91 protein-coding genes and 2 pseudogenes (1 of these 93 running past the window's edge) are annotated in these 115,343 nt (G+C 71.4%); 34 read left to right on the plus strand and 59 right to left on the minus strand.

What is annotated here, in order from left to right; all coding sequences use genetic code 11:
• Window positions 1-102: 102 nt before the first annotated feature.
• The 6 genes from WMF17_RS42535 to WMF17_RS42560 form a co-directional block, all read right to left on the minus strand.
• Window positions 103-1,113, minus strand: coding sequence for a hypothetical protein (locus WMF17_RS42535; protein WP_437646609.1), 1,011 nt, complete (start codon window positions 1,111-1,113; stop codon window positions 103-105).
• A 187-nt stretch (window positions 1,114-1,300) separates the two neighbouring features.
• A complete protein-coding gene (locus WMF17_RS42540; protein WP_437646610.1) occupies window positions 1,301-2,476 on the minus strand; it encodes a response regulator in 1,176 nt (391 codons plus the stop codon).
• Window positions 2,473-4,134 carry an ATP-binding protein gene (locus WMF17_RS42545; protein ID WP_437646611.1) on the minus strand — a complete coding sequence of 554 codons (1,662 nt, stop codon included), beginning with the start codon at window positions 4,132-4,134 and terminating at the stop codon, window positions 2,473-2,475. Before WMF17_RS42545 ends, WMF17_RS42540 begins: the two co-directional genes overlap by 4 nt.
• A 241-nt stretch (window positions 4,135-4,375) precedes the next feature.
• Complete coding sequence (locus tag WMF17_RS42550; RefSeq protein WP_437646612.1) at window positions 4,376-5,524, minus strand: hypothetical protein; 1,149 nt, start codon at window positions 5,522-5,524, stop codon at window positions 4,376-4,378.
• A gap of 49 nt (window positions 5,525-5,573) precedes the next feature.
• On the minus strand, window positions 5,574-6,254 hold the full coding sequence (locus WMF17_RS42555; protein ID WP_437599280.1) for a sterol desaturase family protein: 681 nt from the start codon (window positions 6,252-6,254) through the stop codon (window positions 5,574-5,576).
• Between the two features lie 67 nt (window positions 6,255-6,321).
• Complete coding sequence (locus WMF17_RS42560; protein WP_437599281.1) at window positions 6,322-6,510, minus strand: hypothetical protein; 189 nt, start codon at window positions 6,508-6,510, stop codon at window positions 6,322-6,324.
• A 205-nt stretch (window positions 6,511-6,715) separates the two neighbouring features.
• On the opposite strand from WMF17_RS42560, the gene WMF17_RS42565 reads away from it, so the two are divergent.
• Window positions 6,716-9,517 (plus strand): hypothetical protein, encoded by a 2,802-nt coding sequence (locus tag WMF17_RS42565; protein ID WP_437646613.1) that lies wholly within the window; start codon window positions 6,716-6,718, stop codon window positions 9,515-9,517.
• Window positions 9,518-9,529: 12 nt separating this feature from the next.
• Here WMF17_RS42565 and WMF17_RS42570 read toward each other — a convergent pair whose 3' ends face one another.
• Window positions 9,530-12,289, minus strand: coding sequence for an AAA family ATPase (locus WMF17_RS42570; protein WP_437646614.1), 2,760 nt, complete (start codon window positions 12,287-12,289; stop codon window positions 9,530-9,532).
• Window positions 12,290-12,433: 144 nt separating this feature from the next.
• Here WMF17_RS42570 and WMF17_RS42575 point away from each other — a divergent pair, with 144 nt between their 5' ends.
• Window positions 12,434-13,174: a hypothetical protein gene (locus WMF17_RS42575; RefSeq protein ID WP_437599284.1), complete on the plus strand. Its 741-nt coding sequence runs from the start codon at window positions 12,434-12,436 to the stop codon at window positions 13,172-13,174.
• A gap of 309 nt (window positions 13,175-13,483) precedes the next feature.
• Here WMF17_RS42575 and WMF17_RS42580 read toward each other — a convergent pair whose 3' ends face one another.
• The gene (locus WMF17_RS42580; RefSeq protein WP_437646615.1) at window positions 13,484-13,606 is read right to left on the minus strand and encodes a hypothetical protein; all 123 of its coding nucleotides are present in this window, start codon (window positions 13,604-13,606) and stop codon (window positions 13,484-13,486) included.
• 25 nt (window positions 13,607-13,631) lie between these two features.
• On the opposite strand from WMF17_RS42580, the gene WMF17_RS42585 reads away from it, so the two are divergent.
• Both WMF17_RS42585 and WMF17_RS42590 read left to right on the plus strand, forming a co-directional pair.
• Window positions 13,632-14,525 carry a hypothetical protein gene (locus tag WMF17_RS42585; RefSeq protein WP_437646616.1) on the plus strand — a complete coding sequence of 298 codons (894 nt, stop codon included), beginning with the start codon at window positions 13,632-13,634 and terminating at the stop codon, window positions 14,523-14,525.
• Between the two features lie 146 nt (window positions 14,526-14,671).
• Window positions 14,672-15,892 (plus strand): hypothetical protein, encoded by a 1,221-nt coding sequence (locus WMF17_RS42590; RefSeq protein ID WP_437599286.1) that lies wholly within the window; start codon window positions 14,672-14,674, stop codon window positions 15,890-15,892.
• Window positions 15,893-16,043: 151 nt separating this feature from the next.
• Here the strand turns inward: WMF17_RS42590 and WMF17_RS42595 are convergent, their stop codons facing one another.
• From WMF17_RS42595 to WMF17_RS42620, 6 genes are all read right to left on the minus strand, one after another.
• Window positions 16,044-16,202, minus strand: a complete 159-nt coding sequence (locus tag WMF17_RS42595; protein ID WP_437599287.1) for a hypothetical protein — start codon at window positions 16,200-16,202, stop codon at window positions 16,044-16,046.
• 229 nt (window positions 16,203-16,431) lie between these two features.
• Window positions 16,432-17,532: a hypothetical protein gene (locus WMF17_RS42600; RefSeq protein ID WP_437599288.1), complete on the minus strand. Its 1,101-nt coding sequence runs from the start codon at window positions 17,530-17,532 to the stop codon at window positions 16,432-16,434.
• A 97-nt stretch (window positions 17,533-17,629) separates the two neighbouring features.
• Window positions 17,630-18,193 carry a hypothetical protein gene (locus WMF17_RS42605; protein ID WP_437599289.1) on the minus strand — a complete coding sequence of 188 codons (564 nt, stop codon included), beginning with the start codon at window positions 18,191-18,193 and terminating at the stop codon, window positions 17,630-17,632.
• Window positions 18,190-18,963, minus strand: a complete 774-nt coding sequence (locus tag WMF17_RS42610) for a hypothetical protein (RefSeq protein ID WP_437599290.1) — start codon at window positions 18,961-18,963, stop codon at window positions 18,190-18,192. Before WMF17_RS42610 ends, WMF17_RS42605 begins: the two co-directional genes overlap by 4 nt.
• Window positions 18,960-19,469 (minus strand): hypothetical protein, encoded by a 510-nt coding sequence (locus WMF17_RS42615; RefSeq protein WP_437646617.1) that lies wholly within the window; start codon window positions 19,467-19,469, stop codon window positions 18,960-18,962. The genes WMF17_RS42610 and WMF17_RS42615 overlap by 4 nt, the downstream gene beginning before the upstream one ends.
• 523 nt (window positions 19,470-19,992) lie before the next feature.
• Window positions 19,993-20,409: a hypothetical protein gene (locus tag WMF17_RS42620; RefSeq protein WP_437604368.1), complete on the minus strand. Its 417-nt coding sequence runs from the start codon at window positions 20,407-20,409 to the stop codon at window positions 19,993-19,995.
• 344 nt (window positions 20,410-20,753) lie between these two features.
• Here WMF17_RS42620 and WMF17_RS42625 point away from each other — a divergent pair, with 344 nt between their 5' ends.
• Complete coding sequence (locus tag WMF17_RS42625; protein ID WP_437599292.1) at window positions 20,754-20,996, plus strand: hypothetical protein; 243 nt, start codon at window positions 20,754-20,756, stop codon at window positions 20,994-20,996.
• Between the two features lie 81 nt (window positions 20,997-21,077).
• On the opposite strand, the gene WMF17_RS42630 is transcribed toward WMF17_RS42625, so the two are convergent.
• From WMF17_RS42630 to WMF17_RS42640, 3 genes are all read right to left on the minus strand, one after another.
• Window positions 21,078-21,488 carry a response regulator gene (locus tag WMF17_RS42630; protein WP_437599293.1) on the minus strand — a complete coding sequence of 137 codons (411 nt, stop codon included), beginning with the start codon at window positions 21,486-21,488 and terminating at the stop codon, window positions 21,078-21,080.
• Between the two features lie 231 nt (window positions 21,489-21,719).
• Entirely contained in the window at window positions 21,720-22,946 is a 1,227-nt protein-coding gene (locus tag WMF17_RS42635) for a hypothetical protein (protein ID WP_437599294.1), read from the minus strand.
• A 16-nt stretch (window positions 22,947-22,962) separates the two neighbouring features.
• Window positions 22,963-23,163 carry a DUF350 domain-containing protein gene (locus WMF17_RS42640; protein ID WP_437576826.1) on the minus strand — a complete coding sequence of 67 codons (201 nt, stop codon included), beginning with the start codon at window positions 23,161-23,163 and terminating at the stop codon, window positions 22,963-22,965.
• Window positions 23,164-23,338: 175 nt separating this feature from the next.
• Here WMF17_RS42640 and WMF17_RS42645 point away from each other — a divergent pair, with 175 nt between their 5' ends.
• The 3 genes from WMF17_RS42645 (at window position 23,339) to WMF17_RS42655 (ending at window position 27,769) form a co-directional block, all read left to right on the plus strand.
• Window positions 23,339-25,120 (plus strand): M16 family metallopeptidase, encoded by a 1,782-nt coding sequence (locus WMF17_RS42645; RefSeq protein WP_437599295.1) that lies wholly within the window; start codon window positions 23,339-23,341, stop codon window positions 25,118-25,120.
• Between the two features lie 4 nt (window positions 25,121-25,124).
• Complete coding sequence (locus WMF17_RS42650; protein WP_437599296.1) at window positions 25,125-26,750, plus strand: M16 family metallopeptidase; 1,626 nt, start codon at window positions 25,125-25,127, stop codon at window positions 26,748-26,750.
• A gap of 137 nt (window positions 26,751-26,887) precedes the next feature.
• The gene (locus WMF17_RS42655; protein WP_437646618.1) at window positions 26,888-27,769 is read left to right on the plus strand and encodes a hypothetical protein; all 882 of its coding nucleotides are present in this window, start codon (window positions 26,888-26,890) and stop codon (window positions 27,767-27,769) included.
• A gap of 315 nt (window positions 27,770-28,084) precedes the next feature.
• Here the strand turns inward: WMF17_RS42655 and WMF17_RS42660 are convergent, their stop codons facing one another.
• From WMF17_RS42660 to WMF17_RS42685, 6 genes are all read right to left on the minus strand, one after another.
• Window positions 28,085-28,870 carry a hypothetical protein gene (locus WMF17_RS42660; RefSeq protein WP_437599298.1) on the minus strand — a complete coding sequence of 262 codons (786 nt, stop codon included), beginning with the start codon at window positions 28,868-28,870 and terminating at the stop codon, window positions 28,085-28,087.
• A 105-nt stretch (window positions 28,871-28,975) separates the two neighbouring features.
• Complete coding sequence (locus WMF17_RS42665) at window positions 28,976-29,704, minus strand: metallophosphoesterase family protein (RefSeq protein WP_437599299.1); 729 nt, start codon at window positions 29,702-29,704, stop codon at window positions 28,976-28,978.
• Window positions 29,705-30,223: 519 nt separating this feature from the next.
• Window positions 30,224-31,333: a formylglycine-generating enzyme family protein gene (locus tag WMF17_RS42670; RefSeq protein WP_437599300.1), complete on the minus strand. Its 1,110-nt coding sequence runs from the start codon at window positions 31,331-31,333 to the stop codon at window positions 30,224-30,226.
• Window positions 31,330-32,649, minus strand: a complete 1,320-nt coding sequence (locus WMF17_RS42675) for a radical SAM/SPASM domain-containing protein (protein ID WP_437599301.1) — start codon at window positions 32,647-32,649, stop codon at window positions 31,330-31,332. The genes WMF17_RS42670 and WMF17_RS42675 overlap by 4 nt, the downstream gene beginning before the upstream one ends.
• Window positions 32,646-33,281 carry a hypothetical protein gene (locus WMF17_RS42680; protein WP_437599302.1) on the minus strand — a complete coding sequence of 212 codons (636 nt, stop codon included), beginning with the start codon at window positions 33,279-33,281 and terminating at the stop codon, window positions 32,646-32,648. Before WMF17_RS42680 ends, WMF17_RS42675 begins: the two co-directional genes overlap by 4 nt.
• Before the next feature lie 122 nt (window positions 33,282-33,403).
• Window positions 33,404-35,254, minus strand: a complete 1,851-nt coding sequence (locus tag WMF17_RS42685) for a CotH kinase family protein (protein ID WP_437646619.1) — start codon at window positions 35,252-35,254, stop codon at window positions 33,404-33,406.
• A 534-nt stretch (window positions 35,255-35,788) separates the two neighbouring features.
• On the opposite strand from WMF17_RS42685, the gene WMF17_RS42690 reads away from it, so the two are divergent.
• Window positions 35,789-36,829 carry a methyltransferase gene (locus WMF17_RS42690; protein WP_437599304.1) on the plus strand — a complete coding sequence of 347 codons (1,041 nt, stop codon included), beginning with the start codon at window positions 35,789-35,791 and terminating at the stop codon, window positions 36,827-36,829.
• A gap of 129 nt (window positions 36,830-36,958) precedes the next feature.
• On the opposite strand, the gene WMF17_RS42695 is transcribed toward WMF17_RS42690, so the two are convergent.
• From WMF17_RS42695 to WMF17_RS42715, 5 genes are all read right to left on the minus strand, one after another.
• Entirely contained in the window at window positions 36,959-37,411 is a 453-nt protein-coding gene (locus WMF17_RS42695) for a nuclear transport factor 2 family protein (RefSeq protein WP_437599305.1), read from the minus strand.
• A gap of 51 nt (window positions 37,412-37,462) precedes the next feature.
• On the minus strand, window positions 37,463-37,630 hold the full coding sequence (locus WMF17_RS42700; protein WP_437599306.1) for a hypothetical protein: 168 nt from the start codon (window positions 37,628-37,630) through the stop codon (window positions 37,463-37,465).
• A 70-nt stretch (window positions 37,631-37,700) separates the two neighbouring features.
• Complete coding sequence (locus tag WMF17_RS42705) at window positions 37,701-38,087, minus strand: AgmX/PglI C-terminal domain-containing protein (protein ID WP_437599307.1); 387 nt, start codon at window positions 38,085-38,087, stop codon at window positions 37,701-37,703.
• A gap of 51 nt (window positions 38,088-38,138) precedes the next feature.
• Entirely contained in the window at window positions 38,139-38,777 is a 639-nt protein-coding gene (locus tag WMF17_RS42710; RefSeq protein ID WP_437599308.1) for an OmpA family protein, read from the minus strand.
• A 540-nt stretch (window positions 38,778-39,317) separates the two neighbouring features.
• Window positions 39,318-40,295: a DUF4423 domain-containing protein gene (locus tag WMF17_RS42715; RefSeq protein ID WP_437646620.1), complete on the minus strand. Its 978-nt coding sequence runs from the start codon at window positions 40,293-40,295 to the stop codon at window positions 39,318-39,320.
• Between the two features lie 108 nt (window positions 40,296-40,403).
• Between WMF17_RS42715 and WMF17_RS42720 the strand changes: the two genes are divergently transcribed.
• Window positions 40,404-41,030: a hypothetical protein gene (locus WMF17_RS42720; protein WP_437599310.1), complete on the plus strand. Its 627-nt coding sequence runs from the start codon at window positions 40,404-40,406 to the stop codon at window positions 41,028-41,030.
• Between the two features lie 10 nt (window positions 41,031-41,040).
• Here WMF17_RS42720 and WMF17_RS42725 read toward each other — a convergent pair whose 3' ends face one another.
• From WMF17_RS42725 to WMF17_RS42750, 6 genes are all read right to left on the minus strand, one after another.
• Window positions 41,041-42,738, minus strand: a complete 1,698-nt coding sequence (locus WMF17_RS42725) for an amidohydrolase (protein WP_437646621.1) — start codon at window positions 42,736-42,738, stop codon at window positions 41,041-41,043.
• Between the two features lie 90 nt (window positions 42,739-42,828).
• On the minus strand, window positions 42,829-44,253 hold the full coding sequence (locus WMF17_RS42730; RefSeq protein WP_437646622.1) for a hypothetical protein: 1,425 nt from the start codon (window positions 44,251-44,253) through the stop codon (window positions 42,829-42,831).
• Between the two features lie 10 nt (window positions 44,254-44,263).
• A complete protein-coding gene (locus WMF17_RS42735) occupies window positions 44,264-47,080 on the minus strand; it encodes a hypothetical protein (RefSeq protein ID WP_437646623.1) in 2,817 nt (938 codons plus the stop codon).
• Window positions 47,081-47,086: 6 nt separating this feature from the next.
• Complete coding sequence (locus tag WMF17_RS42740) at window positions 47,087-47,728, minus strand: peptidoglycan-binding protein (RefSeq protein ID WP_437646624.1); 642 nt, start codon at window positions 47,726-47,728, stop codon at window positions 47,087-47,089.
• A 283-nt stretch (window positions 47,729-48,011) separates the two neighbouring features.
• Window positions 48,012-48,281, minus strand: a complete 270-nt coding sequence (locus tag WMF17_RS42745) for a hypothetical protein (RefSeq protein WP_437646626.1) — start codon at window positions 48,279-48,281, stop codon at window positions 48,012-48,014.
• A 271-nt stretch (window positions 48,282-48,552) separates the two neighbouring features.
• Complete coding sequence (locus tag WMF17_RS42750; protein ID WP_437646627.1) at window positions 48,553-49,560, minus strand: hypothetical protein; 1,008 nt, start codon at window positions 49,558-49,560, stop codon at window positions 48,553-48,555.
• Between the two features lie 90 nt (window positions 49,561-49,650).
• On the opposite strand from WMF17_RS42750, the gene WMF17_RS42755 reads away from it, so the two are divergent.
• Window positions 49,651-49,950 carry a hypothetical protein gene (locus tag WMF17_RS42755; RefSeq protein WP_437646629.1) on the plus strand — a complete coding sequence of 100 codons (300 nt, stop codon included), beginning with the start codon at window positions 49,651-49,653 and terminating at the stop codon, window positions 49,948-49,950.
• Window positions 49,951-50,366: 416 nt separating this feature from the next.
• On the opposite strand, the gene WMF17_RS42760 is transcribed toward WMF17_RS42755, so the two are convergent.
• Window positions 50,367-51,869: a hypothetical protein gene (locus tag WMF17_RS42760; RefSeq protein WP_437646631.1), complete on the minus strand. Its 1,503-nt coding sequence runs from the start codon at window positions 51,867-51,869 to the stop codon at window positions 50,367-50,369.
• Between the two features lie 409 nt (window positions 51,870-52,278).
• Between WMF17_RS42760 and WMF17_RS42765 the strand changes: the two genes are divergently transcribed.
• Window positions 52,279-53,331, plus strand: a complete 1,053-nt coding sequence (locus tag WMF17_RS42765) for a 2-isopropylmalate synthase (protein WP_437576859.1) — start codon at window positions 52,279-52,281, stop codon at window positions 53,329-53,331.
• Here the strand turns inward: WMF17_RS42765 and WMF17_RS42770 are convergent.
• Window positions 53,318-53,644, minus strand: coding sequence for a hypothetical protein (locus WMF17_RS42770; RefSeq protein WP_437646633.1), 327 nt, complete (start codon window positions 53,642-53,644; stop codon window positions 53,318-53,320). The two genes, WMF17_RS42765 and WMF17_RS42770, sit on opposite strands and share 14 nt — an antisense overlap.
• 94 nt (window positions 53,645-53,738) lie before the next feature.
• Between WMF17_RS42770 and WMF17_RS42775 the strand changes: the two genes are divergently transcribed.
• The gene (locus WMF17_RS42775; RefSeq protein WP_437599319.1) at window positions 53,739-53,924 is read left to right on the plus strand and encodes a hypothetical protein; all 186 of its coding nucleotides are present in this window, start codon (window positions 53,739-53,741) and stop codon (window positions 53,922-53,924) included.
• A gap of 775 nt (window positions 53,925-54,699) precedes the next feature.
• Here the strand turns inward: WMF17_RS42775 and WMF17_RS42780 are convergent.
• Window positions 54,700-55,122 carry a DUF6210 family protein gene (locus WMF17_RS42780; RefSeq protein ID WP_437599320.1) on the minus strand — a complete coding sequence of 141 codons (423 nt, stop codon included), beginning with the start codon at window positions 55,120-55,122 and terminating at the stop codon, window positions 54,700-54,702.
• Between the two features lie 618 nt (window positions 55,123-55,740).
• Between WMF17_RS42780 and WMF17_RS42785 the strand changes: the two genes are divergently transcribed.
• Together WMF17_RS42785 and WMF17_RS42790 are read left to right on the plus strand one after the other, a co-directional pair.
• The gene (locus WMF17_RS42785) at window positions 55,741-57,765 is read left to right on the plus strand and encodes a hypothetical protein (protein ID WP_437646635.1); all 2,025 of its coding nucleotides are present in this window, start codon (window positions 55,741-55,743) and stop codon (window positions 57,763-57,765) included.
• A gap of 112 nt (window positions 57,766-57,877) precedes the next feature.
• Window positions 57,878-58,297, plus strand: coding sequence for a glutathione S-transferase N-terminal domain-containing protein (locus WMF17_RS42790; protein WP_437646637.1), 420 nt, complete (start codon window positions 57,878-57,880; stop codon window positions 58,295-58,297).
• Window positions 58,298-58,644: 347 nt separating this feature from the next.
• On the opposite strand, the gene WMF17_RS42795 is transcribed toward WMF17_RS42790, so the two are convergent.
• Window positions 58,645-59,214, minus strand: coding sequence for a putative immunity protein (locus WMF17_RS42795; protein ID WP_437646638.1), 570 nt, complete (start codon window positions 59,212-59,214; stop codon window positions 58,645-58,647).
• Window positions 59,215-59,338: 124 nt separating this feature from the next.
• On the opposite strand from WMF17_RS42795, the pseudogene WMF17_RS42800 reads away from it, so the two are divergent.
• Window positions 59,339-59,407 (plus strand): annotated as a pseudogene (locus tag WMF17_RS42800) (adenylosuccinate synthetase); the annotation flags it as partial.
• A 66-nt stretch (window positions 59,408-59,473) separates the two neighbouring features.
• Here WMF17_RS42800 and WMF17_RS42805 read toward each other — a convergent pair.
• On the minus strand, window positions 59,474-60,523 hold the full coding sequence (locus WMF17_RS42805; RefSeq protein WP_437646640.1) for an NAD(P)-dependent alcohol dehydrogenase: 1,050 nt from the start codon (window positions 60,521-60,523) through the stop codon (window positions 59,474-59,476).
• Window positions 60,524-61,278: 755 nt separating this feature from the next.
• On the opposite strand from WMF17_RS42805, the gene WMF17_RS42810 reads away from it, so the two are divergent.
• A complete protein-coding gene (locus WMF17_RS42810; protein WP_437599326.1) occupies window positions 61,279-61,443 on the plus strand; it encodes a hypothetical protein in 165 nt (54 codons plus the stop codon).
• 34 nt (window positions 61,444-61,477) lie between these two features.
• On the opposite strand, the gene WMF17_RS42815 is transcribed toward WMF17_RS42810, so the two are convergent.
• The 7 genes and pseudogenes from WMF17_RS42815 to WMF17_RS42845 all read right to left on the minus strand — a co-directional run bounded on the left by WMF17_RS42815 (window position 61,478) and on the right by WMF17_RS42845 (window position 70,105).
• The gene (locus WMF17_RS42815) at window positions 61,478-63,733 is read right to left on the minus strand and encodes a molybdopterin oxidoreductase family protein (protein WP_437646642.1); all 2,256 of its coding nucleotides are present in this window, start codon (window positions 63,731-63,733) and stop codon (window positions 61,478-61,480) included.
• Window positions 63,733-65,463, minus strand: coding sequence for a DmsC/YnfH family molybdoenzyme membrane anchor subunit (locus tag WMF17_RS42820; RefSeq protein WP_437599328.1), 1,731 nt, complete (start codon window positions 65,461-65,463; stop codon window positions 63,733-63,735). Before WMF17_RS42820 ends, WMF17_RS42815 begins: the two co-directional genes overlap by 1 nt.
• Before the next feature lie 119 nt (window positions 65,464-65,582).
• Window positions 65,583-65,981, minus strand: a complete 399-nt coding sequence (gene nirD, locus WMF17_RS42825; RefSeq protein ID WP_437599329.1) for a nitrite reductase small subunit NirD — start codon at window positions 65,979-65,981, stop codon at window positions 65,583-65,585.
• Between the two features lie 36 nt (window positions 65,982-66,017).
• On the minus strand, window positions 66,018-68,558 hold the full coding sequence (gene nirB, locus WMF17_RS42830; protein ID WP_437646644.1) for a nitrite reductase large subunit NirB: 2,541 nt from the start codon (window positions 68,556-68,558) through the stop codon (window positions 66,018-66,020).
• Window positions 68,559-68,914: 356 nt separating this feature from the next.
• Complete coding sequence (locus WMF17_RS42835) at window positions 68,915-69,568, minus strand: response regulator (RefSeq protein ID WP_437651458.1); 654 nt, start codon at window positions 69,566-69,568, stop codon at window positions 68,915-68,917.
• A 105-nt stretch (window positions 69,569-69,673) separates the two neighbouring features.
• A pseudogene (locus WMF17_RS42840) lies at window positions 69,674-69,910 on the minus strand (PAS domain-containing protein); the annotation flags it as partial.
• A gap of 12 nt (window positions 69,911-69,922) precedes the next feature.
• Window positions 69,923-70,105: a hypothetical protein gene (locus WMF17_RS42845; protein WP_437646646.1), complete on the minus strand. Its 183-nt coding sequence runs from the start codon at window positions 70,103-70,105 to the stop codon at window positions 69,923-69,925.
• 86 nt (window positions 70,106-70,191) lie between these two features.
• Here WMF17_RS42845 and WMF17_RS42850 point away from each other — a divergent pair, with 86 nt between their 5' ends.
• Window positions 70,192-71,121, plus strand: coding sequence for a ketopantoate reductase family protein (locus WMF17_RS42850; RefSeq protein WP_437646648.1), 930 nt, complete (start codon window positions 70,192-70,194; stop codon window positions 71,119-71,121).
• A 51-nt stretch (window positions 71,122-71,172) separates the two neighbouring features.
• Here the strand turns inward: WMF17_RS42850 and WMF17_RS42855 are convergent, their stop codons facing one another.
• The 3 genes from WMF17_RS42855 to WMF17_RS42865 all read right to left on the minus strand — a co-directional run bounded on the left by WMF17_RS42855 (window position 71,173) and on the right by WMF17_RS42865 (window position 74,343).
• On the minus strand, window positions 71,173-71,640 hold the full coding sequence (locus WMF17_RS42855; protein ID WP_437646650.1) for a hypothetical protein: 468 nt from the start codon (window positions 71,638-71,640) through the stop codon (window positions 71,173-71,175).
• Window positions 71,641-72,189: 549 nt separating this feature from the next.
• The gene (locus WMF17_RS42860) at window positions 72,190-73,299 is read right to left on the minus strand and encodes a hypothetical protein (RefSeq protein ID WP_437646652.1); all 1,110 of its coding nucleotides are present in this window, start codon (window positions 73,297-73,299) and stop codon (window positions 72,190-72,192) included.
• 318 nt (window positions 73,300-73,617) lie between these two features.
• On the minus strand, window positions 73,618-74,343 hold the full coding sequence (locus WMF17_RS42865; RefSeq protein WP_437646653.1) for a 16S rRNA (guanine(527)-N(7))-methyltransferase RsmG: 726 nt from the start codon (window positions 74,341-74,343) through the stop codon (window positions 73,618-73,620).
• A 281-nt stretch (window positions 74,344-74,624) separates the two neighbouring features.
• Here WMF17_RS42865 and WMF17_RS42870 point away from each other — a divergent pair, with 281 nt between their 5' ends.
• Entirely contained in the window at window positions 74,625-75,182 is a 558-nt protein-coding gene (locus WMF17_RS42870) for a DUF488 domain-containing protein (RefSeq protein WP_437646655.1), read from the plus strand.
• 106 nt (window positions 75,183-75,288) lie between these two features.
• Here the strand turns inward: WMF17_RS42870 and WMF17_RS42875 are convergent, their stop codons facing one another.
• A complete protein-coding gene (locus tag WMF17_RS42875; protein ID WP_437646657.1) occupies window positions 75,289-80,619 on the minus strand; it encodes a hypothetical protein in 5,331 nt (1,776 codons plus the stop codon).
• The gene (locus WMF17_RS42880; protein ID WP_437646659.1) at window positions 80,616-82,364 is read right to left on the minus strand and encodes an ATP-binding protein; all 1,749 of its coding nucleotides are present in this window, start codon (window positions 82,362-82,364) and stop codon (window positions 80,616-80,618) included. The genes WMF17_RS42875 and WMF17_RS42880 overlap by 4 nt, the downstream gene beginning before the upstream one ends.
• Before the next feature lie 648 nt (window positions 82,365-83,012).
• Between WMF17_RS42880 and WMF17_RS42885 the strand changes: the two genes are divergently transcribed.
• Window positions 83,013-83,765: a hypothetical protein gene (locus WMF17_RS42885; protein WP_437646660.1), complete on the plus strand. Its 753-nt coding sequence runs from the start codon at window positions 83,013-83,015 to the stop codon at window positions 83,763-83,765.
• An 89-nt stretch (window positions 83,766-83,854) separates the two neighbouring features.
• On the opposite strand, the gene WMF17_RS42890 is transcribed toward WMF17_RS42885, so the two are convergent.
• Entirely contained in the window at window positions 83,855-84,220 is a 366-nt protein-coding gene (locus WMF17_RS42890) for a hypothetical protein (protein ID WP_437646662.1), read from the minus strand.
• Window positions 84,221-84,282: 62 nt separating this feature from the next.
• On the minus strand, window positions 84,283-88,368 hold the full coding sequence (locus tag WMF17_RS42895) for a restriction endonuclease fold toxin (RefSeq protein WP_437646664.1): 4,086 nt from the start codon (window positions 88,366-88,368) through the stop codon (window positions 84,283-84,285).
• Window positions 88,369-88,564: 196 nt separating this feature from the next.
• On the opposite strand from WMF17_RS42895, the gene WMF17_RS42900 reads away from it, so the two are divergent.
• The 9 genes from WMF17_RS42900 to WMF17_RS42940 all read left to right on the plus strand — a co-directional run bounded on the left by WMF17_RS42900 (window position 88,565) and on the right by WMF17_RS42940 (window position 100,288).
• The gene (locus WMF17_RS42900; RefSeq protein WP_437646665.1) at window positions 88,565-91,468 is read left to right on the plus strand and encodes a type I restriction endonuclease subunit R; all 2,904 of its coding nucleotides are present in this window, start codon (window positions 88,565-88,567) and stop codon (window positions 91,466-91,468) included.
• Entirely contained in the window at window positions 91,465-93,048 is a 1,584-nt protein-coding gene (locus WMF17_RS42905; RefSeq protein WP_437646667.1) for a restriction endonuclease subunit S, read from the plus strand. Before WMF17_RS42900 ends, WMF17_RS42905 begins: the two co-directional genes overlap by 4 nt.
• A complete protein-coding gene (locus WMF17_RS42910) occupies window positions 93,045-94,190 on the plus strand; it encodes a hypothetical protein (RefSeq protein WP_437646669.1) in 1,146 nt (381 codons plus the stop codon). Before WMF17_RS42905 ends, WMF17_RS42910 begins: the two co-directional genes overlap by 4 nt.
• An 84-nt stretch (window positions 94,191-94,274) precedes the next feature.
• Complete coding sequence (locus WMF17_RS42915; protein WP_437646671.1) at window positions 94,275-95,225, plus strand: hypothetical protein; 951 nt, start codon at window positions 94,275-94,277, stop codon at window positions 95,223-95,225.
• The gene (locus WMF17_RS42920) at window positions 95,222-95,641 is read left to right on the plus strand and encodes a type II toxin-antitoxin system VapC family toxin (protein ID WP_437646673.1); all 420 of its coding nucleotides are present in this window, start codon (window positions 95,222-95,224) and stop codon (window positions 95,639-95,641) included. Before WMF17_RS42915 ends, WMF17_RS42920 begins: the two co-directional genes overlap by 4 nt.
• Before the next feature lie 19 nt (window positions 95,642-95,660).
• Window positions 95,661-97,181 carry an N-6 DNA methylase gene (locus tag WMF17_RS42925; protein ID WP_437646675.1) on the plus strand — a complete coding sequence of 507 codons (1,521 nt, stop codon included), beginning with the start codon at window positions 95,661-95,663 and terminating at the stop codon, window positions 97,179-97,181.
• 80 nt (window positions 97,182-97,261) lie between these two features.
• Complete coding sequence (locus WMF17_RS42930) at window positions 97,262-98,317, plus strand: AAA family ATPase (RefSeq protein WP_437646677.1); 1,056 nt, start codon at window positions 97,262-97,264, stop codon at window positions 98,315-98,317.
• Window positions 98,314-98,844 (plus strand): hypothetical protein, encoded by a 531-nt coding sequence (locus WMF17_RS42935; RefSeq protein WP_437646679.1) that lies wholly within the window; start codon window positions 98,314-98,316, stop codon window positions 98,842-98,844. The genes WMF17_RS42930 and WMF17_RS42935 overlap by 4 nt, the downstream gene beginning before the upstream one ends.
• Before the next feature lie 235 nt (window positions 98,845-99,079).
• Window positions 99,080-100,288, plus strand: a complete 1,209-nt coding sequence (locus WMF17_RS42940; RefSeq protein WP_437646680.1) for an STAS domain-containing protein — start codon at window positions 99,080-99,082, stop codon at window positions 100,286-100,288.
• A 46-nt stretch (window positions 100,289-100,334) separates the two neighbouring features.
• Here the strand turns inward: WMF17_RS42940 and WMF17_RS42945 are convergent, their stop codons facing one another.
• Both WMF17_RS42945 and WMF17_RS42950 read right to left on the minus strand, forming a co-directional pair.
• Window positions 100,335-101,786, minus strand: a complete 1,452-nt coding sequence (locus tag WMF17_RS42945) for a type VI secretion system Vgr family protein (protein WP_437646682.1) — start codon at window positions 101,784-101,786, stop codon at window positions 100,335-100,337.
• 90 nt (window positions 101,787-101,876) lie between these two features.
• Window positions 101,877-103,667 carry a DUF2169 family type VI secretion system accessory protein gene (locus tag WMF17_RS42950; RefSeq protein ID WP_437646684.1) on the minus strand — a complete coding sequence of 597 codons (1,791 nt, stop codon included), beginning with the start codon at window positions 103,665-103,667 and terminating at the stop codon, window positions 101,877-101,879.
• Between the two features lie 162 nt (window positions 103,668-103,829).
• On the opposite strand from WMF17_RS42950, the gene WMF17_RS42955 reads away from it, so the two are divergent.
• Together WMF17_RS42955 and WMF17_RS42960 are read left to right on the plus strand one after the other, a co-directional pair.
• The gene (locus WMF17_RS42955; RefSeq protein WP_437646686.1) at window positions 103,830-104,141 is read left to right on the plus strand and encodes a hypothetical protein; all 312 of its coding nucleotides are present in this window, start codon (window positions 103,830-103,832) and stop codon (window positions 104,139-104,141) included.
• A gap of 136 nt (window positions 104,142-104,277) precedes the next feature.
• Window positions 104,278-105,303 (plus strand): aminoglycoside phosphotransferase family protein, encoded by a 1,026-nt coding sequence (locus WMF17_RS42960; protein WP_437599343.1) that lies wholly within the window; start codon window positions 104,278-104,280, stop codon window positions 105,301-105,303.
• Between the two features lie 25 nt (window positions 105,304-105,328).
• Here WMF17_RS42960 and WMF17_RS42965 read toward each other — a convergent pair whose 3' ends face one another.
• Window positions 105,329-106,693 carry a hypothetical protein gene (locus tag WMF17_RS42965; RefSeq protein WP_437646688.1) on the minus strand — a complete coding sequence of 455 codons (1,365 nt, stop codon included), beginning with the start codon at window positions 106,691-106,693 and terminating at the stop codon, window positions 105,329-105,331.
• Window positions 106,694-106,982: 289 nt separating this feature from the next.
• Window positions 106,983-108,419: a cellulose binding domain-containing protein gene (locus WMF17_RS42970; RefSeq protein WP_437651460.1), complete on the minus strand. Its 1,437-nt coding sequence runs from the start codon at window positions 108,417-108,419 to the stop codon at window positions 106,983-106,985.
• A 675-nt stretch (window positions 108,420-109,094) separates the two neighbouring features.
• On the opposite strand from WMF17_RS42970, the gene WMF17_RS42975 reads away from it, so the two are divergent.
• A complete protein-coding gene (locus WMF17_RS42975; RefSeq protein ID WP_437646690.1) occupies window positions 109,095-109,889 on the plus strand; it encodes an ABC transporter ATP-binding protein in 795 nt (264 codons plus the stop codon).
• A 110-nt stretch (window positions 109,890-109,999) separates the two neighbouring features.
• Here the strand turns inward: WMF17_RS42975 and WMF17_RS42980 are convergent, their stop codons facing one another.
• Window positions 110,000-111,628, minus strand: a complete 1,629-nt coding sequence (locus WMF17_RS42980) for an NAD(P)-binding protein (protein ID WP_437646692.1) — start codon at window positions 111,626-111,628, stop codon at window positions 110,000-110,002.
• Window positions 111,625-112,320 (minus strand): phosphoribosylglycinamide formyltransferase, encoded by a 696-nt coding sequence (gene purN / locus WMF17_RS42985; RefSeq protein ID WP_437599348.1) that lies wholly within the window; start codon window positions 112,318-112,320, stop codon window positions 111,625-111,627. The genes WMF17_RS42980 and purN overlap by 4 nt, the downstream gene beginning before the upstream one ends.
• Before the next feature lie 186 nt (window positions 112,321-112,506).
• Between purN and WMF17_RS42990 the strand changes: the two genes are divergently transcribed.
• Window positions 112,507-113,121, plus strand: coding sequence for a Uma2 family endonuclease (locus tag WMF17_RS42990; RefSeq protein WP_437646694.1), 615 nt, complete (start codon window positions 112,507-112,509; stop codon window positions 113,119-113,121).
• Window positions 113,122-113,213: 92 nt separating this feature from the next.
• Window positions 113,214-115,343: the 5' portion of a protein kinase domain-containing protein gene (locus tag WMF17_RS42995; protein ID WP_437646696.1), read on the plus strand. The gene runs 1,110 nt beyond the window's last position; the window shows 2,130 of its 3,240 coding nt (coding positions 1-2,130); the start codon lies at window positions 113,214-113,216; the stop codon falls past the right edge of the window.

Here is a 115,343-nt window from a genome sequence, read left to right on the forward strand (position 1 = left end):
GGCCGCAGGCCCGGGGAGCCCCTCCCGGCTCGGGCCCCGGAGCTGAAATGAACGAGGCGCGGAGTCCACCTCCGCGCCTCTGACGAGCTCAGCCGCGCGAGCTCACTGCGCGGGCGGGCAGCCGATGGGCTCGGTGCCGATCACGACGTCATCGATCCACATCGTGCGGGGCTCGTCGGCCTGATAGGACTCCCAGCCGAAGCCGATGCTCGTGAACTCCGGCGCGGTCCACTCGAAGCTCTCCACCCCGTTGGCGCAGCCCTGGCCGGTCCCGGACATCTTGAGCTCGGCGATCTCCGCGCCGTTCAGCCAGAAGCGCATCTCGTTGTTCGGCCCGTCGAAGCTGAACTCGACGCACGTCCACTGGCCGACCGGGAGCACCTTCCCCTCGGCGTGATGCCAGCAGTCCGTCGCCGGCGCCGTCGGCGGACTGCTCCATTGCCCGGGCGTATCGTAGTTCGCCATGAGCTGGCTGCCGCCATCGATCGGATGCTGGCCGCCGTAGCGGTACACGGCGGTGTAGGGCATCCCCTCGAACTCCTTGCCCGGAACGACGCCCGCGCCGTCGGCGATGGTCCAGTGCACGTCCGTGTCAGGCGCGGCATCGAGGAAGTACATCATGCGGCCATGGATGACGTTCCCCTCGACGGGCAAGGCGGTCGCGTCCTTGAACTGGATCATGGCGGACTTGTAGTTGTTGTCTCCCGAGCTCTCGGGCGTGGTCACCTTGATCGACTTGGTGCCGCTGTACGCCATGGCCGTGTCGACCGAGACGGCGGAGCCCTCCATGGCCGTGTAGACTTCCCACTTGCCGCCGGGCGCGCCCTGGGCCTCGTACGACTCGAAGTCGTCGCAGAGCAGCGCCCCATCGGCACAGGCCGAGTCGCCGCCGCCGTCGCCGCCCGCGCCCGCGCCGCCCGTACCGGTGGTCGCGCCGCCGCCGTCGCCGCCCGTACCGGTGGTCGCGCCGCCGCCGCCGCCGTCGCCGCCCGCGCCGGTGCCGGTCGAGGTCGACGCCCCCGTCGTGTCGCCGTCGTCATCCGAGCACGCGGCTGCGCCCACTCCCGATGTCACGAGCAGGCCCAGCAAGGTAATGCAATGTCGAAGCTTCATGTTCGTCCTGTCCTCCGCGGCGACTATTGCACGAGCGCCTTGCGTGGTTCAAGAACGAATGATTTCGACGGATCACCCGATCCACGGGCTCGATCTCGCGTGGCCCCGCGGGCGCGGCGCAACCCGGTCACGCTCGAAGCACCCTTGAAGAGCCGGCCTCTCCGCTGCCTCCAGCGAGCGTGAGCCCTCAGGCCCCGCCGCCGTCGGTTCGCGCCGTGTCTGCGCTCACCAAGATCGCCTCCGGCGCCATGGCATAGAGCTTCTCCTCTCCCTGCTTGCCCCGGATCCGCACCAGCGCGGGCATCGCCCCTGCCGGGCTCCCGGCCGCGGCGAACGTCGCCTCGTCCATCAGCAGGCCACCGGCCTTCGCGTGCGCCTGAATCCGAAACGCGGTGTTCACGCGATCGCCGATGATCGTGAACTCCCGCCTGCCGCTCGACCCGATGCTCGCCAGGAGGACTGGCCCTGTCGAGAGCCCGAGCCGCGTCGGGAAGGCGGCCCGGCCCTGCGAGCGCTGGTGTTCGTTGAAGGCCGCGATGCTCCGCTGGATCCCCTGCGCCGCCGCGAGCGCGTCCGGCGCGCTCCGGAAGAACGCGAGCATGCCGTCGCCCACGTACTTGTCGACCTCGCCCTTGTGGTCGTAGACGACCTGCGCCACCGTCGCCATGTACAGGCTGAGATCCGCGAGCAGCGGCCCCGGCTCCTCCTGCTCCGAGAGCCGCACGAACTCCTCGATGTCGCTGACCAGCACCGTCAGCACCTCGCGCGCCGGCGCGCTCGGCCGGTTCGACGACACGCTCTCCTCGATGCTCTCCCACGCCCTGTCGGAGAGGTACCCGCGCAGCGCCGCTTGCATCTGGCGGACCTGCGCGTAGCGGTCCTCGAGCTCCTTGCGCTGCCGATCGAGCTCCCGGCGCTGCCGGTGCAGGAGCAGCTGCGTCGCCACCCGCGCCAGCACCTCGCGCAGCTCGAACGGCTTCGTCACGTAATCGACGCCGCCCGCGTCGAACGCCATCACCTTGTCGCCGATGCCGGTCATCGCGCTCAGGAAGATGACCGGGATGTCCGCCGTCCGAGCGTCCCCCTTCAGCCGCCGGCACACCTCGTAGCCGTCCATGTGGGGCATGCTCACGTCGAGCAGGATGAGGTCCGGCGGCGCCGCCGCCGCCGACATCAGCGCCATCGCGCCGCTGATCGCCGCCCGCACCTCGTACCCCTGCGCCGTCAGCATCGAGGTCAGGAGCGACAGGTTCGCCGGCATGTCGTCCACGATCAGGATGTTGGCGGGCTCGTCCCTGGGGCGCTCCGGCCGCGCGCCCGGGGCCGTCCCGCGAGGCGCGGGCTTTGCGTCGGTGTCCGTCATGACGGCTCCTCCTCGTCAGCGCTCGATAGCGCCAAGATGCTGTCGAAGCGATACCCTCGCGCGAGCTCGGCCACCGCCCCCGCGAGCTCCGCGTCCTCCGGCCGGAACCGGTCGATGGCCGCCTGGACGGCCTTGGCGTCGAGCCGCGTCGCCGCCCGCCGGAGGTCCTTGCGCAGCGACGCGGGCAGCCCGGCCGCCGCGCGCGCGAGGTCGACCGCCGGCGCCGCGGGCGCGGGCCGCCGCTCCGCGGGGCGATCCTCGTGGTCGAAGCGGGCCCCGAGGTGCTTCGTCAGGAGGTCGAAGATGTCCGCGTCGCGGAACGGCTTGCTCACGAAATCGTCGCACCCGGCCTCCGCCGCGAGCGACCGGTTCTGCTCGAACGCGCTCGCGGTCATCGCGACCACGACCGTCTCCCGCCCCCGCGGGCTCGACTTGATGCGGGTCGCCGCCTCGTAGCCGTCGAGCAGCGGCATGCGGAGGTCGAGCAGGACGAGGTGCGGCGCCCACGTCTCCCACTGGGCCACGGCGCCGAGCCCGTTTGTCGCGCTGCGCACCTCGACGCCCACCGAGTCGAGCAGCTTCAGCAGGCAGTGGCGCACGTCCCACCGGTCGTCGACCACGAGCACGCGGTACCTCGGCTGGCCCGGCGAGAGCCCGACGACCCGCCGCGTCGGCGGACGGCGCGCCCCGCCGCCGGATGGCGCGTCGCCTTCGTCGGCCAGCGTGAGGCGCACGTCGAAGCGGAGCGTCGTCCCGCGGCCGAGCTGGCTCTCGACCTGCATGTCGCCCCCCATCATCCGCACGATGCGCCGGCTGATGTGCAGGCCGAGGCCGGTGCCCTCGCCGGACCGCCGCCCGGCCGCCGTCTGCGCGAACGCCTCGAAGAGCTCCTCGATCTCCTCCCTGGCCATGCCCCGGCCGGTGTCGATCACCTCGAACGACACCCGCGTCCGCGCCGCCGCCGCGCCGTCGGGCGCGCCGGTCCCGCGCCGCGCCCACACGCGCAGCGTCACCGCGCCCCGGGGCGTGAACTTGAGCGCGTTGCCGAGCAGGTTGATGAGCACCTGCCGGAGCTTCCCCTCGTCGCCGTGGACGTGCTGCGGCACGTCCTGCTCGCGCTCCACGGTGAGCGTGAGCCCTCGCTTCTGCGCCTCGACAGCGAACATCTCGGAGAGCCCCGAGAGCATGGCGTGGAGGTCGAAGTCGGCGTCGGCGAGCGTCATCCGGCCGGCCTCGATCTTCGCCATCTCGAGGATGTCGTTCACGAGGCCGAGCAGGTGCTCGCCGCTCTTGCAGATGACCGCGAGGTTCTCGCGGTGCCGGTCGCCGAGCGAGAGGTCGCGCTCCATGAGCTGCGCGAAGCCGAGGATCGAGTTGAGCGGCGTCCTGAGCTCGTGGCTCATGTTGGCGAGGAACGCGCTCTTCGCCCGGCTCGCCGCCTCGGCCTCGGCCCGCGCCCTGCGCGCCTCCTCCTCGGCCCGCCGCGCCTCGACGAGCTCCTCGTCGAGCCGCAGCGAAGCGGCGCGGCTCACCGCGAGCTCCTCGGCCTTGCGATCGAGCTCGCGCTCGCGGGCGAGGAGCCGCCGGCGGACCGCCCAGAGGGCGATCACAAGGAGGGTCCCGACGACCACCGAGGCGGAGATCCCGACCAGCTGCATGCGATAAGCCCCCACCCACCTGCTGCGCGGCGGGATGGACCGGAGCGCCGATCCCGTCCGAAGGCAACGCTCAGCGTACAGGAGTTCGGGACAGGGCGTGGGGCCCGCGTTCGGCGGCGCCGCGCGGCTCCGCCGACGGAACGGCTCGCTCGTCAGGCGGACCACGGAATCGCTCCGCCGCGGCGCGGCGCGGTCGTCGCTGCGCTGCGACCCGGGTGTACCTGCTCGCGCGCCGCCGGCGCTACCGCGCGCCGCCGTCGCCCGGCCCCGTCCGCTGCCGCGGCGTGATGACCGCGTCCGGCGGCGGCGCGGCGGCGTCTCCGCGCGGCGGCGCGGTGCCCTCGAGCGCGGGCGGCTGCGGCGCGGGCGCAGGCGGCTCTCTTGGCGAGAGCGACGGCTGGCGCAGGCCGCGCAGCGAGGCGAGCCGGTCGACGAGGGCGCCGGCCTCCTCGGCCGACAGCCTGACGCGGGCGTGGAGCGCCTTGCCCTCGGCGGCGATCGCGATGCGCTCGAGCACGCCCCCGAGGCCGATGAGCCGCGTCGCGAGGTCCTCCGCGCGCGCGTCGCGGGCGGCGCTCAGCTGTGCGCCGAGCTCGGCGCAGGGGGCCTCGGCGTCGCAGAGGACGGCGGCGTGGACGGCGATCTCGGGGCCGAGCGCGACGGCGGCGCCGCCGGAGACGATCGACGCCGCGGGCGACCTGCCGGCGCCGCTCAGCGCGAGCTCGCGCCCGAGCTCGGCGCGCTGCTCGGGCGTGAGGACCACGGTGACGCGCGCCGCGCCATCGCCCACCGCGCGGGCGATGGCGTCGTGCGCGGCGCTCGCGCCGACGGTCGCCGCGCGCCCGTCGGCCGCGTCGACCATGGCGCGCAGGTACGCGCCGCCGCCGAGCAGGATCGGCCCGCCGGGGCGCACCGCGATCTCGCCGCGGCCCTCGGCGCTCGCGTCCCGCACCGCGCGGAAGCTGCCGAGCGCGGCGACGACGGGCCGCCCGCCGCGGGCATCGATCACCTTCGAGGCGCACGCGAGCAGCGCCTCGTCCTGAACGGCGCCGGCCGCGACGAGCCCGAAGTCGCCGGGATCGCCCGCTGCCGGGATGGCGATGGCGACCTCGGTGAGCCCGGCCATCGGGTCGAAGCCGCACACGTCGCGCACCCTGCCGAGCCCCGGGATCTCGCGCTCCTCGCGCAGGAACGAGGCGAACGCGGGCGAGGCGCGCAGCGCCGGCAGATCGAGCGTCGCCACGAGCAGCGCGCCCGCCGGCACGGCGTCGAGCGCGCGGGGCGCGGCGGGGGGGCTCTCCTGCCGCCGGCCGACGAGCCAGGCGAGCCCGCCGCCGAGCAGGACCCCGGCGAGCAGGAGGACGAGGCCGTCTCTGGTCCGCGTCTGCACGCGCGACCCGTTAGCACACGGGCACCGCGGGCGCCCCGGCGCGCGGCGGCTACGCTCCGCTGCGCCGCCGCGGCGACCAGCGCGTCCCGCGGACGACGTCGAACACGGGCACGGTCACGTTGAAATTCCAGCGCTTCATGAGCCGCGGGTCGTGGTGCCGCCGGTGGTGCTCGCGGAGCCGCGCGAGCCCCGGGACGCGGTACACCGGGCTGTCCGGCGGCAGGTGATACGCGAGGTGCATCCACTCGTAGCTGACGAAGAACGCCATCGCCGTCGCGAGCCCGAGCAGCGCCGCGTCCCGCGAGAACACGAGGCCCGCCCCCGCGGCGAGCGGCAGCAGCAGGGCGAGGACCAGGAGCGCCGAGTAGGGCGGCATCAGCACGAGCCAGAGCTCGCGGGCGCTCCGCAGCGCCATGTCGTCGGCGGTGAAGGCGAGGTGGTGCTCGCGCTCGTGCCGCTCGCACAGCCCGCCGAGCAGCGGCGCCCGCCGGTGCAGCACCGACCTGTGCGCCCACCACTCGAAGGCGAAGGCGAGCAGCAGCGTCGCCGGAACCGCGAGGAGCTCGACGGCCTCGACCGCGTCGACGAGCCCCACCGCCGCCGCGAGCACGAGGGCGCCGAGCGCCGTGGGGGCCGCGAGGTGGAGCGCCGGGGAGTACCCGCGCGGGATCCGCGCCGCGATCTCCGCGCGCCGCGGCGGCCGCGGTGGAGCCGGCTCGTGCACAGCCATTGAAAAACTATGAATTCCAATAAAACAGAACGCAAGCGCGGGCGGGGCCGCCGGCGAGGGGGCGCGCTCAGCTTTCCTGGCGCTCTTCCTGCGGCTCCGCGCTGTCCTCGGGCGCGCCTCCGTCCCCCGCGGGCGCGTTCCGCTCGAACAGCCCGCCGATGGCCTCGCCGATGCGGCCGATCTTCGCGGCGAGCAGCACCACGATGAGCAGGAAGGCCGCCAGGGCGATCTCGTTGTGGGAAGCGCCGAGCACCATGTGCCGAGGTCTACCACGCGGCGCGCGCTGCGGGGCCGCAGCCGCGGCCAGGCGCTCGCGGCGCGGCGGCGCCGGGCGCGCCCTGCGGCGGGAACACCCGAGGGGCCGCGAACACGTTTGACAGCCCGCCTGCGACCGTTGACAGTCCAGGCGAACCGGGGGCCTGAGTGCTGCTCCGCTGGGCCGCCGCCACGAGATGACCGCCGTGTCCGAGCTCCGCGACGACCACGAAGCCGTGCAGGCGCGCCTGCGCGCGGGCGCCATCCTCGTGGCCGACGGCTCGGCGGAGGGCGCGGCGATCGGCGCGGCGCTGCGGGGCCGGGGCTTCGAGGTGATCGCGGCGCCGATCGACGAGCTCGAGGCGCGCCTCGCGCGCGACGCGCCGCGCGTGGTGATCGTCGACATCGACGAGCCCGGCACCATCGAGGCGCTCGAGCGGCTCTACCTCCGGGCGGGCGGCGTCGCCGCGTCCGTGCTCCTCGTGGGCGATCCGGTCCGCTCGGCGGAGCTCGATCCGCAGCTGTTCGGGCAGGTCTTCGAGCGCCCGGTCGACATCGCCGAGCTCGCCGCGCACGTGAGCGCGGTCGCGGAGCCGGGGCGCTTCCGCGGGGAGCATGCCGCCGCGGCGGCGGACTACCCGGGCCCATTCGACGACGAGGTCCCGTCGAACCCGGACTTCTCCAGCGATCTCGACCGGCTCGACGTCGGCTCGGTGCTGCCGCCGCCGGAGGACGGCGCGGAGGTCGGTCCGCGGCTCCTGCCGGCGCGGATCAGCCCGGAGCTCGAGGAGATCCTCGTCGCCGCCGAGCAGCGGGTCACGGCGAAGGCGCGCCCGTCGAGCATCCCGGCGGCCGAGGAGGACGTCGACCTGATGCTGTCGCCGGAGCTGCTCTCGGCCCTCGACGAGCCGCTCGATCCGGAGGAGGACGAGCCGCGCACCGGCGCGAGCGCGGGCCAGGCGCCGCTGCCCGCCGGCTCGGGCTCGCAGCGGAGGGGCAGCTCCGACCCGTACGGCGCCGCGGCCGCTCCGCACCCGTCGGCCACGCGCGCCGAGAACACCGGGCCCGGCGACCTGCTCGCCGAGCTCGCCGAGCCGGGCGAGGACGAGCACGACGACGAGCTCCACGCCGATCCGTCGCTCGACGCGGCGTACGCGACGAAGCGCGCCGGGCCCGAGCTCGCGGCGTTCTCGATCGACCGGGAGGGGCACCTGCTCGGCAGGGAGGAGCGCGATCAGGGCGCCTCCGCGCGTCGGAGCGGCGGGCGCGACGCCGCGCCGCAGACCCCGCGCGACGCGGGCCGGCCCCCCGGCTTCGGGTCGCCGCCGCCGCGCGCCGAGGCCGCGTGGGAGCGGTCGCCCTCCCCCGCGCCGCGCGAGGAGCCCGCGTGGGACCGCGCGCCGCCGGGCCCCGCGCGCGGCGAGGACCTCGACTGGGTGCGCGCCCCGTCCGGTCGGATCGAGCCGAGCCGCCGCCAGCGCTACACCGAGCCGCCGCCGACCCGGTCGCGCGGCGCCCGCGACCCGCGCGCGCCCGGCTTTCCGCCGCCTCCGCAGCCCGCGCCGGGCGTCGCGTTCGTGTCGCCGCCCTCGGTCGAGGTGAGGACCGCGCTGCTGCCGCCGGGGGGCGGCGGGGCCGAGCCCGAGCCGCTGCCGCCTGGGCCCGCGCCGGTCCGCTCCGCCGCCGCGGGGCGCGCCCCGGTGCCCGCCGGCGGGCCTGCCACGGTGGGCGCGGGGACGCCCGGGCGCGGTTTCCTCCCGCCGATCTCGCCCGCCGCGCCGGGCTCGTTCGGCCGCATGCCGCTGTCTGCGCCGTCGTCCATGGCGATCTCCGGCGCAGCCTTCCGTGGGCCCGCGCCGCCGATGCCCCCCATGCCGGCGGTGCCCTCCGCGCCCGCCACGGTCAGCACGGGCGCGCTCGGTCACGCTCCGCCGCCGCAGCTCGACGACGAGGCGCCGATCTCCAGCGGCGCCTCCTCGACCACGGTGCTCGGCCCGGGCGACGCGCCGCGCGCGCTCGCCCGCGCGGTGGGCAGCCGCTCTTCCGGCGCTCTCGCGATCACGACCGAGGAGGGCGCGCGGCGCATCGTCCTGCACGAGGGCGATCTCGTCACGGCCGGCTCGAGCATCCCGGACGAGACGCTGCTCGCCTTCCTCGTCGGGCGGGGCGACATGGAGCGCGAGGTCGCGACGCGGCTCGCGGGCAAGCTCCCCGCGTCGGGCCGGCACGCCGGCGCGGCGCTCATCGCGCACGGCCACCTCGGCCAGGACGACCTCTGGCCGGTCCTGCGCGCGCACGCCGAGTGGGTCATCGGCCACGTCGTGCTCATCGAGGCCGGCACGTGCGATCTGGAGGCCGAGCCGCCGGGCCGCCTCAAGGCCGAGCCGAACGTCTTCGGCGGCGCGACCGGCGCCGAGGTCTTCGTGGAGACGATCCGCCGTGTGATCGCCCCCGAGGTCGCCCTGCGCCGCCTCGGCGGCCCCGGCGCGCGCCTCGACGACGGGGTCCGGCGCAACCTGCTCGGCGAGTGCGCGCTCCGGCGCGAGGAGGAGGAGCTCGTGCGCACCGCGCGCGGCAGGAGCGTCGGCGAGCTCGTTGGCGCGGCGGAGCCCGAGAACGCGAGCGTCGTCTACGCGCTCGTCTGCCTGGAGGTGCTCGACGTCCTCATCCCGCCGTCGATCACCGAGGCGCCGCCCCCGCCGGTCGAGGATCCGCTCGACGAGGAGGCGATCCGGCAGCGCGTCCGGGCGCGGCTCGCGCTGGTCGAGGACGGCGACTATTTCTCGATCCTGGGCATCGCGCGCGACGCGACGAACTACGAGATCCGCCGCGCGTACCTCGCGCTCAGGAAGGCGTTCGAGCCGTCCACCCTGCTCACGGCCGCGACCGTGGACCTGCTCGACGACGTGCGGCTGGTCATCGAGGTGCTCGACGAGGCCTACGAGATCCTGCGCGAGCCGCACCGGCGCGAGCGGTACAGGCGGGCGATCGAGGCGGGGCCGCCGTAGCCGGCGGGCCCTTCAGCTGGAGCACGCGGCATAACGCCGCTCGCCGGCCCGCGCGATCGCGTCCACAACGACCTCGCCCTGCTCGACGCCGACGAGCGCCGCGGACCCCTCCTCCAGCTGGCCGCGCAGGATCAGCTCCGCGAGCGGCGCCTCGATGAGCCGCCCGATCGTGCGCTTCATCGGCCGGGCGCCGAGCTCGGGATCGAACCCGCCGGCGTCGAGCAGCGCGTCGATCGCCTCCGGCTCGACCTCGAGCTCCACGCCGCGCGCCTCGAGCTCGCGCTCGAGGCCGCCCAGCAGGCGGCGCGTGATCTCGGCGACGTCCGCCCGCGTGAGCGGCGCGAAGCTGAGGACCTCGTCGATGCGGTTGTAGAGCTCGGGCGGGAGCGTGGCGCGGGCCGCGGAGAGCATCGCCTCGCCGAGGCGCTCGGGCGTCACGGCCGCGGAGGCGCGCGCGAAGCCGACGGAGCGCTCGGATCGGAGCGCGCCGGCCTCCGCCGCGCCGAGGTTCGAGGTCATCACGAGGACCGTGTTCGTGAAGTCGACCCGCCGGCCGCGGCCGTCGGTCAGGCGGCCCTCGTCGAAGACCTGAAGGAACGCCTCGAGCACGTCGCGGTGCGCCTTCTCGATCTCGTCGAGCAGCACCACCTGGTAGGGCCGCCGCCGCACCGCCTCGGTGAGCTGGCCGCCCGCCTCGTGGCCGACGTAGCCCGGCGGCGCGCCGACCAGGCGCGCGACCGCGTGCGACTCGGCGTACTCCGAGAAATCCAGCCGCGTCATGGCGTCCGGCGAGTGGAACAGCGCCTCGGCGATCGCCTTCGCCGTCTCCGTCTTGCCCACGCCGGTCGGGCCGAGCAGGAGGAACGACCCGATCGGGCGGCGCGCGCGCAGGCCGGCCGCGTTCCGGCGCAGCACCCGGGCGATGCGCGCGAGCACCTCGCCGTGGCCCACGACCCGGTCGGCGAGCAGCGTCTCCAGCGAGAGCATCCGCTCGCGGTCGGTCTCGAGCAGCCGCTCGACCGGGAGATCGGCGAGCTCGGCGACCACCTCGGCGACCTCGGCGGGCCCCACCTGCCGCGCGGGCTCGCGGAGCTGGGCGCGGGCGCTCGCGGGCGCTTGCGCGCGCCGGCGGGTGCGCGCGCCCGCGAGGTCGAGGATCGAGAGCGCCTTGTCCGGCAGCGCCCGCCCCGGCAGGTAGCGCACCGACCAGGCGACGGCCGAGGCCAGCGCCTCGTCGGTGAACGCGAGCCCGTGGTGCGCGCCGAGCCCGACGGCGACGCTCTGGAGCAGCAGGAACGCCTCGTCCTCCTCGGGCTCGTCGATCTCGACGATCGTGAAGCGCCGCGCGAGCGCCGGGTCGACCTCGATGCTCTTCCGGTACTCCTCGGGCGTGGCGGTGCCGATCAGCGTGAGCTCGCCGCGGGCGAGCGCGAGCTTGAGCTCGGCCATCGCCTCGTCGAGCGCGCCGCTGCCGAAGAGCTCCGACATGCCGTCGATGAACAGGATCACCCGCCCGCCCGCCTCGCGGAGCTCCGCCCGCAGCGTGGACAGGCGCTCGCTCAGCGCGCCGCGCGCGCCCGTGCCGGCGAGCAGCTCCGAGGGCACGAGCTCGACGACGATGCGCGGCTCCCGCTCCTCGAACGCGAGCCGGTGCGCGATGCCGCGCGCCACCGAGGTCTTCCCCACGCCCGCCGGGCCGAGGAGGCAAGGGTTGTTGGCGTTGCGCTTGGCCAGCACGTCGAGCGCCTGCTCGATCTCGCGCTCGCGCCCGACGATCGGCTCGAGCTCCCCCTGCGCCGCCGCGAGCGCGAGGTTGTGGCCGAGCGAGGTGAGGGCCGGAAAGCGCCCGCGGTCGAGGGTGAAGCGCGCCGCGACGGCGCTCGCGGCGGCCGAGAGCGCCGCGACCGGCCGCCCCGCCGGCGAGGCGGCCGGGACGGCGGGCGAGGCCAGCGCGTCGTCCGCCAGGAGCGAGCGCCGGGGCGCGGGCGCGAGGGCCGCGGCCGGCTCGGCGGGGAGGGGCGCCTCGCCTGCGCCCGGGGCCGCGATGGGCCGGGGGCGCGGCGGCGGGAACAGCGGCACGGTGACGCCCGGGCCGGCGCCCTTCGACGACCGCGGCTCCGGCGCGGCGGCGCCCTTCGACGGCCGCAGCTCCGGCACGGCGACGCCGGCGAGCTTCGACGGCCGCAGCTCCGGCACGGCGACGCCGGCGCCCCTGGCCGGCCGCAGCTCGGCCGGCATGCGCGACGTGCGCTCCGGCCCATCGCCCTCGCCGCGGGCGCGGCGCGCCGGCGACGCCTTGGCCGGCGCGGCCGGCTTCTCCGGCGCGCCGCCGTCGTGGAACCCCCGCGCGGGGGTCCGCCGCGCCTGCACGACGCCGAGCGCGATCTGGAGCGCGGAGGTCCGCAGCCGCGCGAGGTCGACCCCCGACTGCGTGAGCGCCCGGTGGGCGGCCGAGCTGCGGTCGGACAGCAGCGCGAGCAGCAGGTGGAGCGCCGCGGGCTCCTTCGCCGTCGCGCGCTTCGCGACGTCGCGCGCGCCCCCCATCGCCCGGCCGATCGGGTCGGGCCCCTCGTCGTCGACCGAGCGGGTCGCCTTGAGCAGGGCCTCGTCGTCGAGCCGCCGATCGTGGAGCAGGTCCGCTGCGGGGCCTCCGCTCAGGGCGATGGCCGCGAGGAGGTGCACGCTCGACAGGCGCTCCTTGCGCTGGGCGGCGAGGTCCTGCGCGAGCTTACGCAGCGTGACGAGCTCGGCGTGGGAGCGAGGGCTGGTCATCCTTGCAGAGGTCTCCGATCCCCCGGTTCGCACGCCTGGAGAGGGCGGGCCAAATTTCGGGCCCGAGGTCCCCTGCGCGGCCGTTGCGCCCTTCGCCGGCGCTGTGCGACCCTGAGCCGCTTCACCCTACCTCTGGAGGTACTCATGGCAGACCCCTACATCGATCCGTTCGAGACCAAGGCGTACGGGAAGTTCGCGCGTGAGCAGATGGCTTCGGTGTTGATGGGCAAGATCGCCGCGCTTGACGGTGTGATCGAGTTCGCCGTCGACAAGCAGCTCCTCGCCGATCAGGCGATGGCGGACGTGCTCGACCGGCAGCCGAAGCCGGCGCCTGAGCTCGACTCTGCCGCTGTCCTCGCGGAGGCGCGCGACGTGGTGACGCGCTTCGCGTCCTACCTCGACTCGCTGAAGGGCCGCCCCGTCGACCCGAAGCTGTTCTTCCGCGGCGAGGTGCCGAGCGTCCTCGCGCGCCGCCGGCTCACCAAGCTCACCGCCGGCGTCGGGCACATCGTGGAGGAGCTCGCGCGACAGAAGGCGAAGATCCGCGGGGCGGAGATGTGGCTCGAGGAGATCGGCGAGGTGCACGAGAAGCTCTCGCGTCTCGAGAAGCAGCAGCGGGCTTCCCGGGTCGAGAAGCTCGAGGTCGGCCCCGAGGTCGGCGCCGCCCGCAGGGCGTGGCTCGCGGTCTACGACGCCAACAAGCTGCTGGTCCGGGGGCTGCTCGCCCACCTGGGCAAGCCCGAGCTGCTCCCGCTGATCTTCGACGACCTTGCCGAGGTCCACCGCGTGAGCGGCGTGTCGGACGAGCTGCCCGCCGAACCCGGGGCCGCCCCCCCCGGCGGCGCCACCGCGCCTGGGACGCCGGCGGCCCAGCCCGACGCCTGATTCCAGCGATCCGGCCCTCGCAACGCTTGCTGCAAGCGTTGCGACGGCGACTCGGAGGTCGAGTCGGCGATTTCAACGCTTGAAAGGCCGACTCGGCGCGCGAGTGGCTGCTTTCAAGGCTTGAAGGCGGCTGCTGGGATCCTCGGAACCCTGCCCCGAGCCTTGAAAAGGCCCGCTCGGATTTCGAGCGACCGCTTTCACGCCTTGAAAGCGGCCGCTGTGATCGCGAGGAGCCGCCTTCCACGACCGGCCCTCGCGGCCGGCGCAGGCCTCCACACCGACGTGGAAGGCAGCAGGAAACCCGCGAAGCTAGCCACGTACACCCGCTCTCGTCGCGAGCTCGTACACCTGCGCGGCCCAGGCCAGGACCGCGTGCGCGGCGCGGGCGGCGGACGCATCGGCGCCGGATGGAAAGTCGTCGATCGCGGTCATCTTGAGCACGGGAGCCACGGCGAGCGTGCAGGACAGCGTGATCGTTGCCGGCGACGGCAAGGACGGGGAGCCGGGAGAGGACGCGGACACCGAGCGGGCGACGGACGGCGTCGTAGGTAACAACGGCGCGAACGCCTGTACTGTGGACGCCGCCGTGGGCGCCCTTCCGGTGGTCACCGTGTGCGGCGACGGCATCGAGTCGACGGGCGGCTACGGCGGTGACGGCGGACTCGACGCCGGCGGCGATGGCGCACCGGGACAGCCGGCGCTCGCGGAGGATCCCAAGCGCGACAGCCACGCGGGGCTCGGCGCGGATCAAACGCGATGCACCGACCCTGGCGATGGCGCAGACGGCGCCGACGGTGGTCGTGCGGATGGCGCCTTGGGTCCAGGCTTCCTCCGCGACGATGGATGGATCGGTGTCCGTGGTAAGGACGGGACGAAGGGCGGCGTCGGCTATGGCGGCGGCGGTGGTGGCGGCAGCAAGTCGCGCGGGGAGATGTTTGCGTGTCCGACAAGCCGACCCCAAAGTGGTGCGGCCGGCGGCTCGGGGGGAAGCGGGGGTTGCGGCGGCAAGGGAGGCTGGGGCGGCGGCTATGGCGGCGCGAGCATCGGTATCGTCGCGCTGGAGGGCACGGACCTGACCGTCGCCAACACCGACGTGTTCACCGGCGATGGCGGCCAGGGCGGGGTCGGCGGAACGGGCCAACCGGGCGGCGCTGGTCAGCTGGGCGCTCACGGAGGCGTGGGTTTTGTTGATGCAATGTGGAGTGCATGCAAGGGCGGCGCGGGAGGTCACGGCGGTCGCGGAGGCGATGCCGGCGGCGGGCTGGGCGGCGCGTCCGTCGGCATCGCCTACGTGGTGCCCAACTTCGCCGTTCGACCCCGGGACCACCATTGTCCCCGGAGACCCCGGTAACGGTGGCCTCGCGGGGAACGCCGGCACGGAGAACGAGGTGGGCACAGGGAAACCCGGCCCACGAGCTCCTCTGTATGCCTTCCCGGCGGCGAGCGAGCCGATCCATTGAATCGCGCCGCGCGACACGCGGCCATCGAGGGATGCCCATGAACCTGAATCCCGCGATCCTCATCGTCGTTGCTCTGCCGCTCGCCTCGGCCGGCTGCGGGACCGCACCGGGGGTGGACGACCCGAAGGGTGCGCCGCCGTGCGACGGACCCTCGACGTGTGGAGGCGATCCGGTCCCCGAGTCCGTCTGCCTGCAGCAGCTTGCGAAGGGTCAGCTGGTCGACGGCTGCGGCGTGTTCGTCAACCATCCGTTTTTCGGCGGTGACGACGCGAACCCCGGCACGAAGGACAGGCCGGTTCGTTCCCTCCAGCGCGGCATCGAGCTTGCGCGCACCGGGCGCGGTCGCGTGTTCGCCACCAGCGATGGCTTCGAGGAGTCCATCACGCTCCCCTCCGGGGTGGATATCTACGGAGGCTTCAATGTCGTCGATTGGGAACCCCTGAAGGACACTCCACGCCCGTCGCAGGGCATGAGCAAAGTCCTTCCCTCGGTCGGGCAGATCGCGCTCATCGTCGAGCCGGCCCACGCCGGCGACACGGGGGCCGCGGACGGGGTCTCGATCATCGATCACATGTTCTTCAGCAGCCAAATGCATGTCGGGATGATCGTTCGGTCGGGCACCGCGGTGGAGATCGTCGGAAGCTGGATCGAATCCGACTACGGATTGGGGGGCCACGATGGAGACAAATCGCCGGGCCGGGCAGTGTCGGGGCCGGACGGGCAGGTTGGGGGAGACGCGTGCTCCGCGGCGACGGTCCCGGGTGGGGTTCGGGCGGTGAACTCCTGCGAGGGAGGGATCCCGCGCGCCGGTGGCAAGGGGGGCGACGGGCTCGCCGACGGCGCCGGAGACGGGGAGGACGGCGAGCCCGTACCCGAGCCGAACCCACAGCACGAGGGCTTGGAGGATCTGGCGACCGGGCAGACGGGGATTGTTACAGCGGCGCCACCGGGAAAAGCGGCATGTGGGGCGCCGCGGCGCTGCGGGGAAGGGCCGCGGGCGGCTCGACGAGACCGGATGGCACGGCGACGGGGCCGGCGACGGCGCCCGGGGGATGCCGGGCCAAGGCGGCGGCGGGGGCGGCGGGCGTCGCGGTGGGCTCGCGGTGTGCGGCGTGGCCACCAAGGGCACCAAGGGCGGCGCCGGCGGCGGCTCCGGAGGCGCGGGCGGTTGCGGGGGGCGGGGCGGCCGAGGGGGCGGGAACGCGCAGCCGAGCATCGCGATCGTGGCGCTCCACGCGAAGGTGACGGTGCGCGATAGCTTCATCATCAGCAACGACGGGGGCCAAGGCGGAGACGGCGGGGAGCCGGAAGAAGGCGGCAAAGCCGGCCGAGGCGCTCCAGGAGGCGCCTTGGGGGACGGCATGTGGTCCTGCCAGGGGGGGCAGCGGCGGCCCCGGAGGCGACGGCGGCTACGGCGGCCCCGGGCGCGGCGGCGACTCGATCGGCATCGCAACCCTCGACGAGGACCAGCTGACGCTGGAGGGGGTCACCTGGGAGATCGGGTTGCCGGGCCCGGGTGGCACGAGCTGGGACTGGTCGGGCGACGTGATCACGGGGGAGGACGGCATCGCCGTCGAGACGCTTCGGTTTCCTGAATAGCCGAAGTCACGTCATGGGAGAACGGCACGGACCTCCACGACGGCTACCACGATTGCAGGAAGGCAGGCAGCGAAGCGAACGGCCGTGACGCCAGGAAACCATGGGAGTAGGAGGGGACATGCCGGGACGGCCCTCCCGCTCTCCTCTTGGCGATCTCGGCGGCTTTTCTGCTGATCGGGGCAACTTCCAGCCGTCGTGCTACGACGAAGCCACGGGCTCCGAGTTCACGGGCCAACTCGCCAGGAAGCTCATGGCCCAGCCGACCATGGCGGCCGGCGGCTCGCCGTCACCGTCCCACGAGGCGACCAGCGCTTCGAGCGCGCGCGTGGCAGCTTCGAACTCGCGCTTGGCAGCGATGCCCCATGGAGTCATCGGCGGCTCAAGGAGCACGCGAATCTTCGCGAGCGCCTCGATCAACTCGTCCTTGCGAAGGACTCCATCCGTCTCCACCACGCAGTAGCAAGAACCGCTCTGCCGCTCTGGCATCAGGGGCCACAAGATGCAGTAGAGCGCCGTGAGCACCGTGAGCACCGCGATGAGCGGCTGTGTCAGGTTGCTCGCCTCGATCTGCGCACCGGGTGCCGGCTCATCAGACGGCGATGGCTCCACCCACCTGTGCTGGTCCGTGAACAGGCAGTCGTAGAGTCTGGCCTCCCCGGGGAGACGCAGGCCCGGCATCACATCGGGCACGAGCACGGTCCCGATCTCCGGCGGCATGCGCTCGCAACCGAAGGTCGCTTCGATGTCGCCGGAAATCCACTCCGCGCATGGCTGCTCATCGGGCAACAGATCGAAGGTGGCATATTCCCTCCCGATGATGGCGAACTTTTGTCCATCGTCCGGACGAGCGACGAACCTCGGATCGAACGGGCTGCGCGGAACGATGAAATGTAGGCCTAGAAACTTGACCGAGAACGAGTCCCTCGTTTGCTTCACGATGTCGATCGTGCGCGAGCTATGGACGATGTAGTAAGGAACCAGAAAGCTCACATGGAACCACAGCGTTCGCCCCGTGGACTCCGGCATGTCGATCGAAAAAGAGTAACACGCGTCGCAGCCTCCGCCGGGGAGATGCAGCGAATGGTTCATGAACCTACCAGGGAATCCGTCTTGGATGCGACGCCGCAGGGAGCGCCATCGGTCGCCCTTCGATGCCTGGATCCTCGCGCGCACGAGCCGGTCGTGCTCCTTGGTCTCCGCGCATAGCTGGACATCGATATCGCCGTCATCCATAATCCCGACCCCACGGGGATAGTATTGATAGACGATATCGAGTAGCTCATCAACGTTGTGTTTCATAGACTCGCAATCCTGGAACCGATGTGTCTGCTCTGTCCATCCAATAGCGTGCTCGGCCACGCGGGCGGCATCCACCCAGGGGAACCCAGGGGAACAGCTACGGATCCACCCAAGTCCACACGACCGAGAAGAGGCACACGTAGATCGTCGCCTCGCCCATCATCAAGCCATCCATGTCCACATCCGGCACCACCTCGTTCCCGAGCTCCGGCGGGATCGGCTGGTAGCCGGGGTACGTGGCCTCGATCTCTTCTGCGACCGCCGCCGGTATCTCGTCGGGCTCGCCCCGACTGTGGATTCCATAATAGGGCCCGAGGAGGCTCACGTGGAAGCTGAGCGAAGCCCTGTCGCTGAGCGAGGGAACGGGCCCCGAGTCCTGGGGGCGATAGATGCGGGCCGAGTACGCCGGGTCGATCCCCCCCGCAAACAGGTTGAGCGACTCGTTCTGAAGGCTGTATCGAACCCCCAGTCTGTCAATCATGGCCTCCCAGGTTGGGTACTCTGCTCGCCCGCGGTTTGCGGCTTCCACCAGGCGGCGGTGCTCCTCCGTGTCGTCGTAGACGGGTTCGTTGGAAGGTACATAGATGCGCATGATTTTCTGCACGCCCCGCGGGTAGAAGCGGTAGACGACGTCGAGCAGCTCGGAGCGATTTATCTTCATGGATTCGTCACCCTGGCTCCGAGTCCCGGGTACGTGGACCTGAACGCCGCGTCCGCATTCTTGGCAAACGCTTTGCAGAAGATCCCCTGCGGGAGGTCGTAATCCATGACGTTCGCGACCGCCTCCGCAATCTCTTCACTGAGGCTGGCTGCAAGGCCCGGATCGATTAGCCCCATCTTCTCAGTCCGGATCGGCATTTTGATCGTGAGAGGGCAGCTCCAGCTCTCGACCGGATGCGGGACAGTGAGTTTCCTGAAATTCAGGTTGGCCCTGGCCTCTTGCCACCCTCCGACTTTACCTGTGCCTGGGTCATTGACGGTGGTAACAAACGGGAAGTCCCCGGGATCGAAGTCTACGTATACCCAAGGGGCCATTCCAGGCGGCGGGCACTTCGAACTGCATGCATCGCTACAGCTCAAGGCGATCGCTCCGTCTCCGGCTGTGTCGCCGACTTCGGGGCACGGGTCTGGCGGGCTCGTCGGGCTCTCTGTCGGCCTCTCCGCGCTGTCGCTGTCGCTCGGTCTCTCCTCTTCGTCTTCGAGTTCCCACTCGTTGCACGCGATCTTGCGCTCGCCGCCACCCTGCGGGTCGGCCCCGAAGTCACCGGATGCGGCGGAGGTGTAGATGGGGCGGGGCTCCGAGCCTGGACCGGCACCTGCGCCCGAAGTTCTTTCCCCGACAGGATAGCAGTCTCCTATCGTCCAGTTGCACGCCGCCAGCGCCCAAGCCGCGATGACCAAGATCAATAATAGAACTTTTCTCACGTTCATTTCTCACTCCATCGAAGCACAGGACCAGCAACAACGACGACGGACACATGGCCCGGGAGCACCAGGCTGCCCCGACCGACCCAATCCACGTTGACGCTCACCGACACCCCCAGCGGTCCGGCGACGTACGCGTTGGTCTGCGCGTGGCCGCCTACGGCCAAGCCACCGACGCGGCCGCACAAGGTGACGCCGCACGCCGGCATGACGTAGAACGCGACAGACGGCCCCGCGCTGACGTTGCCGTCCTTCCACGCGTACCCGATGTCAACCGAGGTCTGGTTGTAGACCCCGGGCCCGTCCTCCTGGGTCGGGGGTAGGATCGTGCACAGGTCGTGCACCGTGAACAGGAGGTCTCGCTGGATGGGCCACGATATGCCCGCGTGCGGTCCCACCGCGAGGCGCGGAATGGTACCGGCCTGGAGCCACCCGAGGCTCACACCGGCGCTCAGTTCGTACGCTACCGCTTGCGCCGGTACGACGACGAGCGGGGGGACGACCAGGACCACCCATGGGATCCGCCGGCTTCCTGTGCCCACCGTCCCCTTCTCCCCTCTCCGCAACCGACGACCAACGTGGCGACGCGGGCCATTCTTCTGATGACAGGATCGGGCGTCAAACGGAATCCAGGCGAGAACACCACCATGGACGTGGGTCGTACCGTCCAGAGCGTGCGCCATCGCGCACCGGCCTGCGAGGCGCGAGCGCTCGTCGGCCTCCTGGCAGCGGCGCCACCTCCGCAGCGTTGAGCAGGGCAGCTGGTTCTTGGAAGGCGCTCGCCGCGGAGGCGGGCGGCGGAGCGCGGCCCGCTCCGGTGATGGGCTATCAGGCGGGAGGAACCATGACCGCAGGTCGCGAGCCGTTCACGGCGACGCCTCCGCGGGCTCCTCGTCGACGTCTTCGTCGTTGGCCTCCTCGTCGGCCTCTCTATCGGGCGCGCCCGCGCCCCCCCCAGGCGTGGCCGGCGCAGCGGATCGTCGATCTCGCGGCCGAGTGAGTCAGCGCGAAGAATCGCGAAGAATATGGAGGGGGTCAGATGATCAGGATGACATCGATATCGCTGTCCGACGGGAGCGCGCTCCCCGCGGGCACGTGAGGCGCGTTGGCCGGCGCCAGGCGGAGCGCGCCGCACGACCGCGGCCCCGAGCTCTCGGGCGGAGGTCCGCCGTCGGTCGAGCTGCCCGGCGGCTCGCCGTGCGCGCGCTCCGCGCAGCCGGCGATCGCGGCGCGGACCGCGCGGAAGACGCTCTCCGCGTCGAGCCCGCCGAGCTCCCGAGCCGCCCTGGCGAGGCTGTCGTCGACGCATCGGGCGCACGGCGTCGAGCTGGCCGCGAGCCGCACGACGAGCGTGGTCTCCGGGCAGCCGGGCTCTGCCTTGTTGAAGGGCACGGCGAGCGCCGAGCCCCTGCCCACATCGACGCTGACGAGCACGTTGTCGCCGTCGCGCACAACCAAGGTTTCACGCGGGCGTCGGCCGCTCACGCGTTCTGGAGCTGACTCACGATGGCTTGTGTTGACAAGGATCCACAGGCGATCGGAGCTCGCCTGTCCGCTCTTCTCCACCGCGTCGCTGGTGCGGCCTTCTGCCATTCGCTCGCCCTCCGAGGAGGCGAACCTATCGCCGCCGGAGGCGGACGGCGATGGGCCTTCCGGACAGACAATGTCCTCACCCGCGGGTCCGCCGGGGACGCTGCTGCGCCCGCGTGAACGCGGCCGATCCGCGGGTGCTCGCTGCGTCCGTTGCGCCATCCGGCGCGAGGCGGTAAGCACAACCACCGAGCGGAGGGCGAAGCGTGGATGAGCCGGAGCGACGCAACGAGGACCCGGAGCAGGGCGCGGGCGAAGGTGGAGCGGACCGCGCGTCGTTCGGTATCCTGTTCCTCGCGGCGGCGTTCGCGCTCGCGCTCCTGCTGACCGTGGTGGGGCTCCTGGCGTTCGCGGCGATGAGCCCGCGGTCGCCGGCGCCGTCCGAGCTGCGCGGCGAGCGGGCCGGCGCCGATCCCGTGCTGCACGGCGGCGCTTCACCGGCGGCCTGAGGGGGCGCGAGCGCAGCGCCGAGCTCGACCGGTGCGTGGGCGCGCGCCTGCCGCGCGAGCTCGGCACGGCGCGCGGAGACGCTAGCCGCAGGTCTTCTGGACGATGCCGAGCAGCGCGCCGAAGTCGACGGGCTTCTTCAGGTAGGCCGTGCCCTCGGGCGGGACGTCGTGGCCGGAGACGATGGTCACCGGGATGGCCGCGAGCGCATGCACCTGCTTCAAGGCGGCGAGCATCTCCTCGCCGGTCATCACCGGCATCATCAGGTCGAGCAGGATGAGCCCGGGCGGCGGGTCTGCCTCGTGCAGCAGATCGAGCGCCTCCCTGCCGTTGCTGGCGCAGTAGACATCGTAGCCCGAGGCTTCGAGCATCTCGCGGAGCAGCTCGCGGAGCTCGGCGTCGTCGTCGACCAGGAGGACGGGGGCGCGCGGATTCGAGGGAATCGGCGTCGGGCGCGGCGCGCCGAGCCCGTCGGTTGGCCGTGGTTCACTCATTTCTGTCACCTCTCCCGGACTGCGCAAGCACGTCGAAGCGATAGCAGGCGCAGGCCGCGCACGCATTGCATGCTCTCAGCATCTTCGGATCTTCTCCAGAACCATGGTTCCGGGCTGCGCGAGGCGGCGCTGGCTCCGCGCCCGAGCAGGGGGCGAGGGACGTGGCCGGAGCACGGGCGCCGCGAGCGAAGCCATGCGAAGCGCCGAGGGTTACGGGAGTTGCGTCGCGGGTCAAGCCTCTCGGCTCGCCGGAACCGACACGGCGTCCGTCACGCCGCCGCCGCTGCCGCCGCGCCCGCTGCCCTCGCCACCCTCGCCGTCCGCGCCCTCCAGGGCTCCGGACCGGAACCCGAGCGCGCGCGCCTGCGCGGGGCGCGTATGGCGACGGCGCCAGACCACCGCGTCGAGCAGGTAGTGGGTCGCCTGGGGGAGCGCGAGCAGCGGCACGAGCAGCGCCCGCGCGCGGGGGCCGAGGAGCGGCTCGTCCACGGCGCCGCCGAAGAGCTCCGGCTGGTCGTGCCAGACGAGCCGATCCCAGAGCATCTCCTCGGCGAACGCGAGCGCCAGCGCGAACCCGAGGAAGGCGAGGAGCCCGCCGGCGACGAGCCGCGCGAGCAGCGAGCGCGGCGCCTCGCGGGCCCGCTCCCGCGCGTACGCGAAGACGAGCGCCATGTACGGCACCCCGTGGACGATCACGTTCGTGACCGTGAACTGGAAGTCGCTGTCGGTGGCGACGATGCCGACGTACCAGGTCGCCGCGGTCGTCGCGACGACCACGTGCTTGCCGAGGTTGAGCGGCGCGCGCGCGACGCAGGCCCGCTGGATCGCGCGGGCGACGTACGCGACGGCGAGCGCGGCGTACACCGCGCCGAGCGGGCCCACCGCGGCCGCGAGCCGCGGGGAGCTCACGAAGTCGCCGTCCACGAACCACCGGAACGCGCGCGGCGGGTGCGCGTGCCAGTAGAGGAGCGGCCACCCGGTCGCCGCGTAGATGAGCGCGTCGTCGAGGAAGCGATCGACGCGCGAGCGCTCGCCCGCGAGCGCTCGGTAGATGGCGACCCACCCGACCTGCTGGCGCACGAAGTGGATCACGGCGGCGTAGGCGAGCGCGCGCCAGAACGTCAGCTCGGAGGCGAGGTGCAGCGCGACACCGGCGGCGTAGCAGGCGAGCGGCACGGCGGCGTAGAGCGCCGGGTGGCGGCGGAGCTCCTCGGGATCGAGGTACGTGCGGAAGAGCGTCGTGTGCACGTGCGCCACGTCGACGCCGACCACGAAGAGCAGGAAGCCCCAGGTCGGGAGCGCGCCCCCCGAGGAGAGCGCCGCGAGGGCGAGCGCGACCGCCGCGGAGCCGCCGAACACCGCGAGGTCGACGCCGCGGCCCCACAGGAAGGCGCCGCGGGCCGCGCCGCGCCGCCCGGCCGGCAGCGCGCCCAGGAGGTCGGGCCCGGCGGTGGCCAACGCCGAGACCCGCGCGTCAGCCGTGGATGGCCGCCGAGATGATCCAGGCGAGGCCCAGGATCACCGAGCCGATCACGATCGCGAGCGCCGTGTTCTGGTCCTCCTCGATCTCCTTGCGGATGGAGAACGGGGTCAGCTTCGTGATCAGCATGAACGCCAGCAGGAAGACGATCAGCCCCACGGCGACGAAGACGAGCGTGCCGACTACGGCTTTCATCAGGTTTTGAACGTCGGGCATCGGCGGTTCTCTCGGAGCTCGGGGCGGCGCGCGGCGCGCGCTCGTGACCTCGGGGGCTGCGGCGTGAGCCTACGCGAGACCGCCGACCGCGTGAAGCGCGGTCGCAGCGCCGCGCGGCGGGCGCGCCCGGCCGGCGACGTGCTATCGCCCTGCCGTGTCCACGACCGTGAGCCGATCCCTGCTCCGCGGTGCCCTCACGGCCGGGCTCGCGGCGCTCGGCCTGCTGAGCGCAGGCGCGCCCCCTCCCGCCGCCGCCGCGCCGCCGTCCGGCAAGCCCGCGCCCGCCGCGGAGGCGAAGCCCGCGCCCGCCGCCGCGAAGCCTCCGCGGGCCGCCGCCGCGAAGCCTCCGCGGGCCGCCGCCGCGAAGCCTCCGCGGGCCGCCGCCGCGAAGCCTCCGCGGGCCGTCGCGCGCCCGCGGCGCGCCGCCGCTGCCGCGCCGAAGGGCGCCGCGGCACCCCCGGCGGAGGCGCCGATCGAGCTCGCGATCCCCGTCGAGCGGGCCACGCTCCAGAACGGGCTGCGCGTCGTGCTGAGCCCCGACAAGAGCTCGCCCACGGTCGCGGTGGCCGTCACGTACGACGCCGGCTCGCGCGACGAGCCGAGCGGCAGGAGCGGCGTCGCGCGCCTCGTGATGGGCATGATGGCCCGGGGCAGCCGCAACGTGGCCGCGGGCGAGCACCAGCGCCTCGTGGCCGAGCGCGGCGGCGAGCTCCACGCCGAGACGGAGGTCGACCGCACCACCTACACCGAGACGCTGCCCGCGAACGAGCTCGCGCTGGCGCTGTGGCTCGAGGCCGATCGCATGAGGTCGCTCGACCTGAGCGCGCAGGGCTTCGAGGCCCAGCGCCGGGACGCGCAGGAGCGCCGCGGCGCGATCCTCGGCGCCGCCTACGGCCAGGGCGGGATCCGGCTGCGCCAGCTCGCCTTCCAGGGGTACTGGCCCCACGAGCACCCGGCGCTCGGCGACGCGGACGACCTCGCGGGCGCCGAGCTCTCCTGGGCCCGCGACTTCCACGCCGCCCACTACGGCCCGAACCGGGCGGTGCTCGCCATTGCCGGCGGCTTCGACGCCGGCGAGGCCATGGAGCTCGTGCACAGGTACTTCGACGGCATCCCCGCCGTCTCCGCCGCGCCCTTCAAGGACGTCCCGTTCCCCGAGCAGACGAGCCAGCGCACCGGCGTCGTCAGGGACAGCGCCGCCCGCGCTCCGGCCATCCTCTACGGGTGGGCCGTCCCGCCGCGCGCGCACGCGGATCACCACGCGCTCTCGCTCGCGGCCTTCCTGCTCGGCGCCGGCGACAGCGCGCGCCTCGAGGCGCTCCTCGTCGGGGACAAGGCCGTCGCGCGGTCGGTGCGGGTCGCGATGGGCGGCCACCGCGGGCCCGATCTCTTCTCCATCGACGTGCGGCTCGCCGAGGACGCCCGGGTCGGCGACGTCGAGAAGCTGATCGAGGGCGAGATCCGGTCGCTCGGGACGGCGGGGCCGCCTCCGGCCGAGCTGACGAAGGCGCGCCGGCTGCTCCAGTCGGCGTTCGTGTCGGGCCTCGCGGGCGCGAGCGCGCGCGCGAGGGCGCTCGCCGAGCACGAGCTCCTCTTCGGGGACGCCGCCCACCTGAACGGGGAGCTCGCCCGCTACTTCGCGGTGACCCGGGAGGACGTGCAGCGCGTCGTGCGCGATCACCTCGGCCCGACGCGCCGGACCATCGTGGAGATCTACCCCCCCGCCATCCCGGGAGCCGCCCCGCCGCCGCGGGCGCCCAGGCGCGCGCTGGCCGGCGCGCACGCCGCGCCCGGCAAGGGCCAGGAGAAGGCCGCGCCGGGCAAGGGCCAGGAGAAGGCCGCGCCGGGCAAGGGTGAGGCGAAGCCGCGCGGCGCGGCGGCCCGGCCCGCGGCGAAGAAGAAGCCGGCGAAGACGGCGAAACCCAGGAAGAAGTGACGTCATGAGCGAGCGAAGCAACCGACGCGAACGGCGCGGGCGACGGACGGCGCGCCCCTGGCTCTCCTGGGCGGCGGCGCTCGCCGCGGCCGCTGTGTGCGGCTGCGCTCCCGCCGTGAGCGCGCCGCGGCCGCCCGCGCAGGCGGCCGCGCCGGCGAAGGACGCGGAGGCGGCGCCGCCGCCCGAGGTCGCGCGCCGCGAGCCGCCTCCGCCGTCCGGCCCCGCGCGCCCCGCGCGCATGCCCGCGATCGCCTGGGCCGAGCTCCCGGGCGGCCTGAGCGTCGCCACGGCGGTGAACCGCGCGCTGCCGCTCGTGGAGGTCCGGGTGGTCGTCCACGGCGGGTCCGCGGCCGACGGCGAGCGCACGGGGCTCGCGGCGCTCACCGGCCAGCTCCTCCTGCGCGGCGGCGCCGGCAACCTCCCCGGCCGCGAGGTGCTCGCGCGCCTCGAGTCGCTCGGCGCCTCCCTCGGGGTGGACACCGGCCTCGACGCGACGGTGTTCGGCCTGCGCGCGCCCCGCGATCGCCTCGCCGAGGCGATCGCGCTGCTCGGGCTCGTCGTGCAGCGGCCGCGCCTCGACGCCGCGGAGCTCGCCAAGCTGAAGGCCCGCGCCGCCGAGGCGGCGAGGGATCGCGCCCACGCGGACGGCCGCTGGGGCGCGATGATGATCCTCTTCCGCGACCTCTACGCGCTCCCGACCGAGCTGCACCCCTACGCCTCGTTCGGCGCGACCGCGGCGGAGCTCCCGAAGATCACCGCCGCCGACTGCCGCGCCTTCCACTCCGCGTGGTACGTCCCGAAGAACACCGTGGTCGTGGTGGCGGGCGACACGACGCCCGAGGCCGCGCGCGCCGCCGTCGAGAAGGCCTTCGCCGACCGGCGCGAAGGCGAGCCTCCGGCGCTCTCGTTCACCGATCCGATGCCCCCGAGGTCGCTCAAGCTCACGGTCATCGATCGCCCGAAGAGCGCCGAGAGCGAGCTCTTCCTCGGCGTCCTCGGCCCCGAGCGCGGCGCCCCGGAGTGGCCCGCGCTCGCGGTCGCGGGCCAGGTGCTCGGCGGCCCCTCGGGGCGCTTCTCGCGCGACCTCCTCGAGCCGCGCGGCGCGGCGCGCGCGGCGTCCGCGACGACGCTCGACGTCGCGCGCGGCCCGGTCCCGCTCCTGGCCCACGCGAGCGTTCCGGCGGCGCGCGCGGGCCTCGCCGCGCAGGCGATGCTCGAGCACGTCGAGCGGCTCGCGGCCACGGCGCCGTCGCAGGAGGAGGTCGACGCGGCGGCGCGGCGGCTCGCGGGCGGCCTCGGCCTCGGCATCGAGACGGCCGCGGGGCTCGCGGACGAGATCGCGAGGCTGCAGGTGCTCGACCTGCCGGACGACCATCACGACGGCTACCGCAAGGAGCTCCGGGACATAACGCCGGCCCTCGCCGGCAAGGTCGCGGCCGATCACGTGCGGTCGTCGCGCGCCGCGATCGTCGCCGTGGGCGACGCCGAGGTGATCGGCCCGATGCTGAGCCGCTTCGGCGACGTCAAGGTGGTCGACCCGACCCGCGCCTTCGAGCGGAAGCGCACGATCCCGCGGGACTCGAGCGCCTCGTCCGCTCCGGGGCAGGCCCCGGCGCGGGAGCAGCCGTGACCGCCGCCGGGCGCCGCGGGGGGCCGCGCGCTCCTCGGGGGAGGCGCGCTCCGCGGGCGGCCGCCCTGGCGCTCGCGGCGGGGCTCGCGGCCGCGTCCTTCCCGGGCCGCACGGGGGCGCAGCCGAGGCCTGCGCCGGTGGCCCCCGCGAAGGCGGGGCCGAGGCTGCCTGCGGGGCAGCTCGACGGCGCGACCTACGACTACGAGCGCCCGCCTGCCCCGGCGAGCGGCGCGGCGCTGCAGGGCGCAGCGCAGGCCGGGGCTGCCGCGGCGAGCGCGGTGCCGCCGGAGCAGCGCTGGCTGGGCCGGGCGTTCGTGCACCGCCTGGCGGCCGCCGACCCCGCGCGGCCGCTGCCGATCCTCGTGTTCCTGCACGGCACCAACGCGGCGCAGATCAAGTACCGCTGGATGGGGGGCGGCCAGGAGGGCGATCTCCGCCGGATCGCGGCGGAGCTCATGGAGGCAGGCCGGATCCCGCCGATCCTCGTCGCGGCGCCGAGCGCCGTGCTCCCGGCGGCCGTGGCGGTGGCGCGGACGAGCTGGCCGGCCTTCGACCTGGACGTGTTCCTCGACGCCACCGCCGCGCGGCTGCGCGGCGTCGCGACGCTCGACCGCACGCGCGTCGTCGTCGCCGGCCACTCCGGCGGCGGCTGCAACAGCGCGGGCGGCGTCGCGACCGCCCTGCGCGCGTCCACGCCCGTGCACGCGGCGCTCGTTGTCGACACGTGCATGGATGTCGACATCGCGCTCCCCTTCGCGCGGTCGTCGCCGACCACGCATGTCGTCGTGTCGTGGCAGACGATGACCTGGGCCAGGCGCCCCATCAGCGACTTCCGCCGCGCCTTCCAGAGCGGCGTCGAGGCGCATCCTGCCGCGCCCGGCGTGCTCCGCGAGCTCGAGCAGCTCCAGCCGACGGAGCCCATGCCGCACGACGCCATGGTGCCCCTGGTGCTGCGGCGGTGGTTGCCGCCGCTGCTCTCGCCGGAGGCCGCGCCGAGCGTCCCCTGCGTCTCGCCGTGACCGCCCCGGGGCACGGCGCCTCGTGCGCCGTGCCCGCGCGAGGCGCCGTGGCAGCGCGACGCGGAAAAAAAAAGAGCGCCCGTCCGACGGTGGGGGGGGGGAAACCGTCCCTCAGGCGCTCGGTGTCCCGTAGAAGCAGGAGCTGGGCCAGGGGCTTCCTGACGAGACATCGTGAGTTTGCGCAGGCTTCTCGGGGGTCGGGCTTTCGTTTTGGCCGGGGCGGGTTTCGTTGGTGAAGTACGGCACCCCCGGCGCGCCTGTCGCATCTGCACGGCGGCGCTCGTCTGGGCGCCTCGCGCCTGGCGGTGCCGGGGGCTATGCGGGGCGGTAGGGGGTGCCGGGGCCGGCTCCTACGCGGCGCGCCTTGGCCACGCGCCTCGCCTGCTGCCGGATGTGCTCCACGGCCTTCTCGAAGAACGGCTCGGGGGAGGCCTTGCTGACGGTGATCTGGTCTCCGCCGATGAGGACGACGAGGAGGCCCCTGTCGGTCCTGCCCACCGCGAAGAAGTCGACGGTGAACGGCAGCTCGTCCTCGACGGTGAGGGACAGCTGGCACTTCAGGACCTCGCCGACGCCGGGCTGATTCTCGACGATGAACCGCTGCAGCAGCCCGTTGGCCTGGCCATCGCCGGCGATCCGGTTGAGCGCCCACTTGTCCCTCGGCCAGGCCAGGTGGTCCCGCAGCTCGTATATCCAGAGCAAGAGCTCCTCCGCGACCTGGCCGATCGCCGCCTTGGACGCCTCATAGGACAGCTTGATCTGCTCGTATTTCGTCATCGGGACTCCATCGCTCTCCGGCGTGCACGTCGAGGCTACCAGAACGCCGCGCCCCGCCGCACGCAGATCGGGCCTGTCGACCTCGCCGACGCCGCGTGATCCGAGGGCGCGCCTGCCCGCGCCGCGCCAGGCGCTCATCGGGGCGCTCGCGCGCCCGGGGCGGCGTCGGAGCCCGTCGACCGTCCACACCGGCGGCGGCTCCATGACCCCCGGGAGGCCGAGGACCACACAACCAACCGGCTTGAGATCGTGAACCTCCGCGAGCGCGCCGAGATCGCCTCGATGGCAGTCGACGCCACGGCGCTCGCCCCCGTGAGATCTCATGTCATGGGTGTTCCCGGACTCCGGGTTGTACCGGACACCCTCCAGCGCTCGTCGATCCAGGGCGTCGCAGCTCGAGGGCGCCCTCTCGCCCCGGGCCGCGCGCGCTCAGGCGTATTGCTGCAGCAGCGCGCCGCGCATCGGGTTGTCGCACGCCCCCACGGCGGCGCGGAGCGCGTCCCTGTCGACCGGCACCCGGCGCAGGCTGACGTCGACCGCGCCGCCGCGCGCCTCCACGATCGCGTACTCGGCGTGGTGCAGCAGCGTCGGCGGCCCGCCGTTCGCGTACTCCTTGAACGGGAGCCCGACGCTCCCCGGGTTCACGAGGAGCGTGCCGCGGTGCTGGCGGAGCATCTGGAGGTGCGTGTGCCCTCCGGCCATCACCGTCGCCGCGTGGCCGTCGAGGCGGCGATCCAGCTCCTCGGGCGGCGTGTTCGAGAGGAGGTCCTCCATGTGAGACCGGGGCGAGCCGTGAAACAGGAGGAGCGTCGCGTGAGCGTCGAGCGGGATCGTGAGGCGCGCCTGGAACGTGCGCAGGAAGCCGAGGTCGTCCTCGGACAGCTGGTCACGGCACCAGTCCACCGCGTCGACCACGATGGGCGCCTCGGTGTAGGCGCGGATCAGCCCCGGATCCAGCATGAACTCATCGTGATTGCCGAGGATGCACGGACACCCGAGCTCCCGCAGCATGTCCAGGATGGCTCGAGGTCGCGGCCCCAGCGTCGCGACGTCCCCGAGGCAGATCACCTGATCGACGCCGGCCTCCTGGATGCTGGCCAGCACGGCCCTGAGCGCCACTTCATTGCCGTGAATATCGGAAATCAGGGCGATGCGCATGGGAGGACCTCTCTGCGGGCGCCATGGGGACGCTGGAGCGGCCTTCGGCGCCGCGGCGGCGCGGCGGTTGGCTGAGCTACAGCTTGTCAGGCTAGACCATGTCCGGCGGCACCTCCAGCGCCTCGCGGCCGCCCGCGCGAGGCCCGTGGTCCCGCGTGGGCAGCTCGGTTGGGGTCGATGGACACAGGCGTGGTCCTCGCGCGAGGTCCCCCTGCACCCTGGGGACCGCCAGCACGTAGGATGGGCCCATGCGCTCCGGCGGCTTCGAGCCGCGCTCAGCGAGGGCGCTCGACCGCGACAGGCGACGGCCGCTCCGCGACGTCCAGGCCGACGCCGAGCTGCCCCTCGGTGTCCTCACCCCAGCAGCGGCTCGGGCGCCGGGAGGTCGCGCGTCACCGGGTAGTGGTCGGATTTGAACATGAAGGCGGGAAGGCGGGAAGGCGGGAAGAAAAGATCAATGATCTTACCGCCTTCCCGCCTTCATGTGAACTCTCTCTGGGCAAATGAGACCACTACCCGTCACCGGGAGGTCCGGCACAGGCGAAATCCAATCGTCGGATCACTCGCTCGATCGGGCCGGTGCCCCATGCGGAACGAGACCCGCACGGCCCACGCGCAATCGGCCCACGAGCCCCCGCGGAGCACACGTTGCTTCGCCTTGCCGGGGCCCGTGGGGGACACGCGCGGGCTCTCGCAGTAATACGCGGCGTCGTATCCGTCGCTCGTCCATTCGCGGACGCCGCCGCTCATGCCGTGAAGGCCGTACCCGTTCGGCCGGAATTCCTGGGGCGGACGGATCGAGAAGGCCTCGAATCGGCCGAAGTCGCAGCGCTCGGCCGTGGGCGGGTCGTCCCCCCAGGGATAACGATGGCCGACGAGCCCGCCGCGCGCGGCCTTTTCCCACTCGGCCTCCGTGGGCAAACGGTAGGTCACCCGTTCGTTCGAGAGCACCTTGCCGAGCTCGTTCGCCTGGGCCCACGAGACAGCGACCATCGGCTTCTGGTCGTACGTCCAGGGGCGCTTGCCGTCCTTCCGGGCGACATCACCGAAGAGCTCTGTCGACGTCACGCGCTGCCCGCCGCGCAGCCATTCTTTCTCGGGGGCGTGCGCGTGCCAGTCGCGGGCGCGGATCGTCTCGCTTTCACAATACTGGCGGCGAATCTTGTGATCGTTGCTGAGGCCGAACCGGTCCCTGTCGAACTCTCCCGCCTTCTTGCCCTCCATCGGCCTCTGCGGGGGCATACCATCGGGCGGAGGGGGCCAGCCGAGGAGCGCGTTGTAGGCGGACCAGGTGATGGGGACCTCCGTCATCCAGAATGCGTCGAGCTCGACCGAATGCACCGGTTGCTCGTCGGGGTCGCCGTCCTCCGCGCCCATCCGGAACGGTCCCGCGGGCACGTATCGAAACACGAGGCCATGCTCCTCGATACGCAGCCGATCGAGCAGGAGGGCACGCGCGGAGGCGAGCTCGGGATCCGCGGGTTCGAGGCCGAAGGCGGCGTCGCAGGCTATGGCAGCCCTCTCGGGCTGGCCGGCCGCGGCGAGGTTCGCGGCGAGGGTCAAGAGCTCGGCGGCCGAGGGCAAAACACGATCGGCCGAGAGGAGCCATCCGGTGTCGAGCGCGGTCATGCGAGCCTCCGCTGAGCGCGAAGCACGGTGAGGGGATTGCGGCGAACCGGCACGGTCTCGTGCTCGGCAAGCCAAGGATCGGGGGCATTGACGTCTCCGGCCATGACGAGCGAACGAGCCCGGCAGCCGCCGCCGAACGTCGCCGTGCCCGTGCCATCCCCGGGCAAACCACGGATTCTGCGGAGTCGTTCGCCCTCGCTCCAGATACGATCGAACGGCGTGCGGCGGACGTTGTCCGCGACGAACGTCGGCCCGAGGAAGCTGCATGGATTGACGTCGCCCCCGACGGAGATGGAGCAAACGGTATTGCCCGCGCCGCACCCCCAGTTGTCGTGGACGACGGCCTGGGAATCACGGCGGCTCTTCGGGGAAAACGGGTCGATCGCGCGCGCCTCGGCGGGGCGGCCCGCCTCGTCGGCCCCGAGGGTCCAGATCGCGTCGAGCGCGCGCTCGTAATCGCCGAACGACGGCCAGAGCTCCTCCCGCGCCTCGGCCGAGCCCACGGGATACAGCGGCCGGAACACGGCCGTGTGCGCGCCCGCCCGCGCGGCGAGCTCGGCGAACGCCCGCGCCTCGTCGGCGTTGTGCCGCATGACGGTGAACGCGAGCGAGAATCGCGCGTGCGCCCGGAGCATGGCGAGCTTCTCCAGCACCCGATCGAACGTCCCCGCCCCGCGGACCCCATCGTTCGTCGCGGCCGTCGCCCCGTCGAGGGAGACGTTGAGCCAGACGAGCGACCGCTCGCCGAGCTTCTTCGCGATCTCCTCGGTGAGCAGGAGCGCATTCGTCGTGAGGCACGGGTGCAGGCCGTGGCCGGTGGCGAGATCGAGGATATCGAAGAGGTCCTTGCGAAGCAGCGGCTCGCCGCCCGTGAGGCCGAGGCGGAACGAGCCCATGCGGGCGAGGGTGCCGAAGAGCACGTCGAGCTCGGCGAGCGTGAGCGGGGGCTCGCGCCGCGGAAGCTCGCCGGCAAAACAATGCGAGCAGGTCAAGTTGCACGAGGCCGCGACCTCGAGGTGCACGGCGAGCGGACCCGCGAGGTGATCGGCCGGCGGCACGACGTCGAGGGTCTCGCCGTCGAAGCGCAGATCGTGGGTGAAGAAGTCCCTCCGATAAAACGCGGCGGCGAACGCGCCGAGCGCGTCTTTCCGCTCGGGCGGGGCGTCGTCGATCATCGCGCCCATCGAGGTCGTGCGGGCGCGGAGGAGGACGCCGGTCGCCTCGTGGTCGAAGGGCAGATACCGCGAGCTTCGCCTGTCGAAGACGGTCGACCCGAAGAACTGCGGCACGAGCACGAGCGGCGGCCGCGGGCTCACGCGGCACCTCCCAGCGCGAGCTCGAAGGTGCAACGCACCCAGAGCGGGCCCGTCTGTCCGGGCAAACCCACGACGCGGGCGCCCGTCTCCTGCACCTGCCCGAGGTGCCAATCCTTCGAGGGATCCTCGATCGCCGCGCTCGCCTGGACGAGGGCCGGCCAGCCGCTGTCGTCGAAGTCCGGCAGGCGCCAGGCATCGAATTCCGGCGGCTTCGTCGCCCCGACCATCACGGCGCCCGCGCCGGAGAGGAGCTCGATCTTGCGGCCGATCGACCGCGAACGTTCGGGCTCGAAGCTCCCCTTCGCGTCGTCGGAGTAACCGAGCGCGAGCGCGAGCTGCGGCGGCAATCCCCCCTTGGGCCGCACGCAGAGCGCGAGCACGTGCCGGCCGGCGCGCGCGTCGACGCGGCTCGATGCGAAGGGCGCGCCGTCGAAGAAGAGCTCCGCCTCGCCCGTCGTCCAGAGCCACAGGCGCAGCGGGAGCGCCTCGAGCGGGTCGATCCACCGCAGGATCGCGCCTCCACAGCCCGCCGGCACCTCGCAGCTCGAGTACTCCTCGAGCACGAGCCGACCCGACGACTTCTCGTATCGCGACAGCGTGTTGACCTGAACCTCCCGCTTCTTCTTCGGCATTCGCCGACATTATCACGCATGCGCACGGGCGCCGCGCGCTGGCGGGGGGCTGCATGGCCGGTGTTGCGTCCGGCGTCGGCTCCTCACGTCGGCCTCTGCGGCTGGAGCGCATGCGATTTTCGTCAAGGCAGCCTGCACACGTAGGGCAGCTCGGCGTAGCAGGGCATATCGTTCCACTGCCCGCCGGCCCAGCTCGCCAGCTCCACGCAGTGCTCTCCGTCGCCGGCGTTGTTCGGCTCGCCGCCCGTCCACCGCTCGTGGTCGTACGGTGTGCCGTCGGTCCACGCGAAGTCCCCCTCGGACGCCGCGTCGGTGAGCCCGATCCACCAGTCGCCCGGCTGGATCGCGTCGGCGCTCGAGACCACGAGATCCTGCGTCTCCTCGTCGTGGATGGACACGAGGTGCCCGCCCTGCGCGATGCAGTCGAGCTCCGCGTCCGCCCACGTCGCGGGCGCGAAGCAGAACGCCAGCGAGCCGCCCTCCGGAAGCGGCCGCGGGGCGCAATGCGGGCACGATGGCTCGTTGTCCACGAGCCCGTCACAGTCGTTGTCGATCAGGTCGCACAGCTCGGGGGCGCCCGGGTACACCGAGGCATCGCCGTCGTTGCAGTCCTCGTCGCAGCCGGACGAGAGGTCGCCGTCCGCGTCGAGCCCCGAGGAGTCCACGCAGGCGAGCTGCGTCCGCACGCTGGCAGGACGGTCGTTCAGGAAAGCGATGGTGGCGTCGATGTGCTCGCCGACGTCATCGGGGCTCACGTCCCGGCGCGGATCCTCGAGCACGTCGGCCCAGATCAGGGTGCGCACCGCCTCGGCGTCGCGCGCCAGGTCGAGCTCCGACGCGCGCTCGAGGACGCGCTCGAACGCCGCTGCGAGCGCCTGCCGGCACGGCGGTGAGGCGGTGCACATCCGCTGGAGGCGGGCCTCGCCGCCGAAGGGATAGAGATCGTCCGTGAAGGTCTGGTCGAGGCCCCACGGCAGGAAGGTCCAGCGGCCGTCGTCCGGGCGCCGCGCGATGAAGTAGTTGTTGCGCAGCCAGGCATAGCCGTCCCAGTGGCCGATGAAGGTCTCCGTGGCCGCGAACGCGAGGTAGCGATCCATGTCGATGTGCCGCGAAGCCTCGGCGAGGAACGTGTCCGGGCTCGTCATGTCGTCGAGCGCCTCCGCGAGATCATAGAGATCGGCGAACGCGACGTCATCGCCGTTGTCCTGGTCGAAGGTCTCGATGCTCGAGCGCTCGAGATCGCTCCCGTAAGCCCCCTCGTACAGGTTGCCCCCGTGGTCGCCGAACCATCGATCCAGAAAGCGAGGGTTATCCGCTGCCTCGACGGTGGCATACAGGCCGTAGAGCGAGCCGTTCAGCCAGACCGTCGCGTGGGCCGAGCGCGGCGCGGGCACATCCATCGCGCGGAACAGGGCGTAGGCCAGGCGCTCGTGGATCATGCTCCGATCCTGGACCATGTTGTTGAGCGCGAGCTTCTCCACCCCGAGCAGGGTCTGGTCGTCGGTGAACTCGTCGAACTTCAGCAGGAATGCGGCCTTGTCGTCCAGGGTCCGGAACGAACCGTGGGCGCCCTTGAGCCGCACGCCGACGTCGGCGAGCTCGACCACCTCGCCGTCCATCGTCACCGTGAGCTGCCCGGCGACGTACTCGTCGGGCGTGGCGTTGAGCCGATCGATCGACGCCTGCGACAGCGCGATCTCGAACCGCGGGATGCTCGTTCCGGCGAAGAGCGGCTCTGCAGGATCCGGTGGCGGTAGCTCCTCCCCGCCGGCGCCGCCGGCGCCGCCGGCGCCGCTTCCGTCGCCCGCGCCGCCCAGGCCGCCGGCACCGGCGTCGCCGCCGGAGCCTGAGCTGCCCACGCTGGTGCCGTCCGGCCGGGGATCCTCCGCGGCATCGCCGCAGGCGGCGAGCAGCGCAATGGACATCGCGAGCGGACCGGTCCAGTTCCAGGAACGTGGGGATGACTTTCTCACGGTCATTCTCTTTTACACGGGCTGCTCGCTCCTCGCACGTCTCCTCGAGTCGACGTGCATCGAGAGATCTCACGTCCGCCTTCGAAACATCCGGAGAGGCTCTCGCCTGGTTCGGTCGCGCAGCAACCTCCCGAGCACCGGGCCCGCGATGCCCCCGCCGATGAGCGCCGCCGGCCGCGCACCTCGCCGTGTCATCCCGCCACCTCCACCTTGTCCCCGGGTCAGCAGGGGTAGGACTACCTACGTGAACCTGCAGGACGGCCTGCAGGGAGCCGTCGCGCGGCTATCGAAAGGCGGCGCCGGCGCGGAGCGCATGGACGGAGAGCACCTCGGGTCGACCTCGTCCCCGGCACGAATTTGGCGAATCCAACCGGGGTACCTCGCTGGAATCGTGGCAAAATGAAGGCGCCAGGTTCAGACGTGCGGGCTACGGGCATTCCCGCCGGGAATGCCCACAGAGCACCGCATTGCGCGGGCTCGACGTCAGCAAGCCGCACGGACGCCACAAACATCGGATGAGATGGGAGCGGAACCATGAACGACGATGCAGCAGCACGGATCCCCTCGAGCACCGGCCGACAGCGCTTCAACGAGATCACGAATGCCATGTATCTCTTTCACGCGACGTGCACGGCGGCGAGCCTCGGGCTCGCGGACGCGATCGGCGACGCGCCCACGCGCGTGGACGACATCGCGGCGCGGCTCGGGCTGCACGGCCCGTCGCTCTATCGCATGCTCCGGGCGCTCGCGGCGAACGGGATCTTCGAGGAGCTCGGCGACAGCCGCTTTCAGCACACCGAGCTGTCGAGGCGCCTCCGGAGCGATCACCCCTTCAGCCTGCGCGCCCTCGCCGAGTTCTTCCGCTCGCCGGTCCAGCAGGATGCATGGGGCGGGCTCGTGGACGCGATCCGCGATGGCAAGGCGGGCTTCACGCATCGCCGCGGCAAGACGATCTACGAGCACCTCCGCGCCGACGCCGCCGACAGCGCGCTGTTCAACCGCGCCATGCTCGACCACTCGCTGGAGGGCTCGGCGATGGCCGCGCAGGCCTATACCAGGTTCGGGGAAGTGAGCTCGGTGCTCGACGTGGGAGGTGGACTGGGCACGCTCGCCTCCGCGATCGTGAAGGCCCACCCCCACGTGCGCGCCACGGTGCTCGATCTCCCGCACCTCGAGCCCTCCGCCACGCGCTACCTGCAAGAGGCCGGCGTGGGCGATCGGGTGAGCTTCCATCCGGGGGACTTCTTCGAGGCGGTGCCCGGCGGCCACGATCTGTACATCGTCAAGCACTGCCTCTGGAACTGGGGGGACGACGAGTGCTCCCGGATCCTGCGCGTCATCCGGCGCGCGATCGGCGACGCGAACGGCGCGCGGCTGCTCATCATGGAGCAGATCCTCCAGCCGTCCAACCTCGCGCGGGCGGCCCTCGCCGACGTCCTCATGCTCACGATCAGCGCCGGCGGCCGGTGCCGGAGCGACGGTGAATACAGGGAGCTCACGCGGGAGGCCGGCTTCCACCTCGATTCGGTCCTCCAGCTGGAGGACATCGCCATCGCCGAGCTCCTCCCCGTCTGACCCGGCGCGTGCCCTCGTCCCCGTCGGAGGCCCGTCGGAGGCCCATCGGAGGCCCGTCGGAGGCCCATCGGAGGCCCGTCGGAGGCCCGTCGGAGGCCCGTCGGAGGCGCCGCCCCTAGCGCGCGGCCATCACTGACCAGCTTCCGCGAACATGTTCGTGTTGCCAGTCTGGTAGGCGATCTCGAACCTCACCTGCTTGATCCTCCAGCCATCCACTTGCCTGGTCAACCCATAGCGGTAGTGCCCCGCGACCATCCACTCCTCGCCGCCCGGCGCGCGCGCGAACCGGTGATAAGCGCGCACATGGCACTCGGCGGAGGCCTCCTCGCCGCTCACCTCGACGTCGATGGGGCCGAGGAAGTGCTGCGAAACGTCGATCGCGCCATGAAATTTCTTCCACGCCGCCAGCATGTCGTCCGCCTTCTGCAAGGCCGCCTCGCCCCCGAGGATCGATGTGAAATCGTTCAAGACGACATCCGCGTAGAGGTTGCGGACCTCGTCCCATCGCCGCCGGTCGATGTTGTGGGCGGCACGGGTGATGACGTTCTGGATCGCTCGCGCTTCCTTCAGATCTTCGGCCATATATCGGTCCTTTCGGCGGCAGGTTTCACGCCCCCCTCAACCAGAGAGCCGTCAACGCCGATGCGCCGGCCCGGTCGAGCCAGGGGCTCGCGCGGCGCTCAGCCTGGTCATGTTCGCCGTACAGGCGAGCACGAGCTCGACGTGCGCGCGCACCCCGGTCACGAGCGTCGCGTCGTCGACGTAAAATGCTGGATTGTGATTGCTGGCTGCCGTCGTCACGTCCGCGAGACCACGGGTGGGGGGCTCGCGGACGGCGCGCAGGCCTTCGAGCGCTCGGGCTTCCCCGCGGCTACGCCTTCGGGGCCCGGGGCGTGAACTCCCAGACGAACTTCCCCTTGCCCTTGTTCTGATCCGCCGGCGTCAGGAGGAGCCCATCGATCGACTCGACGACGCAGCTCGTCACCTCCTTCGATGCGGTGGTGCCCTCCGGCTCGACGACGATGTCCGTGAGGCGGCCGCTGTCCTCGAGCACGAGAAAGCTGACGGTGACCTTCCCCTCGGCGGCGGGATTCCGGGCGAGCTCCGCGTCGTAACACGACCGGATCTGCTCCTCTCGCGTCGCGAGCAGCGCGGCCGTGTCGTCGCGGTACATCTCCGGGCTCCGCACGGCGAAGGAGCACCCTGCGGACGCGCTCGACGAGGCGACCAGGACCATACCGAAGAGCCATTGCTTCATGCGCGCCTCCTTGCCGGGAGCAGCGTTCGTGGATCGACCCCGGATCAGCATCTACTGCCCTTCCCCCGCGGCCTTCGCGGTGTCCTGCTCGACGATGTTGAACTCGACCCGGCGGTTCTTCTCACGCCCCTCCTCCGACTCGTTGTCCGCGATGGGCTTTGTCTCGCCGAAGCCCTTGGCGGTGAGCATGCTCTGAGGGATCCCGTGCTGGACGAGGAACTCCATCACGGCCTTCGAGCGGCGATCCGAGAGCTTCATGTTGTGATCGTCCGCACCGTCGGAGCTCGCGTGCCCCTCGATGGCGATCTTCTTGATATGCGGGTGCTTCTTGATCGTGTCGACGACCTCGTTGAGCAGGCTGTGCGACTCCACCCGGATCCCCGCCTTGTTGTGCTCGAAGAGGATCTTCTCGTTGATGACGATCTTGTCCTCCGTCACCTCCACGCGCTTCTTCTCGGGCGGCGGGGGCGGGGGCGGCGGGGGCGGCTGGCCGACGACGGTGAACGCCCGTCCCCCTTCGAACGCTGTGATGCCGCCGCAGGCCGCCGAGCCAAGGCTCACGCCGACGAGCAGGGCGAGGGCGATGCGAGGCCCGAGGGCCGTGGGGCGCCGCGACACGCGATGGGCGCCGGGCCAGGAGCGAGGGCCCGGATGGCGCCTCGCGCTTCGGTTGTCGGAGAGTTCGTTCATGGTCGAGACTCCATGGGCCGCTGTCATGGGCCCAGGTCGCTGGGTGGCGCGCTCAGCGCGAGCACGACGAATACCCCGGATACGGGTGGGGTCGGCTCGCGGGCGAGCTCCATGCCGCGCACCCTAGCCCAGATCGGGCGCGGCGAGCTAGCCCGGATTTTCACCAAAATGGCCCCACTTCAGCTCGCTGGCGACACCGTCGCTGACCCCGGGTCCCCCGGGTGGGAAGCCGCTTCGCTCCAGGTCGCGTTCCCCCGAACGACGCCAGCTCGGCGCTGCGTCAGCCGATTTCCTCCTGTGAAAATCCAGCCTGACCGCGCGGAGCCGCCGCAGAATGCGGCATGCTGCATTCCGCGGCACGATGGTGGAGACACCTCGGCGGGGACGCACTTCCCGCGTCAGGAGCAGGACGAGGATGGCGTGGCCCACCTTCGCCGTGGCCTCGAACCGTGTCCGCGTCGGCCTGGCCGGAGCTCCCCTGCGCTCGATGAGGGCCCGCGGCTCCCGGGGGCTCGGCCATGTCGGGCCCCGATCCGTGCCTCACGCGCCGAGCTCGAAGAGCTGCATCGCCACCAGCGCGACGCAATCGGGCTCGCGCGAATCCGACACGATCTGACGGAGCTCGTGGAAATACCGCACATGCAAGGCGCGCAGCCGCTCGAGGTCACAGCGCGCGACGCTGACCAGGTTGTAGGAATACAGGCCCGGATCGCCGCGACGCTGCCGGCGCGCGGCGACGTCGAGCCAGTGCGATTTCAATCGTTGCCGCGGCTCGGCGGCGCCTCGGGTCATGTCGACCGTCTCGGCCGTGGCGGCGTACCGGCCCTCGCGCCATCGGACCAGACCCGCCCGCGACAGGGCTTCGAGGCACGCGCGCACCTCGTCGTCCGGGAGCCGGAGGCGAGCGGCGACCCAGGCGTCGTCGTGGCAGGGGAGGGCCGCGTAGCTCGCGAGCTCGAGGACGCGCAGGACGGCGTGAGACCAGGGGAGCTCCGTCGCTATCCGGCGGCGCTCCTCGAGCACACGGAAGTCGCGCGCCACCGAGGGCAGCTGGCCCGGGTGGACGAAGAGGGCGAGGAAGTCGAGGAGCCTGTCGGTTGTCGCGTCGACGAGGGCCAGCACGTCGGGGAGCCGGGGCTGGGATGTGCCCGCGATGAAGCGCGACACCTGGGACGCGCTGCGCCCGATACGGGCGCCGATCTCGGCGTTGCTCAGGCCCCCCTTGACGACCTGAAAGAGGGTGGCCGTGAGGGCCGGGTCGGAGACGGCGACGTCCCCGCCGAGGGCCGACTCCTGGCGCACGAAATCCGAGAGCGCCCGGTGGACGTCGACGCCGTTGTACGCCGCGACGCGCAGCAGGGTCGGGAACGTGGGAAAGCGCCGCCCGGACTCCCAGCCGAAGGCGACGTTCGTGCCGTACCCGAGCCGGACGCTCAGCTGCCGCTGCGAGCGTTGGCCGCGGAGCGCTCGGCAGAAATCCTTTGCGATTTCATCGTACTGCGCGCTCTTGTATCGCATATATGCATCGATGTTAGCATAATAGCGCGATAGATAATGCGTATTTGCGCTACGCGGCGCTTGCGCTGGCTCCTGCGCTGCGACAGGTGGATGGCGAAGGAGGCTTCGATGAACGTACGATTGGCTTGCTGGCTGCTGGTGGGGCTGCTCGTGGGGTGCGCTCACGCCGGGGGACAGACGGGGGAGGTCGCCGCCGATCCCTGCGACTCGTTCCCGGAGGTGGCGGGCCAGTTCGTGGAGCATGGCCTCGTCGACCCGACGCCCCTCGGTGTGAGCGGCCAGGAGGCCATCGATGCGACAGGCGGGGCCGGGAGCTTCGACGTGGCATGGGCCAACGGAACGACGAGCGCCGTGAGTTGGTCCCTCGCCGCCGACACCGAGAGCTCGCCGGTTGTGGCGTACATCGACCGCAGCAGCGCGTGCGCCGACGCGTATCTGCAGATCCTCGTGCTCGGGCATCTATCGAGCGCCGACGGCATTCTCCACCACGATCAGCGCGGGGCGCTCCATCGGGGCGACGACGGGGCCACGCACCTTCGCTTGTTCTTCTCCTTCGACGAGAACCCGTTCCCGGACGTGTACGCCGGTGGTGGGTCGGGGGACAGCTGCGCGGGGTGCAGCGGCGCCTTCGAGCTCTCCGTCGAATCGCGCTGGGAGGCGGGCGAGTCGACCCCTCGGGGCCATGTGTACCTGAGCGAGCACGGGACGCTGCTCGGCGAAGTCGGCACCTTCTGAGGCCGATCGCTCACCGCGGGGCCGGCGCGCGCGCCACGCGGCCGCCCACGACCACCATGTCGATCGGCGTGTCGACGAGCGAGCGATCGGGCGAGAGATCGCGGCCGAGGACCGTCAGATCGGCGACGTAGCCGGGCGCGATCCGGCCCCTCTGGCCCTCGGCGAAGGCCGCATACGCGGGCGCCGCGGTGAAGGCCAGGAGCGCCTCGTCGAGGTCGAGCCGCTCCGCAGGCATCCACCCGCCCGGGGGCTGGCCCGCGAGATCCTGCCGGGTCACGGCCGCGTAGAGGCCGAGCAGCGGCGAGACCTCCTCCACCGGGAAATCCGAGCCGAACACGACGCGCGCGCCCGACGAGAGCAGCGACCGCCAGGCGTAAGCGCCCTCCAGGCGACGGGCGCCGAGCCGCGCGGGCGCCCACGGCATGTCGCTCGTCGCGTGCGTCGGCTGCATCGAGGCGATCACGCCGAGCGCCGAGAAGCGCGGCAGATCGTCGGGCGAGACGATCTGCGCGTGCTCCACGCGGAACCGCAGCGCCGCCGCCCGCCCCGGGCCGAGCGCCTCGAGCGCGTCGAGCACGGCGCGGTTGGCGCGGTCGCCGATCGCGTGCACCGCGAGCTGGAAGCCCGCGTCCGCGACGAGCCGCGCCGCGCGCGCGAGCGCCTCGCGATCCATCAGCAGGAGCCCCTTCGTCGAGGGCTCGTCCGCGTACGGCTCGAGGAGCGCCGCGCCGCGCGAGCCGAGCGCGCCGTCGGCGTAGAGCTTGACCCCGCGCAGCACGAACATCGCCGTGCCCGTCGCGTCGACGTCGGGCGCGCGCCCCCCGAGCCCCTCGAGCCTTCCCTCGCCAGCGAGGTACGCGTGGACGCGGATCGGCAGCCGCCCGGCGGCGGCGAGCGCGCGGTAGACCGCCACGGTCTCGTCGTCGATGCCCATCTCGTGCACGCCCGTGAGCCCGGACGAGAGCGCCTCCTCGGCCGCGCGCAGGATGCGCCGCTCGCGCACGGCGGGCGGGTCGGCCGGGATCTGGGCCTCGACGAGGCCCATCGCGCTGTCGACGAAGACGCCCGTCGGCTCGCCCGCCGCGTCGCGCAGGACGCGCCCGCCCGGTGGATCCTGCGTGTCTCTGCCGACCCCGGCCGCGCGCATCGCCGCCGCGTTCGCCCAGAGCGCGTGCCCGTCGACGCGGCGCAACGCCACCGGATGCTCCGGCGCCGCCGCGTCGAGCGGGGCGTGCGTGGGGAACGCGGCGCCCGGCCAGAGGTTCTGATCCCAGCCGCGCCCGGTGATCCACTCGCCCTTCGTGCGGGCCTTCGCCGCCTCGGCCACGACCGCCGCCGCCGCCTCCGCGCTCTTCGTGCCGCGCACGCTCAGCGTCTCCAGCGCGACCCCGAGCCCGTAGAGATGGCCATGCCCGTCGACGAGCCCGGGCACGACCGCGCGCCCCGGCAGGTCCACGACGCGCGTCCCCGGCCCGACGAAGGCCTTCGTGTCGGCCGCGCTGCCCACGAAGACGATCCGCTCGCCGCGCACGGCGACCGCCTCGGCGCGCGGCTTCGCGGGGTCCATCGTCCGGACGACGCCGGCCGTGATCACGAGATCTGCGGGCGTCGAGGGCGTCGCCGTCGTGGCGGGCGGCCCCGCAGACGCAGAGCCGAGAGCGAGGCTGCCGAGGAGGCTCAGGAGCGTCGCTCGGAGCACGTTCGACATGAGCGCCACCCTAGCACCCGCGCGCGGCGCGCAACGGCGCCTCGAAATTCTGCTCTCTTCAGGCGTCTTCAGCCCGCTCGTCGATCCAGGCTAGGTGGGCGGGACGAAGGGAGGCAGGTCGACGAGCGGGCGCAGGAACAGGCCCTGTTCGGGCTCGGCGTACACGACGACCGGCGTTCGGCCGCGCAGGAACGAGAGCTGCAGCGGTGATGCCAGCGCGGGCGCCGGGCCGGCCACGTCGGGCCGGCTGGCGTCGACGAAGGACCACGCCTCCGCGCGCCGCGCGAGCACCGCCGCGCTCCCGCGCTGATCGACGGCGACGAACGCCTCGTCGACGGAGGCATCGGCCAGGCACGTCAGCTCCGTTGTCTGGTGGGCGAACGCGTCGTCCTCGGTGAGCGACCACGACCACAGGGCGTGGAGCCGGCCGCGCGGGGTGGCCACCGCGACGAGGGCCGCGCCAACCGAGCAGCCTCCTGCCCCGAGCTGCGCCGCGGCGGCGAGCAGATGGCCGGGGCCCTCGATCGCGGCGCGGAGCCGCGTGGGGCCGCAGCCGGGGGTCCAGCTCCCCCACAACAGGGAGGTGGCGCCGCTCGTGCTCGTCACCACGAAGATCCGGCGCTCGCCATCGGGGCGATGCACCACGCGCGCCCAGGCGGGGGCCGGCCCGGAAACCACCACGTCCGCCCCCAGCACGGCGGCCTGGACCAGGCGAATCGCCCGTAGCCGCCACCGGGAGCCCTCGTCGCGCAAGAGCAGGAGCTCGGCATCGGGGGCCCCGGGGGCCTCCATGGAGAGCTCGCATGCCGGGCCGATGGGCCGCCAGTCGGAGGCCTGCAGGTCGAGCTGGCCCCGCTCGATCGCGCCATGCTCGTGGACGGCGTAGCCGAGCTCGCGATCGACGATCCAGGCCACGTACTGGCGCCCGGGCAAGCGATCGGCGGGCACCGAGAGGATGGGGACAGCGAGCGCCGCGGCCCGCGCGAGATCGACGGTAGGCCCGGCGGCCAGCGCGGGCTGCTGGGCGATCGAGGTCAGGCGCATCGTTCCCGCGTCGCGATCGTTCCAGGCGCAGGCCAGCGCGCTCATCGGCCCGCCGCGCTCGGGCTCCACGGCGAGCGCAGCCGCGGGAGCCGCCTGTACTTCGAAGGGCACGGCGTCCGATCGCGCCTCTCCGTCGTCCCACCGGAAGCGGGCCCGGAGTCGATAGCGCCCGGGTCGAGGCAAGGACAGCCGGCGTCCGAGGTAGAACGCGTCCTCGAGCTGGGCACCGGGCTCCAGGGAACACGGCTCGCTGAGCAGGAATACCGAAGGGTCGAGGATCGGCGCCGCGATCTCGGTCTGTTCTCCCGTGGCCAGATCGGTGAGCTCCAGCGCCGCGCGGCCGCGTGGATCCTCGACGTTGATGTCCCGCAGCGCCTCGCCGCCGCCGTTGACCAGCGTCACGCGGCACGCGGGCAGCTGCGGCCAGCGCAGCACCGGAGGTTCGAGATCGAGCCGTACGTGGACCGACATGCGCTGCGCCTCAAGCCCCGGTGTCGAAGGTGTTGCTCTTGACCGCCCAGCCGCGCAGCGAGAGCAGGCAACGCCCGCACAGCTCGCCGTAGCAGCCAGCATAGCTCATGACGCAGACGACGTCGTTCGGAGCCGGCGTCGCGAGCTTCGCCGCGGGCGGCGGCTGGTGCATCTTGGCATCGGAGCCACCGGTGTCCGAGGGCCAGGCCTGGTGGCACAGCATGAGCACGTGACCGAGCTCGTGGATGCCGTTGGAGGTCGCCGGATAGATGAAGTTCGGATAGTAGGTGCCGCTGGTGCAGGTGAGCAGAGCTCCGCTGGCCGCCCCGAATCCGCTGGTGACAAGGTCCTGCCCCACGTCGTGGAGCTTGTGATGCCACGACGCACCCCACGGCGCCTGGATGAAGGTGAGCCCGGGCATCAACCCCCCGTCCGCGAGGCTCTCGATCACGCCCTCCACGAGGGCCCAGCCCGCGAGCCCGTACTCGCCATCCTCGTCGTAGTCCATGGCGAGGTTGGCGAGGCCGGCGCCGCCCGGCTTGCGCGCGTTGTAGTCGGTGTGGGCGCGCAGGGGGATGAGGAACGGCGACGTCGCGTCCTTGAGGATCATCGTCGGCCAGTGCACCTTCTTCTTGAAGCGACCGCTCTGGTCAAACGACCTCGCGCCAACGTCCAGCGCGCGGTCGAGGTGGGCGGGGTCGATCGTCTCGATCCGCGTACAGTCCTGGATCACCTCGCAGTAGGCCCACCGGAGCTGGTCGGGGAACGACGAACTGGCGGTGGCGACCGGGCGCCATTGCTCTGCGGCCGGCGCCGCCGCATTGGCCGGCTTGGCCGTGGTCGTGGCTGGGTACGGCGGCTCGCGCGGGGTCGACGGCAAGATGGCGGCGTCGACCATGGCGTCATCGAGCTTCATCGCCACGAACAGGGGGGCCGTGAGCCGGTTCAGGTTCCCGTGCTTCACCAGGCCGAGCACTTCCGCGCTCCAGTCGCGCGACGTCTTGTGGTCGAGCTTGACGTGCTTGTAGATCCGCACGTTGCGCCACACGATGAGCGTGCCGGTCTCGGCGGTTGTCACGCTGTCGGGCGACGCGTTCTGCGCGGCGAGCCAGCTCTCCTCGAGCGTCACCTTCAGCCTGTATCGATCGCCGCCGCAGCGCGAGGGCTTGAAGATCGTGCCGCCGAGCCCCTTGGCGTTCGTGACGCACTGCACCGCGTGCGGGTACTTCCTCGCATCGTCCGGCAGCGTGGCGTGGGCGATCGTCCCATGGTCGACGGTCTGCGACGGGCGCTTGGTGTGGAAGCCTTCGACGTCGGCCGCCGGCACGTCGAGGACGGCCTTGATGCCGTCGGCCGACTCCGCCTTGCCACACCACTTCTCCGGCACGTTGCGGCGCTGCGGATCGGTGGGAACCGTCGCGGCGTTCACCAGCGCATCCTCCATGTCCTTGATGAACTTGCGCTGCCCCCGGCCAGTGAACTCACTCGGTGGCTTGGACGCGAGGATGCGCGCCGCCACCGTCTTGGCGGCGGCGTTCATGTGCGGGCGCAGGCTGGGGTACGGTCGCGTGGCCTCCCCGGTCCACCACGCCTTCACCGCGCTCCAGTTCGGCTCGGGCGCGGGCGCGTCGGCGTGCGCGTCGGGGAGCGGCGCCGCCGGAGCCCAGGTGTCGATCCATGGGTTGATCGAGCCGGTGCTCGCCTGGGCATCCGCCTTTGTGACGAGCTTGTGCACCGCGGTGTACTCCGCCGCCAGCAGCCCCTCGCCGAGATCCGGGATCCGTGGCTTCCACAGCTGCGCGGGTTGCACCGGTACCGGCGGACGCGCCGAGCTCGTCCACAGCGTGCAGTCGCGCCCGTAATCCATCACCTTGTCCGGGGCCGGCGGCGCCTCGAGGGGCCCCTGGGTGTCGAGGTCTGGATCCACCAGCTGCACGATCACCTTGGCACCATGGACGGGAACGGGGGCGTCGCTCCCTACCACCTTGGTGACCTTGACGAGGAGCGGGATCCTCCCGAGCATCGGATTGTCGGTGTAGACGAGCGATTCGAGCGCGTGGCGATCGGCGCCGACCGTGTACTCGTACTTCGCCCCGACGGCCGAGTCCTTTCCGCCGTTGTAGACGTGGTCGCCGGTGAACAGCCCGGAGGCGGCTCCCTTGGTGGAGCGGAATCCGCCGGGCACCCGGATCGCGGCCGCCGAACCCTTGCGGGGCAGGGTCGATTTCGCCAGGATCTGCCCGCTGGTCGGGAGCGAGGCGGCGAGGAGGTGGGCCTCGATCTCCTGCTTGAGCAGGGCCCTGAGCTCGGCGTCGGACAGCGCCTTTCTTGCCGCGGTCTCGTGCACCCGCTTGAAGTAGGCCCATGAGTCGGTCGCCCACTGGTCGAGGCGGCCCGCCTTGGGCAACGAGAGCGGCGCATAGAAATAGCCGAGCACCTGCAGGCGCTGCCGCACGCCCGCGTCGGCCGGTGGGGAGCCCATGCCCATCGGCTCGAACAGGCCATCGATGTCGCCGATCTCGATCGTGACCTGGAGCTTCGGCCTGGGCGGCGCGATGACGTTCTGCATTCGTCGCCGCACCGGCTTGAGCACCGGCATGCTGAAGCCGTAGGTCGTCTTTCGGTTGTGCTTGAGCTTGGGACCGAGCAGCGACTCGAGGTGCTCGATGGCCTTGACCCCGAACAGCCACTTGCCCTCCACCTTCAGGGTGATCGACTTGTTCGACGGCCCATCGACGAGCCCGGGATACCGCTGCGCCATGTACGCGCGCGCCTGGTCGCCGGTGTGCGTCCCGCCGTCGACGATCGTGATGTCGGTCCACAGCATGCCGGCTCAGCCCCCGTAGGCATCCCGCAGGCGGGATCGGGTATCGTCGTCGAGCTCCCCGGTTGGAACGAGGCCCTCTGCGGCCTGGACGCCCTGGAGCGCCTCGGCGGTCGGGCCGTCGAGCTCTCCGTTGAGGGGGCCCTCGTACCACCCCAGGTTGCGCAGCCGCGCCTGGATTCCCTCGAGATCATCGGCCGGTCGGAGGTGGCCAATCTCGAGCTCGTAGGTCTCCTCGGGTTCGTCACCCCGGGGCGGGATCCTGAGTGTTGCCTTGCGCGCTCGGGGCGGCAGCCATTCGTCGAGCCACCCGTCGCCGTCGGTCGAACCCGTGCGCTCGTCCGACGCGATCGTCAGCGCGTAGTCGACCCCACCACGCGGCCGTCCGGCGAGGTCGAGCAGCTGCACGCGCAGCTTGGACGGTACGCCCTTGCGGCGGAAGGTATGCCTCGCCTCGGTCGCGCACTCGACGGTCTTCGGGCGCAGCGGGGGCACGAAGACCTCGTCGCCCGGGACGAGCGTCACCGGATCACCGCGCAGCTTCCGTAGCGCCGCGTTGTCTGGGTGATTCCAGACCACCTCCCAGTAGAAACCATGGGCGTCGGCGATGCTCTCGATGCAGTCGCCAGCGCGCACGACGTGCTTGGCCATGCGAATAGTCCCAGCGGATTGTCACACGAGGGCGCGGCGTGGTGCAAGACGAGCGTCGTCGTCGCGCTCCACGGTCTCGGACGGCGGGCGAGCGTCGTGCGTGGGGGTGACGCTCCGCTCGAAGAGCGGCAATCGGGAGAAGGTCGTCCTGGAACGGCGCCGACGAGCTCGCCGGCCGGCGATAGCTCGGCCTCGGGAAGCAAGGCTGGCGGCGGGCACATGCCGGCCGCATTCGACCTCGCGCGGCGACTTCAGCGGCCTCGATGGCGAGGCCCGCGGAGCTTCAGGTGTGCCCGACGAATAGCAGCTCGACCTGCTCGAACCCATTCACCGTGAAGGACATGCGGTGGTAGCTCCCCAGATAGATCTCCCACTGGTCCCCCCCACCATGGAGCTTCGCGCACTTGATGTGCAGCTCCGTGGCGGCGGCGAACGGACCTCTGGTCGGCACGAGGGCGAGCCACTCGTTGAGCTTTGTTTCCTCGGAGCTCATGAGCCCCGCCTTCGAGAGCTGCTTCTCGTACCTCTTCTCCGCGGTAATCGTCCAGACCACGTCCGCCTCCTGTCCCCCCAGGCCAAGTCGTCGCGGGGGCCGAAATTATCGTGGCCCGTACGAAAGCTGTCAAGCGCGCCCCGCGCCGCTCGGGGCTTTCGGGATCGCTCGGCATGGCGGTCCACATGCGCCGGCCGGGCTGGCGTTCGTTGCGAGCGTTGCAAGAGGCACGCCCGGCGGCCGACGATGCCCTTTCGACGGTTGCACCGCCCGGCGCCGGCGCGATGCCGGCGCCGCCTCGATACGCTCGTGGGCGAGCTGCGCTGACCGGTTATTTCAGATAGGCGCCGCAGCGCCCGTCGCCGTCATCGACATCTTTCGCCGTCGCCTTTCCTGGAGGGAACGCGCCGCGATCGCAGAGGGCCGCGAGGATGTCGAGGAGCTCCTGCGCCATCTCCTTGCCTGTGCTCCCGCGGACCTGACGGCCCATGGGCGAGCCCGGCTGCCCGTTCAGGATCTTGTGCCAGTCCTCGTACGCCTTCTGCCGCGCGTGTGAGCCGAGCGAATAGGCGCCGTCGTCGAAGAGCTCCTCCGTCCCATCGTCGCCGTGGCACGAGGAGCAGCGGTCCTTGATGTGAGCCTTCCCGCGGGCGGCGTCGCCGCCCGGCAGGAGCGCGTAATGCCCTTGAGCCGGCGGCTTGAGCGTGAAGATCTGGTCGGGATGGGGGAGCGCGCCGTCGCGGACGCCGACAACGAACGCGGCCATGGCCTCGATCTGAGGGGGCGTGAGCACGTCGCCGTACGCGGGGATCTCGCGATCCCCCTTCGTGAACAGGAGGACGAGATCCTCTTGCGTCTCGCGTCCCCCGAGGAGGTTCCGCGAGACGGCGTACCCCTTCGCCATCGCGCTCGGTCCATAGATGCCCTCGCGCCCCTTGAGATCCCACCCGAAGAAGTTCTTGAGCCGATAGTCATGGCCAGCGTCGTTGTTCATCGCCTCCCCGGATCCGAGCTTCAGCGTCCCATTGGCCGAGGGACCGCCTTGACCATCCAGGGCCCCTTGGGTCTTCGAGCTATCGGGGACGAAGGCCGAAAACGGGGGCTTTTTCCCATAGAATTTGTCGAAGAGCTGGCCGCCGAGCGCCGTGTCGATGGCGGGCGTCGCCGGCGCGGGCAGCGCGGGGGCAGGGGCGGGTGTGGGATCTGCGGACGGCTGGGCCGGCTCGTTTGCCGGCGTGGCAGGGCCGCAGGCCGCGACGCAGGCGAGGAGCGCAGGGAGCGAGGCGGAGAGGGGGGCGCGACCTGGAGCGAGCGAGCGGTGGCGGGCACGGTTGAGCAAGACAGTCTCCTGGCGAGGGGGGATCACGCGGCCACTGTATTCACCTCCGGCCCGGCGCCGCAACGGCGACCGCTCGCGAGCCAGGGATACGTGGTCATCGCGCTGGAGCACACCTACGACGCGGCCGCGGTGGTGTTCCCCGAGGGCACCGTCGCGCCAACCCAGGCGCGCGTGCCCGGCCCGGGAACGGACGAAGACGTGGCGTTCAAGACGTTCTGGGTCGGCGTCCGCGCGGCCGACGTGCGCTTCCTTCTCGACACCATGGCGGGCGCCACCTCCTCGCGGATTCCCGGCATCCTCGCCCGACATACCGACGCCGCGCAGGTGGGCGTGCTGGGCTTCTCGCTGGGAGGCGGGACCGCCGCCGAACGGGCGCCGCTGAAGAGATGAAGGTCAGGATGCCCGGAGCCGTGAGCGGTGCCAGGGTTACGAAGCCATGAAGCACTCGAACGAAGAGTTGGTGGGAGTAGTATATCGATATTACTCGCGTGAGGATCCGCGCTACAAGCGGACAGAGGAACATGGACGGCTGGTGGACGCCCGTCGTCGCGCCGGAGCCGATCGTGACCGCTGGCAAGGCATGCTAAATCGGATCGATGGCAAATTTCCGGGTCGTACGTTGATTGACCGTTCATACCGGACGTGGCAACCGACAGCCGCCTCTTGGGAGGGGCCACGCTCTACGATTGTCTGTTCTCAGATAGCTGGTAGGAACACCGTCGAGGCGGTCGGCGTGGCGCTCTCCGGCGAGCCAAGGAGCTCTGTCCTCCGTTCGCGCCGAGGACGCGGGCCCGTGAGCGCCGCGCTCAGGGCGCGAGCTTGACCGCGACCGGCGAGAGCTGCTCTTCGACCTCGCGGCCCACGCCGAGCTGTCCCTGGGTGTTCTCGCCCCAGCAGAGGACCTCGCCGGTCGTCCTCAGAGCGCACGTGTGGTAATAGCCGACGGCGAGCTGCGCCACGCCGTCGAGGGGCACGTCGACCGGCTGCGAGGACAGCCCATCCTCGCCGTGGCCGAGGGGGCCGACCCCCCACATCTTGAGCGCTCGCGCCTCGCCCGACACCGCGCCGCTCCGCTCGCGGCCCACGTCGATGTGCGCCGCCCGAGGCACCACGACCAGCGTGGGCTCCAGCACGGGCCCGTACCGATCGGCGCCCACCGCGCCGTTGTAATCGTTGCCGAAGCAGTAGACCTCCACGCCCTTGCGCGCGCAGGTGTGCCGGTCGCCCGCGACCACCTCCTCGACGCCCGCGGCGAGCGGCGCGAGGACGGGCACCGGCGACGAGGCGCTCTCCTGCGAGCCGGTGCCGAGCTGGCCATCGAAGCTCCGGCCCCAGCAGAGCAGGCCTCCGTCGGAGGCCTTGATGGCGCAGGTATGATCCTGGCCGCTCGCGACCTGCCGGCTGTCGCTCCGGATGAGCGTCGGGGTGATGTACTCGGACTGCCCCGACTCCCCCTTGCCGAGCTGGCCCTCCTGGTGCGAGCCCCAGCAGTACAGCTCGTCGCCCATCTTCACCGCGCACGAGTGCGCCGCGCCGAGCGAGAGCTGCACGACGTTGATCAGGCTCGGCACCCGCGCCGGCGCGCTCGACGCGGGGTAGCCGCCGATGCCGAGCTGCCCCGTCGTTCCGTGCCCCCAGCAGATGACCGTCGTGTCCTCCATGATCGCGCACGTGTGCGCGGGAGGGGGCGCGCCGGAGTCGCCCGAACGCAAGAACCCGCCGCCCGCCGCCACGTGGAGGGCCTTGCCGGGAAGGGCGACCTGCGCCGGGAAAGGGAAGACCAGGTCGCTCCCCGGCTTGCCCGACTCGCCGAACGTGTTCCTGCCCCAGCACCACACGCTGCCGTCCCGCCGGAGCGCGCAGGTGTGGGCATAGCCGGCCGAGATCTCGACCACGTCGTTGCAGAAGGCGCCCTCCTTCCCCTCCACGCACTCCGTCGCGCAGCGGTTGCCGCAGGCGCCGCAGTGATCGAGGTCGCGCGAGAGCGCCTCGCAGCCCGGGGCCGCGGCGTCGCAGTCCAGGAAGCCGGTGTCGCAAGCGACGCCGCAGACGCCTGCCTCGCACGTGGGCGACGCGTTCTCCGCGGCGGGGCAGTCCTCCGGCGCGGCGCACGCGTCGCCGTGGCCGCCTGCGCCGCCTGCGCCTGCGCCGCCGCCGGTGCTTGCGCCCCCCGCGCCGCCGTGGCCCGCGCCGCCGCCCTCACCGCCCACGCCCGACGTGAAATTGCGCTCGGAGGGCGAGCAGCCGGCGCAGAGCGCGATCGTGAGGAGCGCGAGCGAGGTCGTCGTCAAGCGGGGCATGTGCGTCATCGAAGCTCCTGAAGCGGCAGGTGTACCGGAGCAGCAGGTTGCTCCTGGAACAGCTTTTTACGCTGCCGCTCACCGCACGCAATGCTGGTCCGGCCGCCCGCAGCGCGGCCCGCTCGAGGCGCATGGGATCGTCGATGCCCGGAGCGACGAACCCGGCAAATCGGGCGCGCAGTGAGCCGGTGCGCGCAGCGGGCCGGGCGCGCAGGTCGAGGTCGCGCAGCGGGCCGGGCGCGCAGGTCGAGGTCGCGCAGCGGGCCGGGCGCGCAGGTCGAGGTCGCGGCGGGCTCCGGCCGGGAGATCGGGACCTGCTCCGAGGGCCGACATGAAGTAACCTCTCCCCCGCGCCGGCTCGACGCGGCGCGCCGCGCATGCGCCACGCCGAGAGCCCCCGCGAGATGACATGCAGCGCATGAGCCCCGACGACCGGGAACCCGGCGCAGCGGCCCTGTTCGACTGGAATCGCGCCGAGCCCGCGCCCGCGGAGCGCCGGCTGCCGCCGGGCGGCGTGCCGGCCGAGGCCTGGGCTGCGGCGTGCGCCGAGGCCGAGGCGTGGCTGCCCTTCGGCCGGGGAGCCCGGCCGGTCGAGGTGCTCGACGAGACGCTGCGCGACGGCATCCAGGGCGTCTCCACCGTCAACCCGCCGAGCGCGCACAAGATCGAGCTGCTCCACGCGATGGCGAGCATCGGCGTCGACGCGGTGAACCTCGGCATCCCGGCGGCCGGGCCGCGGCAGCTCGAGGACGCGTGCCTGCTCGCCCGGGAGATCGCCTCGTCCAGGCTGCCGCTCGCCCTGACCGCGGCCGCGCGCACGATCGCCGCGGACATCGAGGAGGTCGCCCGCGTCGCGGACCGCACGGGGGCGCCGATCGTTGTCTACGCGTTCATCGGCAGCTCGCCGATCCGGCACTTCGTCGAGGGGTGGGGGCCTGATTTCCTGGCCCGCAGCGTCGAGGCGGCCGGCCGGGCCGCCGCGGCGGCCGGCTTGCCCTTCTGCCTCGTCGCGGAGGACGCGACCCGCTCGCCGCCCGCCATGCTCGACACGCTCTTCCGCGCCGCCGTGGACGCCGGCGCGGCGCGCCTCTGTCTCTGCGACACGACCGGCCATGTCACCCCGCCGGGGGTCGCGGCGCTCGTCGCGTTCGCCCGGCGCGAGCTCGCCGCGCTGGGCGCGGCCCGGATCGAGCTCGACTGGCACGGCCACAACGATCGCGGCCTCGGCCTCGCCGCCGCGCTCTGGGCGGCGGCGTGCGGCGTCGAGCGGGTCCACGCCACGGCGCTCGGCGTCGGGGAGCGGGTGGGCAACAGCTGCCTCGAGCTGCTCATCGACAACCTCGGTCGCCTCGGCTCGCGCGCCCCGGTGCCGCGCGAGCGCCTCGCCGCGTACTGCGCGGTCGCCTCGCGCGCCCTCGCCTGGCCCATCCCGCCGGATCACCCCATCGCGGGGGCGCTCACCCGGGCGTGACGCCGCCGCCGCCGACGCGCGCCACGGCGGCGCGGACGATCGGCGCCGCGGGCGCGAGCGCGTCCGCGAGCTCGCCGACGCGGCCCGCCGCGCGCTCGGCGCGGGTCCACGCCGACGAGAAGCCGAGCGTGCCGGGCGGATGGGCCGCGGCGAGGGCGATCGCCTGCCGCAGATCGTCGCCGACCGCGGCGATGGCGTGGAGATCTGCCACGCTCGCCCCGCGCGCGCGCGCCGCGGCGTAGAGCGCGCGCACGATGCCGAGCAGGTCGCGGGCGGCCTCCAGCGGGAACGGGTCGTGGCGGATCGAGAGCACGCCGGCCGCAGATCACGGATGCCGGGGCGCGGCGTCAAGCGGCGCGCTGTCCGGGTTGTCCAGCGCGAAAATTACAATGGCTCGGGAATTGCACTTGAAGAACGTCATGAACAACCGCGCCCATGAGCTCGCAAAGACGGACGTACCCGGCGGCGACGACGAGGACCCGCTGCCGCCCAACCCGGGCGACCCGGGCCCGGAGCAACCCGAGCCGCCCTCGCCCGACCCCACCGAGGACCCGCGCATCCCGCCGCAGGGCGACTTTCCGCGCGGGGTCTGACCCCGGCGCGCGCCGGGGTGGGGCCGGGCTGTGATGGTGCCGCCCTGGCCATCACTGCTGTCCCCGCTGTGACCCTCTCCCATGGGCAATCGCGGCTGTCCCCGCTGTGACGGTGCTGCTCTGGCAATCACTGCTGTCCCTGCTGCGGCAGCGGTGGGCTGGCAATGGATGCTGTCTTCCAGAGACGGCCCATCGGTAGTAACGTCGTTGTTAGCGCCAAACGCCGCGGCAGCGCCTCGCGCAATCAGACCCGGTTTCCGGCATGCCTGGCCCACGTCCACCTGCTCGTGCCGGGCGGTGGCCTCGCGCTTAGCGAGGAAGAACCGATCTCATCGGGGGCTTCTTGCAGGCCGACCACGGAGCCCTGGTCTGGGGAACTCGGGGAGGACTGCGCCATCCTGCCTGATCGCTTCGACTATCGAGAGCACCCCAGGAAGGAGGACGCCTTCCGCAGATTGCTCTCGCAGCTCCCGCCATGAGGCTGCGTCCGGTCCGAAGCCCGGGTAGCTGACGTTGAAAGAGGGACGCTCGGCATCACACACCGTGACGCCCACGGATTCATCGCGACCGATAAACCCGATTGTGAGCATGCCGCCTTCTTGGCGGCATTGAACGCTCGATCCGAACCGAGAGCGAATCTCGCGTTTTGCTTCTGTCAGTGCTTCGCTCATGTCCACGTCTGCCTAACGACCGCGGGTGTGCTGCGGTGCGCCGCGCCGAGAGGCTCGGCGCGCCGTCGGCACCAGCCGCTTGTTGGGCGGCGCGCCATCGGTCACTAATCTGAGTTTGGCCATGTCAGCACTCCTCGTCGGGGGTACGGGCCGAAACCCGAAACAGTAGAAAATGGCGCAGTCTCAGCCTCGATGAGCACGTGTACCCAGGCCTCGTGCGATTTCTTGAGGTGGGAGCGATCCACGACGAGAGGGACCTCGATGCGCCCATCGCGCAAGACCGACTCGATGAAGACCGCGTCCTCTTCGTCGATGCCGTGCATGGCGCCAGTCCCTCGATATTTGGGGCCCTCGAAGTGGGCATCGAGCTGCAGCCGACTCTCCTCGGCATCGAACGGGACGAAGACGCCCTCCAACTCGGGGTGTGTGCAGCAAACGCCGCATGTCTGATTCGTATACAGAACCCCGCTCGCGTGCTCGATGATGAGCCCCAGTCCCGCGTCATATAGTCGGATGAGCGCCGTCATCTCCATGTCCCGTGAGAACCCTGCGCCGCCTGCGAGGATCCAGATTCAGCCGGCCGATGTGGGCACGGAGCGGACGGGTGGGTCGCCCGACCTGAACCGCAGCCGCTGTGACGGTGCGGACCCCTCGGCCGCCCAACGACTTCAAGCTGGCATGGCTCACGCGCCGCGTCGAGCTGGCTGACAAGCTCCGTCGCTCGTGCAGGGTCCAGAGGCATCGATGCTGAACTTACCAGACTCGCCTTGGGAGAAGGAAGTTCAAACCCGAGGCGACGCCGCGCCGCTGGACGACGCCCGCTCGTGCGCTCCCGCCCAGTCTACTCCGAGCCCGCACTCATCCTCGTGCCTCTCGCAGCAATCCACGATGGCTGCGATGTTGCTCCTCTTCCCTGGCTTCTTACCCGGCCACCAGAGCGCGCCGCCTCGCCCCCGGGATACGCTCCAGGTTCCGCCCGTACGGTCCGGGCCTTTGCGCCAAGCCGCGGGCGCGGAGCAGCGCGGCGACGCTGGCGCGCGGCACGCGGCGTACCGTCGAGGCGTAACGCCCGTGTCGCGGGCCCGGCCGGCTGAATGGGGCGAGCCGCGGCTGCATCAGAGCCCCGTGCTACCCATGGAGGCCCCATGCATTCCCCTCGGACGCTCATCGGCTGTGCCGTTGCATCGTGGATGTCCCTCTCGACCACGGCCGCGCTGGCAGAGGTGGTCCTGGACCAGATCCAGTTCTATGGGCGGACCACCTGGAGAAAAGATTACAAGAGCGCGATATCCGATTTCAACACCATCGACGTCAGCATCGCTGCGATACCGCACGAAGATGTCTCCTTCGTCGAAGCGGAATACGCAGGGGTGACGACCCCGCTCACATTCAACGACTACAATCATCGTTACTACGCGAAAATCGACACGAGCACGGTACCCTACGGCCCTCACACCTTGACGTTCGTCGCGTACGACAAGCTCGGACAAGCGCGGACGAAGCAGTATACCGTGCATAAGTACGCGCCGCCCAGCGTCTGGGTGACGAGCCCGCGGCCAAACCGCACGCTCACCGGGGACACCCGCATCGCTGCGACGTGCGTCGGGATCCCTCCCTATTCCTGCACGCAGTTCAAGGCGCGCGTCCGGAGCCAGGTGCGCGATGAAGTGCTGGAGGGCGTCCCGTCGTCGGTGCCAGGGAGGATGGACGTGCTGCAATACCTGTCATCGCCGCTTCAGTCGGGCGAGGTGCTCACGGTCAGGCTCGAGGCCATGGACGGCGTGGGACCCGCCTGGAGCGGGACGCCGATCGGCGGGGGACCCGTCCTCTACGACTGGTCGCTCCCGCGCGCCTACGTCGAGCGGAGCCCGAAGCTCACCGCCGTCCAGCGCGCCCCCGGCGCCATCATCGATTTCGACGCGACGCGCGTCCTGTTCATCGATCACGGGCTCCAGGTCGGCGTCGTCGATCGCATGACTCAGCAGGTGACGTGGCTCACGGAGCTCACGCTCCACCATGAGTGGATGCACGAGCCCGGTCAGGGGGCGCTCACGCCGTCCGGCGTCGTCATGCAAGCTTGGTACGGATACGTCTTCATGTGGAAAGACGGCGCGCGGGACCAGACGCGCAGGAAGGGGCGGCTCGACGCGGTTGACGGCGATACGTTTCTGTGGACGGGCGCCGACGACGACGAGACCATCGTGCACACGATATCGACAGGCATCGCGACGAGCTTGGGGCTCGATCCCGGCAGCGCGTCGCAGTTCCAGGCGGACATCGCGGCGTCAGGCGGCATCTACTACAGCACGTACGAAGAGCCTTGGATCCACGGGCCGGGCGAGATCCGCCTCGGGAGCCATCCCGGCTACTTGCAACGGCCGATCACCGATGGGACGAACGTCGCCGGCCGGTGGTGGAATGGACCGGTGAGCTCGAGCTACCTCTACAAGGCCGATGGCGAGGAGGTGTTCCTCGGCGACTCCAGGACCGGCGATGCTGCAGGGCTGCTGCTGCACGCAGGGTATGCGGGCTACCTGAAGAGCGACGGGGCCGTCAACCAGGTGTGGCTGCGGACCCCCGCGGGCGACGAGTACCAGCTGAGCAACTTCGCAACGCCGAGCCAGTTCGATCAGCAGGAGTTGCGCATCGGGCACGACGGCATCAGCGATACCGGTGAGGTCATGTTCCTCAACGACGAGAAGCGTTACATCGGGCGGCCTGGGGCCGCCCCGGAGGAGATCAGCAGCGACCTCGGACACGGGCGCTGGTTCGATGGGGACTGGTACGTGACCATCGGTGACACGCTGTTCAAGGTGACGAGCACAGAGGCGCCGGCCTTCCATCTCGCCGCGTCGCCCGGCGAGGCGGCGCCCGTCGACGCCGAGGACGAGGAGCGGTACGACCTCACGCTCACCGCGCTCGCCCCGGGCGAACCCCTGGATCCATGGGCGCGAGCGGGGGATCTCCTCCACAAGCCCGGCGTCTCGCCGGCGTCATTGCGCGATCCGCGAACCGCAACGCACACCGGCACCGGCGCGCCCGACGAGGCGCCGTCGGCCGCCGCCGCGTGCAGCGTCGGTCAGGCAGCCTGCTCGGGCCGCGGTGTCGTCCTCCTCTCCGCGGCGCTCCTTGGCCTCTCCCTCTCGCGGCGCCGTCGCGGGCAGAGGTAGCGGAGCAAATCCTGTACCCGTTTGGCTAAAGCCCATCCTGACGCCGAGCAGGCCAGGGACATAGGCTTGCCGTGCGATGCGAGGGCGACGGCAGGGCGCGGGCAACAACGGCGTGACCGACGCGTTCTCTCCTCTGGTCAATGCCTTGTACGCCGATACCAGGGACCGACAAACACCCTGCGGCATCGGAGGCGGCGTCGGCCAAGGGGCGGCGGCGGCGGTAGCAACGGGCGAAGTTCGGGCGCAGTGGGCGCTCGAGGAGACCGGGCTGCCATATCGAGTCCACGCGCTCGACCACACCGCCGGCGAGCTCGACAGCGACGCCTACGGCCGCATCAGCCCCTTCCACCAGGCGCCGGTCATCGACGACGACGGCTTCGTGGTGGCCGAAAGCATCCGCAAGACCGACCTGATGGAGCCCTTCCCGGGGCTCAAGGCCTACTACGAGCGCTGTCAGGCCCGCCCGGCGTGGCAGCGCACCCTTGGCCTACACGCCGAGCGACTCGGCGTGAGCGTCGACGACATCCGCTGAGTTCCGCGCGATTGGCGAAGCCCCGGACAGAGGACTCTGGCACATGGCCCGCGTGATCGACCACGATGAAGCGATCGTTCAGCTCGATCTCCGGGAAAAACGGCGGCTGAAGCGCTGTGCGCGCTCCGCTTCCTTTACAAACGGGTCCTCGACCTGCAGATACCCCGGCCCGAAGCGCTCGAGCGTGCCTGCCGGCCGGAGCACCTCCCACGGTTCTCTCGCGACAGGACGCGCTCACCTTCCGATCCCACCCCCTCGTGCCGCCCCCCCCCACGCATCGTGGAAAGATAGCGTGTCCGAAGGCTGCCCCACCTTGTCAAGGAGACCGGCGCAGGACCGTGCGGGCCCTACACCGGACGAAGGCGCGAGTCTTGCGGCAAGGTCCGACTGCGGATGCCCGCATCCAGCTGATAGAGGATCGTGTCCAATCGACTGTTGCCCGCTTGACGAGCGGGCATCTGCTGCAAGACTTCGCGCACTTCAGAGGTGGCGTGCTCGATCGCCCAGCGAACCTCGCCATCACCGATGCTTGGATCGCCGTCGCGGCCGAGCTCGATTGCCAGTGCGGCATAGGCCGCTGGACCGACAATGTGCTTTGTTTGGTGGACAGTCGCCAGCGGATGCGTGTAGGCGATCGCCGCTGCAAGGCTCGCGGCGCGAGCGGCGGCTGCTGCAGCGGGATCGCCGATCTCACGTGCAGCGGCATTCGCCTCCCAGGCAAGGGAGCGCAACTGAGCCGTGCGCTTTCCCCCACGGGCAAACCCCCGGATGCCTTCAATCGCCGCACGGGGCCGGGAATCTGAATCAGCATGCGTCTCATACACGGACAGCGCCCTCTCAGCGCAATCCGCTGCCCAGCTCCCAAGGGCCCTGAGTGACTCCAGATTCAGCGTGATCGAGTTGGACTCACGACCCATCCTTTACCTTCTGACGTTACGGGTATTACAGGGCTACTCGCGTTCCCGCGAGTGTGCGATCGTCGCCTTCTGTAACCTGCCCCCCACGGAAAATCTCACGAATCGGCTCTGCGCTGGGGTCGCGGGAGGCGAGCTCGGCTCGGTGACGGGCAGGCCGAGGCGAACGGGCTGGCTCGATCTGCCGGTGTGCCGGTGTTCCTTGTGTCGGTGGGGCCGGCGGGACGAGACGATCGTGCTTCGGGACGCGCTCGGCTGAGCGTCAGGCCGAGAGGCTCTTCATGTCGATCACGAAGCGGTAACGAACGTCGCCCTTCACGGTCCGCTCGTACGCCTCGTTGACCTGCTGGATCGGGATCACCTCCACGTCGGAGACGATCCCGCGCTCGCCGCAGTAATCGAGCATCTCCTGCGTCTCCTTGATCCCGCCGATCGCGGAGCCCGCGAACCGACGGCGGCCGAGGAGCAGGCCGAAGGCCCCGATCTCGAGCGGCTTCTCCGGCGCGCCCACGAGCACGAGCGTGCCGTCGCGCCGGAGCGTGCCGATGAGCGCGTTCACGTCGTGCGAGGCCGACACGGTGTCGAGGATGAAGTCGAACGAGCCCGCCGCCGAGGCGACCGCGCTCGGGTCGGTGCTCACGAGGAAGTGATTGGCGCCGAGCCTGCGCGCGTCGGCCTCCTTCCGCGTCGACGTGCTGATCACGGTGACCTCGGCGCCGAGCGACGCGGCGAACTTCACGCCCATGTGCCCGAGCCCGCCGAGGCCGACGACGGCGACCCTCTGCCCCGGGCCCACGTTCCAGTGGCGCAGGGGCGAGTAGGTCGTGATGCCGGCGCAGAGCAGCGGCGCCACGGCCGCGGGGTCGAGGCTCGTCGGCACGCGGAGCACGTAGTTCTCGTCCGTCACGAGGACATCGGAGTAGCCGCCGAACGTCGGCGTCTTGCCGTCCCTCTCCATGCCGTTGTACGTGGCGACCATCCCGCTCGCGCAGTACTGCTCGAGCCCCTCCTGGCAGGACCCGCAGACGCGGCACGAGTCGACGAAACAACCGACGCCGACGCGGTCTCCCTCGCGGAGCTTCGTGACGCCCTTCCCGACGGCCTTCACGTGGCCGACGATCTCGTGGCCCGGCACCATGGGGTACATCGAATTGCCCCACTCGCCTCGGGCCTGATGAATGTCGGAATGGCAGATCCCGCAATGGGAGATCGCGATCACCACGTCGTGCTCGCCCGGCTCTCGCCGGTCGAACGAGAACGGAGCGAGGGGCGATTGTGCGTTTTGCGTGGCGTAGCCTCGTGCTCGAATCATCCGACCTGTGTACACGGAACGGCAAGGCGCGGCAACGGCAGGGGACGCAGGCTACGTGCCCGCTTCCTCGCTCGACGAGCGACGGGACGAGCTCCTCCACCGTCGCCGGCGCTCGAGCACACCCCGCAGGCTGTGGAGTGGAGGCGGCCCCATCGAGGAACAGCGAGAGCCGCCATTCTCTGTAAGAGAACGGCATCGCCCATTCGGCCGCAAAGTACGGGTCGGCGTGGTCGTTCTGGGACGTGTTCGTCTGGCCGAGTCGGTCGAACCCGACCCCCACTTCCAGGACCACGCTCCGCAGAGGGAAGATGGGGCCGAGGTAGCCCAGGCGCGCCGGTTTCGTTCGATCTGCACGACCCGTGGCAGGTGCGGTGCGAGCTCCACTTTATCCTCCTGGCTCGCACGGCGCAGTCGCCGCTGTGACCGCAACCCGCCCGCCGGCGGCGACCCAGGTGCACCGCAGCTCCCGCGTGGGACTTCCATGTCCCTGGATTCGTGTGTCATCATGGCCGATGCTCGCGGCGCTGGCTGTCGAATCGCCGCCGGCGAGGTTCTCTTGGCTGCGAATAACGTGTGATCTGACCGCGAAAGGTGTTCCAATGAATCAAGGATTGTCTTCGGGGCGTCTGTCCAGGGGCAGCGTCAGGTGCTCCCTGTCTGTCCTTCTCTGTGCGCTCGTGCTCGCCGGTTGCGGCGGCATGGATCCCACCTCTTCATCCGAGGATGACGGATCCACGCCGAGCGGAGACGACGACATGAGCTGGGAGGAGTTCCAGGCGAACGCCCACCGCGACCCGGTGCGCGGGCTCTACACCCTCGACGGCGACGACCGGGGGCTCAACGAGGTGGAGCTGCGTGCCGTCTACGAGCGCTACGTCCAGACCGGCGTGCTCGTCGTGAAACCGCTCCGGCGGCGCTGACGACACCTCGCAGGGATACGTGGCCGGCGCGGTGCTACCCGCGATCTTCCTCGCGCCGCATCTTCACCGCGCACGCCTTGTACGAGGGCTGCCGGGAATACTGATCGAACGCCGGGAACGTCAGCTTGTTCGTGACCTCGTAGTGCATCGGGATGAAGATCTCCCCCGGCTGCACCGAGTTCGTGACGAACGCCCGCGCCTTGATCTCGGCGCGGCGCGACGCGATGACCACCCACTCGTTCATCTCGAACCCGAGCTTCTTCGCGTCGACCGGGCTCACCTCGACGTAGATCTCCTTCGGATAGAGCCGCTGCAGCACCGCCGACTTCTTGGTCCGCGTCTGCGTGTGCCACTGGCTGGAGCTCCCTCGCCCGGTGAGCAGCGTGAACGGATACTGCTCGTCGGTCGGCTCCGGCAGCTGGCGGGGCGCCTGGAAGGCGAACTTCGCCCTCTGATCCGGCCGGTAGTACTGGCCGTCCTCGAACAGCCGCCGCTCGTTCGTCTCGAAGGCCGCCCCCTCGGGGTAGGGCCACTGGATGCCCCCGCGCTCGTCGAGCATCGCGTAGTCGTCGATGCCCGTGATGTCGCACGGCTGCCCCTTCGAGAGCCGCTTCATGATCTGGAAGACGGCCTCGGGGCTCTTCCACTCCTCGAGCAGGTCGCCGCAGCCCCAGTACTGGGCCACGAGCTGGAAGATGTGGAAGTCGGCCAGCGCCTGGCCGGGCGCCCGCGCGACCTTCTTCACGAGGCCGATGCGCCGCTCCGAGTTGATGAACGTGCCCTCCTTCTCGGCCCACGAGGCCGCCGGGAGGACGAGGTGCGCGCGCTCCGCCGTCTCGGTCGTGGCATACATGTCCTGCACAACGAGGAACTCCAGGCGGCCGAGGAGCTCGTGCAGGTCCTCCTGGTTGATCCAGGAGTGGGCCGGGTTCGTCGCGATGATCCAGAGGCCCTTGATCTTCCCCTTCAAGATGCCTTCGATGATCTGGTCGTAGGCCAGGCTGTTCCGGGTCGGGATGACCTCCTCCGGGATGTCGAGGATCGCGGCGATCTTCTTCCGGTGCTCCTCCTTCGTGAAGTCGTGGCCGGCGAACAGGCCCGTCGTGTTGCTGAACATCCGCGAGCCCATCGCGTTGCACTGGCCCGTGATGGAGTTCGCCCCGGTCCCGGGCCGCCCGATGTTCCCCGTCATCAGCGCGAGGTTGATGATCGCCTGCGCGACCCGCACGCCCTCGTGGCTCTGGTTGACGCCCATCGTCCACCAGAACGACACCCGCTTTCCGCTGTGGATCGTCTCGGCGAACGACGCGAGCTGCTCCTCGCCGAGCCCCGTCGCCGCGGACACCCGCGCGGGCGTGAAGTCCTCGACGTGCGCCCTGAACTGCTCGAAATCGACGGTGTGCGCGTCGATGTAATCCTTGTCGATCCACCCGCGCTGGATGAGGATGTGCGCGATGCCGTAGAACAGCGTCAGATCCGATTTCGGCTTCAGCGCATAGTGCGCCGTCGCCGCCATCGCCGTCTCGGTCTTGCGCGGATCCACGACGAGGATCTCCGGACGGTTCTTGTTCTTGCACAGCCGCTCCCACATGATCGGGTGGGCGATGCAGAGGTTCGAGCCGACGAGCACCACGACGTCGGACTCCTCGAAATCGCGGTACGTGTAGGGCGGCGCGTCGAACCCGAACGACTCCTTGTAGGCGACCACCGAGGTCGCCATGCACTGCCGGGTGTTGCCGTCCCCGTGCAGCATGCCCATCCCGAACTTCGCGAGCGCCCCGAGGAAGGCCATCTCCTCGGTGACGATCTGCCCCGTGCTGATGAAGGCGACCGACGCCTTGCCGTGCGCCTCCTGGATCGCCTTGAACCTGTCGACGAACGTGCGCAGCGCGACGTCCCACTCCACCCGCTCCAGCTTCCCGCGCGCGTTCCTGAGGAGCGGCGTCGTGGCGCGGTCGCTCGCCCGGAGCGGCGTGAGCGCCTCCCAGCCCTTCGGGCACGCCATCCCCAGGTTGACGGGATAGTCGGTGTTCGGCGAGAGGTTGATCGCCTCGCCGTCCTTGAGGTGGACGTTCAGCCCGCACCCGGTCGAGCAGAAGCCGCACACGACCGTGGTCGTCTGATCCGGCTTCAGCCGCGCAGGCACCCTCCCGAGGCCGAACTCGCCGGGCGCGAGCAGCAGGTCGCGCGTCAGCGGCCCGTTGCGCTGCAGGAGGAGGTTGTCGGCCTTCTTCGGCTCCGCTGACGTCTTCTTTGCCTTTGCCTTTGCATCGCTCGCGTCGGTGGTCATCAGGAGAGCCCTCCGGGCATCTTGGAGGCGGGCGCGGCGGCGAAGAACAGATACCGCTCGAGGAACTCCCCCGCGAGGCAGAACACGAACGCCACGACCGCCATGGCCATCAAAGCTTCGGAGCTCACGCCGCTGTTCGGCGCCGAGAAGAGGCTGAGCGCGGGCAGGACGATGCCGCCGAGCGCGCCGCAGGCGAAGCGCCAGCCCGTCGCGCCCTTCAGCTCCCCCGCCATCAGGATCGCGCTCCGCTTGAGCGTCGAGTGGCTCCGCCGCCGGAGGTGCCGGAACATCGACAGCTCCACGGCCAGCTTGAGCGCCATCGACACGCACAGGAACGCGCTCAGCGCGCGGAAGCCGCGGGTCAGGAGCAGCGCCGCGTGCTCGCGGCTCAGGAGCAGCGCGACCATCAGGACCGTCGAGCTCCCGAGCACGGCCGCCGTGCCCGCGAACTTGAAGCCCGTCAGGCCCCCGCGCCAGTGCTCCCGCTGGGTCGCGGCGTACACCATCACCGAGCAGAACACGCCCAGCATCCCGCTCAGCGCGACCGCGTAGGACAGCGGCGTCTGCAACGGGCCGAGCGGCAAGAGCGGCGCGAGCGCCGGGATCGAGGGCACCCAGAACGAGGCCGCGTAGAGGGTCGCGGCGCCGGCGAAGAGCGAGAACCCGAGGATCTCCCGGCTGAGCCACGACGTCTTGAGCCCCAGGAACGCCCGGAACGCGTACTGCGGTCGACCGAGGTGCAAGAGGCTCGCATTCAGCGCCGCGAGCCCGAAGACGAGCGCGAAGGTGGCGCTGTGGCCGCCGAAATCCCGGGTCGCTTGCTCGCCGAGGAGCTCGTTGAGGGCCAGGTTCACGCAGAACGCGCCCACCGAGAGCTGCGTCAGCACGAGCATGGCGACGAGCGGAGGATGGGAGTGCTCCCGGCTCACCTGGTAGAAGTCCGCAGGCAGCATGTTGCGCGGGAGCGACTTCTTCGTCTTGTAGGTGGTCGTCGGGATCGTGATCTCCGGCGCCGCCGCGCCCGGCAGGAAGACGTTGGTCTGGCTCTCCTGCACGGCCTGCGCCTGATCGACCACCGTGATGCGGATGGCGCCGTTGGGGCACGACTGCACGCACGCCGGGGCCTCGTCGTTGGCCAGCCGGTCGCTGCACATATCGCACTTGCGCACGATCCCCCGCTCCGCGTTGAACTTCGGAGCGTCGTAGGGACACATCAGGACGCAGTACTGGCAGCCGATGCACTGATCATCGAGGTGCTTGACGATGCCGGTGACCGGGTCCTTCTCGTAGGCCTTGACCGGACAGCCCGTCATGCACGCCGGGTCCAGGCAGTGGTGGCACGCCGTGGTCACGCTCTGCTGCGCCGGCGCCTGGGGCGTGCCGCCGTGGAGGAGCCCGACCGAGCGCCACACCTCGTCCTCGTCGAGGCCGTTCAGGCTGTGGCAGGCGGTGACGCACGCCTTGCACGCCGTGCAGGCGTCGAGGTCGACCTCGAAGGCGTACTGCTGCCCCGGCTTCGGCTTCTCGAAGGGGATGAGGTCGCGGTAGTACTTGGATTGAGCCGGGAGCGCGTGCTCCTCGTGGATCTTCGAGAATTTCTCGACCGCCGTGAGCTTCTGCTGGTCCGCGAGGAGCGCCTCCAGCAGGGTCTTGTTGCTGTCGTGGATCTTCGGCGGCGAGTTGATGATGGGCAAACGAAAATGAGTGTCCGACACCTTTGCAACGCTCATCGATAATCCCTGTCTACCCCGCGCGGAAACCCAGCCCGGAGGACTTCAAGAGACACACCGCGAACGGCGGCGTGCCCGTCGCGAAGAGAAAAGCGGCGCTGCCTCGCCAGCCCATCGGGTCAGCTCGCCGCGACGTACGGCTCTGCCGGGACCTGGACCTCGACGCGCCCGCCCCGGATCCGGGCAGGGTACACGGGGACGCGCACGCCCGGGTCGTCCAGGCACTGACCGGTGCGCAGGTCGAAGCTCTGCTTGTAGATCGGCGAGGCGATCTTGGGAATGCCCCCCTTGTCCCCGACGATGCCGCGCGAGAGGACGAACGCCTTGCTGAACGGGTCGAAGTTGCTGATTGCGTAGATCTCCTCGCCCTCGCCGACCCGGACCACCGCGACCTGGCGCCTCCCCACGAGCGCGCAGACGCCCGTGTTCGGGATGATGTCCTCGACCCCGCAAACCTCGACCCAGCCCTGGGTCGTGCCCTCGTTCCGGGGCGCTTCCGACGTGTGCAGCTCGTTCATGACGATCCCTCTCAGAAAAGGCCTGTCGACCTGCGGTCAGATCATCTCCTCGACGACGTTCGACTTCTCCTTCCAGGCCGCCGGGCGGTGCTGCGCCCGCTCGCTGACGAAGACGATGCTCCGGTCGGGCTCTCCGGCGTTCACGAACGGGCGGAACTGCTTGAGCTTCTCGGCGTCGGAGACCGCGACCTTCCACTCGCACTCGTAGGTCGCGATGAGGTGGGCCATCTCCTTCTCGAGCTCCTCGCAGATCCCGAGCGAGTCCTCGATGATGACCTGCTTGAGGTAATCCATGCCGCCCTCGAGGTTGTTGAACCACGTGGCCGTGCGCTGGAGCCGGTCCGCCGTGCGGATGTAGAACATCAGGAACCGATCGAGGTACTTGATGAGCGTCGCCTCGTCGAGATCCGCGGCGAAGAGCTGGGCGTGCTGCGGCTTCATCCCGCCGTTGCCGCAGAGATAGAGGTTGTAGCCCTTCTCCGTCGCGATGATCCCGAAGTCCTTGCTCTGCGCCTCGGCGCACTCGCGCGCGCAGCCGGACACCGCGGACTTCAGCTTGTGGGGGCTGCGCAGCCCCTTGTAGCGGTTCTCGACCGCGACCGCGAAGCCCACCGAGTCCTGCACGCCGTAGCGGCACCAGGTGCTGCCCACGCACGACTTCACGGTGCGGAGCGCCTTGCCGTAGGCGTGCCCCGACTCGAAGCCGGCGGCGATGAGCTCGCCCCAGATGTCGGGCAGCTGCTCCAGCCGCGCGCCGAACAGGTCCACCCGCTGGCCGCCGGTGATCTTCGAGTACAGGCTGTACTTCTTCGCGACGTGCCCGAGGGCGATGAGCTGATCCGGCGTGATCTCGCCGGCCGGCACGCGCGGGACCACCGAGTAGGTGCCGTCCTTCTGGACGTTGGCCATGAAGCGATCGTTCGTGTCCTGGAGCGGCAGGTGCTTCTTGTTCAGGATGTGCTCGTTCCACGTCGAGGCGAGGATCGAGGCCACCGCCGGCTTGCAGATCTCGCACCCCTTGCCCTTGCCGTGGCGCTCGATCAGGTCGTCAAAGGTCTTGATCGCGTGGATCCGGACAAGGTGATAGAGCTCCTGCCGCGAGTAGTTGAAGTGCTCGCAGAGGTAGTTCGTCACCGCGACGCCCGCCTTCTTGAGCTCCTTCTTCAGGATGTCGGTGATCAGCGTGGTGCACGAGCCGCAGCCCGTGCCGGCCTTCGTGTGCCCCTTGATGGCGGCGACCGTGACGTGCTTGTCGTCGCAGATGGCCGAGCAGATGGCCTTCTTCGTGACGTTCAGGCACGAGCAGATCATGGCGGTGTCGGGCAGCGCCTCGACCCCGAAGCCCGCCGGCTTCGCGCCGTCGCGCGCGGTGACGATGAGCTCCTCGGGGTCCGGCGGGAGCACGATCTTGTTCTGCACGAGCTGGAGCAGCTGCCCGTAGTTCGAGGCGTCGCCGACCAGGATGCCGCCGAGGAGGTGCTTGCCGTCCGCGCTGACGACGAGCTTCTTGTAGACGTTCGACGCCGCGTTCATGAAGCTGACCACGCGCGCGCCGGGCTGCGTCGCGAACGCGTCGCCGAAGCTCGCGACGTCCACGCCCATCAGCTTGAGCTTGGTGCTCATGTCGAAGCCGTTGAAGGTCTCCTTCCCGCCGGTGAGGGCGTCGGCCGCGACCTTGGCCATGTGGTAGCCGGGCGCCACCAGGCCATAGAGCTGGTTGCTGTAACTGGCACACTCGCCGATCGCGTAGATGTCCGGATCGGACGTCTGACAGCGATCGTTGATGACGACGCCGCCGCGGTTGCCGATCGCGAGATCGCACGCCCTGGCGAGCTCGTCCCGCGGGCGGATGCCGGCGGAGAAGACGATCATGTCGGTCGCGAGATCGGTCTGGTCGGCGAAGAGCATCCTCGCCACGCGGCCGCGCTCGGCGACGATCTCGGTGGTCGAGGTGTTCGTGTGCACCTCCACGCCGAGCGACTCGATCTTCTGGCGGAGGATCGTGCCGCCGGCGTCGTCCACCTGGAGGGCCATCAGCCGCGGCGCGAACTCCACGACGTGGACCTGGAGGTCCATGTTCTTGAGCGCGTTGGCCGCCTCGAGCCCGAGCAGGCCGCCGCCGATGACCGTGCCGACCTTCGCGCCCTTCGCGTGGGCCGCCATGGCCTCGAGGTCGTCGATCGTGCGGTACACGAAGCAGCCCTTCGTGTCCTTGCCCTTGATCGGCGGGACGAACGGGTACGAGCCGGTGGCGAGGATGAGCTTGTCGTAATAGACCGTCTTCCCCTTCGCGGAGGTCACGGCCTTCTTGCGCCGGTCGATCGATACGGCCTTGTCGCCCAGGTGGACGTGGATCCCCGCCTCCTCGTAGAGGCCGGGCTTCACCATCGACAGGTCATCCGCCGACTTGCCGCTGAAGAAGGCAGACAGGTTCACCCGGTCATAGGCGAGCCGCGGCTCCTCGCAGAAGGTCGTGATGTTCCATTCGCGCAGGAAGCCGCCGAGAACCATGTTCTCGATGAACTTGTGCCCGACCATGCCGTTGCCGATGACGAGGAGGTCCTTCTTCTTGCTCATGAAACCCACCTTTGGACCCGGTGAGTCCTTCTCACCGTCACTGCCGTACTGCCGTCCGAGCGACGGCGCCCGGCCATATTCCCGGACCAGAAACTGTCTACTGTGGGCTCTGTTTCACAACTGTTTCGCAGGAATAAATTGTGTGCCCAGCGGCGCGCTCGATCCCGGACAATCCCTCTGTTTCCTGCGCGTTTCGCGGTCGCGAACGAGCGTAACAGGGCTCCGCGCGAGGGCGATCCGAACAGCGTCAATGAAAGGAAAAGGGCGATTCGCCCGGAACAGGAGGAGACTGTTTCGTGTGTGTGTCGCTCCGCCGGAGCGAAACCATTGCAACTCTGAAATGGCCGGCGGGCCGGTCACCCGCGCGGGGCGGCCTCGGCGACGAGGGCGAGCAGCTGCGCCGTCGCGACCGGCTTCGTGAGGTGGGCGTCGAAGCCTGCCTCGCGCGAGCGGCGGCGGTCCTGGTCCTGCCCGTAGCCGGACACGGCGGCGATGTAGGAGCGCCGGAGCTCGGGCTCGGCGCGCAGGCGCCGGACGACCTCGTAGCCGTCCATCCCGGGCAGGCCGAGGTCGAGCAGGACGAGCTCGGGCTTCGACGCGCGCGCGCTCTCGAGCGCCGCCGGGCCGTCGTGCACCATCGAGACCGTGTGGCCGTGGAGCTGGAGGATGCGCCGCAGGCCCTCGGCGGCGTCGACGTTGTCGTCGACGAGGAGGACGCCCGCCCCGGAGCGCGGGATCTCGGTCGCGGGCGCCGCGGCGCTCTCCGCCGGCGCGCCCGCGAGGGGGAGCCAGACGCTGAGGGTGCTGCCCTCGCCGGGGCCGGGGCTCACCGCGTCGCAGGTGAGCGCGTCGGCGAGCGCCGCGGTGATGTGCTGGAGGCCGGCCATGCGCCGGCCGCGCTGGGCCAGCCTGGAGACGAGCGCTGCCTTGGCCGGATCCGCGTGCGCGATGACCCGCGCGCGGAGGGTGCCGTCCGGATCGAGCGAGTGGACGGAGCAAAAGGCCGCCATCGAGGCGACGGCGAGCTCGGCGACGCGCCGGTAGCTCGTGTCGCGGTCGAGCACCGGATCGAGCAGGGCCGTCGCGTCGGCCAGCAAGCGACGGGCCTCCTCGGCGCGCTTCTGTTCGCTGATGTCCGCGACGAGCGTGAAGAAGCCGCGCACATCGCCGCTCGCGCCGAGGTGCGGAATGTACTGGATGCGGACGTGGCGCCTGCCGCCCCTGCGGTAAACGAGCCGCGACTCGAAATCTTGCGGTTTTCCGCGGAGCACCGCGTCGATGTGCGGCTTCACGACGGCGTACGCGGCGTCGCCGATCACCTCGCGCACCTGCCGGCCGGCGAGGGAGCCGTGCGCTTCACCGAATCAGCGCTCGTAGGCCTGGTTGACGGTGCCGTAGCGCTCGTCGTTATCGACATAGGAGATGAGCGCCGGCAGGGCGTCGAGCAAGCGCTGAATCTGCCCGGCTTCCAGCGTCGTGCTGGGCTCGGCGCCGGTGTTCCTGCCGGCGCTGGCTTGAGCCAGGGGGGGAGCGTCCGGCCTATGCATCTCGGCTCATGCAACTCCGCAAACCGTGCTGGCGGCCACATGTCGGCTGTCTGCGCTCCGGTTCGAGCATGCTATGGTCGCCGCCGATGCGGATCCTCATAGTCGGCGCGGGCGCGGTGGGTGGCTATTTCGGGGCGAGGCTCGCCCTCGCGGGGGAAGACGTCACCTTCGTCGCGCGGGGCGCGCACGCCGAGGCGATGCGGTCGCGCGGGCTCGTCATCCGCACGCCGTCGGGCGAGCTGCGCACGCCGCCGCTCCGCGTGACCCCGCTCGACGGGGCGCGCGGGCCGTTCGATCTGGCGCTCATCGCCGTGAAGTGGCCGTCTCTCCCCGCCGTGAGCGCGGAGCTCCCCGGGCTGCTCGCAGCGGACGGCCTCGCCGCGCCCCTCCTGAACGGGCTCGACTCGGAGGACGCGGTCGCCCGCGAGGTCGGCGAGTCGCGCGTGATCGCCGCCATCGCGTACATGTCCGCGGGCCTCAGCGGCCCTGGCGAGATCGACACGCTCGCGCCGACGCGCGCCGGCCTCGCGCCGTACCGGCCCGGGCAGGAGGCGCGGGTCGAGGCGATCGCCGCGCTGCTCGAGCGCGCGGGCATCCCGGTCCGCCGGGGGTCGAGCTACCGCGCCATGCTCTGGGAGAAGATGGTCTGGAACGCCCCCTTCAACGCGATCTGCGCGCTGACCGGCCAGCGCGCCGGGGCGGCCGTGGAGCGGATGGAGGACCTCGCCCGGGCGGCGATGCTCGAGGTGATCGCGGTCGCGCGGGCGGAGGGGGCGGAGATCTCCGAGGCGACCGCGGACGCGATGATCGCCCTCACGCGCGCGGAGTTCCCGCTCACGGAGCCGTCGATGCTGCAGGACGTGCGCGCCGGCCGCGCGACAGAGGTCGAGATCCTCCAGGGCGCCGTGGTCGAGCGCGGGCGCCGGGCCGGCGTCGACACCCCGGTGCTGCGCACGCTCGCGGCCCTCGTTCGCGGCCTGTCGCCCCGGGCGAGCGCGCCGTCTGCCGCCGGGTAGGCCCCGGGCGCGCGGCGGGGCGGGGGCGGGCTCGCGACGTCGCATGTCGGCTCAGAACACGGTCCTGGCGGCGAGCCCCTTGCCCAAGGGGATGATCTGCACGGTCCCGACCTCGGTCACCGTGCGCTTCGCGGGGAAGATGAAGCCGCTCAGGATCTGCAGCGCGCCGATCGCCTGGCCGAGCCCGTTGGCCACGAGCAGCACCTTGTGGGTCGTCTCGGCGTTGCACTCCCGCTCGCCGCTGCACTCGCCGCGGGTGCCGAGGTCGATCCAGGGCCCCGCGATGGGCACCCAGAGCGCGCGGTCCGCGGGGTTGTCGCTGAGCGTCGCCACGACGGTCGAGATCCCGTAGGTGGTGCCGAGCACGGCGACGCCGCTCCAGATGAGCCCGCGGTTCGGCACGGAATCGGTGATGGTGACCTTGTCGCGCGTCTTTTCCTGAGCGTGCGCGGTCCCGGTGAAACCCATCGTCGCGGCCGCCATGACGGCGGCCGAGGTGAAGAGAGCGAGCTTGTTCATGCGGTCCTCCTGCCCGCACGGGCGTCTGAGCAAAGGGGATGCCGGCGCGGCGAGCGCTCCCGGCGTGGATGTCTTCGACGCGCGCGGCGCGCCACGCTCGAAGGGTCGTGTGGCGATCTGCCTCGCCTGAGACGGCGCGCCTCGTGGTGCTCGCGCTGAGAGGCGCAATCTACGCGGGAAACCGCCGCGCGTGCTCGCGCTCTTCCTCTTCCGCCGGCGGGATTGACGCTCGCGGGTCCGTCACAGGCTGAACGGTCCGAGCGCTCCAAACAACGCTGGAGCCCTCGAACGGACGGGCTCGCGCGAGGGCCGATCTGCGCGGAGGAATGGACGTGGAAGGAGAGGAGGCGGGAACGGTCGCGGGCATTCCTTCCCGTCTTCCTGTCTCCTGTTCGAACCCGGCGCTCAACCTTGAATGTGCAGAGAGGGTGACGCGACGAGAGGGGGGGAGTTCGAGGAGCCGGAAAAAGCGTGCGGACCGGAGGGCCTCATCCGCGGTGTACGCAGCGCTCGATGGAAGGAGAGGCCCGGGTCCGGGTGACTCGGCGATCAGCCGCCGCTGGCGCCGCCAGCACCGCCCGCGCCGCCAGCAGCACCGGTGCCGCCGGTGCCGCCGGTGCCGCCCGCGCCGCCGGCAGCGCCCGTGCCGCCGGTGCCACCCGTGCCGCCGGTGCCACCCGTGCCGCCGGTGCCGCCGGTGCCGCCGATGCCACCCGTGCCGCCGGTGCCGCCGGTGCCGCCGGTGCCGCCTGCGCCGCCCGTGCCGGCAGCACCACCGCCGCCGTCACCGCCGCCGGCGCCACCACCGCCGCCGCCGCCGCCCGTGCCGGCGTCGTCCAGCGGGAAGGCCGGATCGAGGCAGAAGAGGCCGTCCGGCGTCTCGCTGCAGACAGACCCATCTTTGCACTCAGCCCCGACTTCCTCGCACACGGGCGGCCCGAAGAGGCAGAAGCCCATGACGTTCGCGGCCGTGCCCAGGTTCACGCAGGAGAAGTACGGCAGCAAGCAGCCGCTGTGGCTCGTGCACGCATTGACGCAGAGCCCGAGGTCGCCCGGACCGGCGTCAGCATCGAGCGGGTAAGCGCAGAGGCCCTCCTGCAGACCTCCGCAGTCGAGGTTGGGATCGCCGTTGAGCCCGCAGAGCTCGGCGCACATGGCGACCTCCTCGGTGATGCCGACGCACCACCCCGAGCAGGGATCCTCGCCGCCCGCGCTCCGCTCGCACTGGGTGCCGTTGGCCTGCCCCGTCGTCGGCTCGTCGACGCAGACGCTCGACCGGGGATCGCACGCGCGATCGGTGCACTGGGCGTCCGTGCCGCAGCCCGGCAAGCAGACCGTCGCGCCGTCGTACACCTCACAGCGCAGCTCCTCGCGCCCCTGGCACTTGTCCGGATCGACGCTCGGGTCGCCCTCCACGAACGGGGGATCCCCCGGCATGCAGCCGAGCAGGCAGATGCCGCCGCTGCACACGCTGTCATCCCCTTCGCAATCGTCGTCTCCGCCGCACTCCTTCGTGCAGTACCCGCCCGCAGGGCCGCCGCCGAAGAAGTCGGTGGATGACTCCAAAAAGCAAATGCCGTCCGGGCCGCAGTCAGCGTCCGCTTCGCACGCGGTGCCGAGATACTTCGCGAGCTGCGAGCCGCCGCCGCTGGTGCTCACGGCGCGGGTGCCCGTGGTCGAGGACGTGGTCGAGCCCGAGGCCCCGGCCCCGCCAGCGCCATCGTCCGGATCGTCAGAGCTACAACCGATGAATCCTGCCGAGGTGGCGACCGCGGTGAGCAAAACCGCCGAAATGCGTTGGATTTTCATGCCTGTCTCCGGAGCCAAGAGGCGCTGCCCACGTCGGGCGCCTGCATGTGGTTTCCGGACAGTAACGGAATCGGTGCTGATTCGCCATACCGGACGAGCCGAGTGGGCCTCGACGCCGCGCCTCCGTGAAAGCGGATAATTCTCCGTGGAGGAGCTTTCCTCAGGATTTCAGTCCAACGACTGGCGGTCTGGCTCAGGCGATACCCGACCAGGCGATCCGGTGAGCATCGTGGTTTCTGGCACATACCGCACCGCCCTCCGATCGGCGCCGGTGAGCGGCCAGCGATACCGGAGATCGATCGCGGGCGCCCAGCCGGCGTGCGCCGGCGGCTCGTCGCGGGCGAGCAGGACCCAGATCTCGCGCCGATCCGCCGGCTCCTGCGCGGTGAGCGCCGCGCCGAGGGGCAGCCACGCGTCCGGCGCGAGCGTCGCGCGGGAGAGCGCCACCTCGAACGACCTCCCGGCCCGCACGAGATCCTCGCCGCGCGCGCGCTCGACCCGGGGCGGCTTCTTGAGCTCGCCTTCCTGGACCAGCGTGCCTATCGCCGTCCGCAGGAATGCGACGCGCTTCTGCAGGGGCTCGACGAGGGTCACCTCCAGATCCGGCCGCAGCACCGCGAGCGGCAGGCCGGGCGCGCCGGCCCCCGTGCCAACGTCGACGACGCGCCGCCCCTCGGGGATGTGCTCCGAGAGGAGCCGCGCGTCCGCGAGCATGAGGTCGGCGAGCTCGTCGGCGCTCCGCGCCGCCGTCAGATCGACCTTCGCGTTCCACCCCTGGACGAGCTCGAGCCAGCGCGCGAGCGCCTCGCCGGCGCGGGCAGGGAGGCTCGGCTCGCGGCCGGCGAGCACCGTGGCGATCTTCTCCGTCATCCGCGACGCGGCGCCCAGGGTCATGGCCGCAGTGGAGCACAGGATCCGGGGCGGATGCACCCGGGGGCGCGGCGCGAGCCCGACGACGCCGCCCGGCGGCCGGCAGGGGTCGCATGGGCCCGGAGAGAGTTCCCATGAAGGCGGGAAGATCCTTGAGCTTTTCTTCCCGCCTTCAGGGTCGAACAGGAGCACGACCCGCGCGCCGGCCGGCGCCGGGACGGCCCGAGGCCAGGGAGACCAGGAGCCCCGGCGAGCGCCTCCCGCGCACGTTGCCTGCGCGCTGCCGGGACGCAAAGCTCTCCCCCGTGGACACCGTCTTCACCGTCGGCCACGGCACCCGCAGTCTGGAAGAGCTCGTCGAGCTGCTCGGCGAGGGGCCGGCCGACACGCTCGTCGACGTCCGGAGGTTCCCGGGATCCCGCCGGTCGCCGCACCTCGGCCGCGCCGCGCTCGCCGAGGCGCTGCCCCCGCTCGGGGTGACCTACGTCTTCCGCGGCAACTCGCTGGGCGGCCGGCGGATCGGGCGGGAGGGCTCGCCCCACGTCGTCTGGGAGAACGCGAGCTTCCGGGCCTACGCCGACCACATGGAGACCGCCGCCTTCCAGCGCGCGCTCTCCGAGGTGGAGGCGGAAGCCCGGGCGGGACGGCGCATGGCCCTCCTGTGCGCCGAGACGCTCTGGTGGCGTTGCCACCGCCGCCTCATCGCCGACGCCCTCGTCGCGCGCGGGCTCGCGGTCGTCCACCTGCTCGGCCCCGGCGCGCGGGCCCAGCACACGCTGAACCCCGCGGCGCGGATCGACGGCGCCGGCCACCTGATCTACGACGTCGGCGCCCAGCGCAGGCTGCCGCTCGGCGGCGGGTAGTGGTCCTAATTCGACCCTGAAGCGGGAAGAAGAACTCAGGGATCTTCCCGCCTTCCTGCCTTCATGTGAACTCTCTCCGGGCCCATGCGACGCCGGTCGGCGCGCGCTACCTCATCGAGCGCAGCAGGTGGTCGAGCGCCCGGCGCTCCTCCGCGTCGGTGACCGACTTCAGCGCGCGGTTCACCTCGCCGACGGCGGCCGCCGCCAGCAGCGCGACGGCCGCGGGATCGGGCGCGCCGCGCGCGCGCAGCCACGCGAGCGCTTCGTGCTCGGTGTTGATGACGATGTGGCTCCGGCTGGCCTCGTAGCGGACCGGCCTCCCCGAGCGGCTCTCGACGACGGCGCGGACCGGGGAGCCCTCGAGGCCCATCCTCGCGATGGCCTCGCGGAGCGCCGCGGCGAGCGGGCCCTCGGCCGTCGCGCCCGGCCGCTCGGCCGCGGCGCCGAGCAGCGTCGCCGCCTCGCCGCCGATCAGGCCGCGCACGCTGCGCCACAGCGCGCCGACCCAGGCGCGTGCGCCGCTCGCGTCGAGCGCGCCCGCGGGGGCCTGGGCGCCGGATGCGCCCGCGGGAGCCCGCACACCGGCGGCGCCCGCGGGAGCCTCGTCGCCGGTCGCGCCCGCCGGAGCCTCGTCGCCGGCGGCCCCGGAGGCGCCCCCGACCGCCGTCGCGGCGCCCCCGACCTCCGCCGCGACGGCGCCGACCGAGGCCGGCGGCGCCGCGGGCGCGCCGAGCTCGCGCAGCGCGCCGGGGGCGGCCCGGTGGCGCAGCACCTCGACGAGCGGCGAGCCGTCGTCGAGCAGCACGAACGCCGGCGTCCCCTCCGGGAAATCGCCGTCCGCGCTCCCGCGGCGATCGGTGATCCACAGGCAGCCGCTCGCCGCGAGCTCGGCGCGGACCGCCGCCGGGCCGACGATCTCCCCGCCGGCGGTCGGCGCGGCGAGCCTGCCGCCGGAGAGGCGGCCGAGCAGGTGCAGGTTCCACAGGTACGGCGCGGCGGCCGTCTCGTCCGAGAGCTCGGCCGCCATGGAGGCCGCCGCCTCCATGGCGAGCTCCGCGACGGCCTCCCAGCGCTCCTCCTCCAGCGGCCACACGAGGAGCATCCCCTCGACCGGCGCGAGCCCGACGACGCCGCCGGCCCCCGCCTCGGCGAGCAGCGCGCGCGGCGTGAAGCCGCCGGGCGCGGCGACGTCGCCGCCCTCGAGGATCTCCGCGGAGGGCGCGCCGACGAGCACCCGCGGCGCGCGGGGCCACCGCGCGGGCAGCCAGAGCGCGCCGGTCACGAGCAGCGGCCGGGGCCGGGCGACGGCGGCGTCGAGCCACCGCGTCGCGAGCGCGTCCTCGGGCGGCGCGAGCCGGCCGCGCAGCCACCGCGCGGTCGCGTCGCGCACCGCCTGCCGGAGCCTCGCCGCGTCCGCGCCCGTCCTGAGCCCGTCGAAGGCGCGGTTCGGCTCGAGCGCGTCGTCGTTGACGGCCGCGCACAGGGGCCACCCGCTGCCGGCGCCGATCGCGCAGAGCGGCCGGCGCCCGACGTGCACCGCGATGCCGGCCGCGCCGGCGTGCTCCGGGGCGAGCAGGCCGATCTCGCCGTGCGCGGTCTGCGCGCCCTCCTGCTGGGCGAAGGGGAAGGCGGCGAAGCACGCCGCGCGCGCGGCCGCGTCGAGGCCGATCACGGTGAGGGGCGGCGCCGCGAGGCGCTCCTCGGTCGCGCGATCGCGCGCGACGGTGTCGGTGATGTCCTTGACGAGCACGGCCGTCGCGAGCTGCAGCCGCTCGGGCCTGCTCAGCGTGAGGACCGGCCGCTCGTAGCGCTGCTGCGTCGGGTAGGGCGGCGGCGTCGAGGTGCACAGCCACTCGGCGCGCGGGTCGCGCCGGAGGTCGTCGAGCGACCGGTGGGTCCCCTCGATGTCGGGGAAGAGCGGCGCGCCCGCGGCGCCCGCGACGACGCGCTTGCCCTGGGCGAGCGTCCGCAGGAGCGCGCGGCGCGTGTGGCTCCGGGCGAACGGCGGCAGCTCGTCGAAGCGGGGCGCGAGCGAGATCAGGTGGCGGCCCGCGCCCTTCGCGAGGCGCGCCAGCAGCGCGCGCACCTTGTCCCGCGGCGGGTCCGCCGCGCCGGCGCGCGCAAGGATCCGCAGCGGGATCGGCAGATCCACGTCGACGCGCCGCTCGGCGCCGTCGGGGTCGATGAAGCGCGCGTCCGACTCCGGCCCTTCGATGATCTCGAGCTCACCCTCGAGATCCCGCACGCCGAGCGCGGCGAGGCTCACCCGCAGGCTCGGGTGCGGCGGCGCGCCCGGCAGCGCCGGCGGGGCGCGCGGCGCGCCCGCGGCGTCGCCGCGCGCCCTGGGGTCCTGCTGCGTCCTCTCGGCGCGCTTGAGGCGGCCCTGCTCGATGGAGGCGCGGAGCCGCCGCGCCGGCAGCCCGCCTTGCGCTGGGAGGGCGCGGCCGCCGGCCCACCGCAGGAGCGCCGCGCGCTCGCGCGGCTCGCGGACGACGAGGGGGTGCCAGGCGAGCGTCTCGAAGCCGGGCGCCTCGTCGAGCACCGGGATCGGCGCCGGCGGCGGGTGCGTCCTGTCGAGGCTCTCGAGCGAGCACGCGACCTCCCGGCCGCGCGGATCGAGCATCACGAGCAGCGGCAGGCGCCGGATGCGCGCCGCGAGCTCGCCGAGGGCCGCCTCGACGGGCGCGCTCCGGGCTCGCTCCGCGAGCGCCCGCGCGCTCTCGAGGAGGTAGGCGATCAGGCGGGCGTCCGGTCGGCCGCGGTGGCGGAGCGGGTCGCCGCGCAGGCCGAGCCGCGCGCGCGCCGCGGCGTCGCCCTCCAGCGCGGCCACGAGCGCCTCGCAGAGCGCGCGCTCGATCGCGTGGACGGCGGCGTCGTTGCGCGGCGACAGGAGGCTGTTCCAGGCCCTGCCCGGCACCGCCGCGTCGTCGTCGATCGCGACGGCGGCGGGGCCGAGGAGCGGCGTCGCGGCCTCCAGCGTGGCGAGCGGCTGGGACGCGTGGTGCCACACCTCGACCATCGCGTCGCCGGGCGTGGCGAGGGCGAGGAAGCCGGGGCCGGCGACCGCGAGGACCGGCGCGGGGGCTTCGCCTCTCGGCGCGACCTTCTCCAGCGACGCCGCGAGCGCGCGCCGCCGCGCCGGGCCCCGCGCCGCGAGCTCGTCCTCGCCGAGGAGCCCCGGCGCGTAGGGGACGAGCTCGCACCCCGGGAGCGCGGCGGCGAGCCAGTCGAGCTCGCGCTGCGAGGCGGCGAGCACGGGCCGCCGGTCGGCCGCGCGCCCCCGCGCATCGGGCGGCGCGGTGCAGAGGCCGCGCGTCGCCCGGGCGAGCGAGGCGAGGCCCTTCAGGCTCAGGAACCGGCCTGTCCCGAGCGTGGGCCAGAGCCGCGCCTCCAGGAGGCCGCCGAAGCGCGACGGCGCGAGGTCGTCCACGTCGCGCCCGTGGCGCCGCCCGGCGCCGCCCCGGCGCCCCTGTCTGCGGTCGGGCGCGCCGAGGCGCTGCGGAGCGCAGAACATCGTGCCGATCGCGGCGCGCAGCAGGCCCCTCAGGCGAGCGAGCTCGCTCTCGGGCTGCGGCGCGCCCTGGTGCGCGGCCCTCGGACCGAAGCGTCGCCGCGCCTCGGCGTCGGCCGCGGCGAGCGCGACCCCCAGGGCGTGGCGGACCGCGCGCCAGAAGCGCGCGTCGCGCTCGACGCCGTCGTACGCGAAGCGCGGCCGCACGCGCCCCTCCCACGCGAGCGCGATCTCGACCGGCAGGGGGACGGCGGCGGGATCGAGCTCCACGGTCTCGAGGTGCCGCCCGTCCACGAACACCCGGACCTCGGCGCCCCTCCTCGGCTCGCCGTCGTCGGCGAAGACGGCGAGCTCGCCGCGCAGGCCGGCGAGCGTCCCCTCGTCCACGTTGAAGGCGGCGCGGAGCGCGTGCTCGGGGGCGGGCGGCACCACGGGCTCGCCGGTCGCGTGCAGGAGGAACGCCCTGCGGCGCCCTGCGCCGAGCTTCGCCTGCTCGAGCATCGCCTCCGCGTCGGCGAGCGGGAGCCCGGCGAGCGCGCGCTCGACGACCCCCCCGTGGCTCCAGATCACGTCGTGGGCCCAGGGGGAGAGCTCCTCCGGGAGCCTCGCGTCGCCGCGATGGAGGAAGAGGGGCGACGCGTCGCGCGCGTCGAGCGACGCGAGCGACACCGGCCGCCCGTGTCCGTCGCGGAGCAGCGGGAGCTCGTGCACGGCCCGCGCCTCGGGGGCCAGCCTGGCGCCTGCGCGCGCCGCTCCGGTCGCGACGCACGCGAAGGCCGCGAGCGCGTCCTCGAGCCGGCCGCGGTCCTCGTCGACGACGAGCACGCCCTCCGGGATCGCGCCCTCGCCGTGGAGGAGGGCGGTCAGCGCCTCGAGCGCGTCGAGCAGCGCGCCGCCCGCCGCCTCGCGGAGCCGCGCGCGGAGGGGCGCGTCCTCGCGCAGCGCCGAGCGCGACGCGTTGGTGGGCAGCTCGTCCGCGTCGACGACGAGGCGGACCGGGAGCTCGACGCCCTGGTAGGGCGCCGAGGGGAACCGCGGGTCGAAGCTCCAGCGCTCGCGGACGAGCTGCACGCCGTGCTCGAGGTAGTCGACGACAGGGAGGCCGGAGAGGGGGGGAGAGAAGGGCGCGGGGAGGGGCGTCATGGAGAGGGGCGTCGAGAGAGGCGCAGAGAGGGCCGGCCCGCCTGCGGGATCGCGCAGCGCGACGATCTCCAGCGCGGCGCGGCGCGCGCCGTGCACGTGGAAGGGCACGCGCATGAGCACCGCGGGCTTGCCGCCCGGGGGTGCGCGGCGGAGCGGCTCGCCGGCGAGGGCGATCGGGATCGAGAAATCGCCGGTGGCCGCCGCCAGGTGGGCCAGCTCTGGCGGGGTGTCGCCGGTGATGGCCCGGCGCAGCACCGACCAGCCGAGCCGCCGCCGCACCTCGACGCGCAGGCCGGCCGCGGGCATCCCGGGCGGCCTCGGCACCTCGTCGCAGGCGGGGGCGGCGGCCGGCGCGAGGGCGCCTTCGGGCGCCTCGAGCAGGGCGGGCGTGAAGCGCACGCGCGTGCAGGTCGCCTCGGCTCTCTCGCCGGACGGCCCGCGGCCGGTCGTGAGCAGGTCGACGCGCGCCGGGCGCAGCCCGAGCGCCGCGTTCACGCCGAGCGCGAGCAGCCGGAGGCGCCGGGACGGCGCGTCGGGCGCGGCGTTGAGCACGTGGTCGAGGAGGCGCGCCAGGACGGGCGCGTCGGGCGGCTCTCCGTCGAAGGTCAGGACGACGTCGTCGGCGTCGTACTGGAGGTCGATCTGCGTCGCGCCGCCGGCCGCGGCGGCCCGGACGAGCTCGAGCAGGTAGAGGTCGAGGTCGACGAGCAGGTGTTCCCTGAGCTTCTGGACGGCGCGGCGGGCATCGACGCGGATCGCGCCGCGGGCGACGACGCGGCTCATCTCGGGAGCCCTCTTGGCGCGCCTGCGAGGGGCGGCGGGTTCGCCGCGAGGTCGAGGAGCCGGTCGCTGTCCTCGGGATCGAGCGGCCCCTTGGCCTCGACGAGCAGCGCGCGGGCGAGCAGGTTGCCGGCGGTCACGGGGTCGACGGCGGCGCGCCTGCGGGCGAGCGCCACGGTGTCGCTGGCGACGTTGAGGTAGAGGGCGTGCCGTGGCCCGAAGCGCGCCGCGCGCCGCACGACGTCGCGCGCGGCGTGGCAGCTCTGCTCGGGCCCGCCGCGCTCGCCGCCTGCGGGCAGGAGGATCCCGCCGCGCTCGCGGAGGGCGCCCTCGATCCGGCAGAGGCTCACCCGGGCGACCCCGTGCCGGGCGCGGGCGAGCGCGTCGGCGACCACCTGGAGCAGCGGCGCGTCGGCCGCGCGGGCGCTCTCCGGCTCCTCGCGCACGCGCAGGTAGGCCGCGCGCGCCTCCTCGATGCGCGCCGTCGGGAAGCACCGCTTGAGCAGCGCGACGGTGGCGGGGTGGTTGCACAGCACGACGGGCAGGCCGTCCTGCGCCATGGCCTCGGTCAGCGCGCCGGGCCGCTCGGCGACGAGCAGCGGCTCGCGCCCTCGCGCGAGCGCCCGCAGGCCGGCGCGTATCCGGTCGCCCGCGACGGCGCTCGCGAGCGGGAACGGGATCTCGTCCGGATCGAGCGCGGTCGGCGGCGACAGCGCCGCCTCGAGCATCGCCGCGTACGCGGCGGCGGCGCCCTCGCCGGCGGCGGCGCCTGCTGCGGCCTGCGGCAGGCGCGCGGCGAGCTCGCGCCGGAGCGGCCCTTTGACGAGCTCGCGCACGCGGGCGAGCGCTTCCCAGAAGGCGTCCTCGCGGCGCACGTTGTCGCGGCTCAGGGTGTGCTGGAGGTGCGGGCTCATCACCTTGAACCGCACGCCCGAGAGCCCGCTGAAGAGCTCGTCCGTGGTCTCGAACAGGGTGAGGCCGCGGTTGTAGAAGCCGGCGAAGCTCTGGCCGTGCTCCGCGGCGGGCTCGCCGCCTCTCTGCTGTGCGAGGTGCTGAGCGCCGGCGGAGGGGCCGACAACGAAGGTCGTCTCCTCCTCGACGGCGGTCACGGAGACGGGCGCTGCGACGGAGAGCGGGGTATCGATGCGCTCGACGCTTGCGCGTGCGTTGCCTTCGTGGTCGGCGATGCTGAGGGCGATCTCGCACCTGGCGTGGCGGCACCAGCGGCGGAGCGCCGCCTGGGCGCGGCGAGCGTGTTCCACGAACGCCTCCCGGCTGAGCCGCTGGATGAGGGTCACCCGGGTGCCGCTGCCCTGGCGCGGGCCGGCGTCCTCGAGCTCGTAGCTCGTGTCGCTGCGCAGCCGGAGGCGCCATGCCTGTCCGTCGCGCCACGTCTCCACGTCGACCTTTTCTGGCTGGATGGCGAGCACCGAGACGAAGCCGACGCCGTATTTGCCGATTTTGCCGGGGTCGTCTTCCTTGGACGAGCTGAAGAGGGTGAGCAGCGGTCCCTCGATGTCCTCGCGGCTCATGCCGCACCCGTCGTCGGCGACCGAGGTGGCGCACGCGTCGGGCAGCGTCTCGACGCGCACGGCGATCTTCCGCGCGCCGGCGTCCATGCCGTTCTGGACGAGCTCGCGGAGGAAGGCGTACGGGTCGGCGAACTGCTGCACCATGTCCGCCACGGGGCCAGGGGGCGGCGCCGGGGGCGCGGCGTCGGGGGCGCGGAAGGATCGGTACGGGTCCATGCGCGCCTGCGAGGCTATCACACGGGGGAGGTGGGCCTCCGGGGCTGCTCGACGCAACCACCATGCCTCGCCGCTGGGGCATCAGGGCTGCTCGGCGCAACCACCGCGCCTCGCCGGCGGGGCATCAGGGCTGCTCGACGCAACCACCATGCCTCGCCGGCGGGGCATCAGGGCTGCTCGACGCAACCACCATGCCTCGCCGGCGGGGCATCAGGGCTGCTCGACGCAACCACCATGCCTCACCGGCGGGGCATCAGGGCTGCTCGACGCAACCACCATGCCTCGCCGGCGGGGCATCAGGGCTGCTCGACGCAACCACCATGCCTCACCGGCGGGGCATCAGGGCTGCTCGACGCAACCACCATGCCTCGCCGGCGGGGCTCCGGCATGCTCCTCGCTACATGCTCGTCTCGTCGCCGAGGCGCCGGGGTGCTCGCCGCGACCTGTTCGCCTCGCCACCGGGGCGCGAGGGAGGCTCGTCGCCACCTCCTCGCCTCGCCGGTGGGGCTCCGGCATGCCGGCGAGGGCTCCTGGGCTCCTCGCGCCGCCGTCGGCACCACGCCATCTCGCGGTCGGCTCACCCGAGGAGCACACTTCCGACGGTCGGGGCAGCTCGACGCCGCTGCCGGCGTGGCTATCCTCGGCCGGATGCAATCACTCACGCTGTCCGATCTGAAGCTCGGACTCACCGACCTGCTCGACAAGCGTAAATCGGCGCTCCTGCGCTCCAGCTCCGGCAAGACGTACGAGCCGATGCTCGCGAAGAAGCTGGAGGAGATCTCGGCGCTTCCGCCCGTCGTGATCGGAGGGAAGGCGCTCGCGGCGGAGCTCGAGGAGACCGACGTGGAGCATGACAGCTTCGGCAAGGCGATCTGGCACCTGACCGAGGCGTACCTCCGGCACCCGCAGATCTCGCCGGAGAGCGCCGCCGCGGCGACGCGGATCCGCCGCGCGTTCATCCCTGCGCTGTCCGAGCTCAAGGCGAGCTACGCGGACGAGGCCAGGGCGGCCATCGAGCGCAAGAAGCTCCTCAAGCAGCACAAGGCCGATCTGGAGCGCTTCCCTGTCGCCGACGGGGAGACGCTCCATGACTGGATCAGCGGCTTCCTCGACGCCGGCGAGCGGCTCCACTCCATGCTCAGCGATCGTGCGGACGTGAAGGAGACCTCGCGCAAGGGCGCGGGGGCGCTCCGCGCCGCCACGATAGGCCTCCTCTCCCGCCTGCGGGCGGGCCTCACGGACGAGGTCGAGCACAACCCGAAGCTGCCGTCCGACCTCGACGCCCAGGTGTTCGGCTATCTGGACGAGCTCCATATCCCCCGCGCCGCCGCGGCCAGGGTGAAGAAGAAGAGGGCCGTGACGGAGGCGCCCGCGCCGCCTGCGCCGCCCGACGCGTTCTAGATCGCAATCGACGGAAAGGATGATCCTGCACAGTCTCAGGTGGAGCAGACGGGCGATCGCGATGAACGGGACAGGTTCATCAAGAAGTCTCAGGGTGAGTCCGGAGCTGGCGCTCTTTCCTCGGTCAATACGTCAGAGTCGATCCTGTAAATGATGCAGATCTCCCCGTCTTCGCCTCGCGCATGGAAATATCCTGAAAGCTCCACCTTCAGGAGCGCCAGGTCGCGGATCGTGTCGCAGAGCAATCTCAAGCCTTCCTCTGTGACATCGGCGCCATAGAACAGATAGCGTGTCCAGTTGATGGGCTCATCGCTCCAGCACCAGCCCTTCATGTAGAGCCGCTCTTTGTCATGGCGCTGCCACCGTTCGCGAAGAGTGGTGATGGTATGTACAACCTCCGAGAAGTCGTTGGGCGATACTTCTAGCCAGCCACGAACCGAGTAAAAATACGACATGGTGCGTCTCTAGGGATGCTTGGATCGCTGATTCGTGCCAGTTTCTGTTTGGTTCGCCGGTATCAAGAGGAGCATTTCCCCTGTGCCGATGGGGGTAGGCCAACACGCACTTCGGCGCCCTTGCCCTCGATGTAGCTCCGTACTTCGGGGTGTGGTTCCTCTTTGAACCAATAAGCCGTCTTTTTGCCGTGCTCGTCGGCGAGGCGGACCGTTTCCTTGATCTGGTTTCTCGTGCTCTTGCTGAGGAAGTTCTTTGGCTTTTCGACCGCGGTCGGTGAGTCCTTCGCCTGGATGAACTCTGCGGATGTTACCGAGTCGATCTCGCGCCCCTCCACGATCTGAGAGGTGCCTCCGCTGATTCTTCTGACCTCTTCCTCCCACGCCTTTCCTGCCTCTCCGAGGACCTTGCCCTTGGCAAGCCCGAATGGATCGATATGCGTGGTCGGGCTTCCGTCAAACGTGAACAGGTGTCGGCCTCCGGCTGCTCCAAGCGGATCCGGGCTGCACCACCCCCCCGTCTCGGGATCGAAGAACCGGAAGCGCGTATAGCAGAACCCCGTCTCGTCATCGGCGTACTGCCCCAGCAACCGGAACGGAGACTCCACGGGGGTCCTGTGGTTGAGCACGCTGGTGGAGTCGCGCCACACGTCGGCGAGCTTGCCCCAGGCCGAGTGCGCCGCCGCCCACGCGACGAGCCCCCGTGGATCGAGCAGCTCCTTGGGGGTGCCGAGGTGGTCGTTGATGTACGTGAGGACGCGCCCGTCCTGCTGCTGGAGCAGCGGCACGAACGTCCCCGGCGCGTGCACGAAGGTCCGCGTCCCCCGCTCGCTGTCGACGTCGGCCGCGAGCACATCCCCGTCCCACACGAACTCCACCCCGCGCGGTCGGCCCACCAGGGCCGTGGTGATCACCTCCTTGCGCACCCGCCGTCCGAAGGCGTCATAGGTCATGGCGACCCGGGTGCCATCCGGCAGCCTGGCCTCGCGCAGCCGGTCGCGGCAGTCCCAGGTGTACCGGGTCATGTCCTGCTCGGTCGCGGCCCCGCCGTGCGGGTGGTTCTCTCGGTAACGCGCCAGCTCGACCTTGGCCGTGCGCCGCCCGCGCGCGTCGACCTCGTAGGCCGCCGTCTCGGTCCTACGCAGCACGCCGCCGGGCTCAAGCCGCCATGACGGCTGCATCCAGTCCTGCGCTTGCGCCGGCAGCCCCCGGTCGTCGCGCCCGGCGAGTTCCTCGAGCATGCGCGTGATCGACCCTGCTGGATCATATGTAAACACCTCGCGCCGCGCCCCACGCTGGGCGGACAGCAGCCGATCGACGCGGTCGTACCTGTACGCCGTCGCCCCCCAGCGCGCGTCGTCGATGCGCTCGACGCGCCCGCGCGCATCATAGAGCCACTGCCGCGCCACAAGCACCTTCGGCACCCCCGGCGCCGGCGCCGTCGCGCGTTGCTCGATGAGCCGGTCCATCGCGTCGTAGGTGCTCCGCACCGCGATCGCCGCCGCGCCGTCGTCCTCGCCCAGCTTGCCGCTCGTCCGCTGGATCTCCCGCCCGAGCACGTCGCGCTCGAACGCCACGCGGTGACCGTCGTGCTCGACCGCGCTCAGCGCATCGAGCGCGTCGTACGCATACCGCGTCCTCGCCCCGTCCGGCATCACGCGCTCGGCGCGCCGGCCGCGCGCGTCGTACGCGTACCGCACGGCCTTGTCGCCCTGCCGCTCGCACACGATGCGGCCGAACCCGTCGCGCTCGAACCACGTCTCGATGCGTTGCCCGCCTGCCTCCTCGAGCACGGCCCCGAGCAGCCGCCCCATCCGGTCGCGCGCATAGCCGATCACGCCGTCCGGCGTTTCGTCGCCCGTCAGGTTCCCTGCGCGGTCGTAGAACAGGTTGCGCCACGTCCTGTCCGCCGCGAGCTCGATGCGCCCGAGCCGCCCCGAGCTGCGGTAGCCGTAGCGCAGCGTGCGCCCGTCGAAGGTGTCCTCTTGCGCCACCCGGCCCGCGTCGTCATAGCGGAAGACGTACCGCTCCCCCTTGGGGTTGGTGATGACGTGCAGGCGCTCCTTGCTCGTGTACTCGAACCCCCACACGCCCCCGCCGGGCTCGATCACCTGCGCCAGCACGCCCGTGCCCTGGTAGGCGAGCTGAGTCGTCTGCCCCAGCGCATCCACCAGGCGCACCGGATTGCCCACGCGGTCGTAGGTCGCGACGGTCCTCGTCCCGTCCGGCCGCTCCACGCGGACCGGCCGCCCCATCCGGTCGTAGGTCACGCGCGTGGTCCGCCCCAGCGCGTCGGTCTGCGCCACCGGCCGGCCCATCCCGTCATGCGCGACCACAGTCCGCGCGCCGCGGGCGTCGGTCTCGGCGACGACGTTGTGCTGCGCGTCGTGCTCGTAACCGGACAGCTGGCCGTCGTGCCCGTACACGCCCGTGACGCGTCCGCACCCGTCGCGCGCGAATGAGTACGCCTCGCCGGTCGGAAACAGCACCGCGCTCACCTCGCCGCGCGCGTCGCGCATCACCTGGGTCACCAGCCCCTCGGGGCTGATCTGCCGCACCATCTGGTCGTCCTCGACCTCCCACCGCGTCTCGTTGCCGAGCGCGTCCACCTCGCGGATGGCGTTGCCGCGCGCGTCGTACCAGGTCTGCACGCCCTCGCCTGCGCCGTTCGTCTCCGCGACAAGGCGCGCATCCTCGTCGTACGCCCGCTCCCACAGCACCGTCCCGTCGGGCAGCGCCGCGCGCGTCACAAGGCCGTCGGCGTTCCAGGTGTACACGCGCGGCTCCTCGGCGCGGATCTCGGTCGTCCTCGCCCGCTCGTCGCGGCGGAGCTCCACCTCGTGGAGCCCGTCCCGCCCGCCGGTCTTCCGGCAACGGTAGCCGTCGCGGTCCTCGTAGGCGTACCAGAACCGCTCGCCGTTCTTCAGCGTCGTCGCCGTCATCCGGTGGCGGACATCGACCTCGTACGCCTCCACGCCGCCCATCGCATCGACCGCCGCGATCAGGCATCCTGCGCGGTCGTAACGGTACTCGACCCACTGCTCCAGCCGCCGCTCCGCCCACAGCTCCAGGCGCGTGATCCGCCCCTTCTCCCATCGCACCTTGAGCTCTCGCCCCGCCGTGTCGACCATCCGGACGAGCCGCCCGCCCTCGTCGTAGCTCAGCCGGATCTCATTGCCGTGGACATCCCGGATCGCACGCAAGAGCGCCTTCGCCGATCCGCCCTCCGCCGCGAACACCCGCACGAGCCGCGTGTCGAGCTCCACCATGCGGTACTCCCGCGCGCCGTCGCGATGGAGCTCCAGCCGCTCGCGCCGGTGGAATGTCCTCTCGCCGGGCTCCACCTTGTCGAACCAGATCCACCGCCCCTCGCCATCCCGCAGCGCGAGGACTCGCTCTCCCTCTTCAACCCACTGATCGTACGAAAAGGCCCATCCAGGCCCCAGCGCCGCGTCTCGCTCCTCGTGACGCGACGAGCGGTAATGGCGTGCCCACACGAGCGGGATCCTCCCCGAGGCCGCGATGTCCGTCGCCGCGTCGACCACCGCGCCGTCCGTCACGTCGACCGGGTGCCCCTCGGTTGTGCACTGGTCCACCGGCGGCGACGACGACTTCCCCGCCTTCGCCCCCTTGTGGCTGCCCCCGCCGCCGCCGCCGCCACCGCCGCCCGGCGCGCTCGGCCCGCGTCCGCCCGGCGCGCCCGCGCCGCCGCCACCCCCGCCGCCGCCCGCGCCCCCGGCGCCGCCGGCCCCGCTCGCGCTCGTCCCGGCGCCGGCGGTGACCGACTTGTTCATCTGCCCCATGCTGCCGGTGATCCCGGCCATCCCGAGCTCGATGAGCACGTTGGGCGCCCCGAGCCACGGGAAGCACGGACCGCCCGTGTTGAGGCTCAACATCTCCTTCAACGTGCCCGGCTCGTTGCCGTGACACGCTTTCATGCACCCGCCGACCGTCAGGATCTTCCTTCCTTCGATCTTCGTCCGCATCGGCGGATCGATGACCCCTTCGGCCACCGTGCCCATCGTGGGATAAGGGATCGGCAGCGGGCTCGGCGCGGCCGGCGTCGTGCACACGCTCACCGCCATGCCCGTCATCTGGTGGCCCGATCCCTCGTGGACCGTGTCCAGCCCGAGCGCCGTCACCTTCCCCATGACCGGGCATCATCGCGTGTAATCTCGCACACCGTCAAGGCGACCGTACCCCGGCGCCCCTGCCGCGGGCGGTGCGTCCCGGCTCCGTTCTCCTACCGGCGTATCCTCCCGGCAGCTTCGCTGCCGAAGCGCCGTGTGCCGACACACAAGCATCGACGCCGCCCTGCCGCCTTCGTTACGCTCCCCGATCCAGCCCATGACTCGCCCTGAAGATGCCGCACGGAAGACCATCGACGAAGCGCTGACCGCTGCCGGCTGGGCCGTGCAGGACAGGCAGGCGATGAACCTCGATGCGGCGCGTGGCGTCGCCATCCGGGAGTTCCCGCTGAAGCGCGGTCACGGCTTCGCCGACTACCTGCTCTATGTCGATGGAGAGGCGGTCGGTGTCATCGAGGCGAAGGAGGTAGGCACCACGCTCACCGGGGTGGAGGGGCAGACCGAGAAGTATTCCGCCGGGCTCCCGGACCACCTGTCAGCGCCGGTGCGGCCTCTGCCGTTTCTTTACCAGTCCACCGGGGTCGAGACGGCGTTCACCAACCGTCTCGACCCCGATCCACGCAGCCGCTGCGTGTTCCACTTCCACAAGCCCGAGACCCTGAGCCGCTGGATCACGTCGGAGCCGGTGTTTCTGCCGCGCGTCGACGGGCGTCCCGATCCGCTCAGCCAGCGTCCCGCGTCGTTCCGCGCGCGGCTGCTCACGTTCCCGGACGTGCCCGAGGCAGGCCTGCGAACGGCGCAGGTGCGCGCGGTGCGCAACCTCGAGGTGTCGCTCCGGGACAACCGGCCTCGGGCCCTCCTCCAGATGGCCACCGGCGCGGGGAAGACCGTCGCGGCGATCACCTCGATCTACCGGCTGATCAAGTTCGGCGATGCGAGCCGGGTGCTGTTCCTCGTCGACCGCGACAACCTCGGGCGCCAGGCGCTCAAGGAGTTCCAGCAGTACGTGACGCCGGACGATGGCCGGAAGTTCACCGAGCTGTACAACGTGCAGCGGCTCACCTCGAACAAGCTCGATCCGGTGGCGCGTGTCGTCATCACCACGATCCAGCGCCTGTACTCCATGCTGAAGGGTGAGGCGGACCTCCCGCCCGAAGCGGAGGAGCTCGGCCTCGTCAGCCTGAGCGAGATGCTCGGGGAGCCCGTGCCGGTCGCTTACAACCCGGCGCTCCCGATCGAGGCGTTCGACGCGATCTTCGTCGACGAGTGCCACCGCAGCATCTACTCGCTCTGGCGGCAGGTGCTCGAGTACTTCGACGGTTTCCTCATCGGCCTCACGGCGACGCCCGCGAAGCAGACCTTTGCCTTCTTCCGCCAGAACCTCGTCATGGACTACGACCACGAGCGGGCCGTGGCCGACGGCGTGAACGTCGATTACGACATTTACAAGATCCGCACCCGCATCACGGAGAAGGGCGCCACGGTCGAGGCCGGTCCTGAAGAGGTCGTCGGCCGGCGCGACCGGCAGACGCGCAAGCTCCGGTGGGAGTTGCTCGACGACGACCTCACGTACGACGCCGCCGCGCTCGATCGCCAGGTGGTCGCCCTCGATCAGATCCGCACGGTGGTCCGCACCTTCCGTGACAGGCTCTTCACCGAGATCTTCCCCGGCCGGCGCGAGGTGCCGAAGACGCTCGTCTTTGCCAAGGACGACAGCCACGCCGACGACATCGTGCAGACCCTCCGGGAGGAGTTCGGCAAGGGGAACGAGTTCTGCGAGAAGATCACCTACAAGACGGGCACCGCACGGATTGTCGAGAAGCGGCTCGGGCCTGACGGCAAGGAGACCGAGGTTGTCACGTACAAGTCGAACGGGCTCAAGCCGGAGGACTTGCTCTCGTCCTTCCGCAACAGCTACAACCCGCGCGTCGTGGTCACGGTCGATATGATCGCGACGGGCACGGACGTGAAGCCGCTCGAGATCGTGATGTTCATGCGGGCGGTGAAGAGCCGGAACTTCTTCGAGCAGATGAAGGGCCGCGGCGTGCGCGTCATCAACCCGACGGATCTCCAGGCGGTCACGCCGGACGCGCGCGCGAAGGATCGCTTCGTGCTGGTCGACTGCGTCGGTGTCTGCGAGACGGATCTCATCGACGCGCTCCCGCTCGAGAAGAACCGCACGGTGGGGTTCGAGAAGCTGCTCGAGGCGGCGGCGCAGGGGAGCACGAAGGCCGACGTGCTCTCGTCGCTCGCCGGCCGGCTGGCGCGCCTCGACCGGCGCATCGGCGCGGAGGAGCGGGCCATGCTGGCGAAGCTCGCCGGGGGCCGCACCCTGGCGGAGATCAGCGCGAAGCTCGTCGAGGCGCTCGACCCCGACGCGCAGGCCGAGCGCGCCCGCGTGGTCGCCGGGCTGTCCGCGGGCGCGGCGCCGCCCGCGAGCGTCCTGGAGAAGGTGACCAAGGAGATGCTGCGCGACGCGGTGCAGCCGCTCCGCGCGAGCCCGGAGCTGCGCCGGGCGCTCACCGACGTGAAGAAGAGCTTGGAGCAGACGATCGACGCGGTCACGAAGGACGAGGTGACGGCGGCGGGCTTCTCGGACGAGGCGAAGGAGCGGGCGAAGGCGCTGACGACCACGTTCGAGGCGTTCTGCCAGAAGCACCGGGACCAGATCACGGCGCTCCAGATCCTCTACAGCCGGCCGCACCGGCAGCGGCTCAAGCCGGAGGACGTGAAGGCGCTCGCCGACGCCATCAAGGCGCCGCCGCGGCAGTGGACGCCGGAGGTGCTGTGGCGGGCGTACGAGACGCTGGAGCGGGACAAGGTCCGCGGGGTGGGGTCGGGGCGGCTGCTCACGGATGTGGTGTCGCTGGTGCGGTTCGCGCTGCACCAGGAGGAAGAGCTTGTGCCCTTCCGCGAGCGGGTGCAGGAGCGGTTCGAGCGGTGGATGACGCAGCAGGCGAACCAGGGGCGACGGTTCTCGGCGGAGCAGCGGGCGTGGCTGGAGGCGATACGGGATCACATGGCGGCGAACCTGGAGATCTCGGTTGACGATTTCGAGTATGCGCCGTTCGCCGGGATGGGCGGGGTGGGGAAGGCGGCGAGGGTGTTTGGGGCGGAGCTGGAGAAGGTGATGGAGGAGCTGAACGAGGTGCTGGCGGCGTGATAACAAGCAAGCTGCCGCCTGGATGGGCGTGGGCCACGGTGGGTGAGCTATTGGCGGAGCGCCCATCCAATGGGCTTTCTGTCAAAGGTGCCGATCAGCCGCCTGGCGTGCGTGCGCTGAAGCTGAACGCTATGCGCGACTGCGGCTTTGATTACTCCGCTGTTCGCTATCTGCCAGTGGAGAGTGCGGATGTCGAGGGTCTTCAGGTAAAGGCGGATGATTTCTTCGTGTCGCGTGGCAACGGGAGCCTTCACCTGCTCGGGCGTGGAACTCTGGCCGGTACGCCGCCGTTTGCCGTTATCTTTCCTGACACGATGATTCGATTTCGTTTCGCGGCTCCGATCGTGCAGACTCGATGGGTGCCTACGATATGGTCGTCGCCCGAAGTTCGAGGACAGCTAGAACGGAAGGCGAAGACTACGGCGGGCATTTGGAAGCTCTCGCAGGAAGACGTCACTTCCGTGAGGATCGGCGTACCACCGCTGAATGAACAAAGAAGCGTTGTCGCAGCAGTTGAGCAGCACCTCTCGGACGTTGATGCCGGGGTGGCCTCACTCGAGCGGGTGCTCGCGAAAGTGAAGCGCTACCGCGCAGCCGTCCTCAAGGCTGCATGCGAGGGGCGGCTGGTGCCCACCGAGGCCGAGCTCGCGAAAAAGGAGGGGCGCGAGTACGAGCCTGGCGATGTGCTGCTCCGGCGTATCCTCCACGAGCGCCGCGCGCGGTGGGAGGCGGATCAACTCGCGAAGATGAGCGCTAAGGGGCAGGTGCCTCGCGACGAGCGATGGAAGGCGAAGTATGAGGAGCCGCCGGCGCCGAGCAGGAGCGAATTGCCGGAGCTTCCGGAAGGATGGACGAGGACTCGCCTCGGGCAGATCACGAGCTTGGTCACGAGCGGGTCACGCGGCTGGGGGGACCGGTATTCCGATGTCGGTCCGCTTTTTATTCGCGCACAGGATATCAAGACCGATTGTTTGGTGCGTGAAAATATAGCGCGTGTGGATCTGACTGGAAGCGAGGAGGGAACACGTACCCGTATCAAAAGGGGCGATCTGCTCGTCACCATCACTGGTGCTAACGTTACGAAGACAGCCAGTGTGGTCGTGGAGTTAGGGGAGGCATACGTAAGCCAGCACGTTGGACTTGTTCGGCCAGCTCTGGTCGAGAGCGCCGCGTTTCTCCATGCATGGATCGTGTCACCAGCGCACGGGCGTCGGCGACTGGAGCGAGTTGCATACGGAGCGGGAAAACCGGGTCTCAACCTCGATAATCTTCGCGAACTCCCCGTCGCGTTTCCACCCCTCTCGGAACAAGGTCGCATTCTGGCCGAGGTCGATCGCCTCCTCTCTGTCGCTGACGAAGTCGAGCAATCCGTCCGAGCCCAGCTCGCCCGCGGGCGGCGCCTCCGCCAATCCATCCTGAAGCACGCCTTCGAGGGCAAGCTCGTCCCGCAAAATCCGAACGACGAGCCGGCGAGCGTGCTGCTCGAGCGCATCCGTAGCACTCAGAACACGGCCGAACGCAAACAGCCGCGGCGTCAGCCCCCGCGTCGGCGTGCCTCGGAGACGGAGGTAGAACCTTGACCTACTGGCTGGGCAGCTTCAACGGTACCACCTACGCAGAGTTCCAGAAAGCCGAAGCCAAGGTACTAGGCTTTCGCGCGGGCGCACAGAACGAGGCGGCATTCAAGAGGATCAAGCCCGGCGATACAATCGTCGGCTACATCACCGGAGTCGCACGCTGGGTCGCGGTGCTCGACGTCATCGGGCCCAGCAAGGCGAAAGCGAAGATCTGGAAGGACGACGTCTTCCCCCTTCGACTCGACGTGCAGCCTCGGATCCTGCTCAAGCCGGAGCATGGCGTGCCGCTCGATGACCTGGAGGGGCGCGTGGACTTCTACGCGGACGCCTCCTTGAAGGGCACATTCAAGGGCTTCCTGCGCAAGTCGCCGAACCGCTTCCAGCGCGACGAGGACGGCGCGCTCATTGTGAAGCTGATAGAAGGCGCGCGGAAAAAGCCCGTCTTTCGAGCCGTCCCGGCCTGGAAGCTCGCACGGAAGCTCCGGTATTACGTCGAGCAAGGCGAGGGAGGCCAGAAGATCGAGGCGCACGTCACCGTGCCCGAGCCCGAGGAGCCGCCCGCGCCGCTGCACGACGCGAGGGAAGACGAAGGGCCCACGGCGACCACGCGGCACACCGAGATCCAGTGGACGCTCCTTACGCTCGGCGCCGAGATGGGCCTCGACGTGTGGGTTGCGCGCAACGATCGCTCTCGCACGTGGAAGGGCAAGAAGCTCGGCGAGCTGTCGCGCATGGCCCAGAAGCTCCCCACGCAGTTCAACGAGGTCACGACGCGGACCATCGAGGTCATCGACGTGCTCTGGCTGAAGGGCAACTCCATCGTCGCGGCTTTTGAGGTCGAGTGCACCACGTCCGTCTACTCCGGCCTGCTCCGGATGTCGGATCTCCTGTTCCTCCAGCCGAACCTTGATATCAAGCTATACCTTGTCGCGTCCGAGGAGCGCCGCGACAAGGTCGAGCAGGAAATCCAGCGCCCGACCTTCTCGTTGCGCGAGAAGGCCCTTCCCAAGGTGTGCGGCTTCCTGCCGTTCAACAAACTGTGCGAAACCGTCGAGGGTATCCGTAAGCTTCAGCTCGCATCGTCCCTCCAGCCGAACTTTCTCGAGAAGGTGGCGGAGTACTTCGCTCAGCAGCCGGACACCTGACGCTCCGCCGTGCACGGCGGCGCCCATTCGCGCTATCCTTCTCCAGCCGGTTCCGGCCGAGCCACGATCCCGAAGGAGCCCGCCGTGCCCATCGTCCACCACGCCATTCGCCTCTCCAGCCCCAAGCGCTTCGGCCATCGCGTGCCCCCCGCCCCGCTGGGCGTCGCCCTCAAGCAGGTCGACGCTGCGGTCCGACGCTCCGTCCTGATGGCCTTCGAGGGGCGGAGCGTCACGACCGGACGGCCTCGGGCCTGGTTCAACGCCGCCTGCGATATCCGGCTCGTCGATGTCGAGGGCAACGACGATACGACCCTGCACTTCGAGGCCCCGGAGCTGGGCGAGGCCGCCGCGGAGCTCTACCTCCAAACGGAAATGTGGCCGACCCGGCCTCCTCCCGGATGGACAGGGTTCGACGTGCTGGCTGGGGTCCTCCAGGACGTCGGCGCCGGCAACTCCGACAGCGAGCGCTTCGATCGACCCCTGCTCCAGCACCTTGTTCACTTCGGCCGGCTGCTCGAGTCCGGCTTCAATGCGCTCCGTGTCGAGGAGCACCGGACGGGCGTTCCCGGTGAGGCCGTGCTGGACCGGGCCACCGTCGAGACCGCAAGAAAGCTCAGCGCATCCACGCCAAGAACCCAGGCCGTGCGGATCGCTGGACTGCTCGACATGGTTCGGGTGAGCACCCAGTCCTTTGCCATCAAGCTCGATGACGGAGAGGAGATCCGGGGCGTGCTCACTGCGGGGAGCGTCGACGCAGCCGGCGTGCTCCTGAACCGTCGAGTCCTGGTCCATGGTCGGGCGGTGTACCGCCCTTCCGGGCGCATCCTTCGGCTAGACGCCGAGAGGATCGACGATGGGGAGGGGGTCTCCGGTTTCTGGTCGAAGGTCCCCAAACCCATCTTCGGTCGTCGCATCGACCAGCGAGCTCTCTACAGGCCGCAGACCGCAACTACCGGCGTCAACGCGATCTTCGGAAAATGGCCGGGTGACGAGACGGACGAGGAGTTCGACCAGGCAATCAAAGAGCTCTCATGACCGGGCTCGTCCTCCTCGATACTGTGATCATCCTCCATCTCGTGCGGGGGAACGAGATTGGCAGACGGATCGACGCGGCGATGGGCCTCGGCGAGCGCGCCGAGCGCCCGCTCATCTCGATCGTCACGGTGGGCGAGGCGCTTGGCTTCGCGCAGTACCGCGGCTGGGGTGGGGACAAGACAGGGCGTTTGTGCGCTTACCTGGAACAGTTCGTGCCGATCGATGTCAACGACGAGGCCGTGTTGGAAGGCTACGCCGCGATGCACGCATACCTGGTACGAAAGGGAAGGAAGCTGTCCGACAATGACATCTGGATCGCCTCATGTGCTCGGGCCGCATCCGCTACCCTGATCACGACGGACAAGGACTTCGACCCACTTCACGGCGAGTTCATCCAGCGCGTCTACTTCGAGTGAAAGACAAGGCCCCCCGAAAGTGTCGAACCCCTCCGCTCAGATCGTCCAGAAGCTCTGGTCCTACTGTAACGTCCTGCGCGACGACGGCCTGTCCTACGGCGACTACGTCGAGCAGCTCACGTTCCTCCTGTTCCTCAAGATGGCGCACGAGCGCACGCAGCCGCCGTGGAACCACAAGCCGTTCATCCCGGCCGGTCACGACTGGCCAGCGCTGCTCGCCAGGGACGGCGACGCGCTCGAGGTCCAGTACAGAAAGACGCTGGACCACCTCGGCCGGCAGCCGGGCATGCTGGGGCTCATCTTCCGCAAGGCGCAGAACAAGATCCAGGATCCGGCGAAGCTGCGCCGCCTCGTCGCGGATCTCATCGACCGCGAGCAGTGGACGACGCTCGACGCCGACGTGAAGGGCGACGCCTACGAGGGGCTCCTCGAGAAGAACGCGCAGGACACCAAGGGCGGCGCGGGGCAGTACTTCACGCCGCGCCCGCTGATCCAGGCCATCGTCGAGGTCATGCGCCCGGGGCCCGACGACACGATCTGCGACCCGGCCTGCGGCACGGGCGGCTTCCTGCTCGCGGCGCACGACCGCATCGTCCGGACGCACCCGAGCCTGACCCGCGACCAGAAGAAGCACCTGAAGCTCGGCGCGCTCCGCGGCGTCGAGCTGGTCCCCGGCGTGACCCGGCTGTGCGCGATGAACCTGCTCCTCCACGGCATCGGGCCGAGCGCCGACGAGGGGCAGCCGCCCATCGAGACCCGGGACAGCCTCTCCGCCGATCCGGCCTCCCGCTACTCCATGGTCCTGACGAACCCGCCGTTCGGGAAGAAGTCGAGCGTGATGGTCCTCACGGAGGAGGGCGACGAGGGCCGCGAGGCGCTCACGGTCACCCGCGAGGACTTCTGGGCGACGACGAGCAACAAGCAGCTCAACTTCGTCCAGCACGTGAAGACCCTCCTCGCGATCCACGGACGCGCCGCCGTGGTGGTCCCCGACAACGTGCTCTTCGAGGGTGGGGCAGGGGAGACGATCCGCCGCAAGCTGCTCCACGACTGCGACGTCCATACGTTGCTCCGGCTTCCCACAGGCATCTTCTATGCGCAGGGCGTGAAGGCGAACGTGCTCTTCTTCGACAAGAAGCCCGCCAGCGAGAAGCCGTGGACCAAGAAGCTATGGGTCTACGACCTCCGCACGAACCAGCACTTCACGCTGAAGACCAACCCGCTCTCGCGCGCCGATCTCGACGACTTCGTCGCTTGCTACAAGCCCGGCGAGCTGCACAAGCGGCGGGCGACGTGGTCGGAGAAGAACCCGACCGGGCCGTGGCGCGCCTACGAGTACGCGGAGCTGATCGCCCGGGACAAGTGCAGCCTCGATGTCTTCTGGCTGAAGGACGAGAGCCTTGAGGCCTCCGAGAACCTCCCGGCGCCCGACGTGATCGCCGGGGAGATCGTGGAGGACCTGCGGGCCGCCCTGGAGCAGTTCGAGGCGGTGGAGGTCGACCTGAGGGCGCGAGCGTCGGCCGGGAGCACCTCGCCGTGATGAGCTCCCTGCGCGCCGACCTCTGAGCTACCCTGCCGCCGTCGCCGTTCCGCACCATCAACGAGGAGCCGGGGAGAGCCATGAAGGTTCAGCACCTGCACATGAAGCAGTTCAGCGCGTTCGAGGACGTCGAGCTCGCCTTCTCACCGGGCATCAACGTCTTCCTGGGCACCAACGCGACAGGGAAGAGCCACACCATGAAGGCGCTCTACTCCCCGCTCAAGACCCTCGAGCAGGAGGGCTCCGTCATCCCGCTGGATCTGCGACTGCACGAGAAGATGGCCAATGTCTTCAGACCGGACGACGCGTACATGGGCAGGCTCGTCCACCGCCGCAAGGGACAGGGCAAGGGGTTCATCACCATCCGCGGCGCGACGGGCGACGTCGCCGTCGTGCTGAACACGAAGGGCAAGCAGCAGGTCGAGGTCAAGAGCGCGACCTGGAAGACCGAGGCGCCCTCGATCTTCCTCCCGACGCGCGAGGTCCTCGCGATGTTCGAAGGCTTCATTCCTGCGTACCAGGAGCGCAAGCTCTCGTTCGATGAGACGTACTACGACGCCTGCATCGCGCTCAGCCAGGCGGCGCTGCGCGGACCCCGCTCCGAGGAGGCGAAGGCGCTGATCGAGCCGATCGAGGTCGCGCTCGGCGGCAAGGTCTCCCTCCAAGGAGGCCGCTTCTATCTGTTGCGCAAGGACGGGAGCATGGAGGCGCACCTCGTCGCCGAAGGGCTCCGCAAGATCGCCGGTCTCGCCCACATGGTCTCGAACGGCTCGCTGACGACGAATGGCATCCTCTTCTGGGATGAGCCCGAGGCGAACCTGAATCCGCAGCTCGTCTCGCTGGTCGTCGACATCCTCCTCGAGCTGGGCAAGCGCGGCGTCCAGGTCTTCGTGACGACGCACGATTACCTGCTGTCTCACAAGCTGTCGCTCCTCTCCGAGTACCGGAAACAGCCCGATGTTCCGATCCGGTTCTTCGCGTTCCACCGGAAGGAGGCGCACGGCCCGGCGCTCGTCGATGCCGGCGATACCCTGGCCGATCTGCCGACCAACCCGATCCTCGATGAGTTCTCGCGCCACTACGACTTCGAGCGCAAGCTCTTCGATGAGGCTTCCAGCGAGGGCTCCGCGGCATGAGCTTCGTCCATGACGAGGGCAAGCTCCGGTTCGCCTTCGACGGCGACTGGAGGATCCTGAAATGGGACGACCACGGGGCGTATGTCGGCGGGCTACAAAGGTTTCAGGAGACCAAGGCGGTCGACTTCTTCGGTGTCTATCTCGGTGAGCCTTACTTCATCGAGGTCAAGGATTTCTGCGGCCACCGGATAGAGAACAAAGCCCGCCTGTCGAGCGGGGAGCTCGCCCGAGAAGTCGCGTACAAGGTGCGGGATACGGTCGCGGGCATGGTGTGGGCCTGCGGCCGCTCGCCGATCGACGGCGGCGAGCTACGTGGCTTCGTGCGACCGATCCTCGATCGCGCCAAGAAGGTTCCCGTCGTGCTCTGGCTCGAGGAAGAGCGCCCGCCCGAGCCCGCGCTCGCGTCAGCGCTTGGCGAGGCCATCAAGCGCGAGCTCATCTGGCTCAATCCGAGGGTCCTGGTCACTTGCCGCTCTCTGGTCCAAGCCGCCCCCGTCCATGGCCTCGTCGTCACGAGCCTATCGTGACGTGAGCCCGAGCCCCACCACCCTTCTCACCACCTCTGCGCCGCTCCTGTCCACGTAAGTCGAAACACCGTCGCTCCCGATTCACCTCGCTCTACATCATGGAGGAGTGAGCTGCCCCGCCATCTTGTCGCGTAAGCCGGCATGCCAGTGCCGCGAATCGCCCGGCAGCCCTTCCCCGGGGTGCTTCGTCCACGTTATATTCCCCCTTCTCTGCACTCGAGGAGATGTGGCACGAATGGAATCTTCCCCCGGCGCGTTGCTCGGCGAGTTTTTCGCCCGTTCTCCGGATCTGCTCTTCATCGCCTCGGCCGACGGAGCGCTGCTCCATGGGAGCGGCGGGCTGCGTGAGGCGCTGGGCCCCGGGGCGGACAGCGGCACGCCCCTCGCGGATCTCGCGCATCCGGACGATCGCGCCGCGCTCTCGGCGGCCTGGTCGGCGCTCCTCGGGTCGGATGAGCCCGTCTCCTTCAGCGTCCGCCTGCGCGACGGCGGCGGGTCCTACCGGCGCCTGACCTGCAGCGCCCGACGGTCGTCCGATCGCAGCGCCGTCCTCGGCTCGCTCCGGGCCGAGCCCGCGGCCGCCGCGGTCGAGCCGGCAGTCGACAAGGAGGAGCTGAAGACGCTCCGGCTCAAGGCGCGCATCCTCGACGGCATCGCCGAGCACGTGGATCCCATGACGATATGGGCGCTCGACCGCGACGGGATCTACGTCTATCACCAGGGCAAGGCGGTCGCGAAGGCCGGGTTGAAGCCGGGGCAGCACGTCGGGCACAGCTTGCTGGACCTCTATGGGGCCTCCATGGACGCCGCTGAGCTGCGGAAATGGTACGACGGCCAGGTACGCCACGGTCGCGGCGAGGCGCACGGCGCCGACTGGGACAACTGGCTCATCCCGCTCCGCAGCGAGCCCGGCGGTCGCGTCGACGGCGTGCTCGGGGTCTCGCTCGACGTGTCGGAGTCCAGGCTCGTCGAGAAGGAGCTGCGCATTCAGCTCGACCAGATCGCCGCGCAGCAGAAGGTGATCCGCGATCTCTCCACGCCGATCATCGAGGTCTGGGACGGCGTGCTCACGCTCCCCCTGGTCGGCACGGTCGACAGCATGCGCACCGCCGAGGTCATGGACAGCTTGCTCCAGCAGATCGTCGAGAAGCGGGCGAGCTTCGCCATCCTCGATCTCACCGGCGTCGAGGTCGTCGACACAAAGGTCGCGAGCCACCTCATCGAGCTCATCACCGCGATCCGGCTCCTCGGCGCGGACGGCATCGTCGCCGGCATCAAGCCGACAGTCGCCCAGACCATGGTCGCCCTCGGGCTCGATCTCTCGCAGCTCAACACGCAGCGCAACCTGCGCGCCGCGCTCAACTACGCCATCCGGACCATGACCCGCGCCCAGGGCGCCGCCCTCGCCGCCAATCCGGCGCCCGGCAAGACGCGGGCCCTCTGAACGTCGCCCCCGCCGGCGCGCGTCCGCCGGGGGCTCCGCGCGCGGCTCACTCGTCCACGAGATCGAAGACGATGCCGCCCTGGGTCTTGATCCGGTGGGTCGACCGGTTGGCGCTGTTCACCGGCGAGGGCGTCAGCGGGTTGGGCGCGGCGCCCACGATCACCGGCCGATCGGGATCGCCGTTCACGAAGGCAATCAGCACCTCGGTCCCCGGCTTGAGCGGGAAATGCGTGCCGTAGTTCGCGCCGGCGTGGTTCTGGAGCATGCGCACCGGCCTGGACGACACGCCGCCGGCTGCCCCCGTGTCGAACAGGAACCGGATCAGGTACCTGCCCTGATCGTCGATCTGCGCGTCGTTGCTCCCGCCGCTCGGCCCCGCGTCCACCATCCCCGTGACGACGCCGCTGATCCGGGGGATCGGCGTGATGCGCGGCGGCCGATACGTGTTCTTGCTCGGGATCGCCCGGAAGGAGTTCACGTAGCGCTGGGGCGCGTCACCCCCGCCGCGGCCGCCGGCGGCCTGCGTCGCGCGGTGCTCCACCTCGACGAAGAGCAGGTCGAGCGGCTCCAGGTTCGGGTGCTCTTCCAGCATCGACCGCGCGCCCGCGCCGAGCGCGCACACAGCGCTCCTGCCCGTGTAGACGAGCTGCGTCGCCTGCCGCTCCTCGGCCCGGATCTGCGCCAGCTCCTTGCCCTCCCCCGGCGTCTTGTAGTGCCCGCCGAACTCGATCACGCCCCCCGCATACCCGGCGGGCAAGACGTGCTCCGACGTCAGATCGAGCATCGGTTGCCGGTAGTTGTAGTCGCGGGCCACATACACGCTCGGCACGAGTCGCGCTCTCGCCGCGATCTCGAAGACGTCCCGGGTCTCTCCGCGCTCGCGGAAGCGGACGGACTCGGCCCCGGCCGTCGGCTTGAACCCGCTGGCGCTGTCGGTGAAGACCATCGTGTCCTGCCCGTCCTGGTGCTCGAAGAAGAAGCTGATCCCGACGTGCTCGGCCAGGCGGCAGATGAAGGCGAAATCGGTCTCCTGGTACTGCACGACGAACTCCCGCGGCGCGTAGGTGCCCATCAGCCTGAATTCCACGTCGCTCCCGCTCAGGCCCACGAGCTCGAGCTTCTGCTGGATGAGCTCCGGCACGGCCTTGTGCATCGAGATCTCCGTGGTCTCGACGAGCGTCAGCCGGTGGGCGCGCGGGACGATGCGCAGCCGGTACGCCCGGTGATCGAGCAGCGTCGCGAGGTGATCGTGCACCTCGGCGACCATGCCGTGGATGCGCCGCAGCTCGACCCCGTCCCGCTCGAAGACGATCGCGACGGCCTCGCCGGTGAACGTCTGCCCGTCGACCGCGGCCTCGCTCGGACAGGCGACCTCGACGTCGAACGCGAAGAGCTGCGAGATGGCCTCGCGGCCCGACAGGCTGTTGAGCTGGAGGACGTCGGACGAGAAGCCGGCGAGCTCGAGTCGAATGTCTAGCGAATCGGATTGAGTGGTCATCGTCGCAGCTCCATCCATCGTGCTGTGGGAGTGGATCTCCCGCCTCAGGGCGCCCTGCGCCGGGGCGTCCGGCGCGCTCTCGTTCGCGAGCTATCGTTTGCGGTCGAACCGTTCGTAAAGGCTCCTTCTCAAGGAAGGTGACGGGGTGGGCAGCGCCGGGCGCTCCGGCGGAGGAGGCGGCGGCGGCCGGGGCGGCGGGGCCGCCGGCGGCTCGTCCGGCTCGAAGGACCGCGCCGGCGAGGCGCTGATCTCAGGCCTCGGCGGCGGAGGAGGCGGCGGCTCCGGCCGCGCGGGCTCGGGCGCCAGCGCGATCTCCGCTGCTTCCACGCGCGCGGGCGCGGGCTCCAGGTCGACCGCCGGCGCGGCGGGGCCGGAGCTCCCGGGCGCGCTGGCGCGCGCGTCCCAGTCGTCCTCGAACGAGAGCGCGAGCGTGCCCGAGCTCATGCGCTCATCGGCCGTGATCGGCTCACGGTCGATCCTCGACGGAGGCAGCGCGGCGCCCGGAGGCGCCGGCTGGAACGGCAGCGCAGGCTGGTCCGCCGCGCTGTCGTCCTGACCGGGCAGCAAGGCCAGCGTCGCGGTAGGAGACCCCTCCGGGTCTTCCGCCGAGGAGAGCGAGAGCGTCCCGGTGTCGAACCGGGGTGCCGGCGCCCCCGCGCCCGCCGCGCGCACGGCGATGTCGCCGGGAGGAGGCCCAGGACGAAACGGCGTCGCCGCCCTGACGAAGGCAGCCACCGCCGCGCCGCCGTCCGAGAGGCTCATCGTGCGCGCACCGACGGGCGGAGCGGTCTGGGTCGCGTCGAGGCCGTCGGTGTCGTCGCCGTCGGCGCCCACGCCCCGCGCGCGGCCGGCCGCGTCGCCCGCCCGGGCGGGGCCGGGGGCCCCGGCGCCCGTGTCGGCCGGCCTCTCGGGCCACTCGAGCGGCTCTCCGGGGAGCTCGACCCCCGCCACGATGGAGGCCGCCGCGAGCGCAGCCTCGTCGGGCACGGCGAAGCTGCCCCGGAAGACGAGGGTGCACCGCTGCTCGTCGCCGTCGATGCGCAGCGTGTCCGCGCTCAGATCGAGCGGGGTACCCTCGCTCACGCCGAAGGCCGAGAGGCCGTGAATGCGCGCGCGGCCGCGCGCCTCGGGCAGCCGCGTCCGGAGGCGGGGCAGCGTGGGGTGCAGCCCCTGGAGCTCGATCCATTCCCCGCCGCGCAGGGTGCGCACCCGCTGATCGGGCGGCGCCGCCTGGTAATACGCCCACGCGAAGGCGTCGGGGATCTCGGCGATGGCGGCATCGAGCGCCTTGCGCGGGGTGGCGCCGAGCAGCCGCTTGCGCGCCGGCCAGGCGCGCGCGATCGGGCCGAAGCCGGCCGCGCGCGCCGGCTGGAGAGGATCGATGACGTTCGCCTCGGGATCGGACGGGTCGCCCGTGGCCCGCACGCCGAGGAAGTTCTCCTGCTCGTTCTCCCCGCGGAGCGCCCGCTCGTACACGAGCGGCATCCGCTGGAACCCGGCCCTGTCCTGGACGAGCAGCTCCTTGTCAAGGAGGACCTCGCTCTCGTCGGAGATCGTGAGTCGCACAGGCAGGGAGTGCACGGGCGCGCCCGGCGGCGGCGCATGGGCATGACCGGTGAAGAGCACGTCGGCGTGGTCCAGGTGCGGGGCCAGATCGCTCGTGAGCCGGACGCTCCGCCCCGGGTTGTTGCCGTGATGCACCTCCCCGGGGAGGATCTTCTGCGGCTCGACCCTCGGCATCTCGGCGTCTGCCGCGAAGGCGAAGGTGGCCTTGACGATCACGGTGATGCGGAGCTCGCCCCGGCACCGCCAGGCCACCGAGGTCGCTGCTGCTCCGTTCAGCGGCGTGACCCTCTCCGGCGCGGTCGTGCTGTTCGCCATTGCGCCGGTTTATAGCACAGCCGCCGTCACGACCCTGACCGATCGCGCGCCGCGCGGCCGCGTCCAGCCGATCTGCCGAGATGGCGGAGCGCAACAACTTGCCGCCGCACGGTGACCATGGCACCCACGGCAATCATGAAGCTGGCTGGAACCGCTCGTGCGGTGGCATCGGCGCTCGTCGTCCTCGTCATGATTGGCTCGTTCGGCTGCGACACGGTGGCCACGCTCGTCGCGCCCGCAGTCCCGGTGGTCATCGAGAAGGCGACCGCGCCCGGGGAGCCGGCCGCGCCCGAGGCTCCGGCCGCGCCCGAGCCGCCCGAGAGCCGGAAATGCTGCTTCCGGAGCGGCGAGAGCGTCGCGAAGGTGTGCGAGAGCCAGGAGCGCTGCTGTTCGGGCAGGTACGATCGCGGCGCGTGCGAGGATTCGGGCGGGCTCTGGTTCCAGAGCGCCGACGGCTGCGCCGGCGCCTGCTGAGGCGCGCGCGGGCGGTCACGTCGCGGCGCCGGGGGCGATCGCGCCGTGCGCTGGGGGGCCGATTGCGCCGTGCGCTGGGGGGCCGATCGCGCCGTGAAGGCTGGCGCTCGTGGGGTCTGCCGGCGTACGAAGGGGCGTGCGCGAGCTCGACCCCGACGCCCTGCTCCGGCTCGTCCAGCGGGCCACGGGCCACGTGCCGTCGTCGCTGGTCCCGCTGCGCGGCGGCGTGTCGTGCCGGCGTTACCTGCGCGTCGTCACGCCGGCCGGCACGGCGGTCGCGATGTTCGCGCCGAGCGAGGAGGGGGAGGGCACGGCGGCCGGCGCCGCTGCTCCGCGGTGGCCGTTCCTGGAGGTGCACGCGCTGCTGCGCGAGCGCGGCGTCCGGGTGCCGGCGCTGCTCGCGGAGGACTGCGAGCACGGCCTGCTCCTCCTCGAGGACCTCGGGGACCGGACGCTCTCGGCCTTCGTCGAGCGCGAGCCCGCCCGTCGCGCCGAGGTCTACGCCCTGGCGGTGCGCGATCTCGCCCGGGCGCAGCGGGCGCTCGCGGCGCTCCCGCGCGGCTCGATCGTCGACGCCTGCGCGCTCGACGCGACGCTGCTGCGCTGGGAGCTCGACCATTTCCGCGCTTGGGCGCTCGACGCGCGCGGGCTCCGGCTCGACGACGCCGCGCGGGCCGAGTTCGACGCGCTCGCGGATCGCCTCGCCCGCCGCATCGCCGTGTGGCCGCGGGGCTTCGTCCACCGCGACTTCCAGAGCCGCAACCTGATGATCGTGGACGCGCCGGGCGGGGGCCTCGAGGTCGCCTGGCTCGACTTCCAGGACGCCCTCCTCGGCCCGCGCGCCTACGATCTGGCGACGCTCCTCAACGACAGCTTCCAGGACCTCGATCGACGGTTCGTCGAGGCGCGCCTCGACGACTACGCCGCGGCCGCCTCGCTCGATCGGCCGGGGCGCGACGCGCTCGGCCGGGAGTTCGAGCTGGTCACGGTCCAGCGCAAGCTCAAGGACGCCGGGCGCTTCGTCTTCATCGACCGCATCGGCGCGGATCCGGGCTACCTGCGCTACGTCGAGCCCGCGCTGGCGAGGGCGCGCGCGGCGCTCTCGCGGCTCGGCGACGACGGGGACATGCGCGCGCTGGCGCGGCTCATCGCGGCGGCGTGAGGGGAGAGTTCGACGCAAAGGCGCATCAGAGGTCCGACTCCTCGAGGAAGCGCTGGAGGAACGTGGACGCGCTCGGCTCTCCGGCTCTCGGAAGGCCGCCGAACACAGCGAACTGGTGCCATACCCACTCGGCGTTCAGATAGGTGTCCTTCTCGCTCTCCTCAAGCGAGGAACACACGTGATCCCAGCGCGGGCTCACCCCGGGGAGATAGCCGCTCTTGTCGGGCGGCAGGCTCGAGAGGCGCGCCACGTCCGCGTTGCCGGCGAGCCTCCGCCGGATCGCCGCGTTCGCGTCGAGCTGGTACCCGCCGGTCATCCGCAGCCGGCGCGAGGCGTCGCCGCTGTACCAGCGGAGGAGCGTGGCCTCGCTCCTCGCGATGCCGCGGGCGTCGAAGGCGAACACCTCGCTCACCCGTCCCAGGTTGGCGGCCAGCGCCTGCCACAGGGGTAGCCCGCCGGCGCTGAAGCCCGCGAGCCCCAGCTTCCCGAGCCGCGCCCCGCCCGGTCCGATCCCGATCTTCTGCGCGCCCCCGAGGAAGCGGAGCGCCGCCTCGGCGAGGCCGGGCAGGCTCGCGGTCGTCGCGGCGCCGAAGCTCGTCCCGCTCGGCCACGGGTGCAGCATGACCACCGCCTTGCCGCTCGCGGCGAGCGCCTCCTCGAAGCCGCAGCGGAGATACACCCAGCGGGACTGATCGCGCGGATCGCGCGCGAACACGTCGCGCGCCCAGAACGAGGCGTCCGGATCCGGGTCGGGCCCGAGCAGGTATCGATTCAGCCCGAACATCTCGTGGCGCTGATCGACCCGGGTATAGGCGTACCCTTCCGGCCGGTAGAACACGAGGGCCGAGATCCCGCCGTCCGGCGGCGCCTTGCAGGCCTCCGGGATGCTCGCGAACCAGATCTTCGGCTCTCCCGCGGTGGCGCCGAGGGCCACGAGCTCGGTGCCGGGCTGGTGCTCGCGCTGGTACTCGTCCGTGTACCTCGCGTAGGCCATCCAGAACGGGGTGATATCGACGAAATCGGTCCTGATCTGCGCGAGCGCGAGGCCCGGCGTCGACTTCACGTCGACGAGCGGGTGCGCTTGCCCGAGCGTCGGGTCCGGGGCGGGGTCGAGCGACGTCCCCCCGCCGGCGACGTCGAAGGCCTGCTCGACCGACAGGACCTCTTCCTGCAGGGCGGGGACGTCCTCGAAGGCGCCGAAGGCCGCGGAGAAGCGCGCGTTGAGCGCGACGCGCGCCGCGCCGGCGGGGATCGCGAACTCGCGCAGCCCCGGGCCCGCGGCGGCGAGGGGCAGCGGCGCGTCGTCGGCCGTCGCCTGCACCTCGGAGAGCGCATCCGGCAGCAGCGGGCTGCCCGCGTTGCGCCAGGTGACCCGGAGCTTCAGCGGCATGCGGCGCTCCGGACCGGACGACGCGCGCGCGGGGCGGCGGCCTGGGCGGACGTGGCCGGGCCGTCGCCGGCGAGGAGAGAGCGCTGCGGGGCGGGGGGCACGGTGCGCCCAGGATACCAAAAGGCGCGGGGCGCGGGAGTGCGCAACGGGGAGCGGGAGGAGAAGAGGGGGAGTCCGGAGGGGCTTTCGTCCCTCCGTGTCGCTCGGCGCATCGATGCGGGCTGGAGCGCCGCGCCGCCGAGAGGCGCTGCTTGCCTCGTCGGCCGGCGCGTCGCTCGTCGATCAGGGGTCAGCGCGAGCCGTTCGCGCAGTACCCGAACGAGATACCCGCTCCAGCGCTGACCTTGGCGCTCCAGCCCGATCCGACGAACACGAAGTCGGTGCCCGTCGTGGTGCCGCTGGCGCTCCAGAAGTCGCGGAGCGTGGCCCCCTTCGAGGGCACGTACGCCTTCCACGTGACGTTGGAGCCCGTCGTCGTCACGGTGACGTTGTTGCAGTAGCCGCCCGTCCACGTCGAGTTGGGGGTGATGGTGACACTCACGTTGCTGGGCTCGGCGCGCACGCCGCTCGTGCTTGTGCCGCCGCCGGAGCCGCCGGAGCCGCCGGAGCCGCCGGAGCCGCCGCTGCCGCCGGAGCCGCCGGAGCCGCCGGAGCCGCTGCTGGAGCTGCTGCTGCTGCTGGAGCTGCTGCTGCTGGAGCTGCTGCTGCTGCTGCTGCTGCTGCTGCTGCTGGAGCTGCTGCTGCTGCTGGAGCTGTCGCCCTTCACGCGGGCGATGAAGCTGTCGTAGCCGGCGACGTCGCCCGTCTGCGACAGCAGGACGATCGCGACGCCCATGTCGACGGCCTTGGCGACGTTGCTCTCGTTGAGCCAGGTGGAGTCGACGTTGATCGGGCCGCCGCCGAACGTGTACGCGTCGACGATGACGAGCGGCAGGCTGAGCGCGCGCGTGATCTCGCGGTAAGTGAAGTTGTCGATCTTGCCCTCGGTGAACGGGAACTGCTTGCCCGTGAGGCCGACGTACTTGACCACGCTGCGATCCCAGCCGTCGTAGAAGTCGCTGACCGAGGACGCCCACCGGGTGGCCGACGGGCTGAACCACGGGCTGAAGTCGATGACCACCTTGCACGAGGGGCAGCCCGACTTGATGGCGCCGAGGATCTGGTTGATGTAGTTGTCGGACTCCGTCTCCGTGAGCGCGTTCTGCTGCGCCGTCTGCGAGAACTGGTACCAGTCCGGCTCGATGTGGATCAGCGGCTCGACCGCCCTGCCGCCGAGGGCCGTGTTGATCCCCTGCGCCGCCTGCCTGTACTTGGTCACCATCGCGCCGATGTTGCTGCGCACGTACGCCGCGCCCCGCTGGCACAGCGGAGCGCCGGCGTCGCCGTCGCAGTCGCGGTCGGACCCGAGCCCCTTCTTCGTCATGTCCGTGGCGATGTAGCCGAAGAGGTAGGGCGTCTTCCCTTTGCTGACAATCTGCTGAAGCTTGCTCTGATGTGTGGAGGTGAAACCGTTCGACTGCAGCCAGTCGCCGACGGCGACCACATCGACATTCGCCGGCCCGGACGAGGGCGGCGACCAGGTCTGGCTCCACTGCGGAGCAACGCCGAAGCGCATCTGTGATGCCGCTGCGGCAGCTGCTGCCTCGTCGGCGAAAATCTCGTTCTCTTCCGAGGCGCTGGAGCCGTCATCCGCGGCAACGATGCACCCGCCGAGGACGGCGACCATGCACGACACCGCTCCAGCACCCCAAAGCGAACCCTTGATCCTCGTCATTATGTCAATCTCCAAGTGGCCGCGCGGCTCGGCGCCGCGTCGGATTTTTCACTCCCGAGTGCCAGCTTCAGCTTGGCGCGGGGCACTTGATGAAGTGTGCTCGGCGCAACTGCAACGGTCGGGCCATCATCTCTCGAGATCGGTGAATGCCGATTCATGGGCAGAATTTCGACGATGCCTGTCCGCGAGAGATGCTGAGTGACCGATGGAGTGGATCGCCGATCCGGGGCACGGATGATCCACCACGGATCCCCTGATTCCTCCGCCGAGAGCGAGGGAAAACAAGGGTAAATGCGGGCAGGTACGCGCAAAACATGCAAGACGCGCAAGACACGCAAGACGCGCAAGACGCGCAAGACGCGCAAGACGCGCAAGACGCCGAACGCGCCCATCAGGGCATCAAAAGAAAATTCGAATCGAGGAAGGTCGGCTTCCCGTGCGAGACATGTTGTTCTGTCCGACATGTCCCGACATGCGAGCCCGACATGCGGGCCCGATGTGCGAAATGGTGTGTTGTCTGCCAGAAGTGCTTGAATTGCGGTCCTGGACGGGTAGAATGTAATACTTTTATCCAGCGAAGCGCTCCAGTAGTCTGCGTCGCATGTACGCGAACCGTGGAGTGAAGCGATGAGCTCGCCCGCGCTCATCGAGATCGAGGACGCCGAGGTGTACCGCGGCGATACGCGCGTCTTCGAGGGGCTGTCGCTGCGCATCGAGCAGGGGGAGAGCACCGCGATCCTCGGGCCCAACGGGGCCGGGAAATCGACGTTGCTCAGGCTGCTCTCGCGGGAGATCTACCCGGTCCACCGCGAGGGCTCGGGCGTGCGGATCCTCGGGCGAGAGAGGTGGGATGTCTTCGCGCTCCGGCGCCGGCTGGGGCTCGTGTCGTACGAGCTCCAGATGGCCTATCCGCGGGAGGTGCGGGGCCTCGACGTGGTGCTCTCCGGCTTCTTCGCGAGCGCCGGGCTGCACGAGCACGAGCCGCCGACGGGCGCGCAGCGCGGGCGGGCCGAGGCGGTGCTCCGCGAGCTCGGCGTGGCGCACCTCGGCGACAAGCCCATCGCGGAGATGTCCGCCGGCGAGCAGCGGCGCTGCCTGCTCGGGCGCGCGCTCGTGCACGATCCGGAGGCGCTGGTGCTCGACGAGCCGACCACGAGCCTCGACCTGAAGGCCGCGTTCGAGCTCGTCGACCTGCTCAGGCGCCTCGTGCGGCACGGCAAGACGCTGATCCTGGTGACGCACCACGTGCACGAGATCCCCCCGGAGATCGAGCGGGTCGTCCTGCTCGGCAAAGGCCGCGTCTTCGCCGACGGCCCGAAGCGCGAGGCGCTGACCGACGACAACCTGTCGCGCCTGTTCGACGTGCCGCTCTCCGTGGTCGAGCGCGACGGATTCTTCCAGGTCTTTCCCCGATCCTCCTGAGATACGGAGCCCCGGAGACATCGAGTCTCGCCTCGATCCGCCGTGCTCCTCCTCTGTGCCGCTGTGGCCCCTTCTCTCAGCAAGCCAGGGACAGCCCGGGCGACGCGGTGCTATCCGATCTCCACCTTGCTCCACATGTCTCGCCGCATCCGCTCCTTCCGCCGGTCGGTCCGGGTCACGAGCCGCGCCGCGCCCCAGGCGGCGAGCAGCTGGCCCTCCTGGCCGAGGCCGGGCAGCACGCTCCGGCCGACGAGCAGCGTCCGCTCGATGGGACCGCGGATCGGCTCGCCCGCGAGCCCGAGATAGCCGGGCGGGTCGACCTCGAGCTGGCGCACCATCGGCTCCGCGCCCGGGGCGGCGCCCTTCAGCAGCGCCCGCTCGACCAGGCGGCGGCGCTGGCCGTCGTAGAGCCACACGGGCAGGCCGTCGTGCACCGAGTCGACGACCACGAGGTGGCGCTCGAGGAACGGGAGCTCGGCCGTGAGCGCGTCGAGCACCGCCTGGCGCGCCTCGAGCAACGACAGCGGGCTCCGGTCGGCGAGCAGGATCTCCGCCACGAGCAGCGTGTCGGTCGAGGGCGGCGGGAGATCGCAGCGCTGGAGGTGGATCACGGGGCGCAAAGGCCCGGCCGGCCGCGTGTGGCGCGGCGAGCTCGGCCGCCCCCCGGAGGCGTCGCCCGGCGCGCGCGGAGGCGGGGGCACGAGCGAGCGGCCGGCGGGCACGGACTGGAAGGGGAGCAGGAGCGCCTCGGGGCCGAGCGGCTCGGGCAAGCCCTCGCGGCGCACGATGAGCGACACGACGAAGCGGCCGACCGAGGAGGTGATGCGGGGCCACTCGCGCAGCGCGCGCTTGTGGATGCCCTCGCCGCCCGACAGGCTCGCGAGCGTCTCGCCATCCATGTCGGTGATCACGAAGCTGCTGCCGTTCGGGTGATCGTCGCCGTCGAGGAGGACCCCCGCCGCGGTGCCGCGGCGGACGTGGACCGACGCGGCGCGCTCGTCGAGGAGACAGCGGCCGCCGTGGGCGAGGATGCGCTCGACGAGGAACTCCTCGATCTCCTCCTCGCCGCGCGGGACCATCATCAGCCCGCGCGTCCACGCCCCGTGCAGGCGCGCCACCGCGAAGGGGGGCGGGAGCGCCGAGAGATCCGTGGCGAAGAGGACGGACTGCGTGACGATCGAGCGGAACAGGTGGCCGCGCGGGAACTCGACGAGCAGGTCGGCGTCGGGCTCGGCGCGCGCGTAGGGGAGCATGGCGGCGTAGCGCGCGGTCTCGCGCCGCTCCCAGAACGTGCCCGGCGGCCAGAGGGCGTCGTGCGAGAACGCGTCGTCGGCGGCGCCGTTGACGTGGGCGAGCTCGGCGTAGAGCTCGTCGACGACGCGCCGGAGCTCGGGGAACTCACGGTCGATCTCGCGGCCGAAGAGGACCATGTCGGGCGGCACGTCGAGGCGCCGGCGCGGCGCGACGACCTGCAGCATGGGCATGGCCGGGACGATGCGGCGCTTCCAGGTCTGCGACTGGGCGAGCTCGACGAGGAAGCGGCGCCACGCCGGCGAGGGCTCGGCGAGCATGGTGAAGGCGCGCCGGCGGAGGACGTGCTGGTCGAGGCGGTAGGTGGGCGGGCGCTCGCCGTGCCCGACGACCATCACCGTGAAGTCGCGCCGCGCGAGGAGCGCCGCGGCGGTGAGCGCGCCGATGGAGCGGCCGAGGACGATGACGTCGTAGTGCTTGTGGATCACGCCCCTTCCCCGACCGATTCGGGCGCGGGGCCGACCTGAGCGAGCCCGAGCGCGGTGTCGACGCCGGCGATCGTCGCGCGCGCCCGCCCGCCGGGCGCGGCGGACGGCGCGATCTGGAGGCGCCCCTCGGCGAGCCACGAGAGCGCGCGGACGAGCAGGGCGTGCTCCTGGACGAGGATGCGCGCGGCGAGGGCGTCGTGGTCGTCCCCCTCGAGGACGGGGACGGCGGCCTGCGCGAGGATGGGCCCGGTGTCGGTGCCGGCGTCCACGAGGTGGACGGTGCAGCCGGTGATGCGCACGCCGTGATCGAGCGCCTGCTGCTGGGCGTCCACGCCGGGGAAGGAGGGCAGGAGCGAGGGGTGGATGTTGACGACCCGGTGCGGGAAGGCGTCGAGGAAGGTCGTCGTGAGCAGGCGCATGAAGCCGGCGAGGACGACCCAGGTCGCGCCCGCCTCGCGGAGGGCCGCGACGGCGGCGGCGTCGAAGCCGTCGCGATCGGCGAACTCCTGGTGCGGGAGGACGCGCGTCGGGATGCCGGCGCGCTCGGCGCGCGCGAGGCCCTCCACGCCCGGCCGGTTGGAGATGACGAGCCGCACGCGGGCGTCGAGGTGGCCGGCGGCGATCGCGTCGAGGATCGCCTGGAGGTTGGAGCCGCGGCCGGAGATGAGGACGCCAAGATCGAGGGAGGGCATGGGGGGCAGATACTACGGCCGGGGCGGGCGCGGGAGAGATCCGGGGCGGCAGCGGCCGTCCGGCTCCGGAGCGGGGCCCGCCCGGAGCCACGGCGCGCCGCCCGCCGTGCGACCGGCCCGAGCGCGCCGCGTCTCGGCCCGCGGAGCGTCGCTTGCTGCCTCGCCGCGCCCGCCTATTCTCAGCTCATGGTCGCCGTCGCCCCGCTGTCCGCGCCCTCGACGTCCCCGTCCAGCCAGGGCGAGCAGCGCTTCGTGATGTCCAACGTCTCCTGGGACGAGTACGTCGCGCTGCGCAAGCTGCTCGACGATCACCCAGGGCTGCGGATGACCTACTGCGAAGGGGTGCTGGAGCTCATGAGCCCGTCGGCCGACCACGAGGATGTCAAGACGCGCATCGGGCGCCTCGTCGAGCTGTGGGCGCTGGCGCGCCGCGTTCGCGTCTACGGCTATGGCTCGACCACGTACCGCCGCAAGGCGAGGCAGCGCGGCCTGGAGCCCGACGAGTGCTACTGCGTCGGCAAGGTGAACAAGAAGCGGCCCGATATCGCGATCGAGGTGTTCATCACGAGCGGCGGCATCGACAAGCTCGACGTCTACCGCGGGCTCGAGGTGCCCGAGGTGTGGATCTGGAAGGATGGACGTATCTCGGTCCACCTGCTGGGGGAGGGCGGCTACGAGCAGGTCGAGCGGAGCGGGATGCTCCCCGAGCTCGATCTGGGAGAGCTCTCGGAGTGCGCGCGGATCCCCGATCAGGCCGACGCTGTCGACGCCTACTGGGAGCGGTTGACGCGGAGGGGCTGAGCGGCGAGAGCCGGCCTCACCCGGGGCCGGTCCACGATGGCCGGCCAACCTACCAATGCCGCGCCGCTCGGGTTAGGGTGGCGCCCGCCACGATGCCGGAACGCCCGCCCGAGCCGCCCCTGACCGCCGACGAGGCCGCGAAGCACCGCGCGATGTCCTACCTCGGGCGGGTCGTCTCGAAGCGGTACCGCATCGACGAGGTCATCGCCATGGGTGGCATGGGCGCGGTCTACCGCGGCGAGCACGTGCACATGCACAAGCGCGTCGCGATCAAGATCCTGCACCCCGACACCGAGCGGCTCCCCGAGCTCGTGCAGCGCTTCGAGCGCGAGGCGGTCGCCGGCGCCCACATCCAGCACCGGAACGTCGCGACCGCGACCGATTTCGGCGAGGCAGAAGACGGCTCGTTCTTCCTGGTCCTGGAGTACGTCCGCGGCACGACGCTCCACGAGATCATCCGGCGAGGGCCGATGCCCGCCGCGCGCGCCGCCCTGATCGCCAGGCAGCTCGCGGCGGGCCTCGGGGCGGCCCACGCGATGGGCATCGTCCACCGCGACGTGAAGCCGCGCAACGTGATGGTCGTCGAGCCGCAGGGCGATTTCGTGAAGCTCATCGACTTCGGCCTCGCGAAGGTGAGCGTCGACGAGCTGCGCCGATCCGCGGCGTCGCCGGAGTCCGTGCGGAGAGAGGGGGAGCCGCTCCCGGTCCGGCTCACCACGGCCGGGGTGATCTTCGGGACCATCGCCTACCTCGCCCCCGAGTCGGCGCTCGGGATGGATTTCGTCGACGAGCGGGCGGATCTCTATGCCCTCGGCCTGATCTTCTACGAGATGCTGGCCGGCAAGCATCCGTTCCTGGCCAAGGATCCGGTCGCGCTCTTCAACCAGCAGCGCAGCGCGCCCGTTCCGGCGATCGCCGAGCATGCGCCCGGCGTCGCGGTCCCGCCGGCCATCGAGGCGGTCGTGCGGCGCCTCCTGGAGAAGCAGCCGCGCGCCCGCTTCGAGGGCGCGGCGGAGCTGATCGCGGCGCTCGACGAGGCGTGCGCCGCGTCGGGGATCGTGATGGCCGAGCCCAGGGCGGAGATGGGGTCGAGGGCGGAGATGACGTCGGTGCCCGCGATCGCGGAGGCGGCGCGCGTGCCGAGCAACCGGCCGCCCCTGCCCAGCGCGCTGTCGCGCGAGCCCGAGGCCGGCTCCAGCGGCGCTTCGGCGATCGTCCTCGGGGATTCGTGCCTTGTCTCGCTGACGGATGTGGCGGACGAGCTGGAGCCGGCTGCGCAGCGGGCAGCCGGCGAGCCGGCCGGAAGCGGCGGGAGCGCGCCGGAGCCGGCGCGCGCGAGCGATTGGGCGCTGGTGGGGGCGACGGCGCCGGTGGAGGCGGCCGAGGACGAGGAAGACGCCGCCGGCGAGTCGCGGCCGACGCCGGTGCGCGACACGCCGACCCTCTTCGCCGAGCTGACGCGCGACTCGCGCCCGACCACGGTGGGCGGCGCGGCGTTCATGGCCCAGGTGGCGTTCTCGCGGGAGGAAGCCGCCGGCCGCGCAGCTTCCGAGGCCGAGGCCGAGGAGGAGCGGCTGTCGAGCGACTCGCGCCCGACCGCGGTGGGCGGCGCGGCGTTCATGGCCCAGGTGGCGTTCTCGCGGGAGGAAGCCGCCCGCGATGCCGCTGGCCCGCCGTCGCCGCGATCGCAGGAGCAAGCCGCGTCGAAGGAGCCGGCGTCGAAGGAGCCGGCGTTGCAGGAGCCGGCGTTGCAGGAGCCGGCGCCGCCGGTCTCGACGCCGCTGCCGCTGGAGGCGCCGTCTCTGGCGCCAGAGGAGCCGGCAGGGTCGCTCGAAGAGCCGGCGTCCAAGGAGCCGGCGGGGCCCACGTCCGCGCGGCAGCCGATGGCGGAGCCGTCGCCCGAGCCGTCGGAGCGTGGTCCGTCGGAGCCCTCGCCGAAGCAACCGTCGCTGCCGGGTACGGAGGAGCCGTCAGCGCGTGCAGCCGAGCGGGCGTCATCGAAGCCGCCGTCAGCGCCCGCAGCGGAGCGGGCGTCGTCTAAGCCGGCGTCATCGAAGCCGCCGTCAGCGCCCGCAGCGGAGCGGGCGTCGTCTAAGCCGGCGTCGTCGACGCCGCCGTCAACGCCTGCAGCGGAGAGGGCGTCGTCTAAGCCGGCGTCATCGAAGCCGCCGTCAGCGCCCGCAGCGGAGCCGGCGCCCTCGAAGCCGCCGGCGCCCTCCGTG

This window comes from Sorangium sp. So ce362, assembly GCF_051519845.1.
GTDB lineage: Bacteria > Myxococcota_A > Polyangia > Polyangiales > Polyangiaceae > Sorangium.

What these genes read in the sequence shown, in the direction of transcription:
- WMF17_RS42875 (WP_437646657.1), bottom strand. Translation starts at nt 80,619, where the DNA reads ATGAGCCGCGTCGTCGCCCGCGGCGCGATCCGCGTCGATGCCCGCCGC.
- WMF17_RS42990 (WP_437646694.1), top strand. Translation starts at nt 112,507, where the DNA reads ATGGTCGCCGTCGCCCCGCTGTCCGCGCCCTCGACGTCCCCGTCCAGC.
- WMF17_RS42575 (WP_437599284.1), top strand. Translation starts at nt 12,434, where the DNA reads ATGGCAGACCCCTACATCGATCCGTTCGAGACCAAGGCGTACGGGAAG.
- WMF17_RS42975 (WP_437646690.1), top strand. Translation starts at nt 109,095, where the DNA reads ATGAGCTCGCCCGCGCTCATCGAGATCGAGGACGCCGAGGTGTACCGC.
- WMF17_RS42605 (WP_437599289.1), bottom strand. Translation starts at nt 18,193, where the DNA reads ATGAAGATAAATCGCTCCGAGCTGCTCGACGTCGTCTACCGCTTCTAC.
- WMF17_RS42970 (WP_437651460.1), bottom strand. Translation starts at nt 108,419, where the DNA reads ATGGTCGCCGTCCTCGGCGGGTGCATCGTTGCCGCGGATGACGGCTCC.
- WMF17_RS42865 (WP_437646653.1), bottom strand. Translation starts at nt 74,343, where the DNA reads ATGACCCTGGGCGCCGCGTCGCGGATGACGGAGAAGATCGCCACGGTG.
- WMF17_RS42940 (WP_437646680.1), top strand. Translation starts at nt 99,080, where the DNA reads ATGGAATCTTCCCCCGGCGCGTTGCTCGGCGAGTTTTTCGCCCGTTCT.
- WMF17_RS42765 (WP_437576859.1), top strand. Translation starts at nt 52,279, where the DNA reads ATGAGCCCCGACGACCGGGAACCCGGCGCAGCGGCCCTGTTCGACTGG.
- WMF17_RS42690 (WP_437599304.1), top strand. Translation starts at nt 35,789, where the DNA reads ATGAACGACGATGCAGCAGCACGGATCCCCTCGAGCACCGGCCGACAG.
- WMF17_RS42555 (WP_437599280.1), bottom strand. Translation starts at nt 6,254, where the DNA reads ATGGCTGTGCACGAGCCGGCTCCACCGCGGCCGCCGCGGCGCGCGGAG.
- WMF17_RS42795 (WP_437646638.1), bottom strand. Translation starts at nt 59,214, where the DNA reads ATGGGTCGTGAGTCCAACTCGATCACGCTGAATCTGGAGTCACTCAGG.
- WMF17_RS42710 (WP_437599308.1), bottom strand. Translation starts at nt 38,777, where the DNA reads ATGAACGAACTCTCCGACAACCGAAGCGCGAGGCGCCATCCGGGCCCT.
- WMF17_RS42600 (WP_437599288.1), bottom strand. Translation starts at nt 17,532, where the DNA reads ATGAAACACAACGTTGATGAGCTACTCGATATCGTCTATCAATACTAT.
- WMF17_RS42580 (WP_437646615.1), bottom strand. Translation starts at nt 13,606, where the DNA reads ATGACCGCGATCGACGACTTTCCATCCGGCGCCGATGCGTCCGCCGCC.
- WMF17_RS42920 (WP_437646673.1), top strand. Translation starts at nt 95,222, where the DNA reads ATGACCGGGCTCGTCCTCCTCGATACTGTGATCATCCTCCATCTCGTG.
- WMF17_RS42900 (WP_437646665.1), top strand. Translation starts at nt 88,565, where the DNA reads ATGACTCGCCCTGAAGATGCCGCACGGAAGACCATCGACGAAGCGCTG.
- WMF17_RS42735 (WP_437646623.1), bottom strand. Translation starts at nt 47,080, where the DNA reads ATGCTGTGGACCGACATCACGATCGTCGACGGCGGGACGCACACCGGC.
- WMF17_RS42930 (WP_437646677.1), top strand. Translation starts at nt 97,262, where the DNA reads ATGAAGGTTCAGCACCTGCACATGAAGCAGTTCAGCGCGTTCGAGGAC.
- WMF17_RS42665 (WP_437599299.1), bottom strand. Translation starts at nt 29,704, where the DNA reads ATGCGCATCGCCCTGATTTCCGATATTCACGGCAATGAAGTGGCGCTC.
- WMF17_RS42535 (WP_437646609.1), bottom strand. Translation starts at nt 1,113, where the DNA reads ATGAAGCTTCGACATTGCATTACCTTGCTGGGCCTGCTCGTGACATCG.
- WMF17_RS42845 (WP_437646646.1), bottom strand. Translation starts at nt 70,105, where the DNA reads ATGCATAGGCCGGACGCTCCCCCCCTGGCTCAAGCCAGCGCCGGCAGG.
- WMF17_RS42815 (WP_437646642.1), bottom strand. Translation starts at nt 63,733, where the DNA reads ATGACCACCGACGCGAGCGATGCAAAGGCAAAGGCAAAGAAGACGTCA.
- WMF17_RS42595 (WP_437599287.1), bottom strand. Translation starts at nt 16,202, where the DNA reads ATGCCGTCCTCCCCCGTGATCACGTCGCCCGACCAGTCCCAGCTCGTG.
- WMF17_RS42935 (WP_437646679.1), top strand. Translation starts at nt 98,314, where the DNA reads ATGAGCTTCGTCCATGACGAGGGCAAGCTCCGGTTCGCCTTCGACGGC.
- WMF17_RS42715 (WP_437646620.1), bottom strand. Translation starts at nt 40,295, where the DNA reads ATGCGATACAAGAGCGCGCAGTACGATGAAATCGCAAAGGATTTCTGC.
- WMF17_RS42850 (WP_437646648.1), top strand. Translation starts at nt 70,192, where the DNA reads ATGCGGATCCTCATAGTCGGCGCGGGCGCGGTGGGTGGCTATTTCGGG.
- WMF17_RS42695 (WP_437599305.1), bottom strand. Translation starts at nt 37,411, where the DNA reads ATGGCCGAAGATCTGAAGGAAGCGCGAGCGATCCAGAACGTCATCACC.
- WMF17_RS42720 (WP_437599310.1), top strand. Translation starts at nt 40,404, where the DNA reads ATGAACGTACGATTGGCTTGCTGGCTGCTGGTGGGGCTGCTCGTGGGG.
- WMF17_RS42730 (WP_437646622.1), bottom strand. Translation starts at nt 44,253, where the DNA reads ATGTCGGTCCACGTACGGCTCGATCTCGAACCTCCGGTGCTGCGCTGG.
- WMF17_RS42805 (WP_437646640.1), bottom strand. Translation starts at nt 60,523, where the DNA reads ATGATTCGAGCACGAGGCTACGCCACGCAAAACGCACAATCGCCCCTC.
- WMF17_RS42610 (WP_437599290.1), bottom strand. Translation starts at nt 18,963, where the DNA reads ATGAACGTGAGAAAAGTTCTATTATTGATCTTGGTCATCGCGGCTTGG.
- purN (WP_437599348.1), bottom strand. Translation starts at nt 112,320, where the DNA reads ATGCCCTCCCTCGATCTTGGCGTCCTCATCTCCGGCCGCGGCTCCAAC.
- WMF17_RS42545 (WP_437646611.1), bottom strand. Translation starts at nt 4,134, where the DNA reads ATGCAGCTGGTCGGGATCTCCGCCTCGGTGGTCGTCGGGACCCTCCTT.
- WMF17_RS42540 (WP_437646610.1), bottom strand. Translation starts at nt 2,476, where the DNA reads ATGACGGACACCGACGCAAAGCCCGCGCCTCGCGGGACGGCCCCGGGC.
- WMF17_RS42885 (WP_437646660.1), top strand. Translation starts at nt 83,013, where the DNA reads ATGCAATCACTCACGCTGTCCGATCTGAAGCTCGGACTCACCGACCTG.
- WMF17_RS42725 (WP_437646621.1), bottom strand. Translation starts at nt 42,738, where the DNA reads ATGTCGAACGTGCTCCGAGCGACGCTCCTGAGCCTCCTCGGCAGCCTC.
- WMF17_RS42880 (WP_437646659.1), bottom strand. Translation starts at nt 82,364, where the DNA reads ATGGACCCGTACCGATCCTTCCGCGCCCCCGACGCCGCGCCCCCGGCG.
- WMF17_RS42670 (WP_437599300.1), bottom strand. Translation starts at nt 31,333, where the DNA reads ATGACCGCGCTCGACACCGGATGGCTCCTCTCGGCCGATCGTGTTTTG.
- nirD (WP_437599329.1), bottom strand. Translation starts at nt 65,981, where the DNA reads ATGAACGAGCTGCACACGTCGGAAGCGCCCCGGAACGAGGGCACGACC.
- WMF17_RS42810 (WP_437599326.1), top strand. Translation starts at nt 61,279, where the DNA reads ATGAGCTGGGAGGAGTTCCAGGCGAACGCCCACCGCGACCCGGTGCGC.
- WMF17_RS42630 (WP_437599293.1), bottom strand. Translation starts at nt 21,488, where the DNA reads ATGAGTGAACCACGGCCAACCGACGGGCTCGGCGCGCCGCGCCCGACG.
- WMF17_RS42945 (WP_437646682.1), bottom strand. Translation starts at nt 101,786, where the DNA reads ATGACCACTCAATCCGATTCGCTAGACATTCGACTCGAGCTCGCCGGC.
- WMF17_RS42950 (WP_437646684.1), bottom strand. Translation starts at nt 103,667, where the DNA reads ATGGCGAACAGCACGACCGCGCCGGAGAGGGTCACGCCGCTGAACGGA.
- WMF17_RS42780 (WP_437599320.1), bottom strand. Translation starts at nt 55,122, where the DNA reads ATGACGGCGCTCATCCGACTATATGACGCGGGACTGGGGCTCATCATC.
- WMF17_RS42965 (WP_437646688.1), bottom strand. Translation starts at nt 106,693, where the DNA reads ATGCCGCTGAAGCTCCGGGTCACCTGGCGCAACGCGGGCAGCCCGCTG.
- WMF17_RS42570 (WP_437646614.1), bottom strand. Translation starts at nt 12,289, where the DNA reads ATGACCAGCCCTCGCTCCCACGCCGAGCTCGTCACGCTGCGTAAGCTC.
- WMF17_RS42820 (WP_437599328.1), bottom strand. Translation starts at nt 65,463, where the DNA reads ATGAGCGTTGCAAAGGTGTCGGACACTCATTTTCGTTTGCCCATCATC.
- WMF17_RS42590 (WP_437599286.1), top strand. Translation starts at nt 14,672, where the DNA reads ATGAACCTGAATCCCGCGATCCTCATCGTCGTTGCTCTGCCGCTCGCC.
- nirB (WP_437646644.1), bottom strand. Translation starts at nt 68,558, where the DNA reads ATGAGCAAGAAGAAGGACCTCCTCGTCATCGGCAACGGCATGGTCGGG.
- WMF17_RS42760 (WP_437646631.1), bottom strand. Translation starts at nt 51,869, where the DNA reads ATGACGCACATGCCCCGCTTGACGACGACCTCGCTCGCGCTCCTCACG.
- WMF17_RS42895 (WP_437646664.1), bottom strand. Translation starts at nt 88,368, where the DNA reads ATGGGGAAGGTGACGGCGCTCGGGCTGGACACGGTCCACGAGGGATCG.
- WMF17_RS42640 (WP_437576826.1), bottom strand. Translation starts at nt 23,163, where the DNA reads ATGAAAGCCGTAGTCGGCACGCTCGTCTTCGTCGCCGTGGGGCTGATC.
- WMF17_RS42680 (WP_437599302.1), bottom strand. Translation starts at nt 33,281, where the DNA reads ATGCCGAAGAAGAAGCGGGAGGTTCAGGTCAACACGCTGTCGCGATAC.
- WMF17_RS42740 (WP_437646624.1), bottom strand. Translation starts at nt 47,728, where the DNA reads ATGGCCAAGCACGTCGTGCGCGCTGGCGACTGCATCGAGAGCATCGCC.
- WMF17_RS42650 (WP_437599296.1), top strand. Translation starts at nt 25,125, where the DNA reads ATGAGCGAGCGAAGCAACCGACGCGAACGGCGCGGGCGACGGACGGCG.
- WMF17_RS42890 (WP_437646662.1), bottom strand. Translation starts at nt 84,220, where the DNA reads ATGTCGTATTTTTACTCGGTTCGTGGCTGGCTAGAAGTATCGCCCAAC.
- WMF17_RS42835 (WP_437651458.1), bottom strand. Translation starts at nt 69,568, where the DNA reads ATGGCGGCCTTTTGCTCCGTCCACTCGCTCGATCCGGACGGCACCCTC.
- WMF17_RS42855 (WP_437646650.1), bottom strand. Translation starts at nt 71,640, where the DNA reads ATGAACAAGCTCGCTCTCTTCACCTCGGCCGCCGTCATGGCGGCCGCG.
- WMF17_RS42785 (WP_437646635.1), top strand. Translation starts at nt 55,741, where the DNA reads ATGCATTCCCCTCGGACGCTCATCGGCTGTGCCGTTGCATCGTGGATG.
- WMF17_RS42660 (WP_437599298.1), bottom strand. Translation starts at nt 28,870, where the DNA reads ATGAGATCTCACGGGGGCGAGCGCCGTGGCGTCGACTGCCATCGAGGC.
- WMF17_RS42705 (WP_437599307.1), bottom strand. Translation starts at nt 38,087, where the DNA reads ATGAAGCAATGGCTCTTCGGTATGGTCCTGGTCGCCTCGTCGAGCGCG.
- WMF17_RS42560 (WP_437599281.1), bottom strand. Translation starts at nt 6,510, where the DNA reads ATGGTGCTCGGCGCTTCCCACAACGAGATCGCCCTGGCGGCCTTCCTG.